Annotated in this window: 113 protein-coding genes, 2 riboswitches and 2 other annotated features (2 of these 117 cut by a window edge); of the genes, 80 read left to right on the forward strand and 33 right to left on the reverse strand. The window is 32.2% G+C overall.

Going from position 1 to position 115343, the window contains the following annotated elements; genetic code table 11:
- The 6 genes from ptsP to ACJDUH_RS00375 form a co-directional block, all read left to right on the forward strand.
- Positions 1 to 881 carry the 3' portion of a phosphoenolpyruvate--protein phosphotransferase gene (gene ptsP / locus ACJDUH_RS00350; protein ID WP_406763159.1) on the forward strand. Its footprint begins 736 nt before the window's first position, so the window shows 881 of its 1617 coding nt (coding positions 737-1617); its start codon lies beyond the left edge, outside the window; the stop codon is at positions 879 to 881.
- Between the two features lie 132 nt (positions 882 to 1013).
- Positions 1014 to 1568, forward strand: a complete 555-nt coding sequence (locus ACJDUH_RS00355; RefSeq protein WP_406763160.1) for an RNA polymerase sigma factor — start codon at positions 1014 to 1016, stop codon at positions 1566 to 1568.
- Entirely contained in the window at positions 1568 to 2617 is a 1050-nt protein-coding gene (locus ACJDUH_RS00360; protein ID WP_406763161.1) for a DUF4652 domain-containing protein, read from the forward strand. Before ACJDUH_RS00355 ends, ACJDUH_RS00360 begins: the two co-directional genes overlap by 1 nt.
- A gap of 117 nt (positions 2618 to 2734) precedes the next feature.
- On the forward strand, positions 2735 to 3985 hold the full coding sequence (locus ACJDUH_RS00365; RefSeq protein WP_406763162.1) for a tetratricopeptide repeat protein: 1251 nt from the start codon (positions 2735 to 2737) through the stop codon (positions 3983 to 3985).
- Positions 3986 to 4092: 107 nt separating this feature from the next.
- Positions 4093 to 4410, forward strand: coding sequence for a thioredoxin (gene trxA, locus ACJDUH_RS00370; protein ID WP_406763163.1), 318 nt, complete (start codon positions 4093 to 4095; stop codon positions 4408 to 4410).
- Between the two features lie 35 nt (positions 4411 to 4445).
- Positions 4446 to 5303, forward strand: a complete 858-nt coding sequence (locus ACJDUH_RS00375; RefSeq protein WP_406763164.1) for an NAD(P)/FAD-dependent oxidoreductase — start codon at positions 4446 to 4448, stop codon at positions 5301 to 5303.
- A 68-nt stretch (positions 5304 to 5371) separates the two neighbouring features.
- Here ACJDUH_RS00375 and ACJDUH_RS00380 read toward each other — a convergent pair whose 3' ends face one another.
- Complete coding sequence (locus tag ACJDUH_RS00380; protein ID WP_406763165.1) at positions 5372 to 5896, reverse strand: cell wall hydrolase; 525 nt, start codon at positions 5894 to 5896, stop codon at positions 5372 to 5374.
- Positions 5897 to 6029: riboswitch (cyclic di-AMP (ydaO/yuaA leader) on the reverse strand.
- A gap of 78 nt (positions 6030 to 6107) precedes the next feature.
- Positions 6108 to 7112 carry a hypothetical protein gene (locus ACJDUH_RS00385; RefSeq protein WP_406763166.1) on the reverse strand — a complete coding sequence of 335 codons (1005 nt, stop codon included), beginning with the start codon at positions 7110 to 7112 and terminating at the stop codon, positions 6108 to 6110.
- Between the two features lie 201 nt (positions 7113 to 7313).
- Here ACJDUH_RS00385 and cdaA point away from each other — a divergent pair, with 201 nt between their 5' ends.
- The 13 genes from cdaA (at position 7314) to glmM (ending at position 20086) form a co-directional block, all read left to right on the forward strand.
- Positions 7314 to 8159, forward strand: coding sequence for a diadenylate cyclase CdaA (gene cdaA / locus ACJDUH_RS00390; RefSeq protein ID WP_406763167.1), 846 nt, complete (start codon positions 7314 to 7316; stop codon positions 8157 to 8159).
- The gene (locus ACJDUH_RS00395; RefSeq protein ID WP_406763168.1) at positions 8135 to 9364 is read left to right on the forward strand and encodes a CdaR family protein; all 1230 of its coding nucleotides are present in this window, start codon (positions 8135 to 8137) and stop codon (positions 9362 to 9364) included. The genes cdaA and ACJDUH_RS00395 overlap by 25 nt, the downstream gene beginning before the upstream one ends.
- A 3-nt stretch (positions 9365 to 9367) precedes the next feature.
- Complete coding sequence (locus ACJDUH_RS00400; protein ID WP_406763169.1) at positions 9368 to 10969, forward strand: NAD(P)/FAD-dependent oxidoreductase; 1602 nt, start codon at positions 9368 to 9370, stop codon at positions 10967 to 10969.
- Positions 10970 to 11071: 102 nt separating this feature from the next.
- Positions 11072 to 12172 (forward strand): butyrate kinase, encoded by a 1101-nt coding sequence (gene buk / locus ACJDUH_RS00405; protein ID WP_406763170.1) that lies wholly within the window; start codon positions 11072 to 11074, stop codon positions 12170 to 12172.
- A 111-nt stretch (positions 12173 to 12283) separates the two neighbouring features.
- The gene (gene ptb, locus ACJDUH_RS00410; protein WP_406763171.1) at positions 12284 to 13186 is read left to right on the forward strand and encodes a phosphate butyryltransferase; all 903 of its coding nucleotides are present in this window, start codon (positions 12284 to 12286) and stop codon (positions 13184 to 13186) included.
- Positions 13187 to 13196: 10 nt separating this feature from the next.
- Entirely contained in the window at positions 13197 to 14267 is a 1071-nt protein-coding gene (gene buk / locus ACJDUH_RS00415) for a butyrate kinase (RefSeq protein ID WP_406763172.1), read from the forward strand.
- Positions 14268 to 14287: 20 nt separating this feature from the next.
- Entirely contained in the window at positions 14288 to 14953 is a 666-nt protein-coding gene (locus ACJDUH_RS00420) for a nucleotide-binding protein (RefSeq protein ID WP_406763173.1), read from the forward strand.
- A gap of 28 nt (positions 14954 to 14981) precedes the next feature.
- The gene (locus ACJDUH_RS00425) at positions 14982 to 15191 is read left to right on the forward strand and encodes a 4Fe-4S dicluster domain-containing protein (RefSeq protein ID WP_406763174.1); all 210 of its coding nucleotides are present in this window, start codon (positions 14982 to 14984) and stop codon (positions 15189 to 15191) included.
- Positions 15192 to 15204: 13 nt separating this feature from the next.
- Positions 15205 to 16305: a 3-methyl-2-oxobutanoate dehydrogenase subunit VorB gene (locus ACJDUH_RS00430; RefSeq protein ID WP_406763175.1), complete on the forward strand. Its 1101-nt coding sequence runs from the start codon at positions 15205 to 15207 to the stop codon at positions 16303 to 16305.
- A complete protein-coding gene (locus ACJDUH_RS00435; protein WP_406763176.1) occupies positions 16305 to 17060 on the forward strand; it encodes a thiamine pyrophosphate-dependent enzyme in 756 nt (251 codons plus the stop codon). The genes ACJDUH_RS00430 and ACJDUH_RS00435 overlap by 1 nt, the downstream gene beginning before the upstream one ends.
- 1 nt (position 17061) lies before the next feature.
- Complete coding sequence (locus ACJDUH_RS00440; protein ID WP_406763177.1) at positions 17062 to 17592, forward strand: 2-oxoacid:acceptor oxidoreductase family protein; 531 nt, start codon at positions 17062 to 17064, stop codon at positions 17590 to 17592.
- Between the two features lie 183 nt (positions 17593 to 17775).
- Positions 17776 to 18627, forward strand: a complete 852-nt coding sequence (locus ACJDUH_RS00445; RefSeq protein WP_406763178.1) for a GNAT family N-acetyltransferase — start codon at positions 17776 to 17778, stop codon at positions 18625 to 18627.
- Between the two features lie 109 nt (positions 18628 to 18736).
- Positions 18737 to 20086 (forward strand): phosphoglucosamine mutase, encoded by a 1350-nt coding sequence (gene glmM, locus ACJDUH_RS00450; RefSeq protein ID WP_406763179.1) that lies wholly within the window; start codon positions 18737 to 18739, stop codon positions 20084 to 20086.
- A gap of 183 nt (positions 20087 to 20269) precedes the next feature.
- Here the strand turns inward: glmM and ACJDUH_RS00455 are convergent, their stop codons facing one another.
- Positions 20270 to 20467, reverse strand: coding sequence for a cold-shock protein (locus ACJDUH_RS00455; protein WP_406763180.1), 198 nt, complete (start codon positions 20465 to 20467; stop codon positions 20270 to 20272).
- A 178-nt stretch (positions 20468 to 20645) separates the two neighbouring features.
- Here ACJDUH_RS00455 and ACJDUH_RS00460 point away from each other — a divergent pair, with 178 nt between their 5' ends.
- The 22 genes from ACJDUH_RS00460 (at position 20646) to ACJDUH_RS00565 (ending at position 43288) form a co-directional block, all read left to right on the forward strand.
- Positions 20646 to 23003 carry a glycoside hydrolase family 31 protein gene (locus ACJDUH_RS00460; protein WP_406763181.1) on the forward strand — a complete coding sequence of 786 codons (2358 nt, stop codon included), beginning with the start codon at positions 20646 to 20648 and terminating at the stop codon, positions 23001 to 23003.
- 24 nt (positions 23004 to 23027) lie between these two features.
- Positions 23028 to 24152, forward strand: a complete 1125-nt coding sequence (locus tag ACJDUH_RS00465; RefSeq protein WP_406763182.1) for a DUF362 domain-containing protein — start codon at positions 23028 to 23030, stop codon at positions 24150 to 24152.
- A 52-nt stretch (positions 24153 to 24204) separates the two neighbouring features.
- On the forward strand, positions 24205 to 24975 hold the full coding sequence (locus ACJDUH_RS00470; RefSeq protein ID WP_406763183.1) for a TatD family hydrolase: 771 nt from the start codon (positions 24205 to 24207) through the stop codon (positions 24973 to 24975).
- A gap of 311 nt (positions 24976 to 25286) precedes the next feature.
- Positions 25287 to 26324 (forward strand): 3D domain-containing protein, encoded by a 1038-nt coding sequence (locus ACJDUH_RS00475; protein WP_406763184.1) that lies wholly within the window; start codon positions 25287 to 25289, stop codon positions 26322 to 26324.
- Between the two features lie 107 nt (positions 26325 to 26431).
- Positions 26432 to 26968 (forward strand): ribonuclease M5, encoded by a 537-nt coding sequence (gene rnmV / locus ACJDUH_RS00480; protein WP_406763185.1) that lies wholly within the window; start codon positions 26432 to 26434, stop codon positions 26966 to 26968.
- Between the two features lie 11 nt (positions 26969 to 26979).
- Positions 26980 to 27816, forward strand: coding sequence for a 16S rRNA (adenine(1518)-N(6)/adenine(1519)-N(6))-dimethyltransferase RsmA (rsmA, locus tag ACJDUH_RS00485; protein WP_406763186.1), 837 nt, complete (start codon positions 26980 to 26982; stop codon positions 27814 to 27816).
- A gap of 172 nt (positions 27817 to 27988) precedes the next feature.
- Positions 27989 to 29242, forward strand: coding sequence for a DUF7922 domain-containing protein (locus ACJDUH_RS00490; protein WP_406763187.1), 1254 nt, complete (start codon positions 27989 to 27991; stop codon positions 29240 to 29242).
- 172 nt (positions 29243 to 29414) lie between these two features.
- Positions 29415 to 30002: a PsbP-related protein gene (locus ACJDUH_RS00495; protein ID WP_406763188.1), complete on the forward strand. Its 588-nt coding sequence runs from the start codon at positions 29415 to 29417 to the stop codon at positions 30000 to 30002.
- A 127-nt stretch (positions 30003 to 30129) separates the two neighbouring features.
- A complete protein-coding gene (locus tag ACJDUH_RS00500; protein ID WP_406763189.1) occupies positions 30130 to 30981 on the forward strand; it encodes a YhfM domain-containing protein in 852 nt (283 codons plus the stop codon).
- Between the two features lie 175 nt (positions 30982 to 31156).
- Positions 31157 to 31894 (forward strand): glycoside hydrolase family 3 protein, encoded by a 738-nt coding sequence (locus tag ACJDUH_RS00505; RefSeq protein ID WP_406763190.1) that lies wholly within the window; start codon positions 31157 to 31159, stop codon positions 31892 to 31894.
- The gene (locus ACJDUH_RS00510; protein WP_406763191.1) at positions 31887 to 32729 is read left to right on the forward strand and encodes a glycoside hydrolase family 3 protein; all 843 of its coding nucleotides are present in this window, start codon (positions 31887 to 31889) and stop codon (positions 32727 to 32729) included. The genes ACJDUH_RS00505 and ACJDUH_RS00510 overlap by 8 nt, the downstream gene beginning before the upstream one ends.
- Positions 32708 to 32944: a hypothetical protein gene (locus ACJDUH_RS00515; protein WP_406763192.1), complete on the forward strand. Its 237-nt coding sequence runs from the start codon at positions 32708 to 32710 to the stop codon at positions 32942 to 32944. Before ACJDUH_RS00510 ends, ACJDUH_RS00515 begins: the two co-directional genes overlap by 22 nt.
- A 270-nt stretch (positions 32945 to 33214) precedes the next feature.
- On the forward strand, positions 33215 to 34420 hold the full coding sequence (locus ACJDUH_RS00520; protein WP_406763193.1) for an efflux RND transporter periplasmic adaptor subunit: 1206 nt from the start codon (positions 33215 to 33217) through the stop codon (positions 34418 to 34420).
- Positions 34420 to 35112 carry an ABC transporter ATP-binding protein gene (locus tag ACJDUH_RS00525; protein WP_406763195.1) on the forward strand — a complete coding sequence of 231 codons (693 nt, stop codon included), beginning with the start codon at positions 34420 to 34422 and terminating at the stop codon, positions 35110 to 35112. The genes ACJDUH_RS00520 and ACJDUH_RS00525 overlap by 1 nt, the downstream gene beginning before the upstream one ends.
- A 13-nt stretch (positions 35113 to 35125) precedes the next feature.
- Positions 35126 to 36328, forward strand: a complete 1203-nt coding sequence (locus ACJDUH_RS00530) for an ABC transporter permease (protein ID WP_406763196.1) — start codon at positions 35126 to 35128, stop codon at positions 36326 to 36328.
- Positions 36329 to 36349: 21 nt separating this feature from the next.
- Positions 36350 to 37549 carry an ABC transporter permease gene (locus tag ACJDUH_RS00535; protein ID WP_406763197.1) on the forward strand — a complete coding sequence of 400 codons (1200 nt, stop codon included), beginning with the start codon at positions 36350 to 36352 and terminating at the stop codon, positions 37547 to 37549.
- Between the two features lie 239 nt (positions 37550 to 37788).
- Positions 37789 to 38679 carry a phosphate ABC transporter substrate-binding protein gene (locus ACJDUH_RS00540; protein WP_406763198.1) on the forward strand — a complete coding sequence of 297 codons (891 nt, stop codon included), beginning with the start codon at positions 37789 to 37791 and terminating at the stop codon, positions 38677 to 38679.
- A 151-nt stretch (positions 38680 to 38830) separates the two neighbouring features.
- Positions 38831 to 39757, forward strand: coding sequence for a phosphate ABC transporter permease subunit PstC (gene pstC, locus ACJDUH_RS00545; protein ID WP_406763199.1), 927 nt, complete (start codon positions 38831 to 38833; stop codon positions 39755 to 39757).
- A complete protein-coding gene (gene pstA, locus ACJDUH_RS00550; RefSeq protein ID WP_406763200.1) occupies positions 39757 to 40641 on the forward strand; it encodes a phosphate ABC transporter permease PstA in 885 nt (294 codons plus the stop codon). The genes pstC and pstA overlap by 1 nt, the downstream gene beginning before the upstream one ends.
- A gap of 21 nt (positions 40642 to 40662) precedes the next feature.
- Complete coding sequence (gene pstB, locus ACJDUH_RS00555) at positions 40663 to 41412, forward strand: phosphate ABC transporter ATP-binding protein PstB (RefSeq protein WP_406763201.1); 750 nt, start codon at positions 40663 to 40665, stop codon at positions 41410 to 41412.
- 104 nt (positions 41413 to 41516) lie between these two features.
- Positions 41517 to 42173 carry a phosphate signaling complex protein PhoU gene (gene phoU, locus ACJDUH_RS00560; RefSeq protein ID WP_406763202.1) on the forward strand — a complete coding sequence of 219 codons (657 nt, stop codon included), beginning with the start codon at positions 41517 to 41519 and terminating at the stop codon, positions 42171 to 42173.
- Positions 42174 to 42388: 215 nt separating this feature from the next.
- Positions 42389 to 43288, forward strand: coding sequence for a phosphate ABC transporter substrate-binding protein (locus tag ACJDUH_RS00565; RefSeq protein WP_406763203.1), 900 nt, complete (start codon positions 42389 to 42391; stop codon positions 43286 to 43288).
- A 241-nt stretch (positions 43289 to 43529) separates the two neighbouring features.
- On the opposite strand, the gene ACJDUH_RS00570 is transcribed toward ACJDUH_RS00565, so the two are convergent.
- Entirely contained in the window at positions 43530 to 43901 is a 372-nt protein-coding gene (locus ACJDUH_RS00570) for a hypothetical protein (protein ID WP_406763204.1), read from the reverse strand.
- Between the two features lie 245 nt (positions 43902 to 44146).
- On the opposite strand from ACJDUH_RS00570, the gene ACJDUH_RS00575 reads away from it, so the two are divergent.
- The 9 genes from ACJDUH_RS00575 (at position 44147) to ACJDUH_RS00615 (ending at position 53807) form a co-directional block, all read left to right on the forward strand.
- Positions 44147 to 45925 carry a GGDEF domain-containing protein gene (locus tag ACJDUH_RS00575; RefSeq protein ID WP_406763205.1) on the forward strand — a complete coding sequence of 593 codons (1779 nt, stop codon included), beginning with the start codon at positions 44147 to 44149 and terminating at the stop codon, positions 45923 to 45925.
- 6 nt (positions 45926 to 45931) lie between these two features.
- Positions 45932 to 47689 (forward strand): methyl-accepting chemotaxis protein, encoded by a 1758-nt coding sequence (locus ACJDUH_RS00580; RefSeq protein WP_406763206.1) that lies wholly within the window; start codon positions 45932 to 45934, stop codon positions 47687 to 47689.
- Between the two features lie 196 nt (positions 47690 to 47885).
- Positions 47886 to 48773: a hypothetical protein gene (locus ACJDUH_RS00585; RefSeq protein ID WP_406763207.1), complete on the forward strand. Its 888-nt coding sequence runs from the start codon at positions 47886 to 47888 to the stop codon at positions 48771 to 48773.
- 59 nt (positions 48774 to 48832) lie between these two features.
- Positions 48833 to 49564 carry an ABC transporter ATP-binding protein gene (locus ACJDUH_RS00590; protein ID WP_406763208.1) on the forward strand — a complete coding sequence of 244 codons (732 nt, stop codon included), beginning with the start codon at positions 48833 to 48835 and terminating at the stop codon, positions 49562 to 49564.
- Positions 49565 to 50317: an ABC transporter permease gene (locus ACJDUH_RS00595; protein ID WP_406763209.1), complete on the forward strand. Its 753-nt coding sequence runs from the start codon at positions 49565 to 49567 to the stop codon at positions 50315 to 50317.
- A 23-nt stretch (positions 50318 to 50340) separates the two neighbouring features.
- The gene (locus tag ACJDUH_RS00600) at positions 50341 to 51801 is read left to right on the forward strand and encodes a HAMP domain-containing sensor histidine kinase (RefSeq protein ID WP_406763210.1); all 1461 of its coding nucleotides are present in this window, start codon (positions 50341 to 50343) and stop codon (positions 51799 to 51801) included.
- Between the two features lie 16 nt (positions 51802 to 51817).
- Entirely contained in the window at positions 51818 to 52507 is a 690-nt protein-coding gene (locus ACJDUH_RS00605; RefSeq protein ID WP_406763211.1) for a response regulator transcription factor, read from the forward strand.
- Between the two features lie 181 nt (positions 52508 to 52688).
- Positions 52689 to 53531: an Mrp/NBP35 family ATP-binding protein gene (locus ACJDUH_RS00610; RefSeq protein WP_406763212.1), complete on the forward strand. Its 843-nt coding sequence runs from the start codon at positions 52689 to 52691 to the stop codon at positions 53529 to 53531.
- Positions 53532 to 53618: 87 nt separating this feature from the next.
- Entirely contained in the window at positions 53619 to 53807 is a 189-nt protein-coding gene (locus tag ACJDUH_RS00615; RefSeq protein WP_406763213.1) for a ferredoxin, read from the forward strand.
- 90 nt (positions 53808 to 53897) lie between these two features.
- On the opposite strand, the gene thiT is transcribed toward ACJDUH_RS00615, so the two are convergent.
- The 5 genes from thiT to ACJDUH_RS00640 all read right to left on the reverse strand — a co-directional run bounded on the left by thiT (position 53898) and on the right by ACJDUH_RS00640 (position 56690).
- Complete coding sequence (thiT, locus tag ACJDUH_RS00620; protein WP_406763214.1) at positions 53898 to 54590, reverse strand: energy-coupled thiamine transporter ThiT; 693 nt, start codon at positions 54588 to 54590, stop codon at positions 53898 to 53900.
- 101 nt (positions 54591 to 54691) lie between these two features.
- A riboswitch (TPP riboswitch) is annotated at positions 54692 to 54794 on the reverse strand.
- A gap of 56 nt (positions 54795 to 54850) precedes the next feature.
- Positions 54851 to 55030 (reverse strand): hypothetical protein, encoded by a 180-nt coding sequence (locus tag ACJDUH_RS00625; RefSeq protein ID WP_406763215.1) that lies wholly within the window; start codon positions 55028 to 55030, stop codon positions 54851 to 54853.
- Complete coding sequence (locus tag ACJDUH_RS00630; protein ID WP_406763216.1) at positions 55030 to 55185, reverse strand: hypothetical protein; 156 nt, start codon at positions 55183 to 55185, stop codon at positions 55030 to 55032. Before ACJDUH_RS00630 ends, ACJDUH_RS00625 begins: the two co-directional genes overlap by 1 nt.
- 218 nt (positions 55186 to 55403) lie before the next feature.
- Positions 55404 to 55841 carry a PadR family transcriptional regulator gene (locus tag ACJDUH_RS00635; RefSeq protein ID WP_406763217.1) on the reverse strand — a complete coding sequence of 146 codons (438 nt, stop codon included), beginning with the start codon at positions 55839 to 55841 and terminating at the stop codon, positions 55404 to 55406.
- Between the two features lie 3 nt (positions 55842 to 55844).
- The gene (locus tag ACJDUH_RS00640; RefSeq protein ID WP_406763218.1) at positions 55845 to 56690 is read right to left on the reverse strand and encodes a DegV family protein; all 846 of its coding nucleotides are present in this window, start codon (positions 56688 to 56690) and stop codon (positions 55845 to 55847) included.
- Between the two features lie 246 nt (positions 56691 to 56936).
- Between ACJDUH_RS00640 and ACJDUH_RS00645 the strand changes: the two genes are divergently transcribed.
- The gene (locus ACJDUH_RS00645; RefSeq protein ID WP_406763219.1) at positions 56937 to 58055 is read left to right on the forward strand and encodes a sensor domain-containing diguanylate cyclase; all 1119 of its coding nucleotides are present in this window, start codon (positions 56937 to 56939) and stop codon (positions 58053 to 58055) included.
- A gap of 74 nt (positions 58056 to 58129) precedes the next feature.
- On the opposite strand, the gene ACJDUH_RS00650 is transcribed toward ACJDUH_RS00645, so the two are convergent.
- The 4 genes from ACJDUH_RS00650 to ACJDUH_RS00665 form a co-directional block, all read right to left on the reverse strand.
- Positions 58130 to 59260, reverse strand: a complete 1131-nt coding sequence (locus ACJDUH_RS00650) for a Ger(x)C family spore germination protein (protein WP_406763220.1) — start codon at positions 59258 to 59260, stop codon at positions 58130 to 58132.
- Complete coding sequence (locus tag ACJDUH_RS00655) at positions 59238 to 60344, reverse strand: GerAB/ArcD/ProY family transporter (RefSeq protein ID WP_406763221.1); 1107 nt, start codon at positions 60342 to 60344, stop codon at positions 59238 to 59240. The genes ACJDUH_RS00650 and ACJDUH_RS00655 overlap by 23 nt, the downstream gene beginning before the upstream one ends.
- Positions 60331 to 61788, reverse strand: a complete 1458-nt coding sequence (locus ACJDUH_RS00660) for a spore germination protein (RefSeq protein ID WP_406763222.1) — start codon at positions 61786 to 61788, stop codon at positions 60331 to 60333. The genes ACJDUH_RS00655 and ACJDUH_RS00660 overlap by 14 nt, the downstream gene beginning before the upstream one ends.
- Positions 61789 to 61967: 179 nt before the next feature.
- Positions 61968 to 62468, reverse strand: a complete 501-nt coding sequence (locus ACJDUH_RS00665) for a flavin reductase family protein (RefSeq protein ID WP_406763223.1) — start codon at positions 62466 to 62468, stop codon at positions 61968 to 61970.
- 270 nt (positions 62469 to 62738) lie between these two features.
- Between ACJDUH_RS00665 and ACJDUH_RS00670 the strand changes: the two genes are divergently transcribed.
- The 9 genes from ACJDUH_RS00670 (at position 62739) to ACJDUH_RS00710 (ending at position 73782) form a co-directional block, all read left to right on the forward strand.
- Positions 62739 to 64277, forward strand: a complete 1539-nt coding sequence (locus tag ACJDUH_RS00670) for an alpha-amylase family glycosyl hydrolase (RefSeq protein WP_406763224.1) — start codon at positions 62739 to 62741, stop codon at positions 64275 to 64277.
- A gap of 113 nt (positions 64278 to 64390) precedes the next feature.
- Positions 64391 to 65602: a sugar ABC transporter substrate-binding protein gene (locus ACJDUH_RS00675; RefSeq protein ID WP_406763225.1), complete on the forward strand. Its 1212-nt coding sequence runs from the start codon at positions 64391 to 64393 to the stop codon at positions 65600 to 65602.
- Between the two features lie 75 nt (positions 65603 to 65677).
- The gene (locus ACJDUH_RS00680) at positions 65678 to 66616 is read left to right on the forward strand and encodes a carbohydrate ABC transporter permease (RefSeq protein ID WP_406763226.1); all 939 of its coding nucleotides are present in this window, start codon (positions 65678 to 65680) and stop codon (positions 66614 to 66616) included.
- Between the two features lie 2 nt (positions 66617 to 66618).
- Positions 66619 to 67515 carry a sugar ABC transporter permease gene (locus ACJDUH_RS00685; RefSeq protein ID WP_406763227.1) on the forward strand — a complete coding sequence of 299 codons (897 nt, stop codon included), beginning with the start codon at positions 66619 to 66621 and terminating at the stop codon, positions 67513 to 67515.
- A 128-nt stretch (positions 67516 to 67643) separates the two neighbouring features.
- Positions 67644 to 69377 (forward strand): glycoside hydrolase family 13 protein, encoded by a 1734-nt coding sequence (locus tag ACJDUH_RS00690; protein ID WP_406763228.1) that lies wholly within the window; start codon positions 67644 to 67646, stop codon positions 69375 to 69377.
- A gap of 83 nt (positions 69378 to 69460) precedes the next feature.
- Positions 69461 to 70468: an ABC transporter ATP-binding protein gene (locus ACJDUH_RS00695; protein ID WP_406763229.1), complete on the forward strand. Its 1008-nt coding sequence runs from the start codon at positions 69461 to 69463 to the stop codon at positions 70466 to 70468.
- Between the two features lie 65 nt (positions 70469 to 70533).
- Positions 70534 to 71295, forward strand: coding sequence for an ABC transporter permease (locus ACJDUH_RS00700; protein ID WP_406763230.1), 762 nt, complete (start codon positions 70534 to 70536; stop codon positions 71293 to 71295).
- A gap of 5 nt (positions 71296 to 71300) precedes the next feature.
- Positions 71301 to 72092 (forward strand): ABC transporter permease, encoded by a 792-nt coding sequence (locus tag ACJDUH_RS00705; protein WP_406763231.1) that lies wholly within the window; start codon positions 71301 to 71303, stop codon positions 72090 to 72092.
- Positions 72093 to 72111: 19 nt separating this feature from the next.
- Positions 72112 to 73782, forward strand: coding sequence for a glycoside hydrolase family 13 protein (locus tag ACJDUH_RS00710; protein WP_406763232.1), 1671 nt, complete (start codon positions 72112 to 72114; stop codon positions 73780 to 73782).
- Positions 73783 to 73844: 62 nt separating this feature from the next.
- On the opposite strand, the gene ACJDUH_RS00715 is transcribed toward ACJDUH_RS00710, so the two are convergent.
- A complete protein-coding gene (locus ACJDUH_RS00715; RefSeq protein ID WP_406763233.1) occupies positions 73845 to 74300 on the reverse strand; it encodes a DMT family transporter in 456 nt (151 codons plus the stop codon).
- Positions 74301 to 74347: 47 nt separating this feature from the next.
- The gene (locus ACJDUH_RS00720) at positions 74348 to 74770 is read right to left on the reverse strand and encodes a DMT family transporter (protein ID WP_406763234.1); all 423 of its coding nucleotides are present in this window, start codon (positions 74768 to 74770) and stop codon (positions 74348 to 74350) included.
- A gap of 128 nt (positions 74771 to 74898) precedes the next feature.
- On the opposite strand from ACJDUH_RS00720, the gene ACJDUH_RS00725 reads away from it, so the two are divergent.
- Positions 74899 to 75588 carry a cyclic nucleotide-binding domain-containing protein gene (locus ACJDUH_RS00725; protein ID WP_406763235.1) on the forward strand — a complete coding sequence of 230 codons (690 nt, stop codon included), beginning with the start codon at positions 74899 to 74901 and terminating at the stop codon, positions 75586 to 75588.
- Positions 75589 to 75695: 107 nt separating this feature from the next.
- On the opposite strand, the gene dhaM is transcribed toward ACJDUH_RS00725, so the two are convergent.
- The 10 genes from dhaM to ACJDUH_RS00775 all read right to left on the reverse strand — a co-directional run bounded on the left by dhaM (position 75696) and on the right by ACJDUH_RS00775 (position 85056).
- Positions 75696 to 76082 carry a dihydroxyacetone kinase phosphoryl donor subunit DhaM gene (gene dhaM / locus ACJDUH_RS00730; protein WP_406763236.1) on the reverse strand — a complete coding sequence of 129 codons (387 nt, stop codon included), beginning with the start codon at positions 76080 to 76082 and terminating at the stop codon, positions 75696 to 75698.
- A 2-nt stretch (positions 76083 to 76084) separates the two neighbouring features.
- Positions 76085 to 76729, reverse strand: coding sequence for a dihydroxyacetone kinase subunit DhaL (dhaL, locus tag ACJDUH_RS00735; RefSeq protein WP_406763237.1), 645 nt, complete (start codon positions 76727 to 76729; stop codon positions 76085 to 76087).
- A gap of 18 nt (positions 76730 to 76747) precedes the next feature.
- Positions 76748 to 77743 carry a dihydroxyacetone kinase subunit DhaK gene (gene dhaK, locus ACJDUH_RS00740; RefSeq protein ID WP_406763238.1) on the reverse strand — a complete coding sequence of 332 codons (996 nt, stop codon included), beginning with the start codon at positions 77741 to 77743 and terminating at the stop codon, positions 76748 to 76750.
- A 94-nt stretch (positions 77744 to 77837) separates the two neighbouring features.
- Positions 77838 to 78542: an MIP/aquaporin family protein gene (locus ACJDUH_RS00745; RefSeq protein ID WP_406763239.1), complete on the reverse strand. Its 705-nt coding sequence runs from the start codon at positions 78540 to 78542 to the stop codon at positions 77838 to 77840.
- Positions 78543 to 78586: 44 nt separating this feature from the next.
- Positions 78587 to 80077, reverse strand: a complete 1491-nt coding sequence (glpK, locus tag ACJDUH_RS00750) for a glycerol kinase GlpK (RefSeq protein ID WP_406763240.1) — start codon at positions 80075 to 80077, stop codon at positions 78587 to 78589.
- Between the two features lie 56 nt (positions 80078 to 80133).
- On the reverse strand, positions 80134 to 80712 hold the full coding sequence (locus tag ACJDUH_RS00755) for a glycerol-3-phosphate responsive antiterminator (protein WP_406763241.1): 579 nt from the start codon (positions 80710 to 80712) through the stop codon (positions 80134 to 80136).
- A 65-nt stretch (positions 80713 to 80777) separates the two neighbouring features.
- Positions 80778 to 81149, reverse strand: coding sequence for a DUF1667 domain-containing protein (locus ACJDUH_RS00760; RefSeq protein ID WP_406763242.1), 372 nt, complete (start codon positions 81147 to 81149; stop codon positions 80778 to 80780).
- A 2-nt stretch (positions 81150 to 81151) separates the two neighbouring features.
- The gene (locus ACJDUH_RS00765; protein WP_406763243.1) at positions 81152 to 82411 is read right to left on the reverse strand and encodes an NAD(P)/FAD-dependent oxidoreductase; all 1260 of its coding nucleotides are present in this window, start codon (positions 82409 to 82411) and stop codon (positions 81152 to 81154) included.
- A 14-nt stretch (positions 82412 to 82425) separates the two neighbouring features.
- On the reverse strand, positions 82426 to 83862 hold the full coding sequence (locus ACJDUH_RS00770) for an NAD(P)/FAD-dependent oxidoreductase (RefSeq protein ID WP_406763244.1): 1437 nt from the start codon (positions 83860 to 83862) through the stop codon (positions 82426 to 82428).
- A gap of 183 nt (positions 83863 to 84045) precedes the next feature.
- On the reverse strand, positions 84046 to 85056 hold the full coding sequence (locus ACJDUH_RS00775; protein ID WP_406763245.1) for a DUF3048 domain-containing protein: 1011 nt from the start codon (positions 85054 to 85056) through the stop codon (positions 84046 to 84048).
- Between the two features lie 296 nt (positions 85057 to 85352).
- Between ACJDUH_RS00775 and ACJDUH_RS00780 the strand changes: the two genes are divergently transcribed.
- Entirely contained in the window at positions 85353 to 87476 is a 2124-nt protein-coding gene (locus ACJDUH_RS00780) for an anaerobic ribonucleoside triphosphate reductase (protein ID WP_406763246.1), read from the forward strand.
- A gap of 12 nt (positions 87477 to 87488) precedes the next feature.
- Complete coding sequence (gene nrdG, locus ACJDUH_RS00785) at positions 87489 to 88004, forward strand: anaerobic ribonucleoside-triphosphate reductase activating protein (RefSeq protein WP_406763247.1); 516 nt, start codon at positions 87489 to 87491, stop codon at positions 88002 to 88004.
- A 451-nt stretch (positions 88005 to 88455) separates the two neighbouring features.
- On the opposite strand, the gene rfbG is transcribed toward nrdG, so the two are convergent.
- The 4 genes from rfbG to ACJDUH_RS00805 form a co-directional block, all read right to left on the reverse strand.
- Positions 88456 to 89529, reverse strand: coding sequence for a CDP-glucose 4,6-dehydratase (gene rfbG / locus ACJDUH_RS00790; RefSeq protein WP_406763248.1), 1074 nt, complete (start codon positions 89527 to 89529; stop codon positions 88456 to 88458).
- Complete coding sequence (locus ACJDUH_RS00795) at positions 89522 to 90499, reverse strand: NAD-dependent epimerase/dehydratase family protein (RefSeq protein ID WP_406763249.1); 978 nt, start codon at positions 90497 to 90499, stop codon at positions 89522 to 89524. The genes rfbG and ACJDUH_RS00795 overlap by 8 nt, the downstream gene beginning before the upstream one ends.
- A 30-nt stretch (positions 90500 to 90529) precedes the next feature.
- Positions 90530 to 92590, reverse strand: a complete 2061-nt coding sequence (locus ACJDUH_RS00800) for a glycosyl transferase (protein WP_406763250.1) — start codon at positions 92588 to 92590, stop codon at positions 90530 to 90532.
- A gap of 65 nt (positions 92591 to 92655) precedes the next feature.
- Positions 92656 to 93399 carry a sugar phosphate nucleotidyltransferase gene (locus tag ACJDUH_RS00805; protein ID WP_406763251.1) on the reverse strand — a complete coding sequence of 248 codons (744 nt, stop codon included), beginning with the start codon at positions 93397 to 93399 and terminating at the stop codon, positions 92656 to 92658.
- Between the two features lie 141 nt (positions 93400 to 93540).
- On the opposite strand from ACJDUH_RS00805, the gene ACJDUH_RS00810 reads away from it, so the two are divergent.
- Both ACJDUH_RS00810 and asnA read left to right on the forward strand, forming a co-directional pair.
- Positions 93541 to 93789 carry a 4Fe-4S cluster-binding domain-containing protein gene (locus tag ACJDUH_RS00810; protein WP_406764985.1) on the forward strand — a complete coding sequence of 83 codons (249 nt, stop codon included), beginning with the start codon at positions 93541 to 93543 and terminating at the stop codon, positions 93787 to 93789.
- A gap of 91 nt (positions 93790 to 93880) precedes the next feature.
- Positions 93881 to 94152, forward strand: a binding site (T-box leader).
- Positions 94153 to 94351: 199 nt separating this feature from the next.
- Entirely contained in the window at positions 94352 to 95374 is a 1023-nt protein-coding gene (asnA, locus tag ACJDUH_RS00815; RefSeq protein WP_406763252.1) for an aspartate--ammonia ligase, read from the forward strand.
- An 84-nt stretch (positions 95375 to 95458) separates the two neighbouring features.
- Here the strand turns inward: asnA and ACJDUH_RS00820 are convergent, their stop codons facing one another.
- Positions 95459 to 96985, reverse strand: a complete 1527-nt coding sequence (locus ACJDUH_RS00820; protein WP_406763253.1) for a sensor histidine kinase — start codon at positions 96983 to 96985, stop codon at positions 95459 to 95461.
- Positions 96986 to 97186: 201 nt separating this feature from the next.
- Between ACJDUH_RS00820 and ACJDUH_RS00825 the strand changes: the two genes are divergently transcribed.
- Genes ACJDUH_RS00825 through ACJDUH_RS00835 form a run of 3 tightly spaced genes read left to right on the forward strand, consistent with a single transcriptional unit; the run spans position 97187 to position 99268 of the window.
- Positions 97187 to 97900: a YhfC family intramembrane metalloprotease gene (locus ACJDUH_RS00825; RefSeq protein WP_406763254.1), complete on the forward strand. Its 714-nt coding sequence runs from the start codon at positions 97187 to 97189 to the stop codon at positions 97898 to 97900.
- Between the two features lie 14 nt (positions 97901 to 97914).
- Positions 97915 to 98358, forward strand: a complete 444-nt coding sequence (locus ACJDUH_RS00830) for a DUF3887 domain-containing protein (RefSeq protein WP_406763255.1) — start codon at positions 97915 to 97917, stop codon at positions 98356 to 98358.
- 40 nt (positions 98359 to 98398) lie between these two features.
- Positions 98399 to 99268 (forward strand): DegV family protein, encoded by an 870-nt coding sequence (locus tag ACJDUH_RS00835; protein ID WP_406763256.1) that lies wholly within the window; start codon positions 98399 to 98401, stop codon positions 99266 to 99268.
- Between the two features lie 42 nt (positions 99269 to 99310).
- Here ACJDUH_RS00835 and lplA read toward each other — a convergent pair whose 3' ends face one another.
- Positions 99311 to 100303: a lipoate--protein ligase gene (gene lplA / locus ACJDUH_RS00840; RefSeq protein WP_406763257.1), complete on the reverse strand. Its 993-nt coding sequence runs from the start codon at positions 100301 to 100303 to the stop codon at positions 99311 to 99313.
- Between the two features lie 202 nt (positions 100304 to 100505).
- On the opposite strand from lplA, the gene ACJDUH_RS00845 reads away from it, so the two are divergent.
- From ACJDUH_RS00845 to ACJDUH_RS00875, 7 genes are all read left to right on the forward strand, one after another.
- Positions 100506 to 102725 carry a Mur ligase family protein gene (locus ACJDUH_RS00845; RefSeq protein ID WP_406763258.1) on the forward strand — a complete coding sequence of 740 codons (2220 nt, stop codon included), beginning with the start codon at positions 100506 to 100508 and terminating at the stop codon, positions 102723 to 102725.
- A gap of 244 nt (positions 102726 to 102969) precedes the next feature.
- Positions 102970 to 103365, forward strand: a complete 396-nt coding sequence (locus ACJDUH_RS00850; protein ID WP_406763259.1) for a hypothetical protein — start codon at positions 102970 to 102972, stop codon at positions 103363 to 103365.
- Positions 103352 to 103993 carry a hypothetical protein gene (locus ACJDUH_RS00855; protein WP_406763260.1) on the forward strand — a complete coding sequence of 214 codons (642 nt, stop codon included), beginning with the start codon at positions 103352 to 103354 and terminating at the stop codon, positions 103991 to 103993. Before ACJDUH_RS00850 ends, ACJDUH_RS00855 begins: the two co-directional genes overlap by 14 nt.
- Positions 103986 to 104324 (forward strand): hypothetical protein, encoded by a 339-nt coding sequence (locus ACJDUH_RS00860; protein ID WP_406763261.1) that lies wholly within the window; start codon positions 103986 to 103988, stop codon positions 104322 to 104324. Before ACJDUH_RS00855 ends, ACJDUH_RS00860 begins: the two co-directional genes overlap by 8 nt.
- A gap of 12 nt (positions 104325 to 104336) precedes the next feature.
- Positions 104337 to 106781, forward strand: coding sequence for a glutathionylspermidine synthase family protein (locus tag ACJDUH_RS00865; protein WP_406763262.1), 2445 nt, complete (start codon positions 104337 to 104339; stop codon positions 106779 to 106781).
- 12 nt (positions 106782 to 106793) lie between these two features.
- Positions 106794 to 107321 carry a hypothetical protein gene (locus tag ACJDUH_RS00870; protein WP_406763263.1) on the forward strand — a complete coding sequence of 176 codons (528 nt, stop codon included), beginning with the start codon at positions 106794 to 106796 and terminating at the stop codon, positions 107319 to 107321.
- Positions 107322 to 107568: 247 nt separating this feature from the next.
- Positions 107569 to 108468, forward strand: coding sequence for an AraC family transcriptional regulator (locus tag ACJDUH_RS00875; RefSeq protein ID WP_406763264.1), 900 nt, complete (start codon positions 107569 to 107571; stop codon positions 108466 to 108468).
- Positions 108469 to 108552: 84 nt separating this feature from the next.
- Here the strand turns inward: ACJDUH_RS00875 and ACJDUH_RS00880 are convergent, their stop codons facing one another.
- Positions 108553 to 109758, reverse strand: coding sequence for a hypothetical protein (locus tag ACJDUH_RS00880; RefSeq protein WP_406763265.1), 1206 nt, complete (start codon positions 109756 to 109758; stop codon positions 108553 to 108555).
- A 71-nt stretch (positions 109759 to 109829) separates the two neighbouring features.
- On the opposite strand from ACJDUH_RS00880, the gene ACJDUH_RS00885 reads away from it, so the two are divergent.
- On the forward strand, positions 109830 to 110624 hold the full coding sequence (locus ACJDUH_RS00885) for a hypothetical protein (RefSeq protein ID WP_406763266.1): 795 nt from the start codon (positions 109830 to 109832) through the stop codon (positions 110622 to 110624).
- A gap of 74 nt (positions 110625 to 110698) precedes the next feature.
- Here the strand turns inward: ACJDUH_RS00885 and ACJDUH_RS00890 are convergent, their stop codons facing one another.
- Complete coding sequence (locus ACJDUH_RS00890) at positions 110699 to 111337, reverse strand: MBL fold metallo-hydrolase (protein ID WP_406763267.1); 639 nt, start codon at positions 111335 to 111337, stop codon at positions 110699 to 110701.
- 149 nt (positions 111338 to 111486) lie between these two features.
- Between ACJDUH_RS00890 and ACJDUH_RS00895 the strand changes: the two genes are divergently transcribed.
- The 4 genes from ACJDUH_RS00895 to ileS form a co-directional block, all read left to right on the forward strand.
- Positions 111487 to 112800, forward strand: coding sequence for a Na+/H+ antiporter NhaC family protein (locus ACJDUH_RS00895; RefSeq protein ID WP_406763268.1), 1314 nt, complete (start codon positions 111487 to 111489; stop codon positions 112798 to 112800).
- 52 nt (positions 112801 to 112852) lie between these two features.
- Positions 112853 to 113587, forward strand: coding sequence for an MBL fold metallo-hydrolase (locus tag ACJDUH_RS00900; RefSeq protein ID WP_406763269.1), 735 nt, complete (start codon positions 112853 to 112855; stop codon positions 113585 to 113587).
- Positions 113588 to 113620: 33 nt separating this feature from the next.
- Positions 113621 to 114223, forward strand: a complete 603-nt coding sequence (locus ACJDUH_RS00905) for an HAD family hydrolase (protein WP_406763270.1) — start codon at positions 113621 to 113623, stop codon at positions 114221 to 114223.
- A 60-nt stretch (positions 114224 to 114283) separates the two neighbouring features.
- Positions 114284 to 114511, forward strand: a binding site (T-box leader).
- Positions 114512 to 114574: 63 nt separating this feature from the next.
- Positions 114575 to 115343 carry the beginning of an isoleucine--tRNA ligase gene (gene ileS / locus ACJDUH_RS00910; protein ID WP_406763271.1) on the forward strand. 2339 nt of this gene lie beyond the right edge of the window, so the window shows 769 of its 3108 coding nt (coding positions 1-769); its start codon is at positions 114575 to 114577; the stop codon falls past the right edge of the window.

A 115343-nucleotide genomic window follows, 5' to 3' on the forward strand; every position in this document is an offset into this window, starting at 1 on the left:
CTGAGAAGGAAGAACTGAAAAAGCTTGTAAAGCTTGAGACTAGAACAAAACAAGGTAAGAGGGTTGAAGTTGTTGGTAATATAGGAAAGCCAGAGGATGTACTTAGAGTAATTGAAAATGGCGGAGAGGGAGTAGGACTATTTAGAACTGAATTCTTATATATGGACAGAGAAACTATGCCTTCTGAAGAAGAGCAGTTTGAAGCCTATAAATTTGTAGCAGAGAAGCTTGAGGGAAAGCCTGTTGTTATAAGAACCTTGGATATTGGCGGGGACAAGAAGCTTCCTTATTTACCTTTACCAGAGGAAATGAATCCATTCTTAGGTTATAGAGCAATAAGAATTTGCCTAGATAAGGTTGATCTATTTAAGATTCAGCTTAGAGCACTTTTAAGAGCTTCAGCCTTTGGAAACATAAAAATAATGTTCCCTATGATATCATCTTTATCAGAATTTAAACAGGCAAAGGATATTTTAAATGAGTGCAAAGCAGAATTAAGAAGCGAAGGCAAAGACTTTAATGATGACTTAGAAACAGGAATAATGGTAGAAATTCCTGCTGCAGCAGTTATGGCAGATGAACTTGCAAAGCATGTAGACTTCTTTAGCATTGGTACAAATGATTTAATTCAATACACGCTAGCAGCTGACAGAATGAATGAGAAAATCTCTTATCTATACAACCCAATGCATCCAGCTGTGCTTAGACTTATAAAGATGACAATAGACGCAGCCCACAAGGAAGGCAAATGGTGTGGAATGTGCGGAGAGATGGCAGGGGAGGAAACAGCTATAGAAACACTATTAGAGTATGGTCTAGATGAATTCTCCATGAGTGCTTCTTCGATATTAAGAGCTAAACAGATAATTATAAATAAATAATACGTAACAAGAGCCGCCCTATTGCAAATAAGACAATAGGCGGCTCTTGACTTATTGGTAACTTTCTATATAATTTTTCGTATATAATATTAAACATACATGAATTAACATATTAAAGGTGGGGATTTAATCATGGAGGAGGATCTTAAACTGGTTTTAGAAATACTGAAAGGCAATATTGACAGCTTTAACATATTAGTTAATAAATATGAACTAAGCATACTGCGTTTTGTATATAACACTGTAAAAGATAAGGAAGCAGCAGAGGATATAACACAGGAGGTTTTTATTACAGTTTATAATAAATTATATACCTTCAATAAAGAATATAAATTCTCAAACTGGCTTTATCAAATTGCTAGAAATAAATGCATTGATTACATAAGAAAGTATAAAAGAGTATATGAAGCAAATGTTGAAGAGGTGGGAGAAATGGTATCTAAAGAGATATCCCCAGAACAAAGTACAGAATTTAAAGAAGTGAAGAGATTAGTGGAGAGTTTTATAGAAACCTTAAGTGATACAGATAAGCAGATAATTTTACTTAGATACTCAGACGAAAACATGACCTTTTCAGATATTGCAGAGGTACTTAGGCTTGGGGAGTCTGTTGTGAAAAAGAGGTATTATAAGACCAGGGAGAGATTTAGAGAATATAGAATCATAAAGGAAACGGGGTGTAGATAATGGATTGCAATATATTTAAGAAAAGAATCAACGATTTGCTTGAAGATAATTTATCCTACGACCTCAGAAAGGCTATGCTTGAACATGCAGAAAGCTGTAATAACTGCAGTACCTTATTTAAGGAAGAGCATGAAATGGACGATATATTTAAGGCAGGCTTAGCAGTGGAAATGCAAAATTTTAGAAGCTTAAGGAGTGATATTATGAAAAACATTGATAAAAATAGATATGGTACAGGTTCTGGTAAAAAATTAATTAGACATTTTAAAAGCTATATTGCAACCTATACTTCCTTAATAGCCATAGTTGCAGTTTTTGCTTTCCTAATTCCCTATGTTAAAACCCATGGACTTTTAGGAGCAAACAAATCAGCTAGTATGGCTCCGCAAAATCAAGTAATGTCAGCTGCACAAAAGGCAGATAGCAGCAATACCGCAGATAATGCACAAAATGATAGTTCCAAATCAATGAAGGAAAGTGCTGATACCGTTAAAACCTTGATAGATAGCTCTTATATTCCGCAATTTGAAAAGAAGCAATTAAGTAAGGACAATAATCCAAAGTTTAATACTCCTTGGGAAGCCTCTACAAGTAATAAATTTAGTGCAACTGTTGAAGGTAAGGGCACTGAAGCTATAGAAGAAGGTATTGCTAGCATTATAGTAAAAAATTCAAGCACCGGAGATCAGTGGAGCTTTAATTTGATCAATAATGACAAACAATACACACCTAAAGCAGTAAAATGGATTGATGATGAAAATATTTTAGTAATTGTAGGCGGTGGCTATGGTACGGTTGATCTTGGTGGAGAATTATATATTCTTAATGTAAATACTGGACTTGCTGCAAAGGCAGATCCCAAAAATACAGCAAAATTAAATGTCCTATCTGAAATCACTAAAATTAAATCAGTTAAGGCGGTTAATGCAAGTACTCTAAGTATTGATACTGAGGTTCTTGTATTTGAAGATAGCAGTAAGAATAAGAATCACAGCGAAAACAGAACTATAACTTCACCCTTTGGCGAAATAGTTAATACTATTAAGTAATTCAAAATTAGAAGCAGGATAATTCTCCTGCTTCTTTTACTGTCCTTGAAGTTATATTATAATAAGTAGTGTGAAAGTTTAAATTTTTAATATGTATTTATAATATGAGGTAGCAGCATGAATAATTCAATTGAACTTTATAATAAAGCTGTAAAGTTTTATAACGAAGGGTATATTAATAAGGCAATAGAATACTGCGAAAAAAGTATATCAAGTAATTTAAAAAATACAGCAGCTATAAACCTTAAAGGACTGCTGTATTATTTTAAGGGCGACCTAGATTCCGCTGAGGCACTTTGGAAAATGAATTTCCAGGTAAACAGAGACTTAGTCTCAAAAAAATATTTAGAGGATATTAGAAATGATAGAGATAAATTCCTTATATATAAGGCTGCTTTAGCAGATATAAATGAACTAAGACTTAAAGAAGCTGTAAATTTGCTAAAGAAATGCAAAGAAAGTGATTTCAATTGTATTAATGTAAATAATTCTTTAACTATTTGTTATATAAAGCATGGGGACTATAATGCTGCAGTTGAACTCATTGAGGAAGTACTTAAAATTGACAGGAAAAATGAAATTGCAGTAAAAAATAAAAAAGAACTTATAGGTTTAGGGATAGTGAAGAAAAAAATAAAATTTAAGTATATTGCTATACCAATTGCATGTATGGTTTTAATTGCAGCTTTAGGTTTTGGTATAAAAAATATTAACAAGGCAATAGCATCTAAAAATAACAACATAAGTGAACAAGCTAAAGTATCTTCAGTTAAAAACAATACAAATGAACCTGCTAAAGCTCCTGAAGTTAGTGGTACTAATGCTGCGAATACTCCAAAAGAAACAAATGAAAATATATTTAAAAGCGAGGAGTTTAACAGTGCTATAACTAATCAAGATTATGAAAAGCTGTACAGCATGGTAAATGAGTGGAAGGGCAAAGAATTAAATATAAATGATAAGACTTTGCTTCAAAAAGGTATAGAACTACTGCAAAGCAGCGGTATAGAATATTTTTATAGTAAAGGTAGGCAAGCATTAACGTCAAAGGACTACAAAACTTCCGAAAAATATTTTGCTATGGCCTATGATTATGGGAAAGAATATTATCTATATCAGGATATACTATATATGTTAGGCTTCAGTTATAAAAATGATAATCAAATTGATAAGTGCATAAAATATTATGAAGAATATGATAGTAAGTTTTCTAATGGTACCTATGAGCAAACAGTTTTGTATGAAATGAGTTTAATTTTTAAGTCTATTGATGCTAATGAAGCAAAAAATTATGCTGCAAGGCTTGCTAAGCAGTATCCTAAGTCTATTTATAATAACAGTGTAATAAAAAGTATTTTAGCAGGATAACTGTACCACACCTGCTACAGGAGGCGCTAGTTGACCAATTGATTATAATAATATATAATATAAAATATAATAAAATACCATATAGGGGTATATAAGGAGGAAATAAAATGATTAAAGAAATAATGGATAATAATTTTGAAGATGAAGTAATGAAAGGCAATGAAGCTGTAGTTGTAGACTTTTGGGCTCCTTGGTGCGGACCTTGCAAGATGCTTGGACCAGTTTTAGAAGAACTTGAAAAGGACTATAACGGAAAGGTTAAGTTTGTAAAAGTAAATGTTGATAATAATCCAGTAGTATCACAAAAATTTAGGGTATCAAGCATACCAACAGTTATGGTGTTTAAAAATGGTTCTACTGTAGATACAATGGTTGGTTTTAGACCAAAGCCTGCTGTTAAGGATTTAATTGAAAAGCATATTTAAGATAAGCTGCTTTAAGGCTGATAGGGGTGAAGGGTGTGTCACAAAGGTATGATATAGCAATTGTGGGCAGTGGACCGGCTGGTTTATCTGCTGCAGTAAATGCTAGAATTAGAAATAAAAATATTATTGTTTTTGGAAGCAAGGATTTAAGTGCAAAGCTTACAATTGCTCCAAAAATTAATAACTATTTAGGGCTTCCTGATGTAAGCGGCAGGGAATTAAAACATGAATTTGAAAAGCACATTAAAGCTATGAACATCCATATAACTTATGAAAGAATCAATTCTATTTATGCTATGGGAGACTATTTTGCTTTAATGGTTAATGAAAAACTTTACGAAGCAAAAACAGTAATACTGGCAACTGGAGTTGAATACACAAAGGCCTTAAAGGGAGAAGAAAAATTTTTGGGCAAGGGTGTAGGCTACTGCGCTACCTGTGATGCACCACTATATAAGGGTAAAATAGTAACTATCATAGGCTATAATAAGGATGCTGAAGAAGATGCAAACTATGTTAGTGAACTTGCTGCAAAAACCTACTATGTCCCAATGCATAGGAATGTAGGTAATTTAAAGGAAAGCATTGAAATTGTAGCTGATAGACCTGTTGAAATAGCAGGAGATGATTTTGCTCACAGCTTGATTCTTAAAAATAAGGTTATAAAAACAGATGGTATCTTTATTTTAAAGGACAGTGTTCCGCCTGGGCAATTGGTTCCAGGTCTTACTATAGAAGAAGGTCATATAAAAGTAAATAGAAGCATGTTAACAAACATTGAAGGACTATATGCAGCTGGTGATTGTATTGGGAAACCCTATCAATATATAAAGGCTGCAGGCGAGGGACAGGTTGCGGCACTTAATGCTGTTTCATATCTTGATAGTAAATAAATTTCACATAAAAGAACTCCTCAAAATTATTTTGAGGAGTTCTTTTATGCCTATTTAATTTTAAAAAATTATTGATTAACTACAAAAAAAACATGGTTTCCTATAGGTTTTACATTAGTTTTTTCTATGTTCTTCATCCAATAAGAAGTTGCAATTTTAGGATTATAGAAGAAAACTGCTTTATCTGTAGGATCTTTACCGTTTAAAGCCTCTAATACTGCATCATAACTTGCCTTATCTGGGATAACATCTATTTGACCATTTACTAAACAAGAAAAGGCATTTTTTTGTTTTATTACACCTTCTATAGACTTTGGAAAGCCTGGGCTTTGTACTCTGTTTAGTATCACGGAGGCAACAGCAACCTTTCCTTCATAGGGCTCAGATCTGCTTTCTGCAAAAACTATTTGAGCCATTAAATAAACGTCACTTTCTGTTACATAAATAGAATTATGATTATAGTTTAAAACTTGTATTGCGTCTATTTGCTCCTTGTATAAGTCACATTCTAATTCACTTGCTGCTTTTACATTAGACAAAGGTATAAATAAAAAGAAACATAAAAATAAAAATACTAAAGTGTATTTTTTCATTACAATCCTCCTTTTGCCTACGGGGTTAGCTGACGGGTTCGGTAAAGGCATAACCTACGTAATTACGATTCACCCCAAAAAAGTGGTTTCCCCGTGTTTTAAAATAAAAATAAAACTTAGGCTAATGATATTATTCCTCAATTTTAAAAAAAAATACAATATTTAAATAAAAAAATGACATACCATAAAAGGTATGCCAATATTGGTAATTTTAAGACTGTAATAAATTTTTAAAATCAGTGAATGCTTTTAAAAAATCACTATAATCTTTTATTACATTATTATATTTAGAAGTTGATGAAGCATATAATTCAGTAATCTTACTGCTGGTTAAATTAGACCCAGAGAGTTTTTCATTATTTATAGAGTATATAAGGCTTTCCATATAGCTGTTGTAATCTTCTATACTTGTATTAAATGCCTTGTAGCAGGTTATGGCCTTAGAAGGCACGGTTATATTTGAGAATTCCTGAGAAAGTTTGTCCAAGTTTGCTTTGTTTTTATTAATATCAGAAACAACTGCATCAAAGTTTGAATTATTAGCCCTTGCAGCTATTATTTTATCTGAAAAATCAATTTTAATAGGAAGAAACTTTGCTATTATACCTTCCATACTGTTAACAAAGTCTAAATTTTGTTTTTGAATTATTTCATTATCTTTTTTTAGCCTTACTAATTCATTAACGTAGCTAGAGGTATTGTCCACTAGAGTATTTTGCTTATTATTAATTAAAGGCTTTATGGCTTTAAGCTTTATAAGAGAGTAGTATTTATTACAATCATCTCTATATTTAATTAAATCGGCTCCTGCCTTGTCTAAGTCATTTCCGTTAGGGTTATTTAAAATTAAGTTAATCTGCTTGAAAATAAGTATGTTTTTATCTATACCATTAAGCAGGTTATCATTATCAGCTTTATATTTCTGAGTTGGAATTATCCCTTGAAGATTATCTTTAATTTTCGATAAATTATCTATTTTTGCAGGTAGGTCTTTTCTAATTTTATCAGGATCAATAGTTTGTCCAACAATAAATGCTTGCGTACTTGAGTTTATTTGATTTATCTGGTCTACGTAAGACTTAACAGCTTTTTCGTAAGTATTTAAAGATTTTCCTATTGAAAGATAATATGTGCCATAAAACACCATTGATATTATTAATGCAAAGGCTAAAACTGACAAAGTAAGTATTAAAGTTTTGTTTTTCTTTCGCTTCAATTTTGTGACCTCCTCTATGTTCCTTTAGTAATGGCTTATAAATTATTTATACTATATTATTCTAGTATTTATATTAAAATTCCTGCTATGTTTAATTTTATTATAAATATATTTAATTTTATGATTCTGTGTATACTATAACAGCGTTTATTAGTGTATAATTGTATATATATATTGAAAAGAACAGGAGGGCGAAATCACTTGACAGAATTTTTTAAGATTATTTTTAATAGTATAAAGACTATAAGTCCATTTAATATTTTGGATATTATAGTGGTTTCCTATATATTTTATAAAGCTTATATGCTAATTAAAGAGACAAGAGCCGTCCAGCTACTAAAAGGAATTTTGCTAATTTTACTTTTACTGCCAATTAGTTCTTTTCTACAGCTAAATATGCTTAACTGGATTTTAAGCAAAACTATAACTATAGGCGTACTTTCTATGATAATAATTTTTCAGCCTGAAATTAGAAGAGGTTTAGAGCACCTAGGAAGAAGTGCCTTTAATGATAGACATATATTAGAAGATGAAGAAATTATGGAAAAGGTAGTTAGCGAAGTAGTTGATGCTGTTGAGAATTTATCTAAATCTAAGACAGGGGCGCTTATTATAATAGAGAATCGAACAGGACTTGGTGATGTTATAGCAACTGGGACTAAACTTGATGCCATAGTTTCCTCGGCACTTTTAGAGAACATATTTGTTGTAAATACACCACTCCATGATGGAGCTACAATAATACGAAATGATAAGATTATTGCCTCTGGTTGTTTTCTTCCATTAACTAATAATGATGAAATTAGTAAAGCTCTTGGAACAAGACATAGAGCTGGGCTAGGAATATCGGAGAATTCTGATGCACTAACCATTATTGTATCTGAGGAAACTGGAAATATATCTCTTGCAGTAAATGGTAAATTAACAAGAAATTATACAAAGGATAGACTAAAAGATATTCTTGTAAGAATATTAAAAAGCAGACAGAAAAAGAAATTAACCTTGAGAGAGAGGGTGAGGTTATGGAGCAAAAAAATACTTGGTTAATTAAAATATGCTGCATCATAGCAGCTTTTGCCCTTTGGCTTTACGTCACTAATGTAGAAAATAATAATAACTCTCAACCAATTTCTGTACCTGTAACTTTAGTAGGGCAAGAAAACGTAACCTCACAAAAGCTTAAAATACTTCCACCTTCTCAGCCCTATACTGTAACTCTGCACGTGAGAGGTTCTCTATCCGATATAGCAATAGGCAAGGAACAATTTAAGGTAGTAGCAGATTTAAGTGAATTCCAGTTTTCAAAGGGTACAAAAAATATACCTGTAAGGATTGAAAGACAGCCGGCTAACGTGTCTGTTTTAAATAGTGAAGGTCTATATGTATCTGTGAGCTTTGATACCTTAGTGGAGAAAACTTTACCTATAAAGTTAAATATTAATGGGAAGGTTAAGGATGGTTATTATGCCCCGCAAAACTACTATATTAATCCTACTGAAGTAGTGGTAAGCGGTGCTGCAAAGTTTGTGGACCAAGTTAATAGCGTAGAAGCAACAGTTGATTTAAAGTCTGCTGAAAAGGACATAGGTTTTAAGCTTCCACTTAAAGCTTTAGACTCCTCCGGGAAGGAAGTCAAAAATGTGGATATCAACCCTTCCAATGTTGATGTTTCTATAGCTGTAAAAAAGATTAAAACTGTTAACATCAACGTTAAAACTAAGGGTAATGTAAGTGGTGATTTAGCATTAAAATCTCTGCAGCTAGTACCGGATAAGATAGATATTGCTGGTGGAGATAATATTAATGATATTACTTCTCTTGACACTGAACCAATTGACTTAAGTACACTTACTCCAAATAAAACAGTAGTACTTAAGATTATTGTTCCGGATGGTGTGATTTTAACAAATAGTGATGGTACTGTAAAGGTAAAAGCCATTATGGATAAAATCATACAAAAGAATTTTTCCTTAGATATAGGAGTTAAAAATCTTAATGACTCTTATACTGCAGCTTTAAATAATCAAAGTGTTTCCTTAATTATCTCAGGACCTGAAAGTAAGGTAAATGCCCTTACTAATGCAGATTTTAATTGTTATATTGATTTAAATTCAATAGTAACTGAAGGGGAACATACTGTGCCTGTTAGTCTAACAATTCCTGATGGAGTTACAAAGATATCACAAAATCCACAAAGTATAATTGCAAGTATAAAGAAAAAGGCTTCACAAACTACAACTGGAGGACAATAATAGATGCCCATAAGAGTAAACAATATAATACTTGATATAGAGGAAGACAAAAATATATTAGAAGACAAAGTTTTGAAAAAGCTGAGACTCACAAAGTCTCAGCTTAAATCAATTAAGGTCTTAAGAGAGAGTATTGATGCAAGAAAAAAGGATGCTATAAAATTTAATTACACTTTAGAGATTACCACAGAAAATGAGAAAGCACTTCTTGCAAAACTTAAAGATAAGGATTTAAAGCTTGAGGCTATAAAATATACAGATGAAGTGATCTTTGGCTTAAGGAAAATGAGAAATAGGCCTATTGTAGTTGGTATGGGGCCGGCAGGTATGTTTGCCGGCCTTTTATTGGCTAGAAAGGGATATAAGCCAATTATTATAGAAAGAGGACAAAAGGTAGAAGAAAGAACTATAAGCGTAAATAACTTTTGGAGTACCGGTAAGCTTAATAAAGAATCCAATGTTCAATTTGGAGAAGGGGGAGCTGGTACCTTTTCAGATGGGAAATTAACAACAAGAATAAAGGACAATCGATGTGATTATGTACTTGAAGCCTTTGTTAAAGCTGGGGCGCCCGAGGAAATACTGTACTTTAGCAAGCCCCATGTTGGAACAGATATTTTAAAGACTGTAGTAAGAAATATTAGGGAAGAGATTATAGAGCTAGGTGGAGAAGTAAGATTTAACAATAAACTAGAGGATATAGTCGTTAAAAACGGCTGTATTTGCGAAGCTATAGTTAATGGTGAAAGAATTCCCTGTGAAAACTTAGTCCTGGCCATAGGGCATAGCTCAAGAGATACCTATGAGATGCTGCATAAGAATAACTTAAGGCTAACACCTAAACCATTTGCTATTGGAGTTAGAATTGAGCATCTTCAAAGCCTAATTGATGAAGCTCAATATGGGAAGTTTGCACAGCATGAGAGATTAAAGGCTGCAGATTATAGGCTTAGCTATTCCTCTAATAGGTTAAATAGATCAATTTACAGCTTCTGTATGTGTCCTGGAGGAGAAGTGGTAGCAGCAGCTTCTGAGGAAAATAGACTGGTTACTAATGGTATGAGTTTTTATAAAAGAGATAAGGCTAATGCAAATTCTGCATTGGTAGTAAATGTAACACCTGAGGATTTTGGATTAGAAAGTCCTCTAAGTGGTATGGAGTTTCAAAGGCACTATGAAGAATTGGCTTATAAATTAGGTGGAGGAAATTATACAGCTCCTATTCAATTAGTAGGTGACTTTTTAAAGGATAGAGGCAGCAGTAAAATAGGAAAAGTTATTCCTAGTTATAAACCAGGTTATGAGTTCAAGGAATTAAAGAACTGCCTTCCTGGATTTGTAACTGATGCCTTAAAAGAGGGCCTAATTAATTTTGATAGAAAAATTAAAGGTTATGCTGCAGAGGATGCAGTTATGACTGGTATAGAAACAAGAACCTCTGCACCTGTTAGAATAGAAAGGAATGAAAACTTGCAGATTAATAAAGCTTTAGGTCTTTATCCAGCTGGGGAAGGAGCAGGTTATGCAGGTGGAATCATCTCTGCTGCAGTAGATGGATTAAGAATTGCAGAAGCAATTATGAAGGAATGGGCACCTATAGAATAATTTTATGAAGGCTTGAATTTCATTTATAATCTGATAAAATGGAATTGTGGGGAAAATATTTATTTTCTGAAAATAACAAAATTTTCATTGGGGGAAAATTTTATGAATGAAAAGGGGCTTATTCTCGTTATCAATCCAGGGTCTACTTCCACAAAAATAGCCGTATATTCAAAAAATACTAATCTATTAAATGCAAACTTAATTCATCCTCTAGAGGAAATTAAAAAGTTTGATAAAATTTATGACCAAAAGCAGATGAGGATAAATATTATATTAGATTGGTTAAAGGAAAATGAAATAGCTATTACAGATTTATGTGCAGTGGTAGGCAGAGGAGGACTTTTAAAATCTATGCCTGGGGGAACCTACAATGTTACAGAGGAAATGTTAAAGGATTTAAAGATGGGCATACAAGGAGAACATGCCTCTAACTTAGGAGGTATAATTGGCTATGAGATAGCTAATATGGCAAAGGTTCCAGCCTTTATAGTGGATCCGGTAGCAGTAGATGAATTTGAAGAGGTTGCTAGAATTTCTGGACACCCTTGTTTACCTAGAAGATCCCTTGTTCATGCTCTTAATATAAAAGCAGTAACAAGAAGGGTGTGTAATAAATTAGGGAAAAGCTTTGATAACAGTTCTTTCGTAGTTGTTCATTTAGGCGGTGGAATATCAATAGCACCAATAAAAAACGGCAGAATAATCGATGTGAATAATGCAAATGAAGATGGTCCTTTTTCACCTGAAAGAGCTGGAGGCTTACCAGTAGGTGAAGTAGCCAAATTAGCCTTTAGCGGTAAATACACTTACAAGGAACTGAAAAAGAAAATAGTAAGTGAAGCTGGTTTTATAGCTTATTTGGGAACAAATGATGGTAGAGAAGTAAATAGAAGAATAGATGAGGGAGATAAGAAGGCAGAACTTATTCTAAAAGCTCTTGCCTATCAAATTTCAAAGGAAATAGGTGCCTATGCAACAGCTCTATATGGGAAAATAGATGCAGTGATTATTACCGGAGGACTGGCTAACAATAAAAGATTAATGGACTTAATAGAAGAAATGGTAAGCTTTATAGCACCTGTAGAATACGTTCCTGGAGAGGATGAAATGACAGCTCTTTATGAAGGAGCCTTAAGAGTTTTAATGGGTGAGGAAAAAGCTAAAATATACGAAGATGAAGTTTATATAGATAGACAGCTTTAACTTTAATTATCAGAATATTAAAAAACGAGGGAAAATTATCTACTTTCAAACTTGAATAAATTAATATATTTATATTTTTATAATTTTATTTAAAGATAGGGGGAAGAGCAAATGAGTAATAGTTTCGCAGAAATACTAGATAAAGTAAAAAATAACAGCCGTAAAACTATTGCTGTAGCAGCAGCACAAGATGAGCCTGTTTTAGAAGCAATAAGAGATGCGAAAAACTTAGGACTTATTAATGCTATATTAGTAGGAGATAAAAATAAAATAATTGAAATTGCAAAATCTATAGATTTAGATGTAAACGATTTAGAAATTATTCATGAGCCAGATAATAACAGAGCAGCTCTTAAGGCTGTAGAATTAGTTTCCACGGGAAAAGCTCAAATGGTAATGAAAGGGCTTCTTGACACTGCAACTATTCTAAGAGCTGTATTGAATAAAGAAATTGGTCTTAGGACTGGAAGATTAATGTCACATGTAGCAGTATTTGAAATACCAGGCTATGATAGGCTTATATTTATAACTGATGCAGCACTTAATATGTATCCAGATCTAAAAGCAAAAATAGATATATTAAATAATGCAGTAACTGTAGCAAAGGCTGTAGGAGTAGAAATTCCAAAGGTTGCACCAATATGTGCAGTTGAGGTTGTTAATCCTGATATGCCAGCCACTATTGATGCTTCTATACTTTCTAAAATGAATGAAAGAGGACAAATAAAGGGCTGCATAGTGGACGGGCCTTTAGCGGTAGACAATGCCTTGTCAGAAGAGGCTGCAAAACATAAGAAAATTGTAAGTAAAGTTGCTGGAAAAGCGGATATCTTATTACTTCCTAGTATTGAGGCTGGTAATGTAATGTATAAGACTTTAACTTACACTACAAGCTCTAAAAGCGGTGGAATAATTGTAGGTGCTGCTGCACCTGTAGTATTAACTTCAAGAGCAGACAGTCCTGAGTCAAAGTTAAATGCAATTGCTCTTGCTGCATTAGTTTCAGAAATATAGGGGGATAAATATGTCTTTCAAATTACTAATAATTAATCCAGGTTCAACCTCAACAAAAATTGGTGTATATGAGGATGAAACACCTTTATTAATCGAAACCTTAAGACATTCTACTGAAGAAATTGGAAAGTATAATAGTATATATGAACAGCTAGAATTTAGAAAAGCAATCATATTAGACATACTAAGAGAAAAATCCTTCGATGTATCTTCTTTAGATGCCGTAATCGGACGAGGAGGGCTGCTGAAGCCTATTGAAGGAGGAACCTATAAGGTTAATGATGCTATGCTCAAAGATTTAAAAGTTGGTTTCTTAGGTCAGCATGCCTCAAACCTTGGGGGAATTTTAGCAAATGAGATAGCAAAAGAGCACAATATACCTGCTTTTATAGTGGATCCTGTTGTTGTTGATGAACTTCAGGAAGTTGCTCGAGTTTCAGGAATTCCCGAAATACAAAGAGTAAGTATTTTTCATGCATTGAATCAAAAGGCTATAGCAAAGAGATACGCAAAAGATGTTAATAAAAAATATGAAGACATAAATATTATAGTTGCACATCTAGGAGGCGGCATCTCTGTTGGAGCTCATAAAAATGGTAGAGTAGTGGATGTAAACAATGCTTTAGACGGAGAAGGCCCATTTTCTCCAGAACGTTCAGGAAGTCTTCCTGTTGGAGATTTAATTAAGTTGTGTTATAGTTCTAAATATACCTATGAAGAAATAAAAAAAATAATAAATGGTAAAGGCGGTTTTGTTGCTCATCTTAATACAAATGATGCTAGAGCTGTAGCAAAAGCTATGAATGAGGGAGACAAAAAGGCAGAATTAATTTTAAAGGCTATGGCTTACCAAGTAGCTAAAGAAATTGGGAAATGTGCTGCAGTACTTTGTGGAAAGGTAGAAGGTATCATTCTAACTGGAGGTATTGCTTATGGTAAGGAAATAGTAGAACTTATAACAGAACGAGTGAAATTTATTGCACCTGTTATTGTTTACCCTGGAGAGGATGAGCTTTTAGCACTAGCACAAGGCGGAATTAGGGTTTTAAACGGAGAAGAGGAAGCAAAAGACTATAATTAATCTATGAAGTGAGGTGTTTTATGAGCAGAATTAGAATTTTCACTGGGCATTTTGGAAGTGGCAAAACAGAAATAGCTATAAATTATGCAATTAATTTAGCAAAGCAGGGTAAAAAGGTAGCAATTGCTGACATAGATATCGTTAATCCCTACTTTTGTGTAAGGGATATCAGTGAATATTTAAATAGTGAATATGGAATAAGGGTAATAGCCTCAAATCCCCATTATTCAAATGCTGAGCTTGCCGTTGTACCTGCAGAAATCATATCAGTATTTAATGATAAATCCTATGAGGTTGTTATGGACATAGGTGGGGATGATATGGGAGCTGTGGTTCTTGGACAATATAATAGATTTTTTAGGGAAGAGCCCTATGATATGTATTTTGTAATTAATAATAATAGACCTCAAACTTCAAATATAGAAGACATTGAAGAATATATTAAAGCTATACAATATACTTCAAGACTTAAGGTGACACATTTAATTTCAAATACCAATTTATCCTATGAGACTACTCTAGAGGATATATTAAAGGGGGATAAGGAGGTCTGTGAGCTTTCAAAAAAACTTACAATTCCTTATAAATATACAGTTTGCAGAAGAGATTTTGCAGAAGAGATTAAAAATAAAGTGCAGGGCGAAATTTTACCTATTGACATTTATATGAAACCACCATGGAGGTAAATACAATTAAAAGGATGGAGGGAAGATTATGCCACGAGTTACTTTTAACGAAGAGAGATGTAAAGGCTGCGGTAATTGTATTGCAGTTTGTCCAACAAAAATTATAGCTTTTTCATCAAGATTAAATGTTAAGGGTTATCATCCAGCAGAGGTTACAGAGGACAAAATGAGTAAATGCATAGGCTGTATTTCATGTGCTAGAATGTGTCCAGACTGCGTTATAGTTGTTGAAAAATAAGGGAGGGTTCATAATGAGTGAAAAGGTATTAATGAAGGGAAATGAGGCTATAGGCGAAGCTGCTATTAGAGCTAACTGCCAGTGCTTCTTTGGTTACCCTATTACACCCCAAACTGAAGTAGCTGCTTATATGTCAAAGATGATGCCTAAGCTTGGAAGAGTTTTTGTACAGGCTGAAAGTGAAGTAGCTGCAATTAATATGGTTTATGGTGCAGCTGGGAGTGGAGTTAGAGTACTAACTTCTTCATCAAGCCCAGGAATAAGCTTAAAGGCAGAGGGTATATCTTATATAGCAGGTGCTGAACTTCCCTGTGTTATTATAAATATTGTTAGAGGTGGTCCAGGACTTGGAGGAATTCAGCCTGCTCAGTCTGACTATTTTCAAGCTACAAAAGGAGGCGGACATGGCGATTACCAAATGCCTGTATATGCTCCGGCTTCAATTCAAGAAATGGTGGATTTAGTTCAAGAAGCTTTTGATGTTGCCGATATGTACAGAACTCCCTGTATGGTTATGGGAGATGGAATGCTTGGACAAATGATGGAACCAGTTGAATTCAAAGAAAGATCAAAGAGAGAACTTCCTAATAAAGATTGGGCTGCTAATGGTTTAAAGGGAAGAAAGACTCATAATGTTATAAATTCATTATATTTAGATCCAGAATCCTTAGAAAATCACAATATTAAGCTTAAGGCTAAATATGATGATATTAAAAAGAATGAAACTAGATATGAATTATACAATTGCAACGAAGATTGCGATTTAATTATAGTTGCCTATGGTACAACTTCAAGAATATGCAAGAATGTTATTAAGATGGCAAGGGAATGCAACATAAAGCTTGGTCTTATTAGACCAATAACACTATGGCCATTCCCAGTAGAAGCTTTTGAAAAAACAGTAAATAATACAAGACATGGATATATCTCTGTAGAAATGAGCATGGGACAAATGGTTGAGGATGTTAAACTTTCAGTTAACGGAAGAAAACCAGTCCATTTCTATGGAAGATCAGGTGGAATGGTTCCACATCCAGAGGAAATATTAAATAAAGTAAAGGAAATTATAGGCTTTAAAGAAGCAAGAGAAGAAGTAGCAGGAGGTAGAGAATAATGGCAATAGTATTTCAACCACCTAAGGCTCTATTAGATGTACCTACTCATTATTGTCCTGGATGTACTCATGGGGTAATCCATAGACTTATTGCTGAAGTTATAGATGAATTAGATATATTAGATAAAACTATTGGCGTTGCACCTGTAGGATGTTCAGTTTTAGCCTATGACTATTTTGCCTGCGATATGTTCGAAGCAGCACATGGAAGAGCACCAGCAGTAGCAACAGGGATAAAAAGATCACATCCTGATAGCGTAGTATTTACCTATCAAGGTGATGGAGATTTAGCTGCAATTGGAACAGCTGAAATTGTTCATGCAGCAACAAGAGGAGAAAATATAGTTTCTATATTTGTAAATAATTGCATATACGGAATGACAGGAGGACAAATGGCTCCTACAACTCTTCCAGGGCAAGTTACTGAAACAACGCCTTATGGAAGAGATGTTAAAACAGCTGGCCATCCAATTAGAGTTTCAGAGATGATAGCTACCTTAGATGGAGCTGCTTATATTGAAAGGGTATCTGTTGACAGTGTACCAAATGTTATAAAAGCAAAAAAGGCTATAAAAAAGGCATTTGAAAACCAATTAGCTGGGAAAGGCTTCTCCATGGTAGAGGTTTTATCAATTTGCCCAACTAACTGGGGTTTATCAACTTCAGAGTCCTTTAAATGGCTAAGAGAAAATATGATACCTTATTATCCATTAGGTGTTAAAAAAGATACCACTGGAATGCAGGAGGTAAAATAAAATGGCAGCACAAGAAATTTTATTTGCAGGCTTTGGAGGCCAAGGTATTCTTTCAATGGGAAAGTTCTTAGCTTATGCTGGAATGGATGCCGGGCTTAATGTTTCCTGGTTACCTTCTTATGGTCCAGAAATGAGAGGAGGTACTGCTAACTGTTCAGTAATTCTTACTGAAGAGACAGTTGGTTCACCAATAGTAAATGAAGCTACAACTTTAGTTGTAATGAATAGACCTTCCTTAGATAAATTTGAAAATGCTATTAAAACAAATGGCTTATTAATAGTGGATAGTGACCTTGTAAACAGGGTTCCAGAAAGAAAGGACTTAGAGGTTATAAGTATCCCTGCTCAAACAATTGCAGAGGAAATAGGAAGCAAGACTATTGCAAATATGGTACTTCTAGGAGCCTTAGTTGCAAAAACTGGAATAGTTTCAATGGAGGATTTGCTTAAGGCGCTAAAGGATCATGGTAAAGAAAAATTCTATGAGTCAAATAAAAAAGCATTAGAAAAAGGTGCTCAGTACGTAGCTTAATTTTATTATCAGACTATAAATTAAATGTTAGTTTAACAAGGTGCTTTACTAAGTAGTAACCACCTTGTTTTTATTTAAAAAGATAACAATTATCAAAAAAGAATATTATAATTGAATAGTTGAGACATATACATCTGATGAAAAGTTATCAATATTATAATTGTGGAAAATGGAGAGAATGTTATGATAAATTATAAAAGATGCAGTGAGGTTGATTTACAAAAGGTATACGACGCCTTTAGTATAGGTTTTTCTGACTATATTATTAAAATTCAAATGCCAAAGGAAGCATTTCTAGAAAGGTTCTTTGGACCTGAGGGAAATAGCCTAGAAACTTCATTTATAGCTTTAGATAATGAAAGACCTATAGGTTTAGTACTAGGTGGAGTAAAGGTCTATGAGGGAATCAAAACTATGAGATGCGGAACAATGGCTATTGACCCAAGTTATAGAGGTCTAGGGATAAGCAAAGAACTTATGAAACTTCATAAAAAAGAAGCAATTAAAAATGGATGTAAGCAGCTATTTTTAGAGGTAATAGTGGGAAATGACAGAGCTATAAATTTTTATAAAAAAACAGGCTATGAAAAAATATATGATCTCTCTTATTTCAGTGGAGATAATTTAAAAATAATAGAGCAAAAGTTAAATAATGAAGTTGATATTAAAGAAATTAACTTCCAGAAACTAAAGGGTTTCTCAGAAAAAAGTTCAGACGTACATATAAATTGGCAAAATGATATAGATTATATTAAAAAATTAAAAGGACAGGAAAATTACGGCGCTTATGTTAATAACGAGCTTATTGCAGTTATTAGTGCTAATAAAAATTCAAAAATTAATTATCTTTATGTTATTAAAGAGCATAGAGGAAAGCATATAGCAGCTTCACTTATTAATCATGCAGTTATACAGCTAGATTTAGATAAACTTAGTATTGGTTTACCAAATAATGCATCACTAATGGGCTTTTTAAAGAAAATAGGATTTTCAAGGGATAATATATCCCAATATGAAATGTACTGTAACCTTTAAAATTTCTACTCATAGAGTCTGTAGTAATTATTTTACATTGTAATAAAATAACAAATATAATATAATAAAATTGTGTGTTTACGTAAAGACGAAAAGTGAGGTTTAATAAATGAGTAGAATGTTTGGAACTGATGGAGTAAGAGGTATAGCAAATAAAGAATTAACATCTCAAATTGCCTATGATTTAGGAAGAGCAGGAGCTTATGTACTTACAGAAGGAGCTCATAAACCTAAAATCATAGTTGGTATGGATACAAGAATATCTGGAGATATGCTTGAAGCAGCACTTGTAGCTGGAATACTTTCAGTAGGGGCAGAAGCTTTGAGATTAGGAGTTGTGCCAACACCAGCAGTAGCTTATTTAACAAGAAAATATGGAGCAGATGCAGGAGTAGTTATTTCAGCTTCTCATAATCCGGTAGAATATAATGGTATTAAGTTTTTTAATTCACAAGGATATAAGCTTTCAGACGAATTAGAGGATAGAATACAAGCAGTTATAGAAAGCAACTTTGAAGGGGTACCTTCACCAGTTGGTGGAGACCTTGGAAGAAAGAAAACAGAGGAAGCTGGCTTAGATGAATATATAGAATTTGCAAAATCCACAATTGATGTTGATTTTAAAGGTATGAAGATAGCCTTAGACTGCGCTAATGGAGCTAACTATATAGCAGCAGTTGAGACCTTTAGAAGTCTTGGTGCAGAAGTTGTAGTTATTAATAATGACCCAGATGGAGTAAATATAAATAAAAATTGCGGCTCTACACATCCTGAAGAACTAATGGAATATGTAGTAAAGAAGGGCTGTGACTTAGGGCTTGCCTTTGATGGTGATGCAGACAGATGTCTTGCTATTGATGAAAAAGGAAATTTAGTAAATGGCGACTTTATGATAGCAATCTGCGGAAAATATCTTAAGGAGCAGGGGAAGCTTAATAAGGATGCTGTTGTTGTAACAGTAATGAGCAACTTAGGTCTTGAAATTGCCTTAAATAAAGAAGATATTAAAACTGTTAAAACTAAGGTTGGAGACAGATATGTACTTGAAGAAATGGTTAAGGAAGGATATAAGCTAGGTGGAGAGCAGTCAGGTCATGTTATATTTTTAGATTATAATACTACTGGAGATGGACTTGTAACAGGACTTCAAATAGCATCTATAGTTAAGAAAAGCGGCAAGAAACTATCTGAACTTGCTTCTATGATGAAAGAGCTTCCACAGGTTTTAGTTAATGCTAAGATACCAAATAATAAGAAGAATATCTACGAAACTGATGAAGAAATTATAAATGAAATAAAAAGCATGGAAGAAAAGCTTCATGGCTGTGGAAGAGTTTTAATAAGACCTTCTGGTACAGAACCTCTTGTTAGAGTTATGCTAGAAGGAGAAAATCAGGAAGAGATAGACAAAATGGCACATGATTTAGCTAAAATGATTGCAGAAAAGGCTAACAGATAAAAAATATTTATTAAGCATAATAAACAATAACCTATTAACAAATATAATATCCATAAGGCTAAGTAAAATTAAGTATTAAAATATAAAAGACCGCAGATTGCGGTCTTTTATCATACTAGAAGCTTAATATTCTTTTAAAAAGTTATATTAATAAACCTGGTAAGGTTAAATGCTTCTTACATATTATGCAGGCTTAACATTAATTGCCTGATCTCCCTTTTGACCCTGAGTTAAATCAAAGCTGACTTTATCTCCTTCATTAAGTGTCTTAAAGCCGCTAGATTCAATACCTGAATAATGTACAAAGACATCCTTGCCATCATCTGTTGTAATAAAGCCAAAGCCCTTTTGTGAATTAAACCATTTTACTGTTCCTTGCATTTAAATAAACCTCCTAAATGTTAAAAAACTACAGTCAATATTTTTTTAATAAATATCAACATCTATAGTCTACCACTTAATCTAATATTTATTCAAATATTTACTATTATTCTAAAGTGAATTAAAATTATATAGGTAAGAAATGAAAACAATAAAAATTACCAGTGAGGTGACAATAATGTTAGGAAAAATAATAAATTATAAGGCACATACTAATAAAGTTGAATTTGAGCTGCAATATGGAATTGGAATAATAGAAATCATTTCTTCTTCTATAATAAATGTATTTTCGCCCTTAAAATATGATAATCATTATTCAGAAGCCGTGGAAGATTTAAAAATAGAAGAGTGTGTGTTTTCAGTAATTAAAAACAATGAAATAGTAGAAATTTGTACTGATAAGCTTAAAATATTTATTAAAGATGATTTTAAGGTAGATTTTTATAATATAAATAACGAGCCAATTTGCACCGAATATGAAGGTGAAAGAGAGCCTTTTATTAGGCGCGGAAACGTTAGCATAGCTAAGGAAGAAGGCCATAAAGTTGAAGAAAATGGAGAGGAACATAAAATTCAAGTAGTAAAAAAGTTATTTGGAGATGAATGCTTTTACGGCCTAGGAGATAAAACTGGACCTTTAAATAAAAGAAACTACAGCTATGAAATGTGGAATACTGATGATCCAAGCCCCCATGTAGAAGGTCATAAGTCACTATATAAGTCAATACCCTTTCTTACTGTATTAAGAGAAAAAGAAGCCTTCGGAATCTTTTTCGATAATACCTTTAAATCCTATTTTGATATGGGAAAAGAAAATAGTAAATATTATTATTTTGGTGCAGATGATGGAAATTTGGATTATTATTTTATTGCTGGACCGAAGCTTACAGATGTAATTAAAGGATATACAGATTTAACAGGCAGGACTCCGCTGCCACAAAGGTGGACACTTGGCTATCAGCAATGCCGCTGGAGTTATGCACCAGAGGAGAGATTAAAAGAAATTGCAAATAGTTTTAGAAAAAATGATTTGCCTTGTGATGTTTTGTATTTGGATATAGATTATATGGATGGCTTTAGAGTTTTTACCTGGGATAAGGAAAGATTTGAAAACCCGGCGGAAACTACTAGGAATCTTAAGGAGCAGGGCTTTAAGCTTGTTACTATTATTGATCCTGGAGTAAAGAAGGATAAGGGTTATAAAATTTTTGAGGAAGGTTTAAAAAATAATTATTTTGCAACAGATAAGGATGGAGTACCCTATGTAAATGCAGTATGGCCAGGGGATTCACTTTATCCTGATTTTACAAATGAGAAAGTAAGACAATGGTGGGCCCAGAATCAAGAGCTTCTACTTAAAGAGGGGGTAGCAGGAATCTGGAATGATATGAATGAGCCGGCTAGCTTTAATGGACCACTTCCAGATGAAGTACAGTTTTACAATGATGGAAGACAAACTGATCATAGGGAGGCACATAATAAATATGGGCATCTTATGTCAAAAGCAACCTACGAAGGTATAAAAAATTATTCTAAAAAAAGACCCTTTGTTATTACAAGAGCTTGTTATGCAGGAACACAAAAATATTCAACTGTATGGACAGGTGATAACCAAAGTTTTTGGGAACACTTAAGAATGTCTATTCCAATGCTTATAAACTTAGGCTTAAGCGGTTTTGCCTTTTGCGGAACAGATGTAGGAGGCTTTAGCTTTGACTGTACTCCTGAGCTTTTATCAAGATGGATACAGGTAGGTACCTTTACTCCTCTATTTAGGAATCATTCTGCAATACATACAAGGGATCAAGAGCCTTGGGCTTTTGATAAGGATACCTTAGATATTAACCGTAAATACATAAAGCTAAGATATAAACTAATCCCATATTTATATGATTTAATGTGGCAAGGCGAAAATAATGGGCTTCCAATTATGAGGCCGCTAGTGCTGCATTATTCAGAGGATAAGAATACCTATAATCTAAATGATGAGTTCCTTTTTGGAGAAAATATTTTAGTAGCTCCAGTAGTTGAGCAGGGGAAAACCTTTAGAGCAGTATACTTACCTGAAGGACAATGGATAGATTATTGGACTGGTGAAATTATTACAGGTACTAATACTATAATAAAAGAGGCTCCTTTAGATATTTGTCCTATATATATAAAGGCAGGAAGTGTAATTCCAAATTATCCTGAGCAAAGCTATATAGGTGAGAAAAATATTGAAGAATTGATTTTAGACATCTATCCTGGAAGCTGTGAGTATGCTCACTATGAGGATGACGGAGAAAGCTTTGAATATCAAAAAGGAAAGTATAACCTATACAAGTTTACGATGGAAAGAAAAAGTGAACTTATTATTGATGTAGACATCTTAAATAAAGGATATAATTATTGCTATAAGAGTTTTAAATTCATAATAAATAGCTTAGAATATAAAGAGGTAACCTTTAATAATGAGCTTATTCAAACAAATTCGGCTTACGGAAAGCTGCAATTTACTATACCAAATACTAAAGGAAAGCTTATAATTAAATAAAAACAAAAATATTGGAGGTAAACAATGGAGAAATCAAAAGTATATTTTACAGACCTTAGAACTAAACCAGGAGTAAATCTTTTAGACAAAGTAGAAAAATTAATAAAAAAAGCAGGCATAGGACAAATTGATTTTAAAAATAAATTTGTAGCTATAAAAATTCATTTTGGAGAACCAGGAAATCTTGCTTATATTAGACCAAATTATGCAGCTAAGGTAGTTAAAATTATTAAAGATTTAGGGGGAATACCTTTTCTTACAGATTCTAATACTCTTTATTCTGGAAGAAGAGCTAACGCAGTTGATCATTTAGAAGCTGCCTATGAAAATGGCTTTAACCCATTAGCTGTAGGCTGTCATGTTATAATTGCAGATGGTTTAAAGGGAACAGACTTTAGAGAAGTTGAACTAAATATGAAGCATTGTAAAACAGCTAAAATAGGTACTGCAATTGCTGATGCGGACATAATAATATCTATGAATCATTTTAAGGGCCATGAAATGACAGGCTTTGGGGGAGCATTAAAGAATTTAGGCATGGGTTCAGGTTCTAGAGGCGGGAAGCTTGAAATGCACTCTGCCTCCAAACCTACAATTGTAGAGGAGAACTGCGTAAGCTGCGGACAATGCATTAAGAACTGTGCACAGGAAGCAATAGAATTTAATGAAAATAGAAAGGCAGCTATTGATTATGATAAATGTGTTGGCTGCGGGCAATGTGTTGCTGTATGCCAATTTGAATCTGCACAGGTAATTTGGAATGAGTCAGCAGATACAGCAAATGAAAAAATAGCAGAATATGCTTATGCAGTTATTAATGAAAAGCCTAATTTTCATATTAACTTCATTATGAATGTTTCTCCTAACTGCGACTGTTGGGACAGCAATGATGTTCCAATTGTTCCTGACCTAGGAATTATGGCATCATACGACTTAGTGGCTTTAGATAAAGCCTCAATTGATATGGTAAATAATGCTCCAGTAGCAAAGGGAAGCATGCTGGAGGAAAGAGTCTCAGAAAGTCATGAGCATAAGGTAGGAGATAAAATACATCATATTCATCCAAATACAGATTGGAGAGTAGGCTTAGGTTATGCAGAAGAATTAGGGCTTGGCCATCAAGATTATGAGCTTATTGTAGTGAAGTAAAACTTGTTAGTTTAATTTTAACTAAAGCTGTTTTCATGGAAGGAAGATAAATATGCTAAATATTTTTGATTCTCATGCACATTATGATGATGAAAGCTTTAATGAGGATAGAGAAACAGTAATAAAAGAATTAAAAGCAAAGGGTATAGTTGGAGTATTAAATTGTGGGGCTTCTCTTGAGGGAGCAAGAGCCTCAGTAAAGCTAGCTGATACTTACGACTTCTTCTATGCTGCAGTAGGTATACACCCCGAGGATGCAAATTCTTTTAATGATTCAGTTCTAGCTGAACTTAGAGAAATGGCGAAAAACGAAAAAGTAAGAGCCATAGGTGAAATAGGTTTAGATTATTATTATGAAGAAAATCCGCCCAGGGACATCCAAAAAAGTGTATTTAAAGCTCAAATGCAGCTAGCAAAGGAACTAAACCTGCCTGTAGTAATTCATGATAGAGATGCACATGGGGATACCTTAAACATATTAAAGGAATTTACGGAGGTTAAAGGTGTGCTCCATTGCTTCGGCGGCAGCACCGAATTTGCAAGAGAGTGTGTAAAGCTTGGTTATTATATAGGTTTTACAGGGGTAGTAACCTTTAAAAATGCAAAAAAAATTATAGATGTGGCTAAAGAAGTACCACTTGAAAGAATTCTTGTGGAAACAGATTGTCCATATATGGCTCCTGTTCCTTATAGAGGCCAAAGAAACAGATCTGATTTCATAAAGTATATAATAGAAAAGCTTTCTGAATTAAAAGGAATTTCTGAGGAAGAAATAGCTGCAGCTACAATAAATAATGTTAAGAGAATGCTTAAATTAATCTAATATTTGATTAAATAGGTAGCGACCTGCTCAATTAACATAGATATCCTAATAAAAATAGATAAAATAGACTAAAATTTAGTCTATTTTTATTTTTTTGATTAAAAATTAGATATTTGGCATATAATTAAATATCTTATAAATTTTTACATTTTTATACATAGGTGTTGTCCTATAAAATACCTCCTACAAAGACTGTGTTATTTAAGTTCTGCACTCATTTTATTTTTTCCTTATGCATAGTCATGCATTTTACAGTGAAATAACAAGCTTTAGTGGATAAAATGCCGCTTTTGCTTAGGGAGGTAATTAGTATGGATAAGTTGAAGGCCGCTTTTAAAAGCTGCTTTACAAATGGTCCAAAGGCAATATTTATAGTAATGCTGTTATTAATGAGTGTTACCATAGGTATAGACGCCAATAGAAAAACAATAATAGTAACCATAGACGGTAAAGAGACAAAAATAACTACCTTTAGAAGTACTTTTGAAGATGCTTTAAAGGTAAACAACATAGTCTTAGGATCTAAGGACAAGACAACGCCAAGTATAAATAATAAACTTCAAAAGAATGACAGAATAGACATTAAAAGAGCTGTTAATGTAACAGTAGAAGTTGATGGTGAGGAGCTTAATATTAAAACAACAGAGGCTACTGCTGACAAGATGTTTAATTCAGAGGGAATAAAAATCTTTGAAGAAGACAAGGTAATTCCTTCAAAGGACGCAGTAGTAAAGGAAGGATTAAAATTAATAGTGACTAGGGTTGAAACAAAGATTCTAGAGGAAAAACAGATTCTAGATTTTGCAACTGTCGTAAAAAAAGATGAGAATGCAAAGAAAGGTTCAACCAAAGTACTTCAAGATGGTCAGGAAGGCGAGAAAGTTATTACTACTAAGTTAGTATATGAAAATGGTAAAGAAGTAAAAAGAGATGTTATTGATGAAACTATAACAAAGAACCCAGTTCAAAAGATAGTTGCTGTAGGTACTCTTTCAACTGTAAGTCTGTCCCGCGGCGAAGATGTCATGTATAAAACATCCTTTAGAGCCAGAACGACAGCTTATTCTGCTGGTTTTTCAAGTACAGGCAAGAGACCTGGTGATAAAAATTATGGAAAAACAGCCTCAGGAACTATTGCAAAAAGAGACCCTCAGGGCTACAGTTCAGTTGCCGTAGACCCTCGTGTTATTCCGCTAGGAACAAAACTTTTTATTGAAGGTTATGGTTACGCTGTTGCGGAGGACACTGGGGGCGCCATAAAAGGAAATGCTATCGATGTATTTTTTGAAACAGATAGTGAATGTTTTAATTGGGGAGTCAAAAACGTAAATGTATATATCTTGAAGTAAAAAATAGGAGCATAGGTCTCCTTATTTTTTTGCCTTGACAATTATAAGCACTTAATTCAAAATATAATAAGCATAAAAAGTAGATTAACATTTCTATAGGAGGATCCATGATTAAAGAAGTAATTGTTGTTGAAGGCAGAGATGACATAACTGCTGTTAAAAGAGCTGTAGATGCTGAGATAATCGCAGTTGGTGGATTTGGAATAAATGCAAAAGTTATCGCTAGAATAAAGGAAGCTCAAAAAAGACAAGGAGTTATTGTTCTTACAGATCCAGATTATGCAGGAGATAAAATAAGAAGAATAATTGCAAAAAGAGTACAGGGAATTAAACATGCTTATATAACAAAGCAGGAAGGATTAAAAGGTGATGATATAGGTGTTGAAAATGCCTCCCCAGACGCTATATTAAGAGCCCTTAACTTAGCAAAATGTGAAGTGAAAGAAAAAAGGGAGGAATTTAATATTCAAGACTTGGTATTTTTTAAGCTCACAGGAGACAATAAAGCTAAGGAAAGAAGAGATGCCTTGGGCAAGGAGCTTGGTATAGGCTACTGTAACTCTAATCAATTCCTTACTAGACTAAATAACTATGGCATAACAAGAGAAGAGTTTATAGAAGCTATAAAACGCATAAATATATAGGAGAAAAGATTATGGAATTATCTACTAAGGATATAGTTAAAAAATATGGTTTTAAATTTACTAAAAGTCTTGGCCAAAATTTTCTAATTGATGATAGTGTACTTATGGACATTATAAAAGGTGCTGAAGTAAATAAAGAGGATTTTATTATTGAAATTGGACCTGGAGTAGGTACTCTTACTAGAGAATTATTAAAAAAGGCTAAAAGAGTCTGCTCCATTGAACTAGATGCTAATCTTCTTCCAATACTTAATGAAGAGTTAAAGGATTTTGACAATTTTCAGCTCATTCATAAAGATGCTTTAAAAGTTAATTTTAATGAACTTATAGGAGAAGAAAAATCTGTAAAGGTAGTGGCTAACCTGCCATACTATGTTACAACTCCAATAATAGTTAAGCTATTAACTGAAGGTTACAATTTTAAATCCCTAACTATTATGATTCAAAAGGAAGTAGGAGAGAGAATAGCAGCAGCTCCTAATACAAAAGAATATGGTGCCTTTTCTATATTAACACAGTACTACTGCTCTGCTGACGTTATAAGAAAGGTAACACCTGCTAGCTTTATTCCTCAGCCTAAGGTGGATTCAATAGTTGTAAAGCTAAGCAAATTAGATAAACCAAGTGTTCAGGTTAAGGATGAAAAGCTATTTTTTAGAATATCACGTGAAGCATTTAATATGAGAAGAAAAACACTTTGGAATGCAATGAAAAATTTAGGTGTAAATAGTGAGCTTATGAAAGAAGCTTTTCTTAAAGCAGGAATAGACCCTAAAAGAAGAGGGGAAACCCTTTCTCTGCAGGAATTTGCAAATTTAGCTGATGCTGTTTATGAAATAAAACAGTGAGTTTATCTTAGCTTGTCTCTTTTAATTAATAGATTATCCAATTAAGATTAGTGAAATATTGTGCTATATAGACAACAGGAATAGGTCCTGTTGTTTTTTTATTACATATTTGTTCACTTTTATTACCTGCATTCATATAATATATTGAATAAATTTTTTGGAGGGACAAGAGTTGACGCAAAAAAAGAGTTACAGCAGATATTTTATTATATTACAGGAAGATGAGAAAGGCTATGCTCTAGGCTCAGATAAATTACCTTCTGGCTATGCTAAGTTAGAAATAAAGAACGATAAATGTAAAGTATCTTACTATGTTCAAAACTTAAAGAAAGAAAGTACGCCTTATTTCATGGTTTTAGTCTGCAATAAAAAAGATGTAAAGAAGATTATTAGAATTGGGGAAATGAACATAGATGAGTATGGCAGGACTGAAGTTTCTTACGAGTATCCTGTGGATAATGTGGCAAACTGTAATATTGGTGTTGATAAAGTTGTAGGAGCAGCCATTGTTAGATTTATGAATACTAATTTAATTTCAGTTATGAGTGGATTTACAAGTACTGATATACCAGAATGGAAGGGCTTCGAAATCACTGAGGATGAAAACAAGAAACATGAGGAAAGAGTGGATATAAAACCAATTGAATTAGAAAAACCAGTTGAAACTTTAAAGCCAGTTGAAACAGAAACAGAAAAAGAAAATATTTTTGAGGAATATGAAAAGAAGATTGAAGAAGCTAAGAAAAATGAAGAAGAACCCATTAGGGAGATTTTAGATTCAGAAGAAGAAATTAATGTATTTCCAGAGGAACAAGAACAAATTGATGAGGATGTTATAAATAATGAAGAAGAGGAATATCCGCTGTTAAATGAAGATGAATACTATAACAATGAGGATCTAAGAAATAAAAAGAAAAATGTTCAAGATAAATATGAAGTAAAAATTGAAATTGGGTATGAAGAAAAGAAAAAGCAAAATGAGCAGAAAGATACTTATTTTTCAGGGGAAATGGGCAGTTTCTTTAGAAATCTAGTTTCTGATTTTGAAGAATTAGAAGGCTATTTTCACGAAATAAAAAGATGTAAATGGTATAAGGTGCCTGTAAACAGACCTGAAGATATGCATAGGAGCAGTGACTATAATAAAAACACCATAGTATATAATCCTATGATGAATTATTACCCTTATATAGGAAAACATAAACATTACCTTATGGGATATAAATTTGATAAAGACAATAATATGAAATATTTCGTTTATGGTATTCCTGGAACTAAAGCTAGGTCAGACCAGCCATTTGGCGGGAAATCAGGCTTTGTTACATGGGTTCCGCTAGTACCCTACGAGGAAAATGAAAATAGTATGGGTTATTGGCTAATGTTCTATGATTTTAATAATTCTACAATTGTTATCCCTGTTAGGTAATTAATATTTAATAATGAACAATAACAGAAGGTTCAATGAAGAATGAAGAATGAAGGTGTTTTAAGAAATAAGACATGTTTATTCATCATTCTTCAACTTTTATTTCCACATTCATAATTAAATGGGCTTGTACATATAATTTATTGAGTAAACATATGCATGGGGGATATAAATGAAATTAATTATTGTAAATAAAAAGAGGCTTGGAGTAACTGTTATTATTGTGGGCTTAATGTTAGTACTATTTGGATTAGAAAATAAATTTGATGGAAGATTGAAATATACTGCATTAATTCAAAGTAATATAAATTCTTTAAAAAAATATGAGATTCCAGAAGTAAAATTCAGCTACAAGTTACCTTCTAATTGGCAGACAAAGAAGCAGAGCTTTTCAGGAAGTGAAGTTTTATATCATAATGATTTTACATCGGAAGATGGAATTATTCATGGCTTTGTACAAGTTTGGTCAATTAATGAAGACTTAAAAAGTTTTTTAGATAGAAGTCTGAGACTAAGTCAAAAGTATGCTGAATATACCGAATATAATATAACTCCTATAGTAGTAAAAAAGCATGATGGTTACTTATTAACTTATAGGATGATGACCTCTAAGGAAGGAAATTACAAAGGCTATGAATATTTTATAAAGGACAAGGATAAATTTATAAGATTTACCTTTTATGTTAGGGATTTAAACTTTAAAGAAAATATGCCTACTATTTTTAAGGCAATTGTAGATACCTTTGAAGAAAATCAATAAAACATTGCTTTAATAGTTTTATAGTATTATAATTTTATTTAATGAAATAAGAGAAGCTATATGCTTCTCTTATTTATTGAGGATATTACAAATTTAATTTAAGCTTAGGATAAGGAGAGAATAAACGTTGATTATTAATAAACGTTTCATAAGTATATTATTAATTATTTTATTAACACCTCTATTATATGGCTGTACTAAGGTGGATACTTTAAAAGTTAAACTTGGTATGAAAAATAATGATTTTGAATATATTAAGCAAGGAAAAATTAAGAAAATAGTAATACAAAATGTGAGGGATCCTGGCTTCAGATTTGTTGTAACGGATCAGAAAGCTATTGCTGACCTATATGATATTTTATCCACAGCAAAGGAAGTTACTAATAAATCCACATTAGATCCTGATTATGAGTTTCAAATGGAGGAAAGTTCAAGTAAGATTTATAAGTTTAATTATATAGCAGGCCTTGATAAAAAAGATGCAGGAAATCTTTATAGTGCTGATAAGGTTTATGTTGTTTCTAAAAGAATTGACAACGATATAATTAAGAATTTTTGGAACATAAGAAAACCTAAGGATTTTAACAAAATTTATTATGGGCTACTATTAGATCAAGCAGATGCTTATGCCAAAGGAATTGGAAAAGGAAAAACCATAGGGATTAACTTGAATAATGATGTGGAAGCTGCAAAATTTATATTTTCCACAGATTTAGAAGATTTTAAAGCGAGTCTAGCTTCAAGAGTCAGCAGTGCAGAACTTATGCCTCCTTCCACTGCAAATGTTCAAACTAAGTCCTATGATACCGTTATGGAAATTAAAACTATAGGTTACAAAACTTTTATTTACAAAGGCGAAATAACTTTTACTGATAAACAAAACAATAGTCAGAAAAAGTATTATATTACAATAAAAGATGAAGATATGACTGGTAACTGGACTACCACTGTAGATGAAAAGAAGCCACCTGTTTGGTAAAAGTTTATAAAAGGAGATGTATGACCACTAAATGGCATATATCTCCTTTTATAATGTTGTAAAAAGGCAGTAACGTTTTCTAGAGAATTCTAAAAAAAGATTGGTGAATTAGAGAAAAGGGTTTCGTACATACTCTAAAGGTGTGGCATAATTATAAAAATGAGGAGGGGAAAAAATGAATTTAAAGAAAGTTTTTTCTGCTGTGATGGCTTTAGCTTTAACTGTGACATTGGATCCGGTGAGGATTAATGTAAAAGCAGTTTCAGTATTAGGAAATATGGAGCTGTCCAGAAAAATTGCAACTGAAGGTATGGTTTTACTGGAAAATCACGGTTCACTGCCAATTCCAAAAGGCCAGTCTGTTGCTCTTTTCGGATCCGGTCAGATTAACTTTCAAAAGGGCGGTGGAGGTTCAGGTAATGTAAAGGTTGATTATGTTGTGAACCTGTTACAGGGAATGCAAAATAAAGAGAAAGAGGGAAAGATTTCTGTTTACAAACCTTTGGCTGATGCATACAGCAGCTATATTGCAGGTGGTGGAAAAGGTGAGATGACTCTAACAGATGCTCAGATTAACCATGCTGCAGCGTATGCAAAGACAGCTATAGTTACCATAAGCAGATATTCTTCCGAAGGCTCTGACAAGACTACTGCAAAGGGAGATTATTACCTAAGCCACGCTGAAGTATCCATTCTGGATAGGGTTACTAAAGCAGGTTTTGAAAAGCTTGTAGTTGTGCTCAATATTGGTGCCCTAATAGACACTTCCTGGATAGCAAGTTATCCAGGAATTTCCGTTCTAGTGGCATGGCAGCCGGGAATGGAAGATGGTAATGCTGCAGCAGATGTATTATGTGGAGTGGTTAACCCTTCAGGTAAATTGGTAGATACTTTACAGAAGACTATTGGCTGATGGAACCTACGAAACTCTTAAAAATCCTTTTGGAAATCTTGATTATATGACTTTGAGAAATACAGAAGCTACAACAGTAGTTAACCAGAGTATAGTTGTTAGCCCTGCAATTACAGCAGTAGTAACAGAACCAACAAATAGTAAAATAATGCTTGGCGATGTTTATGCAGACCCAAGCCTCATGGATAAATTTATTGCACAGTTAACCAATCAGCAGCTGGCAGATTTATCTGGCAGTAAGAGAGCGCAGATAGCAGGAGGTACGGGCGGAATTGGAGGCTTGAGCGATTATGGTATTCCAAGTGCACAAACTTCTGACGGGCCTGCAGGCTTACGTCTCTCTACTCACTGCACTGCATGGCCGGTTGAGGCACTGCTTGCATGCACCTGGGATGTTGATTTAATAAAACAAATGGGAATAGCAGTTGGAACAGAGGCCAAGTTGAATAAAGTAGATATTTGGCTAGCTCCAGGTATGAACATACATAGAAATCCATTATGCGGGCGTAATTTTGAATATTTCTCAGAAGATCCTCTTATAGCTGGTAAAATGGCTGCAGCTTTAACAAAGGGTGTTCAGTCTCAGGGAGTAGGAGTTACATTAAAACATTTTGCAGGTAATAACAAAGAGGTAAACCGCAGCAGCAGCGACAGTAGAATAACTGAACGTGCACTTCGAGAAATTTACTTAAAGGGTTTTGAAATTGCAGTTAAGGAAGTGTCACCTTGGTGCATTATGTCCTCCTATAATTTAATTAATGGTACTGAAACTGCTGAGAGCTATGATCTGCTTACCAATATCCTTCATGGAGAATGGGTTATAAGGGAATGGTAATGACGGACTGGGGCAACAATTCAAAAGCCTATAAGGAGGTCAAAGCAGGAAATGATGTAAGGATGCCCATAGGAAATTCTTCCAATATCATGAGCGCATTGTCCACAGGACTTCTTACCCGTGTAGAACTGGAGCGGAACATAAAATATGTTCTCAATATGATTATGAAGACAAATGTATTCAAAATGACCGAAATGAAAGGGCATGCTGATTAACTCGGCATGTCTTTTTATGTAACAAAATGGTGGCAGGTTGCTATCAGCTCATGAAACATATTTCATATATTGTAGTTATTATTCCTATGAATTTTATTAAATAAATATTAATTCCAGAGGTCTTTATAGAAAAGTAAATTAAAGGCTTGTATAATTAAATGGTTAGTAACTATAATAATTCAAAAGAGTATTTTTATGGTGTTTAAAATTAAATGCACATAAAAATTGATAATTTATTTAAAAGAAGAAAAAGGAGCAGAGGAGAGAACTATGAAAAAGAAATACGTTATATGGGCAATTATAATACTTGTAATTGGAGGAGTAATTTTCCTAAGAGTTCAAAGCCAAAACAAGCTTAAGTATACCTCAGTTAAAACCACTAAGGCTGTAAAGGGAGATATTAAATCCTATTTATCTACTACTGCCTCCATAAAATCAAAGAACAGCAAGGACTATTATGGACTATCAGGTAAAGTATCAGCAGTTAATGTAAAGGTTGGAGATACAGTAAAAATTGGTGAAGTTCTAGTTAAATATGATACCCCTGATTTAAATTCTTCAGTTAAACAAGCACAAATTCAATATGATAATGCAGCACTTGCAAAACAAAGTGAAGTTAATGCAAATAATGATATGAACAGTAAAATGGCTGATTTGGATAAGCAAATAGCTGATTTAGATGCTAAGATTTCAGCTGCTGAGGCAAGTAAAAATCCTCAGGATATTGCAAATGTATCTGCTCTTCAAAGTCAGAGTTTGCAATTAAAGCAGACTAGGGATTCTTTGAAGCTTCCATTTTCTAATGAGCAGCTAAAGCAGGCTGATAATTCAATTGCACTAGCTAAAATAACCTTGGATAATGCAAAAACAAGTCTGGCTAAAAATTCAGATTCTATAACTGCTGATTTTGATGGAGTGATAACTGCAGTAAATGCAGTGGTAGGTTCTACTGGTAATCCTGCAATGGCAGCTATAACTATTCAGGACTTAAGCAATTTAAAGGGAGTTATTTCTGTTGGCAAATATGATGCTGCAAAGCTTTCTTTAGGTCAAACTGCAATAATTAAAACTCAAAATAATCAATATAATGGTAAGGTTTCTTTTATAGACCCTGCAGCCAAGCAGACGGTTTCAGCTTCAGGAACAGATAGCAGCTTAAATGTAGAAATAGATATCGCAAATCCAGGAAACGACTTAAAGGTAGGCTTTGACAATGATGTAGATATACTTTTAGGAGAAGCAAGTAAGGTTTTGATGGTACCTGTTGAGGCAATAAAAACTGATAAGAATGATAAAAACTATATATATGTTATTCAAGGAAATAAGGCTTACGAAAAGGAAGTTAAACTAGGAATCCAATCTGACACAGATGTTCAGATTATAAGCGGAGTAAATGAGGGAGATAGTGTAATACTAAATCCAAGTGCCTCCATCCATGACGGTAGCTTCGTAAAAGAATCAGGAGTTGGTAAATAATGATAGAGGTTAAAGACATAGTTAAAAAGTACGTAACAGGAGATATTGATTTTACAGCACTTAAGAATATTAATCTAAAAATAGAAAAAGGTGAGTTCACTGCAATAATGGGACCATCTGGCTCAGGAAAATCTACATTTATGAATATTCTTGGCTGCCTTGATAGATTTGACAGCGGAAAATATATTTTAAATGATAATGAAGTAACCAATTTAAATGATAAAGAACTTGCATATATAAGAAATAAAGAAATTGGTTTTGTATTTCAAGCCTTTAACTTGCTGCCTAGGATGAATATTTTAGAAAATGTAGAACTTCCTATGACCTACGCAGGAATTCCAGCCAAGCAAAGAAGAGAAAGAGCTATGACAGCCCTGGATAAAGTAGGTCTAAGTGATAGAATAAAGCATAGACCAAATGAAATTTCAGGTGGACAAAAGCAGAGAGTAGCAATTGCAAGAGCTATAGTAAATGACCCTGCAGTAATTATGGCTGATGAGCCTACAGGAAACCTTGATACAAAGTCCTCAATAGAAATAATGAGGATATTTCAAGAGCTTAATAATGATGGGGCAACAGTTATAATGGTTACTCATGAGCCGGATATTGCAATGCACTGCAAAAGGATTGTAAGGTTTAGGGACGGAGAAATTATCTCTGATGAAGAAGTGAAAGATAGAATCCTTTTATAAAGGTGGTAAAAGCATGAATTTTATTGAAAATTTTAAAATGGCTCTAGAAAGTATTAAAGCTAATAAACTTCGTTCCTTCCTGACAATGCTTGGTATAATTATTGGTATAAGTTCAGTTATAACCATAGAATCTCTTGGGGCGGGTGGCAAAAATTCAATAAATGCCCAGTTTGAAAAGCTGGGAGCTGCAACAGTTAATATAGGTATTGATCCAACTGAGGCACAGCCGGAGGATTATTTTACCTTTGAGGATGTTAATCAAATTAAAAATAAAGTTGATGCAGTTAAGTATGCAAGTATAACTGCTACTAAAAGAGGCCAGGTAGCTTCATCGTCAAAATCTAAAATGGCAATTTTATTTGGTGGAAACTCAGAGGTTTCAAGCATAAATAATTATGATATTACCTATGGAAGGTTTTTCAATGAAAAAGAGGTTGATGAAAGTAAGAGCGTGGCAGTAGTAGACGATAATACTGCAAAGGCTCTCTTTGGATATGAGGATGTAGTTGGAAAGACCATAAAAATTGGTACTATAACTGCAAATAAGACTGTAACTATTATTGGCGTCAGAAGTTCTGGAAATATGTTTGCAGCAAATCCTAATGCACCTTCCTTTATTGATGTACCCATTACAGTTTTAAAGGAAATGTACTCAGGAGATTTCACTATGGACACCATTTCTATCATGGCTTCCTCAAAGGATGCTGGTGAGGCAGCAGGTAATGGCGCTAAAAATATCCTTGAAAGCAGACACAATAACAGGGGAAAGGATGTCTATACTGTAACAAGTCTGCTTCAGTCTCTAGATCAAGTTAATAATGCTCTTAGCATATTTACAACATTTATAAGCGCTGTAGCTGCAATTTCCCTTATTGTAGGAGGAATAGGAGTTATGAATATTATGCTCGTATCCGTTACTGAAAGAACAAGGGAAATAGGTCTAAGAAAAGCTATTGGTGCTACTACGAAAACTATATTATTTCAATTTTTAACAGAATCAGTTATCATTGCTCTTATAGGGGGATTAATAGGCATGATTCTTGGTATATCCTTAGCACAGTTAATAGGATATTTTGTGAATATTGTACCTACTTTATCAATAACAGCTGTTTTAGGTGCAATTTTATTTTCCTCAGCTGTTGGAATATTCTTTGGAATATATCCTGCGAGGAAGGCAGCAGAGCTTAATCCTATTGATGCACTAAGATATGAATAAGGAAAATAAGGATGAGATATTATGAAAATTATTGAAGATTTCAAGATGGCTCTTGAAAGCATAAAATCCAATAAAATGCGTTCCTTCCTTACCATGCTTGGTATAATAATTGGTATCAGTTCAGTTATTACTATAGTGGCTTTAGGGCAAGGCGGACAAAACAAAGTAAATGATGAGTTCCTATCTCTTGGAGCTACAGCTGTAAGTGTTTCTGTAGATACCTCTAAGGCACAGAATACTGATTATATCACACTTTCTGATGTAAAAGCAGTTAAGGATAGAGTGGAAACAGCAGTTTATGCGGGAGTTTCTGTAAGCAAACGGGGACTAATTTCAACTGGAAAAAAGACACTGCAAGCTGGCTTTACTGGTGCAGACGAGGATTATGCAAACTTAAAGAATTTAGAGATTTCATATGGAAGGTTCTTTACTAATAGGGATGTGGAGGAAGCTAAGGCAGTAGCAGTTATAGATGACAGTTCTGCTAAAACCTTGTTTGGCTACGAGGACTGCATTGGAAAGACTGTAAAAATAGGGTCATTATCAGCAAATACAAAGGTTACTATAATAGGAGTTCGAAAAAATACAAATTTATTTGGAAGCTTTAATAAATCCATAAATTTATATATGCCAATTACTTTTTTACAGACTATGTACTCCAATAACTTTACTATTACTAGCATGAGCATTTCTGCTTCTTCTAAAAATACAACTGAAATCACCGGAGATGCAGCAAAAAGTATATTAGAAGCAAGACATAACAATAAAAATCAAGAGATCTACACCGTAGATAATTCCTTTAAGAATATGGCCCAATTAAATCAGGTATTAGGAATTTTTACAGGCTTTATTGGGGCTGTAGCAGCAATTTCCCTAATTGTAGGTGGAATTGGAGTAATGAATATTATGTTAGTTTCAGTAACAGAAAGAACTAGGGAAATTGGAATAAGAAAAGCTATTGGAGCTACTACAAGTAATATTCTATTTCAATTTTTAATGGAGGCTGTAATATTGTCCATTATAGGTGGAGTAATAGGTATTGTTTCTGGAATAGCCATTGCTCAAATTGCAGGTTATTTTATAGGAGTTATACCAAGTATTTCGTACCTAGTAATAGCAGGAACCATAATCTTTTCTTCTGCAGTTGGTATTTTCTTTGGAATATATCCAGCAAGAAAGGCTGCAATGTTAAATCCAATTGATGCTTTGCGATATGAATAAGAATAGAAATAAAATGCATTCAAAAATTAAATTTTTGAATGCATTTTTTATTTGTATATGAAAATAATAATATTAGCTTTTGTAATTTTTTTGTAATGAATCATCAGCTTTTACAAATTCTACATTTTACTGTTAAGTTTATTTAACATTGCTATAATATTTCATTAACGTAGAACCTGTAGAATAAAATCATAAGCAAAAGAATTAAACATTTAAATTTTCGTGGAGGATAATTTAAAATGAAAAAAAATAATTTAAAACTATTAATTATGGCACTATCAATAACTGTTACAACAGGCCTATTAGTTGGCTGCGGCAGCAGTGCAAGTCAGGGAAATCCTAGTACAGGGTCAGTTAGCGGTACAATAACTGCATCTGGTTCCACAGCACTACAGCCATTAGCTGAACAGGCTGCAAAAAAATTTAATGATGCTAATCCAAATGCCACTATAAATGTACAAGGTGGTGGAAGTGGAACAGGACTTACTCAAGTTATGCAGGGTGCAGTAGATATAGGTAACTCAGACATTTTTGCAGAGGATAAATTAAAACCTGAGGAAGCAAAGCAATTAGTAGATCATAAGGTAGCTGTTGTAGGAATAGCAATCGTAGTAAACAGCAAGGTTAAAGTTGATAATATCAAGAAGGATGATTTAATTAAGATATTTACAGGCCAAATAACTAACTGGAAAGAAGTTGGCGGGGATGATATGGCTATTAACTTAATAAACAGACCAAAATCTTCAGGAACTAGAGCTACCTTTAAGAAATATGCATTGGATGGAAAAGATGAGGTTGAAGGAAAGGCTTTAACAGAAGATTCAAGCGGTGCTGTAAAGAAAACAATAGAAACAACTTCAGGTTCAATTGGATACCTTGCATCTTCCTTCGTATATGATCCAGCAAATTTAACTGGCGTTAAGGTAATAAAACTCGACAATGTAGTAATGAATAAAGATAACATTACAAGTGGAAAGTATCCAATTTGGGCATATGAGCACATGTATACCAAAGGTGAAGCTAAGGATTTAACTAAAGCATTTATAGATTATATGGGTAGTTCAGATGCAAAGACACTAATTGAAAAATTAGGCTACATTCCAACTGCTGATATGAAGGTTACTAGATAATACAAAGAGGCTGGCTGCAGAGCAGCCAGTCTTATGTGCTTTAAAATAATATATATATATTTTGCTGAAAATTTAAATTACGATTTACATAAATAGATTAATTATTAGATGGAAATAGAAAGCAGAATATGTAGATGAGGATGATAGGGTTATGATAAAAAATGATTTGGCTAAAAAACAAAAAAATAATTTTGTTAAAAAACTAAAAAATGAATATATTGGTCGAGGGTATGCAATTATCTGTGGAATACTAATTATTATTTTAACTCTAGCTATTATAATTTTTGTCGCTTCAAAAGGAATGGCCACCTTTACTCAAGACAAATATTCATTTGGTAAATTTTTATTTTCTACAAATTGGTCCCCTGATGCCTCACCTGATAAGGGTGGGCCACAGTTTGGTATATTAATATTTGTGTTAGGTTCAGTTTTTGTTTCCATAGGGGCAGTTTTAATAAGTGCACCATTAAGTATTGCTCTTGCAATCTTTATGAATTTAATTTCTCCAAAGCTTGGAGAAAAAGTAATACAGCCTGCCATGGAACTATTTGTAGGAATACCTTCTGTTGTATATGGTTTTGTAGGCATTACGATTTTGGTACCAGCTATAAAAAAAGGCTTCGGAGGATTAGGCTTTAGCCTTTTAGCAGGTGTTTTAGTATTGAGCATAATGATACTTCCTACCATAACAAGTATTGCTTCTGATGCAATTAAAACTATACCAAGAGATTACGTAGAAGCTTCTTATGGACTAGGAGCTACAAGATGGCAGACAATAAGCAAGGTAATTATTCCAGCTTCTAAAAGTGGAATTCTAACAGGGGTAGTTTTAGGTATAGCAAGGGCTTTTGGAGAAGCTTTGGCTGTTCAGATGGTAATAGGAAATTCAATAAAAATACCGGGCAATCTGCTTGACACAACTTCAACTATGACAAGCATTTTAACTATGGATATGGCCAATACTACCTTTGGTTCAGAATGGAATAATGCCCTTTGGTCTATGGCATTTATTCTGCTAATTATATCCTTTATATTTATTATTATAGTAAGAAGATTAGGAAAGAGGGGTGAGGTATAATGAATGCTAAGGCTAAGGATAAAATAGCTACTATAGTGTTGTATATAATTTCAGCTTTAGTTTTACTTTTACTCATCTGCCTTATAGGTTATATTATATATAATGGAAGAGAGTCACTTAATTTAAGCTTCCTCTTTGGAAATCCTAAGTTTGGGGAGGCTGGCGGTGGCATTGCACCACAGCTTTATAATTCTTTTTATCTATTAGTAGTATCTCTATTAATTACAGTTCCACTAGGTGTAGGAGCTGGAATTTATCTTGCAGAATATGCAAAAGAAGGACGTCTTTTAAATTTAATCAGATTGTGTATAGAAACAATGTCCTCACTTCCTTCTATAGTTGTTGGATTATTTGGACTTCTGATATTTGTAAAGATGACTGGGGGATATAACTTACTTTCTGGAGCGCTTGCTATAACCATAATTAATCTTCCAGCTATGACTAGAGTAAGCGAGAATTCAATTAAAGCTGCTTCAGCAGGAGTAAAGGAAGCAAGCCTTGGATTAGGTGCTACTAGATGGCAGACCATCAGAAGAGTTGTGCTACCATCAGCAATTCCGCAAATACTGACAGGCATAATACTTTCTGCAGGAAGAATTTTTGGTGAGGCTGCAGCCCTATTATATACCGCAGGTATGAGTGCACCAGCCTTACGTTTTAACAATGTTAGTCTTATTAATAAAGCTTCTGCTTTCAGCCTCTTTAGACCGGCTGAAACTTTGGCAGTTTATATATGGAAGCTTAATTCAGAAGCTTCAGTCCCAGATGCAGCTAAAATAGCAAGCGGAGCATCTGCAGTTCTTGTAATTATGGTTTTGTTATTTAATCTACTAGCTAGACTACTTGGAAGAAAGCTTCATAAATCCTATACAGGAACCAAATAAAGTAATACAGGAGAGATTCATATGGGTATAATGGTAACGAAAAATTTGAATTTACATTATGGAAATGTTCATGCCTTGAAAAATATTAATCTTGACATAAAGGAAAAGTCTGTAACAGCACTAATTGGACCTTCTGGTTGTGGTAAATCAACTTTTCTAAGAACACTTAACAGAATGAATGATTTAATAGAAAGCGTCAAGATAGATGGAGAAGTATTATACGAAGATAGAGATATATATAATAACTACGATGTAACTGAGCTTAGAAAAAAAGTTGGAATGGTATTTCAAAAGGCAAATCCTTTTCCAATGTCTATATATGATAATATAGCCTATGGGCCAAGAATACATGGAATTACTAATAAAGCTGTGCTTGACGAAATTGTAGAAAAGAGCTTAAAAGGAGCAGCGTTATGGGATGAAGCAAAGGATAGACTTAAAAAAAGTGCTTTAGGTCTTTCAGGTGGGCAGCAGCAAAGACTTTGTATAGCTAGAGTTTTAGCCGTAGAGCCAAACGTACTTTTAATGGATGAACCTACCTCAGCTCTTGACCCAATCTCAACTGCAAAAATTGAAGATTTAATGGATGAGCTTAAGAAAAAGTATACTGTAATTATAGTAACCCACAACATGCAGCAAGCAGGAAGAATATCTGATTATACTGCATTTTTCTTAAATGGTGAAATTGTAGAAAGTGGTAAAACTGAAGACATTTTTTACAAGCCAAGAGATAAAAGAACAGAGGATTATATAACTGGTAGATTTGGCTAATAAAAGTATCATTATATATTTACAAATCATAAAGTATACTATAATATGGAATAAAGCTATTCTATTTATAGTAAAACATTATTGAATTGAGAGGGTGAATTTCAATGACAAGGGGATCCTTTGATACAAATTTACAAGGGCTTCATAATGATATTTTAAGAATGGGAAGCATTGTAGAAAAACAAATATATCAATGTATTGAGGCTTTGGTTAACCAAGATTCTGAATTAGCTAGCAAGGTTATTGAAAATGATGATTTAGTGGATGATCTTCAAAGGGAAATCGAAGATAAATGTATTAGGCTTATAGCCACTCAGCAGCCCCTTGCATCAGATTTAAGAACCGTATTTACTACAATTAAATTAGTAACTGATCTAGAGAGAATGGCTGACTATGCAGTAGATATTGCTAAAATAACCTTTAGATTAAAGGGAGAGAAATATATTAAGCAGCTCATAGATATTCCTAAAATGGCTGATTTAGTAAAGGAAATGATTAAATCTTCCTTAGATGCTTATGTAATAGGAAGTGTTGACAAGGCTTATGCAACCTGTAAAATGGATGATGAAATAGATGCTATTTATAAGCGAGTATTTAATGAACTTCTTATTTTAATGTCTGAAGATTCATCTACAATTAAGCAGGCCACACAATTTCTGTTTGTATGCAAATTCCTCGAAAGAGTTGCTGACCATACAACAAATTTATGTGAACTAACTATATACTTAGTTACTGGTGAACAAAAGGATTTAAATGAATAGATAGAAAAAGCACAACCGAGTTTTAATTGCCTCTTGTCTAATTGACAGGAGGCAATTTTTTTATACTAAGTAGGTAAGGTGACATTAGTTTCATTATTCTTAACCTATGTTAATTTTAGTTAACCTCCTTATAATATTAGTTTAATGCAGCATCTGTATAATAAAATTTGTAAAGAGAAAATAATTTTTTTAATTTGGATGGAGGTTATTAAAATATGAAAAAGAATTTAAAAGTGCTAGTGGCTGCATTAGCAGTAACCATGACTGCAGGTATGTTTGTAGGTTGTGGAAAGCAAGCTGATAATACTGCTGCAACAAATGATACAAAGAAAGCAACTGTAAGCGGATCAATAACTGCATCAGGATCTACAGCACTTCAACCATTAGCAGAGCAAGCTGCAAAGAAATTTACTGATGCTAATCCTAATGCTACAATAAATGTACAAGGCGGCGGAAGCGGAACAGGACTAACTCAGGTTATGCAGGGAGCAGTAGATATAGGAAATTCAGATTTGTTTGCTGAAGACAAATTAAAACCAGAAGAAGCAAAACAATTAGTAGATCATAAGGTTGCAGTTGTGGGCATAGCTGTAGTAGTAAACAGCAAAGTTAAAGTAGATAACATTAAGAAAGATGACTTAATTAAGATATTTACTGGACAAATCACTAACTGGAAAGAAGTTGGCGGAGATGACATGAAGATTACTATAATCAACAGACCAAAGTCTTCCGGAACAAGAGGTACATTTAAGAAATTTGCTTTAGATGGTAAGGATGAAGTTGAAGGAAAAGCATTAACAGAAGATTCAAGCGGAACAGTAAAGAAGACAATAGAAACAACTGATGGCTCAATAGGATATTTAGCATCTTCATATGTAAATGATCCAGCTAACTTAAGCGGTGTTAAAGTAGAAAAGCTTGATGGCGTAGAAATGAACAAAGACAATATAACAAGTGGAAAATATCCAGTATGGGCATATGAGCACATGTATACAAAAGGTGAGGCTAAAGATTTAACAAAAGCATTTATTGACTACATGGGCGGTGCAGATGTAAAAGCTCTTATAGAAAAATTAGGATATATTCCAACTGCAGATATGAAAGTAACAAGATAAATCATTTAGTAAATCGCTATTTGTGCAAGAAAAATCCTGATGTACTTACAGGTTTTGTGAAGTACAAATAGCAGATTTACTTTGAAATTTATATAGATAATAAAGAAAGATCAGCTTCCTTTGAAGCTGATCTTATTTTTATTATCAATTAATAATGATGGTTGTTTTGCATTGATGGCCTAACTATATTGGCGTTATTTCTAATTATTCATTGTTAATAAAAAAAGTACAACGCACCTTTTTAAAGTGCGCTGTAGAGCTCATAAGGCAATTTTTTTATTTTAGCGTTTTTTATTAAAGTAATTAAGGCATTTGTAATATATTCTTTTGCATCTATGAAACTATCATTGCTAAACTCCTTTTTGTCTTGAAAATTATTATCCAGAAGTTCTAGAACATTATGATATATGTAGACTACAATTTTACCGTCCTTTTCAACTGCAAAAGTTATAATATCACCAAATTTAAATTTTAGAAGCTCCACGGTAAAACCTTGCTGATCATTATTGATATAAGGTTTTATTAAACCATCTATAGGTTTTAATCTTTTATCAAGTCTAAGGAGTCTTAAAATACAATCTGCTAAAATTAGATTGTCAGTTTTGTGTAACATTAGAATCCACCTCACCAAGGTAATTATCTACAAAGTTTACCTTGTATATATGATAATACTTTTATATTTTTTTAAAATTTAGTTTATGTTAAGTCTATGTAAAATATACTGTATACAAGTTTAAATCCAAATATTCTTAGAAATTAACTTATGCTTAACAAGAATTTCTCTTACCTATAACTATTAAATGGTATATTTTACTTGTGAGTTAAAAGATATTATTTATTAAAGATGAGAGGAAAATCATGATAGAGATTGAGAACCAAACACCAAGCAATGAATTAATGGAATTAGAAAGAATATTGAAGAATGAAGAGATATTAACAGTATTTCAGCCCATAGTTGAACTTAAGAATGGCAATATAATAGGCTATGAAGGTTTAAGCAGAGGACCTATGAATTCCCCCCTTTATACACCTGATAAGCTATTTAAAGCAGCAGAAGAGAATCACATGCTTTGGGATTTAGAACTTTTATGCAGGGTTAAGGCAATAGAAAGGGCAAGAAATATAGATAGTGATAAATATTTATTTATAAACGTTGATCCTTATATATTTAAAGATGAGAAATTTAAAAAAGGCTTCACTAAGGAGTTTCTGGCAAGGCATAACATGTCACCTGAAACTATTATCTTTGAAATTACAGAAAAAACCTGTATAGAAGATTATAAAACCTTTAATGCAGCATTAACTAATTATACAGAGCAGGGCTATAAAATTGCTATAGATGATACTGGTTCTGGGTACTCAGGACTTAAGATGCTTTCAGAAACAAAACCTCAATATATAAAAATAGACATGGATTTAATAAGAGATATAGACAAGGACTTTTTTAAGCAAGAGCTAATTAAATCCTTCGTGTCCTTATCAGAAGTGACTATGATGAAGCTAATTGCTGAAGGAATTGAAACTAAAGAAGAACTCTTAACTTTAATTGATTTAGGTGTCTATGCTGGACAAGGCTTTTATCTTCAAAGACCTGCAGAATCATTTCTAAATTTGCCTGATACCATTTTACATGTAATTAACAAACGGAATAGAGAAAATGAAAGTAGGCAATATCAAGGAGTTAAAAACCACATAGGGCAAATAGCTAGAAAAGATAAAGTATTTTCCTATAACTCAAGCTGTAATGAAATTAAAAAATATATGGAAGAGAATAAGATAACTGGGGCTTGTATTGTAAACAATAATTTCCCAGTAGGATTAGTAATGAGACATGATCTAGATTCTGCGCTTGCAACACAATATGGTGTAGCAGTTTTTTCAAGACGACCTATTTCATTAGTAATGAATAAGGAGCCACTTATTGTAGATTTCTATGATACTGTTAATCAAGTATCAAAGGCAGCTATGGAACGATGTAATGAAAATTTATATGATTATGTCATAGTGACAAAGGATAACAAATATTATGGGGTAGTTACAATCAGAAACTTATTGGAGTATACAACAAAGCTGGAATATAATTACGCAAAAGGTTTAAACCCGCTTACAGGACTTCCAGGGAATACTGTTATTGAAGAATACATGGAGGATATGAGATCTGGGGAGAATGAATGTACCGTACTTTACTTTGATTTAGATAACTTTAAAGTATATAATGACACCTACGGATTTGAAAACGGAGATAAAATTTTAAAATATACTGGAGATCTAATCCAGAATAAAGTAAAAAAAACTTTTCCTTGTAATAGCTTTATTGGTCATATTGGAGGAGATGACTTTGTCTGTGTTATACAAAATGACTTTGATAAGTGCAAAGACCTTTGTGAGGGTATTATTGAAGAATTTGATAAAGAAGTCCTTAGATTCTTTAATGAAAAGGATAAGGAAAATGGTTATATAGAAGCGCTGGATAGAAAAGGAGCGTTAGATAGATTTTCATTAACTTCAATTTCTATAGCAGGGATTCACAAGAACTTAAGAAATTATACTGATGTAGAGGAAATATCAAAAGATATTACCAATATTAAGAAAAGTGTTAAAAGTATAAAAGGCAGCAGTTTTTTTATAAGGAGCTAGATGTTTATGAAAATTATTTATAGAAAATTAAATTTCAGATTTAATAATAAAATAAAATTATCATTAAATAAGATTTTAAATTTTAAACTTAGAGGGAAACTCTTAACTACATATATACTATTATTTTTGCTTTTTAGCTTAACAGTTTTTACAGTGGCTAATACTTTAGTAAAGAACCTAGCAACCTCATATGAAACTGATCAGTTAAATGTTGCTGCAAAAACAGGATTATCATTTCTAAACCAAGCTTACGCAGGTAATTTTAATTTAGTGAATGATAAGCTTTATAGAGGCGATATACCCCTTGAAACTGATACTATTATAGTTGATAAGATATCAAAGGAAACTGGAACTGTTTCTGCCATTCTTAATGGTACCAAAAATATTTCTACAAGCATTAAGAATAGTAAGGGAGAAAGAATTCAAATAATACCTGTTTCAGATGCTATTAAAAAAACTGTATTGGTAGATAGTAAAGACTATATTGGGAAAATCACTATTGATAACAAGGAGTATGAAGGAAGGTTCACAGCAATAAAGGACAATAATAACAAGAATATAGGTATGTGGTTTACTGGTGTTGACAAAAGCAAAACTAAAAATGCCATTGCAAACTTTGATAAAGTTATTATATTAACAACCCTATTATTTGTAGCATTAGGAATATTATTTATTGAATTATTTATAAGAAGACTTCTTAAAAATGTAAAGGTAGTTTCCGATACATTAAAGCATATGGGAGAAGGAAACCTAGATGTTCAATGTGAAGTGAAAACTAATGATGAAATACAAGATATTGCTTCTAGTGTAAACTTGTCAATTAAAAATATAAAAAATCTAATAGCTAATATAATAAACATGACTGAAGCCTTGACCGAAACTTCGGCTTCAATATCAGATACTTCTGAAGGCTTTGGATTTTCAAGCAATGAAATTTCAGCTGCAGTTGCAGAGGTATCACAAGGAGCATTTTCTCAGGCTGAAGAAATAAAGGAATGTGGAAATATTATAGAACTATTGGCTCAGAATATAAATGAAATGGAAGCACAATCTTCAAATACTATTTCAGACATGGAAATTATGAAGAATAATAACCAGGTAGGATTAGAAGCTTTAGATAATTTAAAACTAAAGTTAAAAAGAAATAATGAATGCACAATATCTGTTTCTAAAGGCATTGATAAGCTTTTTGAAAACACAAGATCCATTGAAAATATAGCTAATACAATTAAGGCTTTAGCTGACCAGACTAACCTGTTAGCTTTAAATGCATCTATTGAAGCTGCAAGGGCTGGAGAGGTAGGTTTAGGTTTTACTGTTGTGGCAGAAGAAGTTCGTAAGCTTGCAGAGAAGTCAAGGGAAGCAACAGAAGGAATTCAAAAGATTATTAATGAAATTGCCTCAACAGTAATGACAACTGAAAAGGATATGGAGGAAAGTAAAACTGTAGTACTGGAATCAAATTCCTCTATGTTAGAAACTTTAAATGCCTTTCTGGAAATAGAAGCCTCTTCCAATAAGCTTATAGGTGAAATTCTTATGTTAAAGAGTAATGTTGGTAATGTAAGAAATGCTGAAGAACAAGTAGTAAAATCCATAGGACATATTTCTGTTGTAACGGAAGAGTCTACAGTAATTGCTGCAGAGGTAAACTTAAAAGCAGAGCAGCAGGCTGCTTCTGTAGAAGAAATAATTAGCTCCCTTCAAGAGCAAAATGCCATGGTAAATGAGCTTTCCAAGTCAATTTCTATGTTTAGGATTTAAAGCCAAAATTAATTGATTGCATCTTATTGAAAGATGCATTTTTAGTTAGAACAATACTTAATAAATATTTAAGGTTTGCTTTATAAGTACTTTATAAACTGAATGTAAACTTGAATTGTGGAAAGAATTATTAAAAGCAGGAGGCTGAACAATTAGTAATTGTTCAGTACCCCAGAGAAAATCAGGAGGGATAGTAATGAACAAAAAAATAGTGGCTCTTGTCACTAGCTTGGCACTTGGTGGTACAATGTTAGTAACTACTGCCTTTGCAAGTGCAAATGAAGTGTCAGGTTATGACACCTACAAAGCAGCTTTACTTAATATGCAAAATGTAAAAAGTCTAACATGTAAGGCTGATGTTGACCTAAAGGACAATGGCAATAGTTTAATTGCAGCAGATTCACAGGTTAAAGTGAACCTAGACAATAAAACTATGAGCAGTACTGTAGATTTAAAAAATGGCAGCTTAGAAAAATCTGTTAGCGTGTTTAAGGAAACAGACAAGACTATTACTAAAACAAGCGATAGCGATGTCTATAATGTAATTCAGCTTAACAAATCAAATGAAAATAAAGCTTCTAACAAGAAAGATGAGAAAATAAGCCCTGAAAGGCTGCAAAGTTTAACTAACATAGCTGATGCTTTGGTAGGAAACATGAAGAGTTACTTTACATTAAGCAATAATACTGATGGAAGCAAGACAGTAACAGTTAAGCTTTCTGAAAGTCAGGTATTACCTGTAGCTAATGCAGTTGCTTCAGCTATTATGAAGGATAAGGGCACCTTTGATGTAAAGGAAAATAAACTAGGAAGCAATTTTACTGTTAATGTTCCTAAACTTGAGAGTGATATTAGAGTAACTAGCTTAGATGTTACAGCTAATATTAATAAAGATAATATTATAGATAACCAGGTTATCAATGTTACTTTAGTTGGAAAAGATGCAAATGGTATAGAACATAATTTAACGGCTGCAGTAAATATGAACATATCTAATATGAACAATACTACTCCAGATTCTGTTAATTTAAGTGGAAAGCAGACAAAGACAGTAACAGAACAGGATTTTAGACATAGAAATTAGTTGTAATACTAAATAGCGAGGCAGTTTTGCCTCGCTTAGTTTTAATTGGAGATGATTGATTGGAAAAGGTTTTAGAAGTAAAAGAAGTTACCAAGAAATATAAAAATGGCAGAGGTATAGAAAATATAAGCTTTGACATATATAAAGGAGACATTTATGGCTTTCTTGGGCCAAATGGTGCTGGAAAGACAACCTTAATGAAAATTATCACTGGACTAGTTAAAGCTGATAAAGGTGAAGTGAAAATTTTTGAATATAATCTTAATAATGCTTTTGAAAAAGCGATGGAAAGGGTAGGAGCAATTGTAGAAGATGCCTCAGCTTATGAATACATGAGTGCTTATAATAATTTAAAGCTATCAGCAAGACTTTACTCAAAGGTAAATAAAAAGGACATTGAAGAAGTTCTAGAGCTTGTGGGGTTATTGAAATATAAAGATGAAAAGGTTTCTGACTTTTCTTTAGGCATGAAGCAAAGATTAGCTATAGCATCAGCACTATTATCCAGACCTGATTTTGTCATTTTAGATGAACCAACTAATGGATTAGATATAGAGGGTGTAGTAGAAATAAGAAATACTATAAAAAATTTAGCTGAGAGTAAAGGAATAAGTTTTTTTATTTCAAGTCATCAAATTCATGAGATTGAACTTGTTTGTAATAGAGTAGGAATTATTTATAATGGAAGATTAATTCGAGAGGGTCTGGTTTCAGAAATTTTATATAATAATAAAGAATCCTTAGAAGACTTCTTTATAAGACAGCTTAAAGAAAGCAGGATGGAGGCGTAAATGGATATTGTAATTAAAAACTCAGTTAATGAGCTAAATAAAATATTTTTAAGGAAAAAGAATGTATTCTTTTTATCTTTAACTGCAATGATTACATTGTTTTTTTCTATTGGTTTAAATCTGTTCCAAAACAAGTTTGGGATTACAGCTGTTATTGGATCAAATTATCCCATAGCAGTATTAGGGTTTTTCGTAAAAATCTTTTTACCATTATTCATATTTCTAGCTTCAGCAGATTTATTATCTGGTGAACTGCAGCATAAAACCTTAAAGCTTTCAATTACAAGGCCCATAAGCAGATTTAAGATATATCTATCTAAAAATCTTGCTATTGCAGCATATACAATAATTTACTTACTGGTAATTTTTATAGTTTCAAATTTAGGAGCCATGTTTTTTAGCGTAAAAGGAGATATGGTTAGCGGGATTTTAAGAAGCTTCGCTGGATATGCCATAGATATTATTCCGGCTATAGTACTTACTATTACAGCAGTTTTTATAGCACAATTCTTTAAAAGCAGCAGTACCGCTTTAATAAGCAGTATTTTTATTTATATAGCACTATATTTTTTATCTATGTTTTTTCCAATTGTGCTTCGCTTAAGCTTTACAAATTATTTAGACTTGCATGTTTTATGGCTTTCAGGTAGTATTGGGATACTTAAAATTATAAATACCCTTATGATGGTTGTATCATATGGTATAATATTCTTTAGTGCGGGGTTTTATTTCTTTGATAATAGGAATCTGTAGAATGAAGGTTTAAGGTGATAGCTATGTCTTTAAGAATAAGACTAATAATTTCATATGTTGCAATGATATTTGTTCCAATAGCTTTATCAATTGTTACAGCTATTATAATCATGGTCATTTTTTTGAGAAGCGCTGCTGGAATTTACAACATAAATTTAACTATTAACCCCTATAAACAGATAATAGAAAAGGGTGTTAACTTATACAATGATATTAAAACAACTACAGAAAGCAATCCCGAAAAATTTCAAGACAAAAGTTATATTTCTCAGCTTGATAGCAAATTAAGCAGGGCTAATTCAGGAATTATAATTAGGAAAAATAATGAAATTATATATACTTCTAAGATTCTTGATAACTCCCCAATTATAAAAAATCTACCTAAGTTTGGAAGAAGTAACGAAGATAAAGTTGATCACATGGAGCTGCGAGGGGATTCCTCTTTAATAAGGCAGCAGGATTTTTATTTTAAGGATAATAGTGAAGGGACTATTTTTTTAGTTACTTATATAGGACCACTGGCGAAAATAATAGAAAGACTTATTACTACAATAATTATTGCAATTATACTTATTTTAATTTTAACTGATGGAGTCTTAACCTATTTAGTTTCTAGAAGTGTTTTTAAACCTATAGAAGAATTAAAACATGCAGCTAATCAAATTAAAGAGGGTAATTTGGACTTTGAAATAAAAACAAATTCTAAAGATGAAATAGGAGAACTTTGCCTAGCCTTCGAAGAAATGCGAGGTAAACTCAAAGAGTCGGTAGATATGCAATTTCAATATGAAAATAATAGGAAGGAATTGATTTCTAATATTTCACATGATTTGAAAACACCTGTTACAGCCATAAAAGGCTATGTTGAAGGCATTATGGATGGAGTAGCTGCATCACCTGAGAAGATGGATAAATATATTAAGACCATTTATAGCAAAGCTACTGACATTGACAGGTTAATTGATGAGCTGTTTTTATTTTCAAAGCTTGATTTAAATAAACTTCCCTTTAATTTTGAACTCACAGATATTACTTCTTATATGCAGGATTGTATTGAAGAACTTCAATTAGATTTGGAAAAGAAAAACTTTGAATTAATATATCACAATTATATTGAGGGCAGTAGTACTGTCTTAGCTGACAGAGAGAGAATAAAAAGAGTAATTACTAATATAGTAGAAAACGCTGTTAAGTATACAAAAAATGAAAATGGCAAAATAGAAATAAATTTAAGTAAAAATAATAACGATGTACAGTTTCAAATTAAAGATAATGGTCAAGGTATACCAGAAAAGGATATTCCATATATTTTTGATAGATTTTTTAGAGCAGATTTGTCTAGGAATACATTAACTGGAGGCAGCGGCCTTGGACTTGCAATTGCTAAGCTAATTATAGAGGAACATGGCGGGAGTATTTGGGCTGAAAGTACTGAAGGAATAGGAACAAGTATATATTTTACATTAAAACAGAAAGATATATAAAAAGGTAGTGGGATAGATGAAGAAAATACTCATAATTGAAGATGAAAGAAGCATTGCAGAGCTTGAAAGAGATTATTTAGAAATTGATGGTTTTCAAGTTGATATTGAAGAAGATGGAGAAAAGGGCCTTAATAGAGGAAAGAATGGAGATTATGATTTAATAATCCTGGACTTAATGCTGCCCAGAATGGACGGCTTTGAAATATGTAAGCAGATACGCCTAGAAAAGGACATTCCAATTCTTATGGTATCAGCAAAAAAAGAGGATATTGATAAAATAAGAGGCTTGGGCCTGGGCGCTGATGATTACATAACAAAACCTTTTAGCCCAAGTGAATTAGTGGCAAGAGTAAAGGCCCATCTATCAAGATATGAAAGACTTATGGGTAAAACAGATAATAAGAAGGAAGAAATTAGAATAAGAGGCCTTTTCATAGATAAGGCTTCAAGAAGAGTTTATATAAATAACAAAGAAGTAACCCTAACCGCAAAAGAATTTGATCTTTTGACACTTTTAGCCATGAATCCTAATAGAGTATTTAGCAAAGAAGAATTATTTGAACGTATTTGGGACTTGGATTCTATAGGCGATATAGCTACTGTTACAGTTCATATTAGAAAATTAAGAGAGAAAATCGAAGCTGATCCCTCTAATCCACAATACGTAGAAACTTTATGGGGAGCAGGATACAGGTTTAAAATATAAATGATATTTATTTTCATTAGAAAGTGTTATAATGTTATTATCTAAAAAGGAATACAGGAGGCACAATGATTAATAATCATTGTGTTCAGGTAAAAGTCCTAAATGGACTTTTACGGGCAGTTTGCGAATGGAATGAGCAAGCTCAAACTGCCCAGTATAAAAGGAATACAGGAGGGTTTGTATGAGCAAATGTGATAACTGTGCTAGTAAAGGAAAATGCGGCAGTAATGAAGCTACCTGTTCTGCATTAATTCCAAGCTACGGCAGCATTAAAAATATAATTGGAGTAATGAGTGGAAAAGGTGGAGTAGGTAAATCTACTGTTACAGGCATTCTTGCAACTAAACTTAGAAGTCTTGGATACAAGGTTGGAGTTTTAGATGGTGATATAACTGGACCTTCTATGCCTAGATTCTTTGGCATAAATGAAAAGAGAGCAGATATAGTCCAGGGCAAAACTGAAGAGGAGGCTAAATTTATTCCAGTTGAAACAACTACTGGCATAAAGGTAATTTCTTTAAACCTATTAACAGAGGAAGAGGAACAACCAGTTATTTGGAGAGGTCCAGTGCTTACAGGTGTTATGACTCAAATGTTTAGAGATACTGAATGGGGAGAACTAGACTATCTATTAATAGATATGCCTCCTGGAACAGGGGACTTAGCCCTTACAGTTATGCAGAGTATTCCCCTTAACGGTGTTGTAATAGCAGCTACTCCACAGGATATGGTTACTATGATTGTTAAGAAGGTAGTTATTATGGCACAAAAGATGAAGATAAGAGTATTTGGTGTTGTTGAAAATATGTCTTACATTAAATGTGGAAACTGTGGTGAGAAACTAAAGGTATTTAGTAAAAAATCTGGAAAAGAACAGGCAGAAATCTTAGGAATACCTTTAATAGCTGAGCTTCCAATTGACCTTGACTTAGTAGAAAGCATGGAAAGTGGAAGAATTGAAGACTTTATTAATCTATCCTCAGAATATAATGACTTATTAAGAAACTTCATGAATCTACAATAACTTTTGTTATAATTAGTGTAAAATAGGAAACAATATTATTGTTAATTATAAAGTTTTGTATTTTCTTTAAGAAAGAGGAGGATTTTTATGAAAGCAATTGTTGATAAAGAAACCTGTATTTCCTGTGGATTATGTCCATCCTTGTGTCCTGAGGTTTTTGAGATGGAGGATGACGGCAAGGCTGGAGTTATCACTGAAACAGTTCCAGCTGAGGCTGAAGGAAGTGCTAAGGAAGCAGAAGAGTCCTGCCCAGTAAATGCTATTTCTGTATCATAAAGAATATTAAAGACACTGAATTTTCATAGTTCAGTGTCTTTTTTAAAATAATAACCTTTTTTAAAAATTTTAGGCATAAATAGCTAAAAATTAATTTTTAATTGTTGATATATTTTGCTTATTTATTACTGAAAATATTTGTTTTAAAGGCAGTATAGCAAGCACAATTAAGCAGAGAATTGCATCAGGCGCAAGGTAGCCCAAATTATAGAAAAAAGAGTAATAAGCTGCAGACATACCTTGAGGAGCATAGCTGCCGTAGAATATAAGACCAGATATAAAATGAAAAATAAATCTTACCGCAATAGATATTAGTACTCCAACAAGCATGGTGAATTTTGACTTATTTCTAAAATAGCCAGCAATACCAATAGCAGAAAAAGCTAAAGGATAATCAAAAAGAACTTGTACTGGATGTAATATATATGGTGCTAGAATAAAATCGATCACTCCAAAAAGAATTCCTGTAAGAAAACCAATTTCTGGTCCATAAAATAAGGCAATAATAAAAATGGGGACCATGCTTCCTAATGTGGCGCTGCCACCCATAGGGGCCTGGTAAAACTTAATCATTTTTAAAACTGTTCCTAGTGCAAGAGCAACTCCCACATTTGTAATTATTGAGGTAGAAAGCTTAATATTTTTTACCTTAATGAAAATAATTGCTAAAATTATTAAACCAATAATCGCAAAAATTGCTGCAGGATGTTTGGGGACATCTGCAAACCCTTGACTAATGCCGCTAAAATCAATTCCTGAAAATTTTAAACTAAAACCATTCATACAAATTCTCCTCTTTTCTTAGTGCTAAGAAATGTCTTAGATTAATATTGCCTCCACTATTTAGAAAAATAAAAAAACCGTATTTTGGAATACGGTTTTATATCTAAGTAAAATCGCTTTCCTACGCTGGTATTAACCAGATCAGGTATGAGGGTTATTGGATTAAATCCTTTTCTCAGCCTATAGGCACCCCTAGCACAAATATATTAACTTATATATATTATAGTACATTTAGCAGCTTTTAACAATGACTTTTAAATTTAAATTATAATTTGACCAATTGTGTGATTAACCATTTGAAGCTTACTAGGTTCAAAGTTAATTGTAGAACCAGCTTTTACGTTTGATGGCAAATGAGCTAAACCGACGCAGATGTTTCTACCATCAGGAAGGGAAACATATGCTTCAGTACTAAATACTTCAATTACTATTCCATGCATTAGCTTTCTTTCCTATTCTTAATAGTTTTATCGATGTCATGAGCAGTAGTTAGGCTATTATCCATTATATCTATTCCTTCACCAACTGGCCCTTTTCTCTTGTTTGCCATAGGTACCTTCCCTACAATACCTTTTTTGCTTTTTCCTGTAGCCATTTCATCAACTCCTAATTTAATTTAAACTATATTAAATATTTAAAATGCTTATATATTTAATATAGTAATCATAATTATTTTTGACTATTGTCTTTTAATTATTCAATTAAATTAAAAGTTACTAATATACTAAGAGGGACTATTTCAAAAAAATTTATATTAATGTATATTTTGAGATAGCCCCTCATTTACTTGCATTTATTTTTATATACCTGAAGTTATTTATAATAAAGATCATTATAAATAATTTTAAAAACCTCTAAAGCCTCTTCTATCTTCTCCTTCAAAAGTGCTTTCTTACTTTCAAATTCTTTAATGCCTTCCTCAGTTAAGGTATATATTTTTTGTATTTTCTTTTTTTCATCATCCCAATTACCAATAACAAGATTATTTTTTTCAAGTCTTTTCAAAAGTGGATATATTCCTCCGGTACTAGGAATCCAATTGCCATTGGTTTTCTCTCCGATTTTATGTGATATATCGTTACCGTTTGTGGGACCTAAGCTTAGAATATATAGAACATATAAAGGTAGAAGACCCTTTGTAAAAACTTGACCTACAGCCTCTTTCTCATTTTTAATCTTTTTAAGCTCATTTAGTTTTTGCTTATATTCCTCATAAAGCCGTTTTTCTTCAGCTTTTATATCTCTATCCATCCATTACACATCCCTTGCTACAACCACTCCCAAAAGGCCTGGGCCAGTATGAACACCTAAGGCAGGACTTATATCTCCAAAATGAAGAGCAGTTAAATTAGCTTCGCCTAGGAAGGAATCATAAAGCTTTTTACCTTCCTCTAAGGCACCGCCCTGCAGAACAAAAATTTTTGCTTTGGCAGTTTTAAGTGTCTCTTTAGCAATATTTATTAATTTATTTATAGATTGCTTTCTCCCTCTTACCTTTGCATAGGTAAAATATTTACCCTCTTCATCAACTGATATTATAGGCTTTATGTGCAGAAATTCTCCAATAGTAGCAGAAACTCTGCCTATTCTGCCTCCTTTTTTTAAATATTCTAAGGTTTCAACCACATAGTATACTGAAATACGATTTTTAATGGATGGAAGCACATCTACTATTTCTTCAAAACTTTTACCTTCTTTTATAAGATTGCCGCATTCCACAACTATTGCACCCAAGCCAGCAGAAAGGGTTTTGGAATCAAATAAGCAGGTTATTAAATTTGGATGATTCTCACTTACAAGCTTAACTGCATTAAAGGTTCCAGATAGGCCAGAAGATATTGTCACAGCAATAACATGTGTATAGCCTTCCATTTCAAGTGTACTATAAATAGTTTCCATGTCTTGCATTGAAGGCATTGATGTAGTTGGAATTTCTATATTTAGGTTGTCATACACCTCTTTAGGAGTAATATTAACCCGGTCTATATACTCCTTATCCTTATAAATAATTCTTAAAGGCATTATTTTTACGTTGTATTTATTTATTAAGTCTTCTGTTAAATCACAGGAACTATCAGAAATCAAAGCTATTTTACTCAAAATGTTTACAACCTCCATATAAATTTATAGTATTATTATATATCACTATTGATACCATTATCAATAGTGATAATGACAAGTTATACATTGTAAATAAAATATTTATAAGAGTATTAAAATCATTAAGGTTTGATACTTCGAAAATGATTGTAAACCATTAGATTTAGAATTATAATTTTCAGTAGATATATAAGAAATGGCCATCATTTAGATATTATTAAATCATAAGAATTAGGGGATGAACTTATGGCGGGAAGCTTAATTTATATTTTAATCTCTATAACAGGAGTTGTGGTCATTTTAGTAATTTTGCAATTTTTAGAACTAAAGAAAATAAGAAGTAGAATGGAATACAATGACAAAGTGAAAAATATATTATTTGAAGTTGCAGAAAAAATTATTAAAGCCACTTCAGAAAATGAAGTGTATAGTCTTATTTTAGATACAGCCATAGAGCTAGTACCTGGCGCTTCAAAAGGAAGTATTTTATTAATTGAAGAAGATAGCTTATTTCATTTTAAAACTGTTAAAGGTTTTTCAGATGAATTAAAGAAAATGACTATAAAAAAGGAAGAAGCTTATCTATATAGTATTAATAACTTTAGTGAAACAGCTATAATTAAAAATCCAAATAGCTTTGATGAAGATGTGATGAATGAGGAGAATGTAAGAAGCCTCAAAAGCTTTGAAGCCTTAGATATAAGCTGTACTCTAACCTCTCCAATCTATATGGATGAGAAACTAATAGGTATGATGAATGTAGATAGTACCTTAGCTGGAAAGACCTTTACCGATGAGGATTTAAAGCTTATGAATTACATAAAAAATGAACTTCAGTTAGCTCTTAAGAATTCTTTTATTCAAAGCAAACTTAAGTATATGGCAAACTTTGATGAACTAACAGGACTATACAATAGAAGGCTTTTTAAAGAGCATTTAACAAGTGAATATTTAAAAATAATGAGATATAAGACTGAGGGCTGCCTGGTGCTTATTGATTTGGATAATTTTAAAGTTATCAATGATAACTATGGGCATAATGTGGGAGATAGAGCTTTGAAGCTTTTTGCAAATGTATTAAGAGAAAATATAAGAAAAACTGATGTATATGCCAGAATGTCAGGTGATGAGTTTGTTATTTTATTTGTAAATTGTAATAAAGCTAATGCAATTGAAAGAATGGAATCCATTAGGAAAGTTGCAATAAAGACGAAAATTGAAAATATACCCCTTGGCTTTAGCTACGGTATTTGCAGTATTGAAGCTGATTCTAATTTGAATTCTGATGATATATTCGGCATAGCAGATAAGGAAATGTATCTTGATAAAAATGAAAAAATAAATAGATTAGCTGACAATTATTAAAAAACCATAACTTCAATTAGTTGTAGAGGCCTAATCAAGGCCTCTAGTTTATTATGTGAGTAAAATTGTAAGTTTTATTTTATAACACCATAGCGTACTATATTTACCTCTGTATCTACATTAAAAACTGCTTTAGAATAAAAATCTTTCCACTTATTATTTGACCAGTAGTTATTATTTTTGGCTCTAATTATATCACCAATACCTATTGGGTCACTTCCTACCTCCTGAGTATATTTTAGAAGCTTTAGGCACTCATCTTTAATTTCCTTTGACATGAGTTTTTCGTATTTAATTTGTACTGTTTTTTTATCAACATGATCCCATTGATGTTCTTCATAAACACCACTAAATTTTAAGCTTATATCAACTATTGGTATATTATCTTCTATATGGATTTTAATTTTTCTTTTGGGCCTGTATAAAAGCATAGAGGTTCCAGTCTTTCCAGACTTATCATTTTCAGGGCAATCTAAGGATGTAAAGGTATAAGTGGTATAATTTAACTTTCCCTTCAAGGCAAGGAGTAAAGAGGTATCCTTTTGATTAAGTTTACCCACCATTTTATCATAATTAAATAATGCACAGCCTAAAATATGAATGCCTTTTGTCTCTTCATTTTCAATCTTAACTAAAGGTGTAATGGAATCAATACCTTCTGCAAAGGAATAAGAAGTAAATTTGAATATAGAGGTATCGGGACAATTGCCCATTTTAGAATTTGTTTCAATAAGCTGATCCAAGTAAAATGAAGGTCTTGGCTTATCTTCTAACTTTTGAGTAAAGTCAAATAAAAATTTTGGGCTGTCTTCACTTATTACAACATATGCAATGGCAGGATTGGAAGAATCTCGTTCAAAGATTTCTAAAAGATTAATAATGCCTTTTTCAGCTAGCGCTTCAGAAATAACAATCTGCTGCACCTTACCTCCTTCTAAGGCCTTTGAGGATACATTTCGGGACTTAGTTCTAAATTCTCTAAGGGTTCCAGCATTACCAGAGATGAATTCTACCTGCTCCGTTTTCTTAGGATCAGCTACCGGTGTTGTATAGGAAAGAAGAAGACCACCATCACTTGAATTTTCAATGCCAACCTGCAAAATGAAGCCTATTTCTTCATATATTCTTTGATCCCAGCAGCCTGATAAAACTATAATGGGTATATAAAATATTAATAACAATTTAATTATTTTTACTTTTCTCAAGTTTAACACCTCTTTTGCTTATAAAGGAAAATCCAAAAGAAAATATTAATATACCAATGATGCTTAAACCCATAAAGCCTATAATATCTGTAAAACCATATATGTCAACTAAATCCTTTTGTATATCACCTAAGAAAATAATAATTAAATCAAATAAAATAATAGGATACCATTTATTATTAATATCAAGTAAAATATCTAAAAAATGATATGAGCAAAAGTAGTAACTTCTAATTGAAGAACCCATTACAGGATACCACAGAAGAATAAATATCAAATCCAGTCTTTCAAGGATTGGAACTCTTATGGAGGTTATAATATTAAAAAGAGGAAAGGCCAATAGCTTTAGTTTCCACTCACCAACATAAATTGTTGAAATTAATATAATTAAAGTAGAAAAAAAGGTAGTAAAAATATTGGCAATGAGGGCGTACTTGGTGAAATTTTGCTTATCTGTTACATAGGGGTAAATAATAGGTAAAAGCTCAATACCTAAAAAACTAAAGCCTGATAAAAGCATGCCATTTAAAATACCTTTTGTTCCTGAGATACCAATGGGCATTGCAAAGGTTAACCTTCCATTTTTTGATATAAATAAAAATAATATTATAGTTAAAATATAAATAGGTAATATTGTATTATCAAATCTGGCTGTTGCTTTTAAGCCTTTGAAACACAAATAAATAGTGGGCAGTGAGGTAAAAACTGACAAAACTGTTAAAGGTGTTAAAGTTAAAACAGTTACTTTAATTAGTTCGCTGTATAACCTAAAAATCACAATACAAGTAAAAGTAAGATATAAGAAATAGCAAAAATTTAAAAACATCCCTATGTATTTTCCATAAAGGAATATATTAATTTGAAAAATAGATTTATTAGAATATCTTTTTAAAAAGCAGCTGATTATATAAGTACACAATATGGATATAGCGCCTGATAAAAGTACGGATATCCAGCCATCATGACCAACCTTCTCAGCTAAGGTACTAGGAAGAGTAATAATGCCAAAGCCTATCTGTGATGAAATAAGAAAAGACATCATCTGCCTAGAATAAATAAAATGTTTTTTATTATTTCTCATCATCAAATCCTCTTTTCTTATCTAAAGGCTTAGATATATCAGGTCTTTTTTTCAAGAATTTAAAAGGTACCCGGATAAATGCATTCTTAAGATCCTCTAGTTTTAAAGGCGCTAATGGCTGCAGATATGGCTGACCCAGGGACTCTAGGGATATTAGATGAGCTATTAGAAATATTATACACACTAATATACCAACAGCCCCAAATACAGAAGAAACAAGCATAATCATAAATCTATAAAGTCTTATTGCGATTCCCATGTCATTAAGTGGAGTTACATAGGAGGCTATGGCGGTTATTGATACAACAATAATCATTAAAACACTTACAATTCCTGCTTGAACAGCAGCCTGCCCTATAATAATACCGCCAATAATACCAATGGAGGTACCTACATAAGTTGGAAGTCTTATTGAGGCCTCTCTTAATAATTCTATAGTAACTTCCATAATTATGGCCTCAAAATAAGGAGGAAAAGGAACCCTTCCTCTTGATTCAGCTAAGGGAATCAAAAGCTTTAAAGGAACCATATAATAATGAAAGGAAGTTACTGAAATATAAATAGCGGGTAATAATAATGCTATGGTAAGAGCAAATACTCTTAAAATTCCAAGGAAAGTTCCAAGTATCCAGTGGCTATTAAAATCATCTTGAGTTTGGAAAAATGAAAAAAAACTTACAGGTGCAGAAATGACCACAGGAGTTCCATCAACTATAACAGCAAGGCTGCCTTCTAGCAGCAGAGAAACTACTTTGTCAGGTCTTTCAGTTGCTATAAACTGTGGAAATGGCGAGTTTGGTGAATCAGAAATCATCTGTTCTATGTATCCGCTGCCTAATATTCCATCATAATCATACTTTTTAATTCTATTTTCCAAGTCTTGTAATATTTCTTGGTTAGCTATCTTGTTTATATATGCTATATAAATATCTTGATTCGTTGAAGTGCCTAAAGTTATTATTTTAAATTTAAGATCATTATTTCTAATTTTTCTTCTCAATATGGAAACGTTAGTAGTGGCACACTCTACAAAGCCTTCATGGGAACCTCGTATATTTTTTTCAGATTCAGGCTCACTAATACTTCTTTTTTCAAATTTTATTAGATTGCAGGAAACCGCGAAATTTATACCTTGTGCAATAAATACTGCTCTGCCTTGAGTGACATCTTTCATAATTGAGGGGGTATCGTATATAAGTGATAATCTAGCTATAGGTAGAGTTTTTATAATTTTTTCGTTTTTTAAATTCTCATAGTTAAGTGACATAAGAGGCTTAAAAAAATCACGTTGAAACAAATCTAAGTCAACAAGACCAACAACAAATATAAAATATCCTTCCAAACCATTACTGAGGGACACCTGTCTAAAAATTATGTCAGGACAATCTTGAAATTTATTTTTTAAAGTATTTACTATATCTTTTATATTAGAATTTGCTAAATTCACAAGCCTCACCCCAATATGTGAAAATAAGTGTTTAAATTAGGTTTAGACTTTTTTAGAAGATTTATGCATGGAAGGGAGTTAAAACAAAAGGCTTTGCCTAAAAAAGCAAAGCCTAAATTTATGGTATTTTCCATGAAAAACTTTTATAATTCATGTGCATTTATTTAGCTGAAATTATTTTATTTAACGTAGCAATTTACGATTTCTCCATAGTAAATTGTATGATAATCATCATCTTTGTAGCTGATGTTTTTTATTTCTTCAGAAAGCATATGAGGATCCATCTTTTGTTTATAGACTATTTTGCATTCATAGTGGAGTTCACACTCTCCAATTACAGGTGTTGAAACTGATTTTCCAGGTTCCAAAGTTAGTGGGCACTCTTCATATTTGTTTATGTCTCTTCCTGATTTTGAACCATAAAATCCAAGAGCCTTTCTTAAGTCATTATTTAGTGGAATACTAATCGTAAATTCATTAGAATTCTCTATAAGCTCATAAGTATATCTTGATTTCCTAACTAACACAGTAAAAATTGGTTTATTCCATTCAAAACCAATATTTCCCCAGCTTATGGTCATAGTATTAGTTTTATCTCCGCTTTTTACAGTAAGGAAGGCTCCTTGCTTATGTAAATAATTCATGGCTTCTTCAAGTCTTTGGGTAAAATTAACTGACATTATACTCTCTCCCTTCAATGATATTACTTTTATATTTTATCATAAATTATATTTATTACCCATAAAAGATTAAAAATACAGTTGCTACTAAAAATTAATTTATATAAGAGCTTGAAAAGAAGGTGAATTGTAGAGAAAGCTTCCTTTTTATAATTATTAAAATAAAATGAATATTATATTTTTTTATTCAAAATTAAATGTTATAATTACCTTAATTATTGAGCTGGTTTTATATTTATTATTATTTAATTAAAATTATATGGAGGTGTTATGATGAAAAAAAGGTCTATGGCCTTGGTGCTGATATTAATTTTATTTAGCACTTTATTTTTTGGCTGTAAAAAACAAACGATTGCACAAAGTACTGAACTTCAAAAACAAAATTATAATGGAAGAGTATTCTATGAAATATTTGTAAGATCCTTTAACGATAGTAATGGTGATGGCATAGGAGATATTAAGGGTGTTACACAAAAGTTAGATTATTTAAGTAAGGATCTAGGTGTAACAGGTATTTGGCTTATGCCAATAAACGATTCACCTAGCTATCATGGCTATGATGTTTCAAATTATTATAGTATTAACAAAGATTATGGAACTTTAGAAGATTTTAAAGAACTTATAAAGGAAGCACATAAAAGAAACATTAAGGTGATTATGGACTTAGTAATAAATCATACCAGTATTGATAATGCATGGTTTAAAGAAGCTGCTAATGATAAAAACAGCAAATATAGGAACTATTATATTTGGGCAGATAAAAATACAGATGTAACAGAAGGATCCCCTATTAGCCCCCAGCCTTGGACTCCAATGGGTGAAGATTATTATTACGCTCTTTTCTGGAGCGGAATGCCAGACTTAAATTATGACAATAAAGATGTAAGAGAAGAAATGAAAAAAGTTGCAAAATATTATTTAGATTTAGGCATAGATGGCTTTAGACTTGATGCAGCAATGCACATATATGAAGATAACAATAAAAATGTACAGTGGTGGAAGGAATTTAATGATTATGTTAAGAGTCAAAATAAGGATGCAGTTTTAGTTGGTGAAGTTTGGGACAAGACCGCTGTTATTAGCCAGTATATGCAGAGTCTCGATTCTGCTTTTAACTTCCCAGAAGCAGATGCAGTAATGAACATGGTAAATAGCGGGGACGTGGGTAATACTGCTTTTGTACTTACAAATGCCTATGAACAGTATGCCTTAAAAGCTAAAAATTATATAGATAGCCCTTTTTTAACTAATCATGATCAAAATAGAATTATGAGTGTGCTAAATGATGAAGATAAAGCAAAAAAGGCAGCAGCCGTGCTTTTAACCTTACCCGGAACTCCATACATCTATTATGGAGAGGAAACTGGAATGACTGGCGCAAAGCCTGATGAGAAAATTAGGGAGCCTTTTATATGGGACAATAAAAATACTAAACTGAATGCATCTTGGGAAGCTTCCACAAATGATATCAATAAAGTGGCTGTAAATGTACAATCACAAGATAAGAATTCCTTACTAAACTTTTATAAACAGATGATCTCACTTAGAAACAATAGTGAAGAGCTTAAATATGGCAGCTTTGAAGCACTAGATACAGTTAATACAAATATTTATGCAATAAAGAGGACAAAGGATAATAACAGTACCTATGTTTATATTAACTTAAATGATGAACCTGCTAAAGAAAAAATAGATATATCAAAGGCAAAAATACTTTATTCAAATAAAAGAAAAGAAAGTAAATTAAGCTTTAAAGGAAACTTAGACATTGAAGGTAATGAAATTTTAATATTAGAAAAAATAAAATGAAAATATTTTCAGAAAATATATTGACTACTTGGAAAACGTGAGATATAATTTAAACATAAAGTGCAAACGGTTGCACAAATAAACAATAATATATTTTAAAGGGGGAAAATTTGATGAAAAAAAGTTCAAAGGTTTTAGCATCAGCTTTAACACTTATGCTAGTTGCAACAGCTTTTGTAGGATGCGGTAAAAAGACAGACAGCACAGCAGCAGTAAAGAAGGAATCCAAAAAGATAGTTGTATGGTCACATCTTACTGATGATGAGGTTGCAGCTATTAAACCAATAGCTCAACAATGGGCAACTAAGACAGGTAATACAGTTGAAGTATTAGCTGATAAAGGAGATTTTAGTGCATTTGCACAGGCTGCTGTAAGCTCAAAGGCAGCAGATATCATGTTCGGTTTAGCTCATGATAACCTTGGTGGTTTTTACAAAGCAGGTGTTTTAGCAGAAGTTCCAGCTAATACAATAGATACCTCAAAATATAATGAAAATGCTATTAATGCAGTTTCCTTTGATAAAAAAATGTATGGTATTCCTCTATCAATTGAAACATTAGCATTATTCTACAATACAGATAAAGTTACTACACCTCCAACTACTTTAGATGACTTAATAGCTCAAGGTAAAAAAGTTGGTTTTCATTATGAAGCTAAGAATCTTTATCACAGCTATGCATTCGTTTCAGGATTTGGCGGATATATATTCAAGGATAATGGTGGAGCATTAGATCCAAATACTATAGGGCTTGACAATGAAGGAGCTATAAAGGGTTATGAAACTCTAGCTACATTTGGTAAAGAGCTTGGAATGAAGTCAAGTGTTGATTCAGGAGCTGCTGGCGGAGAATTTAAGGCTGGCAAAATCGGAATGTATATAAGTGGACCATGGGATGTAGAAAGCTTCCAAAAGGCAGGAGTTCATTTTAAAGTTGCTCCATTACCAAGTATAGATGGAAAGCCTGCAACTCCATTCTTAGGAGTTCAAGCTGCATTCGTTAATGCTAAATCAAAGAATCAAGCTGAAGCTTGGGACTTAATGAAATATTTAGTAGCTAATACTGAACAGGCATTATTTGATAAGGGCCACAGAATACCAGCTGTTAAGGATTCTCCATTAAAGGATCAATTAGCAAAAGGTGATTTAGCAGGGTTTATTGAGCAAGCTAAAACAGCTTACCCAATGCCAAATATTTCTCAAATGGGATCAGTTTGGGCAGCAAACGGAGACTTTGCACTATTAGTAGATGGAAAATTATCAGCTAAAGATTATGCTGCTAAATATACTAAAGACGTAAAGGATCAAATAGCTCAAGCAAAATAATATTTAAGGTATAACATAATTGATGGTAGGAGGGGGACAGAGACCCCTCCTATTTAATAATGAAAGGGGATAGCGATGAAAAAAAAGAGAAAGAAAACTAGTTTCTTTGATCGTATTAGAGGTTACGTATATTTATCACCAGCACTTATATCAATATTTTTTCTAAGCTTATTGCCTATTGCGTATACCGTTTATATAGCGTTTACCAATTATAACTTAGATCATATGGACAATTTTAAACTTGTTGGACTGGCTAATTTTAAACAGATATTAAATGGTCCCCTAAAGCCTATATTTTTACCTGTATTTGTATGGACACTTATATTTGCTTCAGTAGTAACTCTTGGAAATTATTTTATAGGTTTATTAATTGCAATGTTGCTTAACAATTCCAATATGAAGGAAAGAGGACTATACAAAGGATTATTTATCATTCCTTGGGCTCTTCCAAGTACTATTGCAATATTATCTTGGCAAGGACTTTTAAATGAAGAATATGGTCCAATTAATTTAATACTAAAAAAGTTACACATTATTCAAAATAATATACCATGGCTTACAGATGGAAACTGGGCAAGAGTAGGAGTTCTAATAGTAACAATTTGGTTAGGATTTCCATATATGATGAATGTTGCACTTGGTGCACTGTCTTCAATTCCAGACACCTATTATGAGGCAGCAGAAATAGATGGAGCAAGTTGGTGGCAAAAATTTACTAAGATTACACTACCATCTTTAACTTCCTCATCAATACCACTACTTATATCTTCCTTCTCATTTAATTTTAATAATTTTGGTGCGGCTTATTTAATAACTGGCGGAGGTCCGGCAAAGGCTTCTGGATCAGTGTTTGCTGGATATACAGATATTCTTGCAAGTTCCGCATTTAAGATGGTTAACGTTGTATATAGATATGATTTAGCTGCAGCACTTAGCATTTTGATATTCATATTAATTGGAACTATTAGTATATTCCAAATGAAATTATCAGGTGCTTTTGAGGAGGTGGACTAACATTGAATAATCAAACTAATACTAAAAAAGATGTTGAATTAGTTTATAAGCATAGATTAAAACCTAGTGAAAGGAGAAATCTTTGGATAAGTAGAATAATAATATGGGTTATGCTTATTATTGTGCTTTTCCCACTAGTATCCATAATAGTTGCTTCACTTTCCAAAGGAAATTATTTTTATCAGGGGACATTTTTTCCAAGTGAAATAACCTTTGATAATTACAAGGGCCTATTTTCCGGAGACGTTTCTAAAGGAGGAAACTTTCCAATTTGGGTTAAAAACAGCTTGCTATTATGTAGTACTGTTGCTATATTAAACTTATTTTTAACAGGTACAGCAGCTTATGCATTTTCAAGATTAAGATTTAAAGGCAGAAGATATGGACTAATGTCTTTACTAGTGCTGCAAATGTTTCCTGCTATGATGACAATTTCCGCAATATATTTTATGCTATATAAATTGGACTTAATTGATAATCTATGGGCTCTAGTGGTAATATTTGCTTGCGGAAGCGCCTATAATATATGGCTTTTAAAGGGTTATTTTGACAGTCTTCCTAGAGAGCTTGATGAGGCAGCTATGGTGGATGGTGCAAGCCATTGGAAGGTATTTACTAAAATTATAATGCCTCTAGCAAAGCCTATGCTTGCAGTTATGTTCCTATTTAGTTTTATTGGAACCTATAGTGAGTATATAATAAGTTCAGTAGCATTAAAATCACCAGAAAATTACACTGTGGCTCTGGGACTTAGGAGCTTTATAAATAATCAATTTTCTGCAAATTGGACTGCCTTTTCAGCAGCTGCAGTAATTTCATCAGTACCTATTGTTATAATTTTCATGCTTCTTCAAAGGTTCATACAAAAGGGCCTCGTTGCTGGAGCTGTTAAAGGTTAATAAAATAAATATAATAAAATATAGGTATTTACAAAGCTTACAATATTTAAACGTCTTTGTGGATACCTTATATTTATGTTAGTGGATGTTTAGAAAAAGTGATTTAGACTAAGGAGGCAGAATAAGCTATGAACAAACATGCAATTTTTCATATATTAGATGTGCCATATGTATATGGAATAGATAAAGAAAATTTAATAGTAAGAATAAGAACAGCAAAAGGTGAAATGAAAAGCTTAATTATTCATTACAAAGACAGATATGATTGGGAAAATCCTTTTAATAAGAAGAAAATGTTTTTAGCAGAAACTGATTCACTCTTTGATTATTATGAGGTACAGCTTCATGTTAAGGAGCAAAGGTACAGGTACTTTTTTGAACTCAAAGATAATGAGGGTAATATAGAATTCCTTAATGAAAGAGGAGTTTTGCAAAGCTTAAAGGAACCAAAAGAACAGGAATGCTTTCAATTCCCATTTCTAAATCCTGCTGATGTATATGACAGCCCGTCCTGGGCCTATGAAGGTATTGTGTATCAGATATTCCCAGATAGATTTTATAATGGTGATAAAACTAATGATCCAAAGGGGACCTTAACCTGGGGTGACAAAGTAACTCCCCAAAGTATGTTTGGGGGAGATCTTCAAGGCATAATAGAAAAGTTAGACTATTTAGAGAAACTAGGGATAAATATAATTTATTTAACTCCAATTTTCGAATCAACTACAAATCATAAATATAATACAAAGGATTATTTTAAAGTTGATCCTTCCTTTGGAGACACCGCAAAAGCAAAGGAATTGATTGATAAATGCCATAAGAGAAATATTAAGGTTGTATTTGATGCAGTGTTTAATCATTCTGGCAGTGATTTTTTTGCCTTTGAGGATGTAGTTAAAAAGGGGGAGAAGTCTAAATATAAGGAGTGGTTTTATATTAATGACTATCCAGTAGACAAAGAAAAAGTGAATTATTTAACCTTTGCAAATGATGTAAGTACAATGCCTAAATTAAATACTGAAAACCCTGAAGTTGTAGAATATCTTTTAAAAGTAGCTGAATACTGGATAAAAGAGGTTGGCATTGATGGCTGGAGGCTTGATGTTTGCGACGAGGTAGATCATGCTTTTTGGAGGGAATTTAGAAAGACAGTAAAAAAAGCTAATCCCAATGCAATAATTATAGGTGAAATTATGCATGAAGCATCAGCGTGGCTTAAAGGGGATCAATTAGACAGCATAATGAATTATCCTATAAAAAACCTTTCAGTAGATTTTTTTGCTAAAAGAGTAATAAGTGCAGAAGAATTTGATAATGGGCTTACTTATAATAGAGTTATATATACTAAAAAGGTGAATATGAATATGTTTAACCTTATTGGAAGTCATGATACCTCTAGATTCTTAACTGAAAGTAAAGAGAAGGTAGAAAGATTAAAGCTTGCAGCAGTGTTTCAATATACTTACATTGGTATGCCCTATATTTATTACGGTGATGAAGTTGGAATGGCTGGAGGCAATGATCCTGAATGCAGAGGCTGCATGATTTGGGATGAAAAGAAGCAAAATGGAGATTTATTTAATTTTTATAAAACACTAAATGAAATAAGAAAAGAAAACAAGGCTTTAATCTATGGTGAATACAAGTCCATTTATAATAAAGATAATTTAATTGCGTATATGAGAACTTTTGAAGAGGAACAGATTATCGTCCTCTTAAACAATAGCGATGAGGAGTATACAGTTAAGCTTGAAGCAGTTAATGGAAAATATCTTGATTTATTAAATAAAATTGAAATTAACCTTCAAAATTGTATATCTCTTAAAGCTAATGATATTAAAATTTTAAAATTAGTGAAATAATAAAGAATTTGCAGCTCAGCTAAAGAAGCAATTAGGAATTAATATAATTTTTACTTATTAATTCATTGAAAGTAGGTGACAAAGTGATACATGTTGAAAACCTAACTAAAGAATTTAAGTTATATAAAAAACAGCCTGGCTTTATGGGTACTGTTAAGGGGCTTTTTAGTAAGGAGGTTGAAATTAAAACTGCTGTAGATAATATTAGCTTTCATATTGATGAAGGTGAAATTGTGGGCTACATAGGTGCTAATGGTGCAGGAAAATCAACAACTATTAAAATGATGACTGGTATTTTGGTACCAACCTCAGGTAAATGTACTGTTAATGGAGTAGTACCCTATAAAGAAAGACAAAAAAATGCAAAGCAAATAGGAGTTGTTTTTGGACAGCGAACTCAGCTTTGGTGGGACCTGCCTCTTACTGAGACCTTTTCAATTTTAAAGGAAATATATGAGGTAAATAATGAAGACTATAAAAAAAGAATGACCTTCTTTAACGAAGTACTAAATATAAATGAATTCATAAGTAGTCCTGTGAGAACTCTATCTTTAGGACAGAGAATGAGAGCTGATTTAGCAGCTGCCTTAATTAATAATCCTAAAATATTATATCTTGATGAGCCAACAATTGGTCTTGATGTTATGGTTAAGGAAAATATACGAAAGGCTATTAAGGAAATAAATAAAGAATATAAAACTACAGTTATTCTTACTACCCATGACTTAGACGATATAGAAGAACTATGTAATAGAATTATTATTATTGATAAAGGTAAGGCAGTTTATGATGGAAGTATAGATGAGATAAAGGATAAGTTTGGCTATATGCGAACAGTCCAAACCTTAGTTAAAGACGTAAAGGCTGCAAGACAAATTGATATAGTAAAAGAATTTAAACTTTCTAGGGAGGATGTAAATACTTCTATAGTGGACAATAGTCTCATAGTTAATTTTAATAGAAATAAAATAAGCATTTCAGATATTGTTGGTCATATAATGGCAAAGGTTCAAGTTATGGATATTAATATAAAGGATACAGATATAGAGGAAATAGTTAAGAAAATTTATAGCCATGAGGTGAAAATATAATGGGCTATATTAAAAAGAAATTTAGATTATATTGGCCTTTTGGAAGAGGGGTTATTCAGACCCTAATGAGTTATAGGGCTAATTTCTTTATGTTTGTTTTTGGAAATTTAATGAGAACCTTTGTATTATATTATCTTTGGAAGGCGGTATTTATAAGTTCAGCTTCAAGCTCTTTAAATGGTTTTAGTTTAAAGGATATGATTATTTACATATTTATGAGCAACATAACTGCAGGAACTATTACTACTGGAGCAGACCAAGATATTGGACATGAAGTTAGAGACGGCTCCATAGCAATGAATTTGATTAAGCCTATTAATTATCAAGTAAGAATATTTTTTATGTCCTTAGGTGGTTTTGTTTATCAATTCTTCTTTGTATTATTGCCTGTGTGGATAGGATTAATTGCAGTAAGATTTTTTACCCTTAGGGAAGTTCCTCCTGATTTTGGAACCATTTTGCTTTATTTATTCAGCATGCTCCTTGGCTTTATAGTAAGCTACTTAATGAACTTCTGCTTTGGACTTTTAGCCTTTTATGTTACAAATATGTGGGGAATAAGCCAAATAAAAGAGGCAGTATTGTTGTTTTTTTCAGGACAACTTATACCAATTGCATTTTTTCCTTTAGCTATGCAAAACATAATGCAGTTTTTTCCTTTTAGTTCTCTAAACTATATACCTGTTATGATTTATATTAAAAAGCTCACAGGAATAGCTTTGCTTCAGTCCTTAGGAATTCAGCTGTTTTGGGTGGTTTTCTTGTATTTCTTAAGTAAGTGGCTTTGGAATAGAGCAATAAATAAGCTGGTTATATTAGGAGGTTAGAGAAGTTGAGAAAGTATTTTAGATTATATATTAAGTTTTTAAGCCAGTATTTAAAATCACTTATGGAGTATAAAGCTGATTTTTTTATAGGTCTTTTTGGATTTGTAGTAATTCAAGCTACGGGTATTGCTTTCTTATATTTAGTGTTTCAAAGAATTCCAAGCTTAAATGGCTGGACCTTTGATGAAATATTATTTATTTATGGCTTTGCTCAGCTTCCAAGAGGCCTTGACCACCTGTTTACAGATAACTTATGGCTTTTAGCAGGAAGAATTATTGTACGAGGTGAATTTGACAGGTACCTATTAAGACCAATAAATCCATTATTTCATCTTATAGCTGAAAGATTTCAGCCAGACGCTTTTGGAGAACTGGCCGTAGGAGTAGCTTTAATTATAACTTCTATTTCAAAATTAAAGCTTTCATTTAGCTTTATAGATATAATGATTTTTATTATTGTAGTTATTTGCGGATCTATTATTTATACCTCAATAAAATTATTTTTCGCTTCTTTTGCCTTTTGGCTTAAATTTAGTCAATCAATACTATTTATGAATTATATGTTGTCTGATTTTACTAAGTATCCTTTATCTATTTATTCCAAATGGATAAGAATAATTTTAACCTTTATTGTTCCATTTGCATTTACAGCCTTTTTCCCTGCAGGCTACTTCGTTGGTAAGATTGATATATATACAGCTGTAGGAGGTACTGCTTTAGCCGCATTAGTTTCATTTATAATTGCATATTCAACTTGGAGCTTAGGAATAAGGGCCTATGAAAGTGCAGGGTCATAAAAACAACTTGGAGGAAATTATGGATAGAAAATGGTGGAAAGAGGGCATAGTATATCAAGCCTATGTCAGAAGCTTTAAGGATTCAAATGGAGATGGAATAGGTGATTTAAAAGGAATCATTGAAAAACTTGATTATTTAAAAAACCTAGGCATTGATATACTTTATCTAAACCCAATAAATAGCTCTCCTAATTATGATAATGGCTATGACATAAGTAACTTTGAAGATATAATGGAGGAATTTGGAACACTAGAAGATTTTGATGTACTTATTAAAGAATTACATAATAGAAGTATGAAGCTAATTATGGATATTGTAATTAATCATACTTCACATGAGCATCCTTGGTTTAAAGAAAGCAGAAAGTCTAAGGATAATCCCTATAGAGATTACTATATTTGGCAGCCAGGCAGAAATAATGGTGTCGTGAACAACTGGGGTTCCTTCTTTGGGGGCAGTGCCTGGGAGTATGATATAACTACTGATGAATATTATCTTCATATTTTTTCAAAGGAGCAGCCAGATTTAAACTGGGAAAATGAAAGCTTAAGAGAAGAAATAAAAGAAATGATTAGGTTTTGGATAGATAAAGGTGTGGATGGCTTTAGAATTGACGCCATTAATCATCTGGCTAAGGATATGAATTTTCCAGATGCTCCAATAGAGCAAGGTACAAAATACGGAAATTTTATAAAGTATGTACAAAATTTACCCAAGGTACATGAGTATATTAAGGAAATTCGAAGAGATGTTTTTAAGGATGATTATCATGTACTAATTGGAGAAACAGGTGGCATAAGCTATCATAATACAAAGCTGTATACAGGTGCTGAGGCTAGAGAATTAGACATGATATTTCATTTTGATATGAATGGAATTGGTTTTGGTAAAAAGCCCTGGGAGAAGGCTTCAATCAATTTAATCAAGGATTTAAAAGAAAAAATGACTGGCTGGCAGTTGATAAAGGAAGAAGAGGGCTGGTGTCCACTTTTTTACTCTAATCATGATAGTACAAGGACAGTATCAAGACTTGGTGAGGATAAAAAATATAGAAAAGAATCTGCAAAAATGCTAGCCATGCTTCAGCTTACCCAAAAGGGTACACCATTTATTTACTATGGCGATGAAATTGGAATGACTAATGCAAATGAATTCAAACTTGAAGATTATAGGGATATTGCAATTTTTAATAGATATAAAGAGCAGGTGGAAACTGGGGTTGTAAGTGAAGGAAACTTTGTTATGGGGCTTCATAATACCTCCAGGGACAATGACAGAACACCTATGCAGTGGGATTCTACTATGAATTCAGGCTTTACAACTGGGAAGCCTTGGATTAAGGTGAATTCTAATTATAGTGAAATAAATGTTAAAGAGCAGCTTGAAGATAAGGACTCAATAATTAACTTCTATAAAGAGTTAATAGCAATAAGAAAGGTATATCCAGTATTAGTATATGGAAGCTTTCAAGAGTTAAATCATGAACATGAGGAAGTTTACTCATATATTAGGGAACTTTATGGGGTAAGGTTATTAATAATTGTAAATTTTTTTGAAAATAATGCAAGCTATAAGCTCCCTATTGATATTAACATCTCGGAAGCCAAGTTATTAATATCAAATTATAAAAATATAAATAAAGAAGATTTTTGTTTGAAACCTTATGAAAGCAGATTATATATTTTGTAGTATATCAGCATTGAACCAAAAGAAAATAAGTTTTAAAAGAAAAAACTTACTAAAATTAGATTTTAGCAAGTTTTTTCTTTTAAAAGCCTTTTGTCTATTATTAAATTATAGGAAAGTCCTAAAAATACAAGTAGTCCTCCAATAATTTTACCTAGTGAGATTAATCCCTGAGAAAAATAGTCAATTATTATTCCAGTAAAAAGCTGTCCAACAAATATAATTAATGTGAGATAGAAAGCAGATATCTTTGGTGTAATGAAATTAGAAATAGACACAACAATAACACCAAGCAATCCACCAAGGAAAGCCCAGATGGGTACAGATTTTAATAGGTTAGTAGAAAGCTTTAAATAATCACTGCTTATTAGTAAAAATATGAAGGAGAAAAATAAGCCTACTACATAATTAAAAAAGGTCCCTTCTAATAATCCTATTTTATTTGCTAACATGGAATTTATATTTCTTCCTAAAACAATTGAAGCACCTGCAGCAATTGAAGCTAAAACTATCATTAACATAGCTATTCCCCCTAGTATTCCTTATTCAGCTCCTAACTTTTAAGCTGTTAATAAAAAGTCATAATTACTATACCTATGATTATTATGATTAAACCTATTAGCTTTTGTTTCTTAAACTTATAAACTTCAGCTCCAAGAAGTCCATAGTGATCAATAACTATTGAAATTATTGATTGACCTAACAATCCTAAAGCAAGAGTTAAAGAAGCTCCAATATAATTAAAGCTTAAATTATTAAATAAAACGGTAAAAACTCCAATAGCACCTGCACTATAAAGGTAAATTGGAATATTATTATGAAGGTTAAGTTTTATTCTTTTAATAAGCAAAATACAACTTATGCATATTAGCCCTATTATATGGATGATTACTATTGATGAGTAAGTACCGGTATTTTTTGATAGTGCTCCATTAACGGCTAGCATAACAGTAATTAAAATACCAATTAACGCTGAAAGTAGTTTATACATAAAATCCCTCCATTTAGTTCTATCTTAAAATTAACATAGAACTAAAGAATATTACTATGACATATGTCATAGTAAAAATGATATAATGTAGCTAGCTTATATTATTAATGGTTTAGGGGAATGAGCTAATGAGAGAAATAGCTAATATTAAAAAGTTGAATTACTATGTTTCAAAATATAATATAAATGATATTTTTAGCACTGATATGAAACCATATATGGAACTATTCTTTTTTAACAAAAATGAATATATATGTAAAGCAAATGAGAAATTAGATTATCTATTATTCTTCGTTAAAGGCAAAGCAAAGGTATATGGGTCTTTAAGCAATGGAAAGTCTCTGCTGCTTTGCTTTTATAAGCCCTTTATGATAATAGGTGATGTTGAATTTTTGCGTTCTGAAACAGCAAATTCAAACGTTCAAGTAATAGAAGATACCTATTGCGTTGGTATATCTTTTGATAACATTATTAAATTTGCATTTGATGATTCCAAGTTTTTAAGATCTGCATGTGTTTGGTTAGGTGAGAAACTTATTAGGCTTAGTAAAAATAGCTCCATTAATTTGTTATACCCGCTTGAAAATAGATTAGCAAGTTTTATTTTGGCTACTTGTAATGAAAGCAAAGATAAGAACAAAATTATTTTCCAGGGTAATTTAACAGAGGTTTCGGAACTTTTAGGAACAAGCTATAGACATCTTTTAAGAACTTTAAATTTACTTTGTAGTGAAGATGCTATAAAAAAGAATGAAAACTATTATGAAATTATAAATACAAGTATATTAGAGAAGCTTGCAGGAGAATTGTATGAATAAAGATAGAGAGTAAAAAGTATACTGCTAATCTAAAGAAGAATGAAAGACTATAAAAATTTAGCTGTGCTAAGAGTAAAAGCATTTATTTCACCTTTAGCACAGCATTTTTATATTTTGCCAAGTTTTAATTTTTCAATACTATGAACTACTTCATCAATAGTCAAACCCAAGCTGATTTGAACTGCTGCAGTTAAAGCACCTTCCACTAAAGCAGCATCTACTATATAAATGTTATCTTTTCCTTCAAGTATTAGTGCTTCTTTTACAAGTTCAGCAGCCATGTAGGAGCTTCCAAGATCAAAAAACACTAAAACTCCATCTTCGGTATAAATATCAGATAGTGCTTTATATATTTTGTCATAGCTGCTTCCAAGTAAGCCTTCAATTGTCCCGCCGGCTGCAGCTATTTTAACTTCTGGAGTCATTTCTAACGCTAAATCTTTAACTCCATGAGCAATTTTTTCACTATGAGATACTATAAACAATGATACCATTACTAAGTCTCCTTTATAGCTTTAACAGTTTCATATATGGAGGTCAATATTAAATAGCTTGAAGTAGCACCGGGATCTTGATGCCCTATACTTCTATGGCCTAAATAGCTTGCCCTGCCTTTTCTAGCTGCAATTGTTTTAGTAAATTCCACTCCAGCTTCTGCTGCTAGGCAGGCATTTTTTAATGCATCTATAGTACTAAGGTTATTTTCAATGGAACTATTTATTTCTTCAAAGGCTGGAATAAGAGCATCCAACATGGTTTTGTCGCCTTTTTCAGCTCCGCCTCTTAATTTAATACCACCAATTGCAGCATTTAATATGTCTCTGAAGTCTAATAAAGTTACCTCCGACTTTCCTATAAGTAAAGGTGCTGCTTTCATAAGAGCAGTACCGTAAAGGGGACCTGAAGCTCCACCAACATTTGATACAATTGCCATACCAGATAGCTTCAATATATCAGACAAGTCTTTAATAGGGGAAGTTTTAAGTTTCTCAGAAACAGCCTTAAAGCCCTTATTTAGGTTTATTCCATGATCTCCGTCACCAATGGATGCATCAAGGTCTGTTAAAAACTGCTTATTTAAAAGAATAGTTTGTTCTATATTATTAAATATGTGTATTACATCATTTAAAGTAAGTGGCATTTTAATTCCTCCAATTAGTTAAAATTGTTTGAAAGCAGGCGTATCAGCCGAAGCATCTAAAAGTTCTTTTAACTCTTCATCAAGTTTAAGGATACTTATTGAAAAACCTGCCATCTCAATTGAAGTCATATATTCTCCGACTAAAGTCTTATAAACATTAACTCCCTTTTCTTCTAATATCTTGTTTACTTTTCTGTTAATAATAAATAGCTCCATTAATGGAGTTGCTCCCAAGCCATTTATCATAATAGCAACCTCATTATTTTCATCTAAAGGCATATCTTCAAGAATTCTTCCCATTAGATGGCTGACAATTTCATCTGCAGCTTTTAATTCTTCTCTATGAGTTCCTGGCTCTCCATGAATACCCATACCAACTTCCATCTCATTTTCAGCCAAGGTAAAGTTTGGCTTTCCTGCAGCAGGCACTATACAAGGCGTTAAGGCCATGCCCATACTTCTAACATTAGCTATTACCTTAAGAGCTGCTGACTTTACTTCCTCTAGATTAGCACCAGTTTCAGCTTTTGCACCAGCAATTTTGTGAACAAAGACTGTACCAGCTATACCTCTTCTTCCAATGGTCCAGGTGCTGTTTTGAACAGCCACATCATCATCTACTATGACGCTTTCAACCTTTATGCCTTCCATCTCTGCCATTTCCTTTGCCATATCGAAATTCATAACGTCGCCAGTATAATTCTTGATGACAAGAAGTACTCCAGCATCTGTAGCAACAGCTTTTATAGCTTCATAAACCTGATCTGGAGTTGGTGATGTGAAAACAGCTCCTGCTACAGCTCCATCTAACATTCCTTTTCCAACAAAGCCTCCATGTGAAGGCTCGTGTCCACTGCCGCCTCCGCTGATTAAGGACACTTTATCTGTCTTTTTTACTTTTCTTACTAGTACATTTGCATTCTCAAGCTTTTCCACATATTTTGGGTAAGCATAAACCATACCCTCCAATAGTTCCTCAACTACAAGTTCAGGGTTATTAATTACCTTTTTCATTTATTAAGGCCCCTTCCAATAATAATTTTAAATAGAGTAAGGCTCTTTACCTTACTCTATAAATTTATAATAGTTTTTTAGTTGTTTAACGATTTTAGAATATTAAATGGAAAACTAGTGCCGCTAGTAAAGCACCACAAATAGGACCTAAAACAGGAATCCAAGAGTAAGCCCAATCGGAATCACGCTTACCAGCAACAGGAAGTACAAAGTGGGATAAACGTGGACCAAGGTCTCTTGCAGGATTCATTGCATACCCTGTAGTTCCACCGTAAGAAAGTCCTAGTCCAAATATTAACAAACCAACAGTTAGTGGACCAAATCCTTGAACCATATTAGCTGTTCCTAAACCTAAAATACCGAACATTAGTATGAAGGTTGCTATTACTTCGCTTATAAAGTTTGTTTGATAGTTCCTAATAGCTGGACCAGTACAGAATACTCCAAGTTTTGCATCTTTGTCATCTGTAACTTCCCAGTGGCTTCTGAAGTTAATCCAAACTATAACGCCCCCAATAAATCCTCCCAGCATCTGAGCTATGATGTAACCAGGCACATCAGCCCATGCAAATTTGCCTAAAGAAGCTAATGCAATTGTTACTGCAGGATTAAAATGACCACCGCTTATTGGTCCAAAAATGTATACTGCTAAAGCGACTCCAATTGCCCAGCTAGTTGTAATTACAATCCATCCAGAGCCGTTACCTTTAGTTTTATTTAAAACTACATTACCAACAACAGCATCTCCAAACAATACTATTATCATTGTTCCTAAACACTCAGCTAATAAATGTGACATTTAAATTTACCCCCTTTTATTTTTATAATAAATTTATTATGACTTTACTTAGCCCAGCCTAGTGATCTGTCAACCGCCTTATGCCAGCCCTCTAAAAGTTCTTCTCTCTTAGCAGCATTCATATCAGGAGCAAAGCTTCTTGATATAGCCCAGTTCTTAGTTATGTCTTCTTTATCTTTCCAATAACCTACTGCAAGACCAGCTAGATAAGCTGCACCAAGCGCTGTTGTTTCTATAACCTCTGGTCTGTCAACTTGAACACCTAATATATCTGACTGGAATTGCATTAAGAAGTTATTAGCACAAGCACCGCCATCTACCTTTAAGGCTTCAAGCTTAATGCCCGAATCTTCTTCCATAGCTTTTAATACATCGTTTGTCTGATAAGCTAAGGATTCAAGAGTTGCCCTGATTAAATGTTCCTTTTTCGCTCCTCTAGTAAGACCTACGATAGTTCCTCTTGCATACTGATCCCAATAAGGTGCTCCAAGTCCAACAAAAGCAGGTACTACATAAACTCCATTAGTATCTTCAACTGCTTCAGCGAAGCTTTCAGAATCTGAAGCTTTCTCAACTATTTTAAGTTCATCTCTAAGCCATTGGATAGCAGCACCTGCTATAAATATACTTCCTTCAAGTGCATATTCAACTTTACCATCTGCTCCCCAAGCAATTGTGGTTAAAAGACCATTCTTTGAAGCAACAGCTTTTTCACCTGTGTTCATAAGCATGAAACAGCCAGTTCCATAGGTATTTTTTGCAGTTCCTGGTTTATGACAAACTTGGCCAAATAGGGCAGCCTGCTGATCCCCAGCAGCTCCAGCTATAGCTATTTCTCCGCCTAGTAATGCAGCATCTGTATGTCCATATATGCAGCTAGAAGGTTTAGCTTCTGGAAGCATAGCAACAGGTATGTTTAATCTTTCTAGTATTTCTTTGTCCCATTCCAATGTGTGTATGTTAAACAGCATAGTTCTAGAAGCATTGCTATAATCTGTTACATGAACCTTTCCCTTAGTTAGATTCCAAATTAGCCAAGTATCAATATTTCCAAATAACAAGTTGCCTTTTTCAGCTTCTTCTCGAGCTCCTTCAACATTATCAAGTATCCATTTAACCTTAGTACCTGAAAAATATGCATCTACTATAAGCCCAGTTTTTTCTCTGATATTTTTATCAAAGCCTTCAGCCTTAAGCTCATCACAGAAACCAGCTGTTCTTCTGCACTGCCAAACTATTGCATTATAAACTGGTTTGCCAGTGTTCTTATTCCAAACAACAGTTGTTTCTCTTTGATTAGTAATACCAATAGCTGCAATGTCTTCTGCAGTAATGTTAAGCTTTTGCATAGCTTCTACTGCAACACTTATTTGTGTTGACCATATTTCCATAGGATCATGCTCAACCCAGCCAGCCTTTGGGTAGATTTGGGTAAATTCCTTTTGCGCAACACTTTGAATTAAGCCTTTTTCATTAAAAAGTATACATCTTGAACTGGTTGTCCCTTGATCTAAAGCCATAACATATTTGCTCATGATTAATTAACCCCCTAAGTTTTTTTATCAAAAGAGACTTTAAGAAAACAACTATCTTAAAGGCTCATTTCTTCAAATTCCCAAAGCTCTACTGTGGATGTTGAAATTGCCTTAGCACCAGCACTAAGTGCTTCAATGGCATCTCTTTTATTTTTTATAAGCCCTCCTGCAATTATAGGCTGCTTTATTTTCTCTCCTAGGGTTTTTATAGCTTTGCTAGCTATTCCTGGAAGCACCTCTACAGCGCTGGGAGAGAAGGTATGAATATTTTTAATACTTGTTTCGAAGGACAGAGAATCTAGCATAAATATTCTTTGAATAGTAAACATACCTAAATTTGATGCGTACTTTAAACAAATACCTTTGGTAGATATAACTCCATACGGGTGAATAGTTTCCTTTATAAATTCAACGCCTTTTTGATCTGATTTAAGTCCTTCAATCATATCAAGATGAATGAAGACTATTTTCTTTCTTGTGAGTAAAGCCTCGCATATTTCCTTAATATTCAAAACGTTTCCATATAGAACAAAAACTATTTTTATGTTGCTTTTTAATATAAGCCTTAAATCTTCATTATTTCTAATAGCACCTACCACAGGATTATCAACCAATAGTCCTTCGAAACTATTCATAACTATTCACCTTCTATATTGAATTTTTATGACAAGCACTCAGCATTTATTACAATATATTCTTGTTAATAATTAAATTTTTTTATATTTCTTGTAGCTACAACATCAACGCCAGTATCCAAAATGTTTTTATAAACTACATCACCTATTCTGATAGGTGCAGTTACAACGATGCCTTTTAATAATCTTAAGCAGTCAAAAACTTTATTTTTAGGAATATCCTTTTCTGTTTTTACTGAAAGGATAGGGTAATCTCCATTAATAACAGCAACTGTTGTGGTTACAATTCTTGTAGGATTTGTACATTCCTTAATTGCATAGTTATCTCCAATTTTGCAGGAGCTGCCTGTAACCTTTATATTTCCTTTATTATCAAGCTCTACAAGTAAGGAGCAGCCAAGGGGGCAGCCAATGCAGGTTAATTCTTTCTTTTCCATATTTAAATGCTCCTTTCCACCTTAAATGTAATTGAAGCTGTATTTGGGTTTTTTGAAAACATATGGTTAGTTAGTATTACTTCCTCCATTTCCCCAGGAGTCAATATTTTTTTCTTTCTAGTAATAACTTTTTTATCATCAAAATAAACGGCAATAGAAGCTCCTTTGTATACATTGTCAACTCTAAAGCGTACTGTAATATTATCAGATATTGCTGAAGGAGTTATAAATTGAGGAACAGTATAACGCACTCCATCTACAGCCATAATAGGTACCTTATTATTATTTTTTAGTAAGCCCTTTATATAAACACTTGCATTTTTACCTGCTATATAGCTTTCAGTAGTTACATTATCAACTAAATCATGTACATGAAGCACATTGCCGCAGGCAAAAATACCAGAAACATCTGTTTGAAGATAACTATCTACCAAAGCACCACCAGTTATTTGAGAAAGCTTTACGCCGGCTTTCCTTGAAAGTTCATTTTCAGGTAGTAATCCTACGGAAAGCAGTAATGTATCACACTTTATATATTCTTCACTTTCTTTAATAGGTTTTCTATCACTTCCTACCTTTGCTATTGTTACTCCTTGAAGCCTGTCTTTACCGTGTATTTTAACTACAGTATGACTTAGCATTAGAGGAATATCGTAATCGTCTAGACATTGAACTATATTTCTTTTTAAACCGCTTGAATAAGGAAGCAGTTCAACCACAGCTTTCACCTTGGATCCTTCAAAACTCATTCTTCTTGCCATTATAAGACCTATATCCCCTGAACCTAATACTACTACTTCTTTTCCTGGCATAAAGCCCTTCATATTAACAAACTTTTGTGCTGAGCCTGCTGTCATTATTCCAGTACATCTTGTACCAGGAATAGTAAGTGCACCTCTAGGTCTTTCTCTGCAGCCCATTGCAAGTATAATTGCCTTTGCTTTAATTTCTAATAGCCCGTCATCTGGATTTACGGCATAAATTGTTTTATCTTCTGTAATATCAAGCACCATAGTATTAATTTTATATGGAATGGAAAGTTCGTCTATTTTATCTACAAACCTTTGAGCATATTCAGGTCCTGTAAGCTCTTCTTTAAAGGTGTGAAGACCAAAGCCGTTATGGATACATTGAATTAATATCCCTCCAAGATAAGCTTCCCTATCCAATATTAAAAGCTTAGCTATTCCATTTTCTTTTGCTGCTATAGCGGCAGCCAGCCCAGCTGGGCCCCCGCCTATAATTACTAAATCATAATTCATTTTTCATCCTCCCACTAAATATTTTCTTTGCTTAGGCCAATTAATATTTTAGACTGTCTGCCAAATTTCGTAATTTCAGTTGGAGGAAGATTAAGTTCTGATTGCAATATTTCCATAACCCTTGACATGCAAAAACCTGCCTGGCACCGTCCTGCACCAGCACGTGTTCTTCTTTTAACACCATCTAGATCCTTTGCTCCTAAGGGTCTTTTAATTGCATCTAAGATTTCACCTTCAGTTACATATTCACATCTGCAGACTATTCTGCCGTATTCAGGTTTCTTATTTATAATTTTCTTTTTTTCTTCTAAATTAAGTTCATTAAATCTTACTATGCCTTTACGCTTTGGATTAAAGGTTTTATTTACTTCAGGCTTTAATTTATTAACAACAATTTCAGTAATAATTTCACCAATTAAAGGTGAGCAGGTTAAACCAGGAGATTCAATGCTGGCCGCATTTATAAATCCAGAAACATCAGCAGTCTCTCCTAAAATAAAATCATCTTTCTCACTTCTTGCTCTTAAGCCGCTAAAGGAAGTAATTACACTGCCTATTGGAATATGTTTTACACTTAGTAAAGCCTTCTCCATTATGTCTTCTAAACCTTCGCGGGTGGTGCTTACATCCTCCTTATCTTCTATATCCACGGCATTAGGTCCAACTATTAAGTTTCCATCAGTAGTGGGAGATACTAAAATTCCTTTACCAAGCTTTGTTGGAAGCTGGAATAAGGTTTTATCTGCAATATTACCAATATATTTGTCAAATAAATTATATTCACCCTTCCTAGGTACAATGGTGAATTTATTTTCACTAAGCATATTATTAAACTTGTCACTGTATACACCAGCTGCATTTACTACAAGTTTTGATACAATAATTTCACTAGCAGTTTTTATTTCAAAAACATTATCTATTTTTTTAAGCTCCAAAACTTCGGAATTAAAACTAAATTCCACACCATTTACATAGGCGTTTTCCGCTAAAGCTATAGTTAAGTTAAAAGGGCAAACTATTCCTCCAGTGGGGGCATAAAGAGCAGCCACTACCTTATCTGTTACTGATGGTTCCATCCTCCTAACTTCTTCACCAGTTAGAATTTCTAAGAAAGGAACCCCATTTTTATCTCCTCTTTCCTTTAATTCATAGAGCTTATCCATATCCATTTCATCAAAACAAAGCACCAAGGAACCATTTCTTCTAAAATGAAAATTCAAGTCTTCTGAGAGCTTATCAAACATTAGATTAGCCTTTGCATTTAAGCTACCTTTTAGAGTTCCAGGCTTTGCATCAAAACCTGCATGGACTATAGCGCTGTTTGCTTTACTTGTACCACAGCATACATCATTTTCTTTTTCTAACACCAAGGTTTTAAGTTTATATTTAGATAATTCTCTTGCAATTGAACAGCCAATTACACCTGCTCCGATAATGACCACATCATACATTTTCATCACCTCTATGCTAAAATAGGGCAAAAAAACCTTAGGACAACTTTTCAGTGAATCCTAAGGTTCTCATAATCTCAACCTTAACTTTTTTTATTCTTTTCTTTACATATATATTATTAATTTCTTAAAATATTATTGATTTATAAAACTTTATATTATAATTTTTAATATTTAAAAATTTTATTCAATTATAACAGTATTGCTTTTGTCAATAATATGCCACCAGGTATTACCAGGAGCTAGTGGTATATTTAAGCCATTTTCATCCTTAATGGCTGTTTGAGAAGTTAAATTCTTTTTAGACCATTTCATTTTTGTACATTTTCCATTACTTATAACATACCCATTTCCTTCTCCTACAAGTGAAATATCTAAGTGCTGATTATCCTTTTGAAGCTTTATGTCCGTAATTTGTATGATAATGTTGATGGCTGTAATAGGAGCGTTATTTTCTTTATCTGTTGAAGCCTTTCCATCCATAGATTTATAATATTTGCCTTCTTTATAAATATAATCAGTTTTATAATACTTATTTAAGTTAAGAGAAACACTATTTGCTGTTAGTAAACTGTCACTAGCCCAAAAGTCTTTATTAAAGGTTAGCTTAACAGTGGATGGTTTTATATAATCTTTTTCAGTAATTAATTTTCTAAGATTCTCTGCAGAAGTATAGAGGTTGTGAGGTGCTTTTCTTACTGTATCTCTTGAGTAGTACTTACCATAAGTAAACTCATTAAGGCTCATAAGCTTTTCATTTTCTATCATGGCTTTAGCCTCATCACTGTAACCGCAGTGAGCAAAAGGCAGAGAATATTCCTTTGAAATATTTAGAAAATAGGGCCTTGCACTCCTTATAGGTCCTATTTTACTTGGATTATTCTTTTGAAAAAGTGCAATGAATCTAGGAATTCCGCCCTCAGCCATGGTTTCATATACAATATCAGCGCCCGAAAGCCCAGACTGAGGCCTTGCATCTTTAGAATTTTCTATAATTGCCATGAAAGAAATATTATCATAGGTGCTTTTATCTACTTCTTCACCTGTATAGGCAGAAAAATAATGTACTTCCTCAGGGCTTGGTTTAATATTATTACTAATTGCATTTAAGGCTTTATTCTGATGCCTTAAATAGCCATATGAAAAACTGATTATTAGAACAATTATCAAAAATATATATTTTTTTTGTTTCATTCTTATATCTCCTAAATTCATTATTTTAAATATGGAATTAATATCTGAAGATGAAAAACGTATTCTTTATTAGCTAATTTATATTCTTTATAATTATTTTTATGTCAGTAATTTAACTAGATAAGTTTTTTTATATAAATCAACAGCATAATATATTTCAAAAATGAAAGAAATAAGAGGTAAATTAACCTAATATGCCATATCATAACTTTAAGGTTAATTAAGAAATTGCTGAAAAAATTTTCACAAGTTATAATTATAAAGATACAATATATGGTGCTCAAGGAGGGGGATATATGCTACATGTTGTAAAAAGAGATGGCAGAAGGGTTGAGTTTAATTCCCTTAAAATTACCAAGGCCATTAAAGGCGCTGCTGAGGAGATTGCATTTAACTTAAAGGATAGTGAAGCAATAGAATTATCTCAGAGGGCAATTAAAAAAATCGAAGACTTAGAAAAAGAAGAAATTGATGTAGAAGAGATCCAGAACATAGTAGAAGGTATGCTATCTGAAAGCGAGTTTCCGCTTTTAAAAGCTACATATGAGAACTACAGAAAAGAAAGAACCAAAGTAAGAGAAATTAAATCTGATTTAATGAGAGCTATTGAACAAATTGGGGTTGAAACGGATCGCGACAATGCAAATATTGGAAACAACTTCAGCTCAAAGCTCTTAAGAATAGCAAGTGAGTCAAACAAATGGCACAACTTAGCTATGATGCCAAAATATTTAGCAAAATCTCACGAGAATGGTGATATTTACTTTCATGACCTAGATTCATACAACCTGACCACTAATTGTTTACACCTGCCAACGAGAGAAGTTCTTGAAAAAGGTTTTAACACAGGTTATGGTACTATAAATAAACCAAGAAGAATAGAATCAGCAGCTGAGCTTTCCTGCATATTGCTGCAGAGTACACAAAATGATATGTTTGGTGGTCAATCCCATCCAGACTTTGATAATGACATGGGCGTATTTGTAGAACCTACAAGAACGGAAATAAGGGAAGAATTAATTGAACTAGGACTAGAGGGAAAAGCTCTTGATGAAGCAGTTGAGAAAAAACTTAATAAAACTATTCATCAAGCAATGCAGGGTATAGTTTACAACCTTAATACCATGCATTCACGTGCAGGATCGCAAGTTCCGTTTTCTTCCATAAATATAGGAATACCACACACAAAGGATGCAGCCTTAGTATGTGAGATATTTTTACTAGAATATGATAAGGGGTTAGGTAAAGGAGAACAACCAATATTCCCAAACATAATCTTTAGGGTTAAAGAAGGAGTAAATAGGGAACCAAGGGATCCATATCACTATTTATTTAAGCTAGCATGCAGAGTTGCTAGTAAGAGAATGAACCCTACGTTTATGAATATTGATGCAGATTTTAATAAGGCATATTATGATAAAGGGTATATGCCTGCTACAATGGGGTGTAGAACCTATATAATGTCAAATATTAACGGGGAGCCAGGGGCAAAGGGAAGAGGTAATATTGCACCAACTACGATTAACCTTCCTAGACTTGGCATTCTTGCAAAGGGTGATATAGATAAATTCTTTTCACTGTTAGATTCTAGATTGGAGCTTTCAAAGGAATCACTGTTGCATAGGTATGGTGTACTTAAGAGACTAAAAATAAAAGATTTACCTTTTGTTGCAGGGCAGGGACTTATGAAAGGCTCAGAGAACTTAGCTCCAAATGATTCAATAGAACCTATTTTAAAGCAGGGAACCTGGTCTATAGGTTTTATTGGTCTTGCTGAAACCTTAACTGCCTTAATAGGAAAGCATCATGGAGAAGTTGAAAATGCCAGAGAATTAGGCTTTAAAATAATATCTCATATTAGAAACTATACCGATAAGCTTACACAGGAAACTAAGCTTAATTGGAGTACCTATGCTACGCCTGCAGAGGGTTTAAGCGGAAGATTTATTCTTCAAGATAAAAAGGTATTTGGAGAAATTAAAGGAGTTACAGATAAGGAATACTATACAAATAGCTATCATATTCCAGTTGGCTTCCCAATATCTATAAAGGATAAAATAGACATAGAAGCACCATTTCATAAGCTTTGCAATGCGGGACACATAAGCTATATAGAATTAGATGACTATCCAACAGAGGATGTAATAATGGATATTCTTAATTATGCTTATAAACATACTAATATAAGCTATATAGGTATTAACTTTCATATTAGATATTGCAAGGACTGCGGAACTTACTTAAGCCATGGAGAACATAAATGCAATAAATGTGGAAGCTATAATATACAGGGAATTTCAAGAATAACAGGCTATCTTAGCTTAGATGAGAGATTTGGAGCAGGAAAATATGCTGAAAGGGCAGAAAGAGTCTCTCATTTAGATAATCACATTAATGTTTATGAAGATGTTAGATTATAGAAGGTGTCATTTGTGGTAGAGAATAATAAAATCAGGCTTGCGGCTATACTTCCTGAAAGCCTGGTAAACGGCATTGGAATTAGAAGAGTATTATTTAGCCAAGGCTGTCCTCATAATTGTGAGAGCTGTTTTAGTCCTCATACTCATTCCTATGAAGGCGGAGCCTTAATAGATATGGATGAAATAATTAATGACATCAAGGTTAATCCGATGCTTAAAGGGGTAACCTTTAGTGGAGGAGAGCCATGGGAGCAGGCAGATAAATTTGCCTATATAGCAAAATCGGTAAAAGCTTTAGGTTTAAATGTTTGGTGCTACACAGGCTATACTTTTGAATATATATTAGAAAATCAATATAAAAGAAAAGGCTGGCAGGAGCTTTTAAACAATATTGACATATTGGTAGATGGTAAATTTCAAAAGGATAAAGCAGATACCAAGCTTAAATTTAGAGGATCAAGTAATCAGAGAATAATAAATGTTAAGGAAAGTCTTGATATGCTTGATGCTGTAGCTATAGACGTTTAACTTAAAATTAGTAAAAGTTTAGCTAAAGAGCGTCTTTTAGCCTCCAACGGAAATTAAACATATTAAAAATGTATAAAGTAGGCTTGGATTGAACCAAACCGTTACGATTTGGACAGTATCGAATTATATTTCCATACTGATAGAGTTGAGCTTAATAAGCTAAATTAGGTGGTACCGCAAAACATAGTCTTTCATCCTATTATGGATGGAAGACTTTTTTATTGTGTGCTCGACATGGTAGTAATCTTGTCGCTTAAAGTCCGATACGGGGGTTAATAGTAAATAAATAAAGTTATTAAATAAAATAAAAAAATAGAATGTGTAAAGCTTTATATTAACTTCTATCCCCAAAATAATAAATGATACAAATAACAAGACTGTTGAACAACTAACAGAATGGTAGCTGCACAGCAGTCCCTTTTTGGGTGGAAAAATTTACACTACTTTATTTTTAGCTTTTACAGTATTCATTAATTTGTTCACTACATAATTCATATATGTCTTGTTTATTATAACTTTTGTACCATTGAACTGTCATTTCAATTGCTTTGTCTATATTCCATTTAGGATACCAATTAAGAAAGAATTTTGCTTTATTTATATCCAAACTTAGAAAGCTTGATTCGTGCAAGTTCTTATTATATATGAAGTTACTTATCCAATTCCCGCTACCCCAATATTTGATGATTTTTTTTGTGAATTCTTCAACATTTATAATACTTTCTTGGTTAGGGCCAAAGTTCCACGCTCCTGAAAATATATGCTCCTGGTTTAACAATTTCTCTCCTAAAGCTAAATAGCCACTTAGGGGTTCAAGTACATGCTGCCATGGGCGAATTGAATTTGGATTCCTTATTACAATTGTTTTATCAGCTTCTAAAGCTCTAATACAATCGGGAACAATTCTATCTGTGGACCAATCTCCTCCTCCGATAACATTGCCGGCTCTCACAGTAGCTATGGCTTTATGATGAAGAGGATATTGATCTACATTAAAAAATGAATTTCTATAAGAAGAAACTAAAATCTCTACACAGCCTTTGCTTGAACTATAGGGATCATACCCTCCTAATGGATCGTTTTCTCTATATCCCCATATCCATTCTTTATTATCGTAGCATTTATCACTGGTTATTATAATCCCAACCTTTGTATTTTCTGTATTTCTTATAGCTTCTAAAATATTCAATGTACCTATAACATTTACTTCATATGTGTATTTTGGATGTTCATATGAGTATCTTACAAGGGGCTGAGCTGCCAAATGAAATACTATTTCTGGCTTATAACTCTTAAATTGAGCATTTAACTTTTCTGTATCTCTTATATCTCCTCTAACATCAATAATTTTTTCCTTGAGTTTTGATAGGGTATAGTTATCTTTATCATTTACCGGATCCAATGCATATCCTATAATCTTTGCACCAATTTTGTTCAGCCAAAGGGCAAGCCAAGATCCTTTAAATCCAGTATGTCCTGTAATTAGAACTGTTTTTCCGTTATATGCATTAATTAATTCAGCCATTACTATCACCAGCCATTTTAAACATATATTTATTTTGCTTGTACCAATTAATGGTTCTTATAATGCCCTCCTCTATATTGATTTCGGGTCTCCATTGAAGCAATGATTTAATCTTGCTTATATTTGCTGCCGGTACCCACATTTCATTTTTTTTATATTTCACAGCTCCGTATAAGGCCTTTCTATCTGTTTTTAAATTCTTGAATATTAACTCCACATAATATTTCAGTGGATAAAGCTCCCCACATGCAATATTAAAAACATCATTTTCTATAGCTTCATTTTTCGCAGCCATAATCATGCCATCTATGATATTTTCTACATAACAATAATCTCTATATTGCTCACAGTTTGTTAATTTTACATCTCTATCTTCTAAAATTGACATTATTATATGACAGAATATTTTATGACGTTCTTCACCTTCGCCAAATATTCCAAAGGGTCTAAGAGTAACAATTTTGATATTATTTTCTTTAGCAATTTGATGAGCGATTAATGTTCCGCTGGCTTTAGTACTTCCATATATACTAACAGGCATAAGATTCATATCTTCACTCATTACTTCTTTTCTATTTCCATACTCAGCACAACTTCCAATATTAATTACCTTACAGCAGTTAATTTCTTTTAATGAGCTTAAAATATTAATAGTACCAATAATGTTAGTGTTAGCTGCTTTAATATAATCATTTTGGGAAGAATCCATTCCATATGCAGCCAAGTGAAAAACATAATCTGGCTTAATCTCGTGAATGCAGCTGTGAACATCTAAAGAATTAGTTATATCAATTTTAATAATTTTAACCTTGTTTAAATATTCTTTTATTCTCCAGGTACTTGTACTGCTTTTATTGAATAAAAATATATTTGCATCCTCACGTAGTAATCTCCTAATAAGGTGAGATCCAATAAAGCCACATCCTCCAGTAATTACGATATTTTTTCCCATAAAGCTAACTTGTCCCATATTTAAATCCTCCCATACTACTCAATAACTTTAAATTTTGAATAGATTTTTGGCATAATTTTTACTATCTTTGCTATAGAAATCTTCTATATTACTATTGAATTTCTTTTTCAATAGCTTAATTATAGCTTTTATAACTTGTAAATAAGGAGCATAGATATTTTCGATTATGGCATTACTGAAGTGCAAGGTATCTAATTTCCATAAATCAAATTCATTTTCGTTGAATATTCTCATACTTCCAAAATGATACACTACTAGTTTATTATTTTTGACATATACATCATTGTTTAATTTACGAACATTATAGTGATTATTAATTATAAGATTCCACGGAGCAGCATCAATTCCTAAATGGTTTACTATTTTAATATTTACAAAAAGATTAGGCACTTTATCAAGGTATTTTTGATCTCCCCATCTCTCCATTTCAGGCTGAGGGTAGTCTGAACACCATTGAAGGCATTGCTGTTTCCACCACTTTAAAATATCATGACTACTCTTTTGATTTCTAAAACCTAATAAACCAGCTTGAAATCTGCCATGAATTCTTTCAAATCTAGGGTTGTCTCTTTGAGTACACATGAGGGTATTGTATCCTTTCCATTCATTTATGATTTCTTTTGGATTAGAAAAAAAGAATAAATCAGAATCACAATAAATCACATTGTTTAGCATATACTTATCGAGCAAATACAATACTAATGGAGATTTTAATGTCCAGCAATATTCAGTGGTTGTTCTGTTGCCTTTGATTTTTTTTAGTTCCTTATCTTCAATTTCTGATACTCTCATAATTGTTGCATTTTGAAGTTGCATTTTACTTAAAGTTGAAAATGTAATTTCATCTACACAACATATCCAAATGTGAAAATTATTAATCTTACTTTTTAATGAATGATATAAAGCAAGTGATTTTATAAGATACTCTTTGCTTGTTATAGTACAAAAGATGTAATAGTCATCATACTGAAACATCTCAATTGATAATGGGTTATACCCGAAATAAGTCTTTGCATCCCTAACATCATCTGCACAAAAATATTTGTCAGGCTCTTCATTGATATTTGCTTTAACTTTATTAATAGCCATTCTTATACTTTCAATATAGGGCAAATATATTTTGGTTTTTATGATTTTACGGATATCAAGATGCATAAAAGTCCAAAGGTCATATTGACTTTCGTTAAAAATTGAAATGCATGCAAAATGATATGCAACTAATTTATTTGATTCTATATATATATCATCATTTTTAGTATAAATATTATAATTATTATTGTATATTGTATTCCAAGGGGCTGCATCAACGCCCAAATTTTTAGATATTTTTATATTCTCAAATAGTAATGGTATATTATCAAGATATTTTTGATCTCCCCATCTTTTCATTTCTATTTGTGGATAACTAAAACACCACTCAAGACACTTGTTTCTCCACCAGTTAAGACAACTCATGCCATATTTATCATTTTTGAAACCAATTAAACCAGCTTGATATCTTCCATACATATTATGGACCCATTCCAAATCCCTTTGCGGGCATAAATAAACTGAATGCTCACCCCATTCATCAAATATAGCCTTCGGATCTGAAAAGAAGAATAAATCTCCATCACAATATATTATTGAATCTACATGCTTGTTACATAACACATATTTTATTAAAGATGATTTTAATGTCCAACTGTATTCATTTTTTTTGCGGCTTTCTTTTATTGCAATAAGTTCTTTATCTTCTATATCTTTTAATAAAAGAATAGTAGCATTTTTTAAATTCATTTTTGTGAAAACATAATAAGCATCATCATCTATGCAGCATATCCATAAGCGAAAATTATTGCTGTGTTCTTCTAGTGAATAATATAAGGCTAATACTTTAAAAACATATTCTTTTCCAGATAAAGTGCAAAAATTATAGATCACGTTATTTAACACTGTTTTTTCTTTATTATTAGCATTGCTACTATTTTTAGGATTGCCACCAGAGTTTATTTCATTACTAACTTTAATTTTATTTCCAGTATCTAAAGATTTTTTCTTTAAGTTGTGTGAAGCTTTTTTAGGTTCACGTTCCTTTTTCTTAGACATTAACAATCGCCTCTTAAACCTCCTCTATGCTTTATTTTCTTAAAATATAATTTATCATACCATTTTTAAATACTATTAGATTTCCATGTCTCATTGGCTGTTAATAAATCCTTATAGGTATCAATTCCAATCCAATACCCTTTATGCAAATATACTGCAACTTGTCCATCTTTTATTAAATCTTTTAAAGGCTTTTGCTCAAATACACAATTATTATCATCGTCTATATAATCAAAGATTTTTTTGTTACACACAAAAAATCCTCCATTAATTATGCCATCTAACCTTGATTTTTCTTCAAATGTATTGGCAATATTATTTTGCAATGATAAAATACCATATTGGCTTTTCCTTTCAATACCTGTAATAGTAGCAATTTTGCCCATATTATAGTGAAAGTTAAGAAGTTCTCTTATATTAATGTCTGATAATCCATCTCCATAGGTTAACATAAAAACATCTTCATCAATATAACATTGTACTCTTTTAATTCTTCCACCAGTCATCGTTTCAATGCCTGTATCGACAAAAGTTATCTTCCAATCTTCTGATTTTTTAAGAAGATTAATTTTATTACTATCTTTCACGAAATCGAAATTTCTCCACTCATAGTTATAGAAATAGTCCTTAATTTTTTCTCCTCCATATCCAAGTGGTAAAATAAACTCATTTATTCCATAATGCATATAAATCTTCATAATGTGCCATATAATTGGTTTGCCATTAACTAAACTTAAGGTTTTTGGAGAGGGCTCATTGTTAGATGCTAATCTAGAGCCCTTTCCTCCACATAATATAACTACTTTCATATGATGCATCACACTCCTTTTAAAATATAAAATTTGTTCTGATTTCCACAATATAATATGACTTTATTAATGTTTTGCTACAGTATTGCAATGCTTCTTTGCACTATAAGAGCTAGTTATAATTCAATCTTTTAGTGTGAAATTTTAGGTTTAAGTGTTTGGTGCTATAAAGGCTATACCTTTGAATATATATTAGAAAATCAATATAAAAGAAAAGGCTGGCAGGAGCTTTTAAACATTATTGACATATTGGTGGATGGTAAATTTCAAAAGGATAAAACAGATGCCAAGCTTAAATATAGAGGATCGAGCAATCAGAGAATAATAAATGTTAAGGAAAGCCTTGATATACTTAGTGCTGTAGCTATAGATTTTGATTTGAAAAATTAGTTGAGGTTCAATAAATAAAAAATATTTAAATTTTTCAATGAAGGATATTGACTTTAAAACTTCAAAGTAATAAAATATAAACAATATAAAATTAAAGGCGTTGATAAGAAGAGTAATTATACGGCTTTATTCACAGAGAACTGGTCCGTTGGTGAAAGTCCAGTATAAAGTATATGATGAAGAACATCTTTGAGTCTCCAACCGAAATTAAGCATATTAAGTGTTTAAAAAGTAGGCTTGGACGGAACCAAACCGTTACAATTTGGACAGTATCGAATTTTACTTTTAATTCCGTACTGATTAGAGTTGAGCTTAATAAGCTAAATTAGGTGGTACCGCGAAACAAAGTCTTTCGTCCTATTATGGATGGAAGACTTTTTTTATTTATCTAAATACTGGCCATATTTGGATAAATAAGATAAGGATAAAGTTATGAATATAAAGGAATTAGTAATTAATAACTGTTATGGTAAAAGTCCTAAATGGACTTTTACGTGTAATCTAGTCCATGGCAATGGTTGCATAAGATTACACCGACCACAATAAATAAGGAGGCTAAAACATGATAGAATTAAAGGATACAGTAATTCTTCCCAAAGGATATTCATCCTTGCTAAACATAAGAGAAACAGAAGGTGCAATAAAGAAAGTTAAAGACTACTTTGAAAAAAGTCTCTCAGAAGCTTTAAATTTAACAAGAGTATCAGCACCTTTATTTGTGGAGAGGGGCACAGGCATTAATGATAATTTAAATGGGGTTGAAAGGCCTGTAGTCTTTGACGTTAAAGAGATACCGGATTCAGAAGTTGAAATAATACATTCCCTTGCAAAATGGAAGAGGATGGCTCTTTACAGATATGGTTTTTTACCAGAAGAAGGTCTATATACTGATATGAATGCCATAAGAAGAGATGAGAATATGGATAACCTTCACTCTATTTACGTAGATCAGTGGGATTGGGAGAAGGTATTATTAAAAGAGGACAGAACGGTAGAAAAGCTAAAAGGAACCGTAAGAACCATTTATGAAGTTTTTAAAAAAACTGAAAGCTATGTAAATAGTGAATTTAGTGAAATTGAAAAAGAGCTTCCTGCGGAAATATTTTTTATTACCTCTCAAGAACTGGAGAATTTATATCCTAACAGAACTCCAAAGGAAAGAGAAGACCTAATTTGCAGGGAAAAAGGTGCGGTTTTTGTAATGCAGATTGGTGGAGAATTAAAGTCTGGAGAAAAGCATGATGGAAGGTCTCCAGATTATGACGATTGGACCCTAAATGGAGATATATTATTTTGGTATCCGCTATTAGATAGAGCCATAGAACTTTCCTCTATGGGTATAAGAGTTGATGAAGAGGCACTTATAAGTCAGCTTAGAATAGCTCACTGTGAAGATAGAAAAGAATTGGAATTTCATCAGTTACTGCTAAATAAAAAACTTCCATATACTGTTGGCGGCGGAATTGGGCAGTCAAGAATATGCATGTATTTTTTGAGGAAAGCACATGTTGGTGAAGTTCAAGCTTCTATCTGGCCTCATGAAATGATTATGGAATGTGATGCTGCTGGAATTAAGCTGCTATAAATTTATAAAATTATCGCAAGAGATATTTATACTTGCGATAATTTTTAATTTAATTTTATGCAAAGCTGTATATAGTTGTAGATTTTATTCAGTTAAAGAATATATATCAGAAAACTCAATATGAATTCTCTCAATATTTCTGGAGATACTGTCACGGATAATATTTTCAGGAGTAATATGAGCAACCGTGGCTGGAAGTAATATGGAAAACTTACTGCCCTTACCTATGGTGCTTTGGATATCTATAGTTCCACCATGCATTTCAACCAAGGATTTCACTAAGGATAAGCCAATACCGCTTCCTTCATGATTACGCTGTAAAGACTTATCAACTTGCTTAAACCTATCAAAAATTATGGTGTATTTATCTTCGGGAATTCCTATACCCGTATCTTCTATTACTATATTCACAAATTGTTCTTTGTCATAGATATTAACCTTTATTTCTCCTCCTGGATTAGTAAACTTTATTGCATTTGAAAGGAGATTTAAAATTATTCTTTCTATTTTATCAGGGTCACAGGAGATAACTTTCTCTTCCACATCTGTATCAAAAATAATACTTAGACCTTTAGCTTCTATAAAGTCAGTTACTGATAATGTAATTTCTTCAATTATTTCAATAATATTATAATTACCCAAATTAAGAGTTAAATACCCTGAATCAATTTTAGACATATCAATAAGATTATTAATAAGCCTTAGAAGCCTATAGCAATTCTGCTTCATAATATTAGAATACTTAATTGTTTTATCATTAGAATTATATAAGTCCAGAACTTGCAAAGCACTAAAGATAACATTTAGAGGAGTTTTAAGCTCATGGGACATACTTGAAAAAAATTCTTCTTGTTCTTTTAAAGTTTTTTGCAAAAGTTCATTTTGTTCACTAATAACTTTAGCTTGTTCTTCTAATTTATGTCTGCTAATTACCTTATCTGTAACATTAGTGCAATTAAAAATTAAAAATTTCAACTTAGAAAATTCAAACATGGGTGTAATAGCAGCATCCCAGTAGGTAATCCCATATTTATCAGTGTTTAGTTCAAGTTCATGTATTATAATAGTTTTCTTAATTTTATTTTGTTCTTCATTTAATAAATTCAAAGTTTCAACTGGAAATTTATTAGTTGACTCATGGAGGCATTTTCCAATGCAATTTTCCATATTATTATCTTCGTTAAAATATTTTATGTACATTTCGCTAGCTTTTAATAACATCATATCTGAGGTGCTGAAAATGGCAATAGCTGAAAGGTTATCATAACATATTCTACTTGAATAAGGAAACCTTTCACTTATACGGCTAAAGGTTCTTTCTATAATAGTTATTAATTTGGTATCATCATTCATACTTTTAATATTAATATCAACTTCAACTGCATCTAATTGCTTTGTGAATATGTAACTGCGATATGTGCCCATAAGATCTGAAATATTCTTCAAGTTAGATTTTAAAGTTATAAAGGCAGCAGCTAAGGATTTTCCCATAAAATCTGAATAAGAAAATTCTGTGATTTTATAAAAATCTTTAGTTATATTAACAATGGTATTATTTTTAGTAGTAAGCTCAGCACGATAAGAACATGACCCACTTTCAAAAAAATCCATACACATTATAAATACCCTCACTAGTTTATAAGATACTATTATATTTTAGTAATTATACCATAATATGACTCGTCTGTTAATAAAAAATTCAGAAAATTTAAATTTATTTAACATATTATGATGAAATAACAAAAAATTGAATTCTAACTTTATTTTCTATAATATATATAATATAGTGATTATTTACAAGGTGGTATTAACATGGTTTTAAACTATTCTATTTTTTTTATGGCCATTAGTGCCTTTATCGGATTATTTATTCCTATAATTATATTAGTATTTTTAAGAAAGAAGTATAATGCAAGCTTGAAGGCCGCCCTAGTAGGCGCTGCCATTTTTGCTATATTCCAATTAGCAACAAGACTTCCATTATTACAATATCTTCAGAAAACCTATTGGTATAGTTATAATTTAGTTGTGAATCCATGGCTGATTTATATTTTGCTGGGACTTAGTGCAGGAATTTTTGAAGAGGTTGGAAGATTCGTCGGCATAAAGTATTTTCTAAGTGGAAAACAGCAGTGGAAGAATGGAATTGCTTATGGAATTGGACACGGTGGGATTGAAGCGATAATATTTTGTGGTGTTCCACTAATTTTAGCCTTAATAAATAGTTTAACAACGGGAATTTTTCCTATTGTTCCTTCCTACATGTTTTTAATAAGTGGAATAGAAAGAATTTCTGCAATGATATTTCATGTCGGAGCTTCCCTTATGGTGCTTTATGCAGTAAGGGAGAGAAAGAATAGGTATTTACTTTATGCAATTTTAGCCCATGGTGTATTAGATTCAGCAATAGGTTTTATTAAAGGTGTATTTTTTATTGAGCTTTGGGCAGCTGCAGCTGCGTTGATTACCTTATGTTTTATAATTATTAAGATAAAAAATAATAGCTTAGAAAAAATTTTAAGTTAAAGGAGATGCTGATTATGAAATGCATAAGAGCTTTTTTCTTAATATCTTTAATTATTGTTGCTGCTATATTATCTGGATGTGGGAATAATATAAATACTACAGAAGTGAGAGATTACTCAGATTCAATTCTTGAAAATATTCTTATTTCGGGAAATAAGGATAATTATGCTGATTATTCTAAAGACTTTAGTGACAATATGAAAAATGCAATATCTGAGGACTTATTTAATAAGAATAATGCTCTCATAAAAGATAAAATAGGAGAATACGTTTCTAAAGATTTTATAAAAATAAATACAAAAAAAGAAAAGGGAATAAATTATATAATTGTAATATATAACGCTAAGTATTCAAAGGAACCTCAAGGAGCACTTGTTTCAATTACCTTTAAGGAAAAGGATGAAAATCATAAAGTTGAGGGCTTATTTATGACTTCACCTAAACTTGCAGGGAAGTAACTTATTATTAAGCTAAATTTTTAAGAAGGTGAACTTTTTTATGACAAAAATAATAGTTGATAGTACATGTGATTTACCTGAAGAACTTTTAGAAAAATACAGTATAACAACCTTACCATTGAGAATATTAATTAAAGATGTGGAGTACCTAGATAAAAGAACAATAAGAATAGAAGAGGTTTACACTGCAATGCGAGCTGGAATTTTACCTAGAACCTCTCAGCCGAGACCAAAAGATATATACAATTTATTTATGGAATATTGTAATAAGGGAATAGATTTTATATACCTTGCATTTTCCTCAGCTCTTTCAGGTACCTTTCAAGTGGCAGAAAGCATTGCTGCTGAATTTAAAAGTAAGTTTCCTAAGATAAAAATAGCAGTAATAGATTCAAAGGGTGGTTCAACAGCCGCGGGGTTAATAGCCTTACAAGCTGCAAAACTTGCTGAAGCATATAATGATTTTGATATAATAGTCAATGAAGTATCAGAGTTAATTAAGCATGTGGAACATATTTTTACTATTTCTGATTTAAACTGGCTTATTAAGGGTGGACGAATAAGCAAAACTAAAGGACTTTTTGGAAGCTTACTAGATATAAAACCTATTTTAGATGTTAAAGATGGTGAAATGGAAGTTATTCAAAAGATAAGAGGAAGGAGAAAAGCCATTAATGCTGTTGTAGATATTTTAGAAAAGAGGCTTGAAAAATTTCCTAATCAGATTATTGGAATAAGCCATGCAGATGACATAGAAACTGCAAATGAACTTATGGAAATTATAAAAAAACGTATAGGTAACAATAATTTTATTGTAAATAAAATTGGTAGTGTACTTGGAAGTCATCTGGGGATTGGCGGAGTAGGCGTGTTTTTCTTTAACGATAAAAATAAGCTTTATATAGATTAATGAAAATGAGCCACGAGAAAGTCTCGCGGCTCATTGCATTATTTAATAAAACATACAGTCAATAAAATCATCTACAGATATACCAGCAAAATAGCTTTCAAAGTCTGTATCTGCAAGAGCAGCTCTAACATCAGACTCTCTATATTTCTTGCCTAATAAAGTAGTCTCTAGCTCATTTACTTCTTTTCTGCCAAAGAAATCCCCATTTATTTTAAGCTCTTTAATTAATCCATCATTTACATTAAATTTAAGTTCTAGCTTTCCACCAGCATATCTCTTTCCCTTCTCAAGGTCAAAGGCAGGGGATTCACCGTAGTTCCATTCCCAGGTTGAAAAACGGCTTTTCATCAAATCATGAATCTTTTTTATGTCATCCTCTGTGAGAATATATTCTTTATCTTTATAATTTTCATCCTCCATAAAGAATCTTAAAAGTGTATCCTTAAATTCATCTATAGATATATCCTTCTTTAAATAAGGATATACATTTGTTACTCTGCTTTTAACAGATTTTATACCTTTTGACTCTATTTTTTCCTGCTTTACATTTAAGGCATCTTGAACTACAGATAAATTTGAGTTGAACAAAATAGTACCGTGATGTAATAGTCTATCACCATAATAATATTGAGCATTTCCAGAAAATTTCTTACCATCTATAGTTATATCATTTCTACCAGAAAATTCAGCTTCAATGTCTAATTTGCTTAAGGCATTAATTACTGGTTCAGTAAATATCCTGAAATTACTTGCCACATCATTTTCATTTTTAACTATAAAGGTAAAGTTTAAATTTCCAAGATCGTGATAAACTGCGCCGCCTCCAGATAACCTTCTTACAACATTAATGTTGTTATCGCTTATAAATTTAGAATTAATTTCTTCAATAGTATTTTGATTTCTTCCAATTATTACAGAGGGCTCATTTTGCCATAAGATAATATAATCTTCAGCAGGATTTAAATACTTAGTTACATATTCTTCAAGTGCAAGATTAAAATGTGGGTCTTTTGAATTATTTCTTATACTAATCATAGCTTGTCTCCTTATTAATAAAATTATCTGTAATTCGAGAATAGAAAGAATTTTCAAAAATGTCAATGGATTAATAATACAAATGCTTATTAGTTAATTTATCAAAAGAATTTTTTATAAGTAAATAATACTGCATAAATTTGGAATACTAATCATAGCGTAGTTTATCTATTAAAGGCTATATGAAAAGGATGTAATAAAGATGAAAATAGCTTCTTTAAAAGTGTTTGAAGGTAATAATATTAAAGGACATAAAAAAATAATAAAGATATGTATCAAAAGTGCAGATAGTTTGGAAATTAGAACATATTTAAAAATGTATTTTCAAATTTGCTATATGTGTGGGTTTAAGGAGAAACTGATTGACTGTGAAAATATAGCTGAATCACGGTATATATGGCTTACTTATACTGAGGAAGAGTTTTCTAAGTATTTATTGTGCAATATACAGTATTATTTAGATAATCCAAAGTTACTTGCAGAAAAATCAGAGAATCTAATTAAAAAAGATTTTTTATATTATGTAATCAATTTGGTTAGACAAAGAGGAATTCCTACAATAGAGCTTAATGAAGATTTATTTCAAGTTGGCTATGGTAAAAATTCGATTATACTCGGAAGAGATTACCAAAGCTATGAAAATACTATGATGACTCAAATCTCTAGGAACAGAATGAGTCTTTGGGAGAAACTAAGATATTCTCAAATTCCTAAGGTTCAAGGAAGGGTTTTATATGGGACTCACGAAATAAAAGAGGTTGCAGATTTTAATTATCCTATAAATATAAGGAATATTAATAAATGTAAAGAAGTTAAAGTAACAATAAATAATGAAGAAGAATTAAACACTGTTCTAGATAATGTACTAAAAACCTACACCAGAGCTTTTGTTTATAATGGAAGAGTTAAATTTAGAGTTATTTGCTATAAGGGCCAGGTTTTATTGGTTTTGAGAAAGGATGGCATTTATAAGGTTATGGAAGTAGAAAGTAAAAGCTTGGAGGTTCTTGAGGTGGTTACTGCACTAAGGGGTCTAGAGAGCTTTTGCGCAGAGGTATATAGGGATTTTCCAATCGAATTTATGTACATCGATCTTCAAGAGGATAAAGAGCTTATGCTGGTGGATTTAGGAAACGTTTTTGATGCTTACGAAGAATTAGATAATGTTAAGGACAAAATTGCTAATTGTTTTATTAATAAATTAATAGAAGAAGGAATTGGGGCAATACCTATTTTCTCTGTTACAGGAACAAATGGTAAAACAACCACGGCACGTCTTATATATTACATCTTAAATAATCTTGGCTTTAATACTGCTCTTACCTCTACTGGTGGAATTTTTGTAAATGGCAAAAAAATAAGAAATGGAGATACTACAGGGTTCTTAAGTGCGAGATCAGTTTTGTGCAACAATACAGTAGAAGCAGCGGTTATGGAAACAGCACGGGGTGGAATTTTAAAAAATGGTCTTGGTTACGAAAAAGCATGTTCAGCTGTTATTACTTCTTTATCTGAAGATCATATTGGAATGTCAGGTATAAAGGATGTTCAGGATCTACTTAAAATTAAAGCTGTTGTGCTTGAAGAACTCGATTATAATGGAAAGATTGTGGTTAAAGCTCAGGAGGATTTAGTAAATTACACAAAAAGTAAAAAAAATGTATGTCTTTTTAGCATTGAAAAAAATAAATATATACTAGAACAAATAAGAAAAGGAGGAGAATGCTTTTATTTAGAAAATGAAAACTTAATTTATAACAAAAATGAAGTTGAAAATAAACTTCTAAATATTAAAGAAATTCCCTTCACTCACGGAGGCTATTCCAAAGGAAACATCTTAAATATAATGGCAGCCACAGGGGCAGTGCTTAATATTTGTGAGGATGTTTATAAAATTATGGGTATCATTAAAGAAATTAAGTGTGACTTATATTTTAACCCTGGAAGGCAAAATATCCTAGAGATTGAAGATTTTAAAGTAATATTAGATTATGGCCATAATTCAGAGGCATTTAATGAAGTATTAAGTATAGCAAGATCTCTTAAACCCTCAAGGCTGACTGCTATTATTGCTGCACCTGGGGATAGAATGGATAAATATATAAAGGAGCTTGGAAGCATAACAGCTGATTATTCCGATAATATTATTATACGAGAGCAAGCAGATTTAAGAGGAAGAAGTATTGGTGAAAGTGCAAGTTTATTAAAGATAGGCTCGTTAGAGAGAGGTTTTAATGAGAAAAATATAAAAATAATTTATAAGGAAGAAGAGGCAATTGTTGCTGCTATGGAAGAGGCTATTGAAGGGGAGGTCATAGTATTATTTACCCAATGCTTAGATGTGATTATACCAGCTATCAATAGGTTTTTAGAGAAAAAAGGTAAAGCTCCTATTGGAGCTGACTTGGATTTTTCTCATTAGGCTACATGAACAATAAGAATTATTAGAAGTACTACTTAATATAGATAAAAAATGTCATGCGATGCATGGCTTTTTTTATTAGTATAAGGATATTCCAAAATACAAATTAAGCTGTTTATATTAAAATTAAATTTTTTCTAAAATTTTAATTTATATGAGAATATATAAAAAATTACCTAATAAAGTATGTTATACTAAAATATATATAGTATAGTAAAATTTAAGAAAAGGGGATGCGAATTTAATGTGCAATATTTATATATATAATTCTACCAAAAGTTATAATGATAGTAATCCTGATGTGACCTTAAGAGGAGAAATTATAAAGGTTACAGGGCATAATATTATAGTGAAAGATAATGAAGGATATGAGCATATTATACCAATGTGTAATGTGATTTCTGTTGTTTATGATGGTGATTTAGCAGGAAGCTATCATATTCTTAAGCCAATATATATATATTATTCCGAAAGAGCATATAACAATTCAAAACCTGAGATTGAGTTTAATGGAGTCGTTAAAGCTATTAATGAACATAACATAATAGTTTCAGGAGAGGAAGGATTAACGCATATAGTTTCTACTTTTCCCGTAATTGCTTTTGTACATAAAGGCGGAACTCATTATGAAATTAAATAATGTGGATTGGTACTCGGTATATAAAAAATGGACTATTAACTCTGGGGTGTTTGAATATTTATTTAAGTCTTCTCCTTTTGTTTCAGGAAAGTACATTGAAAATTTTGAATTAAATTTAAACAAGGATTATAGTATTAGCCATGAATTTAAAGAAATTTTAAAGAAAAATATTGAGAAAGACAGAATAATAATAGTAGATGTAGACGGTATAATTGGTATAAAGACAGCAATAGCGTTAAATAACGAGCTTCAAGCTTCCGCTATACTATCCTATAACTTTCTTTTTCATCCTTATGGAATAGTTGGAGATAACAGTCTTATTGAGGTTTTAATAGGAGCTGCTAAAATAATTAAGCCCAATAGGCCAATAACTCATGCTTTTATACTTGATAAAAATAGATATTATAATGATTTAAATATAAATAATCCTATGCTTTTTAATAATCAGTATGAAATAACTGAGGAAGAGATGCCGGATATTGATATGTTAAGAAGATTAAATAAAAGGGCTGTATCTTTTTTATATGATAAAGTCATAAAAGAAGATATAAAGTGCTATTTAGAGCATTTGAGATTAAATAATTTTATTGTAGATACAATTGATATAGGGGAGATAGTTAATGGGTGATAAGGAAAACAAAAATAAATCAAAAGCAGTGGCTCTTGCTATGGCAGTATCAATGGTTTTGGCGAATCCTCTTATTGAAACAGGCTGTGAAAGAAAACCGCCTAGAATAGTAGTAGATGAGGAGGAAATGCAAAAGGAGGACCAGCAAAATAACAACAGTTCTCCAATAATATCTGGTGGAGGAGGATATCATACTCCTTTTATATTCCATAGTTATTCAACTAGTAGTTCAAGTGAGACTATATCAAATGGTGGATGGAAAAGCTGGACAGCATCAACTATTGAAAAGGGCGGATATTCAGGAGTTCATTTATCAAGTTCTTTAAGCTAAAGAGGTTAAATTATGTATGAAAAACTTTCAGACAAGTTATTGTTTGATTATTATATGATTCATTCAACTAGAAAAGATGAAGTGTATTGTACAATTCCTTTCTATCTTTCAAAGGAAGAATACAGAGTATTTAAGAATAGTTCCGAGATACTGGATAAGCTTGTATACAGAATTATGTCAAATATAACTACCGCATTTAGGGATTTTCAGTGTTTTATACCTGATTTTAAGTATAGAGATATAATATTGAATTTAAAAAGGCCCTTAGAAGATACCTTTTGGGTAAGATATGACAGCTTTCTTAGAGCTAATGGCGGAATTTTTTACAGTGAGTTTAATTATGATAAACCCTGCGCTCAAAGAGAAATATTAGCCACAGGAGAAATGAAAGCTAATAATAATTTAAACATTGAGTTTAGGCAGAGATTTAAAAAGGCTTTTAAAAAGCTTTTAAAAATTAAGCCTTCAAAAGAACATTACAATATAGCTCTTCTTTCAGATCCTTGTCATGCTGAAGAAGCTCATATAATGTTACTTTTAGAAAAGGAGCTTAAGCAGAGCAATGTAGAATTTATAAGAGTAGGCCCTAAAAATCTGTATTTGGAAAATAAGCTTGTATATGCCTTTGAAAGACCAATAGATATTATATTAAGATTGTTTCCTACGGAGTTTTCTTATGAAATTAATGATTTTGATAAGATACTTGAGGTATTTGAAAATGGTAAAGTAGATATAGTGAATGACCCTAGGGCTATAATTGGGCAGTGCAAGAATCTCTACACCTACTTATGGCAGTTAGTGAAGGCAAAGGACAAAAGGCTTTCTGATGAAGAAAGAGAAGTTATTATATCAACTTTACCGCATACAGAGCCTTTTCATGAGTCTAAAATAAGTTATATTTTAGAGAATAAAGATGAACTGGTGCTTAAACCTGTATATGGCAGATACAGCATAGATGTTTTTATAGGATCTCTTCATAGTGCAGAAGATTGGAAGAAAAATGTTCAGTATGTTTTAGAAAGCGGTAAGGAGTTTATTATTCAAGAGTTTTGTAAAATTAAGCCTTGTGATTCATACTATACAATTGATGGAAACTTTGCATTTCCTACAAAAGCCTTTGCAAATATAGGCTGTTTCATATTTGAGAGTGAGCTTTCAGGCTGCTGCATGCGTTGGAGTGGGGATTATTTAACTACAGATGACCATACATGGATCACTCCTATAGGCATAAAGAGTGATTCAGTTAAAATAAATTCTGCTTGTGTAATTGGAGAAGAACGAAAAAAACTATGGAATAAAATCACTGAAAGAGCCATGTTTGAAGCTGATTTTACAGGAAGGTATGTAAAGAACTTTGAATATGTGGGCCTCGATTATATTACATTAGAAAAGGGTAAATATGAGGAGCTTGCAGAGGCAACTAGCAAGATAGCTTCAATAATGGATAAGACTCAAACTCTTTTATATAACAATATAGATTATTTTGCTGATATATTAGGAATTGAGAATCTGAAGGAATTATTAAAGTATAAGCTTACTGAGGAGTTTGTCTTTCTAGCTAGGATGGACTGGGCAATTGATCATTCTGGAAACTTAAAGCTTCTAGAGATAAATTCAGAAACTCCGGCAGGACTTATAGAAAGCTTATATATTGATAATATCATTACAGAAGAGCTTAATATAAATAAGCTTAGTGCAAATAAGGAGCTTAGAAACAAGATAATAAAACAATTTATAAAAATAATAAAGGACTATTCAAAAATTCGCAGTATAAAAATTATTGGTATTTTGTCCGGGACTTACTATGAAGACTGGTATACAGCAAATGCTCTATATAAAACACTTAAAGAGCTGCCCTTTGAATTTGTTTTAGGCAGTATATACGACTGCACAGTATCTGAAAGTGGCAAGGTTTTGTTATTTGGTAAGGAGCTAGATGCTGTTTATAGATATTATCCTCTTGATTGGTTTGAATTAGATGGCATGAAAAATATAAAGGAAGCCCTTAAAAATACCCTATCAATAAATCCGACACATACTATTATTTCACAGTCAAAGGCTTTCTTTGCAGTTATGTATGAACTTTTAGTGCAGGGGTTTTATAGCGAAGAAGAAATAAGGCTTATTAAAAAATATATACCTAAAACTTCTCTAGAGGCAGAAAAGCTTGGGACATACGATTATATTGTAAAGCCATTACTTTCAAGGGAAGGAAATGGTGTGGCTTTAGCTTGTGAGCTGAAAGAAGTGCCGGATGAAAATCATATATATCAAGAAAGAGTTCACACTCTTAATGTTGACTATACTGTTTATGATAATATAAGCAAAACGCAGGATTTATTATATCCTATATTTGGAGCTTATGTAACAGGAACTGAATTTGCAGGAATATACACAAGACTTGGAAAGTTTGTAACAGAAAATATATGTATTTATACTCCTGTTTTTATTGAATAAAGGGGGATTATTTTGAAAGGAAAATATTCTAAGGGTACAAAAAACGGCTATTATGTTAATACTCTCAAGAGAGTAAAGCCAAAAAAGATCAATAAAATATCAATAGCTTTGGCAGCATCTTTTGTATTTATTATTGTAATGATTTCAATTGCAGTACTGTCCAGCTGCGAAAAGGTAGTACATGTAGAAGCGCTGGAAGGCTATACACAAATTGGAGAAGAACTTATGGAAGAGGCTAATCTAGTGAATATAGAGGGCTATTACGCTGGAACCGGTACATTAAACAATATAGTTCATGTAAGGTTTGAAGCTGAAAAAGACGGACAGATTTCAAGCACTATCGATGCAACAAAAAAGTTTTTTAATATAGTATATACCGATGAGGCTCAAAATGCACAATATAAAAACTTAGAGGGCAAGGTTAGAGCTTATAAGGGAACCTACAAAAAGGACGAGGATATTAAGACGCATTACTATTATGAGATTTTTTCCAGTAAGGACAAGATTAAGGATGTTGGAAAGCTTAGTATGAGAAATTAATTGCAGATAGAAATAAAATTACTTAGGCAACTGGTTTAGTATACCAGTTGTCTTTGTTATACTATATAGAATTTTACTAGTAAATCAACAAAGAACTTATTATAACTCTATAATAGAATTTATGTGAGTTAATTCAAAAATAACATGAATTTCAGTTTGACAATATAGGAAAAGAATCATCAAGGTTTGTATGGTAATATATAGTTAACCTGCAGGTGTAAGATAATTTTAGGAGGTGTTAACACCTATGGAGAATATAGATTTAATTCAAAAAACTGTAGACTATATAGATATGAATATCAATAAAAAAATTACAACTCATGAGCTTGCTTACATTTCTGGATTTTCAACTTATCATTACTACAGATTGTTTCATAAGTTTGTTGGAATGCCCGTGATGGAATATATAACTAGAAGAAAGCTTCAATATAGCTGCTTTAATCTAAGAAATGGGGAAAGAGTACTTGATATAGCATTGAATTATAGTTTTGAAACTCATTCTGGGTTTACTAAAGCTTTTAAGAAGCATTTTGGTTATTCTCCTAACTATTATCGCATGCACGCACCAGAGGGATGCCCTAATAAAGTTAAATTAATAAATCTAAAACAAAATAATGTTGGAGGGGTAATTATGGAGCCTAAAATAATTAATAAGGATTCTTTTAAGATAGTCGGCTATAAATTTGATACTACATTGAAAAATAATGCTCACTCAAAAGATATTCCTGCCTTTTGGGATAAATGTGATTTAGAAGGGAAGGAATCAAAGCTATATGCTACTCAGAAACCGCCAAAGCATGGAGAGTATGGAATCTGTATTAATACAAATACTGAGACTGATGAATTTTCTTATGTTCTAGGGGTGGAGGTATTAAGCTTTGACAATGTTCTAGATGAAATGTACAAACTTCAAGTTCCAGCAGCAACTTATGCTGTTTTCACAACTCCAGAGATAGATGATAAAGATTTTGTAGGCAGTATACAAGGAACTTGGAAATATATTTTAGAAGAGTGGCTTCCAAACTCAGTATATGAAATTGATAGCAGAAAACTTGATTTTGAATTTTATGATGAACACTGTCATCCTTGGGAATATGAAAAGATAAGAATGGATATTTATATACCAATAATTAAGAAAACAAAGTAGAATATGACTGCATAATGCATTGAGGTTACAATAGTTAACTATACTATATTAGGTATACTATGGCATTGTGCAGCCTCTTTAATTTTATGTTAGATTATTTTTTATAACCATATCAGTAATATCCTTCACTAAGTTACCATTGCTGTCGCAGATTTTTATTTTCACATTGTTATTTTCTAAGGTAAAGTAAAGAATGTATGACATTTTATTAAAGGGAAGTAAATCAGTCATACTTATAGGACCAAATATATTTTCATTCTTTACAACAACTTTCGGCTTTTGATTAAGACCGCATATCTTAAGACTTCCTTTATGATTTTCATCATAGCTAGTATAAGCTAAAAAAAACTCTGAATTATAAGTTGTTGAATCCACTGCAGGTACAGCTCCAAAGGGATCCGTATTATAGGGGATGGTGTCTAAGCTGTAGTAGTCATCATTATTATATTTATCTATAGTCCTCCTTATCATAAACAGATTAAGGATTTTATTTTTTTTTGTATCATTTATTATATTCATACCTGTAAAACCAAAACTATCTTCGATACCTCGAGAGGTAACAACATTTCTTATGACAGGTTTGTTTAGAGTATTAACAGGAACCCCATTAACCATGGCATAGAGATCTACACTATTTCTATTTATAGAAGTATAAGCAATAATATTATCCAAAGAATTAAAATTTGATACATAAAGGGGTTTAGTATAATAGGTTGTTAAATCCTTTATGTTATTGCTAGTGAAAAAACCAGTAAAATTACTAGTTGAAATGTTTTTAACATATAGCAGCTTATCATTTTCACGAGTATAAACTAGGTTTCCCTTAAGATCCATACTTGTTGCTGTTGCAAAGCCTGTTATGTCAGTCATCTCATGAGTGACAGTACCTTGGTCAGTAGTAGGATAGTTAACCTTAATTATTCCTTTGTCATAGGCGGCCACTATGCTGTGCTGACTCATTGGACCATCAAGCAATACTACGTTGTTCAAATTTTTATGGGAAGGAAATTCCGCAAGTAATTGGGATTTACCAGTATCAATATTTAAATGATACAAACAAGACATAACACCCTGTCCAGTGTTTTTACTAGATAAAATGATTAAAGATTTCTTATCATTCATATATTTGTTAGTCCATACAATATTTTTTATTAGTCCAAATCTTTGCGAATCTATTGAAATGGATGGCTGTTTGATTTGTGGGGCTTGTACGTTGTTTTCATATATAAAAGCTGTAGTAGTAAGTAAAATCATAAATAATGTAAGCAAAAGCATGAAATATTTTTTCATAGACTACCTCCAATATATGGTATAATATTAATTATATTACAATGTGAAAGAATTTAAAAGGAGTAAAGGCAATGAGTATTTCTGAAAGGTTTAGTAATGGCTGCAGATTTATAGCAGAGAAAATTTTATGGATTATCATTATACCTATTGCACTTGACCTAACTAATCTGCTTAGCTGGGAAAAAATATATCATACTGCTTATAATCCGCTTCAAAAGATATTTATGATTAAATTGGGCTTTATAGGGGCGCCGCCAAGTGTTAACTACCTTTTGGAGGACTTTCCTGCACCCTTATTTAAATATGATAGCAGCGGGTTTTCAGGCATATTAAATAGATTCGGTATTTTTAATGTATCATTTTTTATAACTGTAATTCTGATTTTAAGCTTCCTTCACAGTGGATATATGAGTATAGTTGGGTCAGATAGTGAGGAGAAGGCTAGTAGAAGAGATTTTTTTATTAAAGGAAATAAAAATTGGCATAAGTTCTTTTTACTGGATTGCATAATCTGGTTTCCATTATTACTGATGGTTTTTAATAAAAATTTCATATTACTTTCTTTTGTTTCTGTAATATTTGTCTATGTTCAATATTCATTTGTAAAAGATGAAGTAGGTATTAAAGAAAATTTTAAGTTAGGAATAAAATTCTTATTTAATAATCTTGGGCTAACAGTTAAATTGGCAATATATTTGGGACTAATATTTTCCCTACTTAGCTTAATAATATTCCCATTAACTAGGTTGGGTAATGTTGGAGTAATTATAGATATTGTTATATGTGCTTACTTAGGAACAGGTGCTAATAGGCTGGTTTTAGAAGTTTATTCAGCCGATGAAAATGACATAAATGTAAGCTTGTAAATAATTGCTGCAGAACTGTGCTTAAACTAAAATTATTAAAAAATGCCACGAGTAACATACCCGTGGCATCACACTTATGCTTTAAAGTCTAAAATTTTAACTAAGTTTCTTTCTTCAAGTCTTCCATCAAGCTTTAGCGTATTGCTTTGAATTCTTTCTCCATTTTTCATATGTGTTAAAAAGGTTTCAGCGCCTTCAATTGGGAAGGACATTGCAGAGGTTTTAAAGTGCATTGGTATTACTAGTTTTGGATTTAAAAGTTTACAAACTGCCGTTGCCTCTTTTCCATCTATAGTATAATTTCCACCAATTGGGATTAATAATACATCGATGTCGCCAATTTCATCTGCGTCTTTAACTGAAAGAATATGCCCTAAATCTCCTAAGTGACAGATTCTATAGTCATCCATTTTAAAAATGTATATAACGTTCTCTCCACGCTTTGCGCCTTTAACATTATCATGATAGGAAGGCAGACCAGTTATGTCTATATCACATGCATGAAAAAATCCAACCTTATCTATTATTTCCGGGTTTCCTTTGATTTTTTTAGTATAATCATGGTCGAAATGATGATGACTTATAGTAACTACATCTGCAGGACCTTCATAAACATTATAACCAACACTTTCATCAAAGGGGTCTGTAATTAGTGTTCTTCCTTTTTTATCTTTAAACAAAAAAGAAGAATGTCCAAGCCAAGTTATTTCCATTTCAATACACTCCTTTAAATACCATCATATTTATTATTATAACCTAAAAATTAAACAAACAAGCTATTAAATTAAATTGAATTTTGATATTATAAAAATGTGAGAATTTTGCTGCACAAATTTAATTAAAATTTTTTCAGGAGACTTAAATGAACATTATAATAGCTTTCATAATATGTTTTATTTTATTATTAACTAGTGCCTTTAAAGGAATATTTATAGGATATCCATTAATTATTAGTTTAGTATTATTTATTATATTAGGAATTAAAAGAGGCTTTAGCTTCAAATCCCTTTTAAAGATGTCATATGAAGGCGGAAAGAAATCTTTAATTGTTTTAAAAATATTTATCTTAATTGGTGCTATAACTGCATCCTGGATGGCATCAGGAACAGTACCGGCAATTGTATATTATGGAATGAAATTTTTAAATCCGCACATATTTATTCTTTGTACATTTTTAATAAGTTCCGTTGTTTCTTTTTTAATTGGTACCTCCTTTGGAACTATAGGAACAGTGGGAATTGCACTTATGGTAATGGCTCGAGGCGGAGGAGTTAGTATTCCTATTACAGCTGGTGCAATTTTATCAGGGGCCTACTTTGGAGATAGATGCTCACCTATGTCCTCAAGTGCGAATTTAGTTGCTAGCTTAACTGAAACAGATATATTTATAAACATTAAAAATATGTTTAAAACCTCAATAGTTCCTTTTATTTTGACTTGTGTTATTTATACTATATTTTCTATTAACTTCCCATTAGCAACAGGAAATAATTTTTTACTACGAGAAATCACAAAAGTATATGATATTAATATTATTACATTATTACCTGCGGCAATTATATTAATTTTTTCTATTTTTAAGGTTAATGTAAAAACCTTAATGCTGCTTAGCGTTTTAATAGCTAGCATAATTGCAGTTTTATTACAGCATGTAAATATTCTTGAAATGTTAAAATATATTGTTGTTGGTTATAGCATACCTTATAAAAGTACGCTATCAAGTATAATCTCCGGCGGTGGTATACTTTCAATGCTTAAGATTTCTATAGTAGTTTTTGTATCTTCTGCCTTTACAGGAATTTTTGAAGGCACTGAAATGTTAAAGTCAATTGAGTTAATGTTAAACAATGTTAAAGGCAGACATAATGTATATCTCTCAAATATAATTATAAGCATTGCATCTGCAGCCTTTGGATGCAGTCAAGCCTTAGCAGTTATACTCAGTAATATGCTTATGAAAAATACCTATGAAAAAAATAATATTACTGCTGAGCAATTTGCATTAGATATGGAAAATACATCTATAATAATATCCCCTTTAATACCTTGGAATATCGCCGTATTAGTTCCATTAACCACCTTAAATGCAGGAGTAAGCTCCATTGCTTTTGCCTTTTATCTATATTTAATACCTTTAGCAAATTACATTTATTTTTGGTTTAATAGAAGCAGGTAGATAAAGCCATATTGGATATAATATTATTAAGAAAAAATTAGGGGTGAAACCTATGAAATTAACTGTTCTTGGTAACTATGGACCATTCCCTGGTAAGGATGGAGCCTGCTTAGGATATTTACTTCAAGATGAGGACACTAACATTTTAATAGATTGCGGTAATGGAGTTTTAAGCAGACTCCAAAAATATTGTAGAATTGAAGATCTAGATGCAATTATACTTTCACATCTACATAGGGATCATTCTTCAGATATGCATGTTTTAAAATATGCAGTACAAAATAAACTAAAATTTAAAACCATGGATAAAGCCATTGAAGTATATACACCAAAGACTCCAGATAATGAATATAATGATATAAATATTCAAGGCATATTTAATACCCATATAATTGAAGAGAATATGACACATAAAATAAAAAGTATTAAAATTGAATTCTATAAAACAATTCATCCTGTTGAGTGCTATGGAATGAGAATTGAAAAGGAAGGAAAAATTTTTGCCTATAGTGCAGATTCAGTTTATTGCGATAATATAATAAGCCTTGCAAAAAAAGCAGATTTATTTCTATGTGATGCCTATGCTACAGAGAACATTAAATCAAAGGGGCAAGTGCCTCACCTTTCAGTTAAAGAAGCCTGCAATATAGCAGTAGAAGCAAAAGCTAAAAAGCTGTTATTAACACATTTTTGGTTTGAGGAACCAAAGGAAAGCTATATAAATGATTCTAAAGGGCTATTTAATAACATAGCTCTTGCAGAAGAATATACAGAATATGAAATTTAAACAGCAGTGCTGGACAGAGGGAGATAGGGTAAAATGATTAAAAATGTAGTGTTCGATATCGGAAATGTATTGCTTTATTTTAAGCCAGATGAATATTTAAATGGCTTTAATTTTGATAAGCAAACAAACAAAAAGCTTTTTGAATCAATTTTTAAAAGTAAATATTGGTGCGAATTGGATAGAGGAATGCTTACTGAGGATGAAGCAATAAAGTTATTTAACGAAGCTTCCCCAGAGTTGCAGGAAAAAATAGAAATTGTAATGAAGGACTGGATAGGAATATTGAAGCCGAATTTGGAAACAGTTGCAATAGTAAAAGAGTTAAAGAAAAGAAACTACAACATATTCTTACTTTCTAATTTTCATAAAAGTGCATTTGAGAGAGTAAGTTCTGAAAATGAATTTTTTAACCTTTTTGATGGCAGGATTATTTCCTATGAAATAAACTTATTAAAACCTGAGAAAGAAATATATAATAAACTTTTAAAGACCTATAATTTAAAACCAGAAGAAACTCTTTTTATAGATGACATGATTGAAAATATAGCTGCAGCTGACAAGCTTAGAATAAATACTATATTATTTAGCAATGCAGAATCCCTAAGAGAAACATTAAAGAGTAAAAGATTACTGTAGAATTAAATTTACAAAAAAATTGACAATTGAAACTAAGTATATTAAAATGATTAGAGAATTATAGAAGCATTGATAAGGAAAAGTACTTAAATTCAGAACTTACAGAGAGTGGGGCATGGTGAAAACCCACAGGGAAGTTTTAAGGAAAATCACCTTTGAGCTGAGAACTGAAATATAATGAGACAAATGGATCATTATCTTAAGTTTATCCGTAATCCTGCGTTAAAGGATAGAATGTGTAAGCATTTGAACATTAGGTGGTATAACGAGTATAACTTCGTCCTTTTGGGATGAAGTTTTTTTTATAAGTTTTATGTCAATAATTTGTATAAAATTGAAAGGAGTTTTGTTATGTATAAAAAAGTTGAGTCTTCAAAGAGCTTTGTGGATATGGAAAAAGATGTACTTAAGCTTTGGGAAGAAAAAGATGTAATTAAGAAAAACTTTGATATGAATAAAGACGGAGAATATTTTACCTTTTATGATGGACCTCCTACAGCTAATGGAAAACCACATATAGGCCACGTTATAACAAGAGTTATGAAGGATCTTATACCAAGATACAAAGTTATGAAGGGCTATAAGGTACTAAGAAAAGCTGGTTGGGACACTCATGGTCTTCCTGTGGAGCTTGAAGTTGAAAAATCCCTTGGCATATCAGGAAAACCACAAATAGAAGAATATGGAGTTGAAGACTTCATAAAGAAATGTAAAGGAAGCGTATTTACCTACGTTCAGCAGTGGAAGGACATGACTGAGAGGGTCGGTTACTGGGTAGATATGGAGAATCCTTATGTAACCTACCAAAATAACTATATAGAATCTGAGTGGTGGGCTTTAAAGCAAATGTGGGAAAAGGAGCTTATTTACAAGGGGCATAAAATTGTTCCTTACTGCCCACGCTGCGGAACTGCACTTTCTTCTCATGAAGTATCACAGGGTTACAAAGATGTTAAAGATACTTCTGTGTATGTTAAGTTTAAAGTTAAAGGTGAAGAGAATAAATATATATTAGCATGGACAACAACCCCTTGGACATTACCAAGTAACGTAGCTTTAGCATTAAACAGAGCTTACGACTATGTTGAAGTTTTACATCATGAGGAGCACTTAATTTTAG

It is taken from the genome of Candidatus Clostridium radicumherbarum, assembly GCF_045310525.1.
GTDB classification, from domain to species: domain Bacteria; phylum Bacillota; class Clostridia; order Clostridiales; family Clostridiaceae; genus Clostridium_AT; species Clostridium_AT radicumherbarum.

What these genes read in the sequence shown, in the direction of transcription:
- ACJDUH_RS00600 (WP_406763210.1), top strand. Translation starts at nt 50,341, where the DNA reads ATGTCTTTAAGAATAAGACTAATAATTTCATATGTTGCAATGATATTT.
- ACJDUH_RS00625 (WP_406763215.1), bottom strand. Translation starts at nt 55,030, where the DNA reads ATGCATGGAATAGTAATTGAAGTATTTAGTACTGAAGCATATGTTTCC.
- ACJDUH_RS00355 (WP_406763160.1), top strand. Translation starts at nt 1,014, where the DNA reads ATGGAGGAGGATCTTAAACTGGTTTTAGAAATACTGAAAGGCAATATT.
- ACJDUH_RS00770 (WP_406763244.1), bottom strand. Translation starts at nt 83,862, where the DNA reads ATGTATGATGTGGTCATTATCGGAGCAGGTGTAATTGGCTGTTCAATT.
- ACJDUH_RS00725 (WP_406763235.1), top strand. Translation starts at nt 74,899, where the DNA reads ATGAGAGAAATAGCTAATATTAAAAAGTTGAATTACTATGTTTCAAAA.
- ACJDUH_RS00900 (WP_406763269.1), top strand. Translation starts at nt 112,853, where the DNA reads ATGAAATTAACTGTTCTTGGTAACTATGGACCATTCCCTGGTAAGGAT.
- ACJDUH_RS00580 (WP_406763206.1), top strand. Translation starts at nt 45,932, where the DNA reads ATGAAAATTATTTATAGAAAATTAAATTTCAGATTTAATAATAAAATA.
- ACJDUH_RS00425 (WP_406763174.1), top strand. Translation starts at nt 14,982, where the DNA reads ATGCCACGAGTTACTTTTAACGAAGAGAGATGTAAAGGCTGCGGTAAT.
- ptb (WP_406763171.1), top strand. Translation starts at nt 12,284, where the DNA reads ATGAGTAATAGTTTCGCAGAAATACTAGATAAAGTAAAAAATAACAGC.
- glpK (WP_406763240.1), bottom strand. Translation starts at nt 80,077, where the DNA reads ATGAGCAAATATGTTATGGCTTTAGATCAAGGGACAACCAGTTCAAGA.
- ACJDUH_RS00530 (WP_406763196.1), top strand. Translation starts at nt 35,126, where the DNA reads ATGAATTTTATTGAAAATTTTAAAATGGCTCTAGAAAGTATTAAAGCT.
- ACJDUH_RS00440 (WP_406763177.1), top strand. Translation starts at nt 17,062, where the DNA reads ATGGCAGCACAAGAAATTTTATTTGCAGGCTTTGGAGGCCAAGGTATT.
- ACJDUH_RS00875 (WP_406763264.1), top strand. Translation starts at nt 107,569, where the DNA reads ATGGAGAATATAGATTTAATTCAAAAAACTGTAGACTATATAGATATG.
- pstB (WP_406763201.1), top strand. Translation starts at nt 40,663, where the DNA reads ATGGGTATAATGGTAACGAAAAATTTGAATTTACATTATGGAAATGTT.
- ACJDUH_RS00680 (WP_406763226.1), top strand. Translation starts at nt 65,678, where the DNA reads ATGAAAAAAAAGAGAAAGAAAACTAGTTTCTTTGATCGTATTAGAGGT.
- dhaM (WP_406763236.1), bottom strand. Translation starts at nt 76,082, where the DNA reads ATGGTATCATTGTTTATAGTATCTCATAGTGAAAAAATTGCTCATGGA.
- glmM (WP_406763179.1), top strand. Translation starts at nt 18,737, where the DNA reads ATGAGTAGAATGTTTGGAACTGATGGAGTAAGAGGTATAGCAAATAAA.
- buk (WP_406763170.1), top strand. Translation starts at nt 11,072, where the DNA reads ATGAATGAAAAGGGGCTTATTCTCGTTATCAATCCAGGGTCTACTTCC.
- ACJDUH_RS00430 (WP_406763175.1), top strand. Translation starts at nt 15,205, where the DNA reads ATGAGTGAAAAGGTATTAATGAAGGGAAATGAGGCTATAGGCGAAGCT.
- ACJDUH_RS00860 (WP_406763261.1), top strand. Translation starts at nt 103,986, where the DNA reads ATGGGTGATAAGGAAAACAAAAATAAATCAAAAGCAGTGGCTCTTGCT.
- ACJDUH_RS00400 (WP_406763169.1), top strand. Translation starts at nt 9,368, where the DNA reads ATGCCCATAAGAGTAAACAATATAATACTTGATATAGAGGAAGACAAA.
- ACJDUH_RS00885 (WP_406763266.1), top strand. Translation starts at nt 109,830, where the DNA reads ATGAGTATTTCTGAAAGGTTTAGTAATGGCTGCAGATTTATAGCAGAG.
- ACJDUH_RS00755 (WP_406763241.1), bottom strand. Translation starts at nt 80,712, where the DNA reads ATGAATAGTTTCGAAGGACTATTGGTTGATAATCCTGTGGTAGGTGCT.
- ACJDUH_RS00850 (WP_406763259.1), top strand. Translation starts at nt 102,970, where the DNA reads ATGTGCAATATTTATATATATAATTCTACCAAAAGTTATAATGATAGT.
- ACJDUH_RS00865 (WP_406763262.1), top strand. Translation starts at nt 104,337, where the DNA reads ATGTATGAAAAACTTTCAGACAAGTTATTGTTTGATTATTATATGATT.
- rfbG (WP_406763248.1), bottom strand. Translation starts at nt 89,529, where the DNA reads ATGGCTGAATTAATTAATGCATATAACGGAAAAACAGTTCTAATTACA.
- ACJDUH_RS00760 (WP_406763242.1), bottom strand. Translation starts at nt 81,149, where the DNA reads ATGGAAAAGAAAGAATTAACCTGCATTGGCTGCCCCCTTGGCTGCTCC.
- phoU (WP_406763202.1), top strand. Translation starts at nt 41,517, where the DNA reads ATGACAAGGGGATCCTTTGATACAAATTTACAAGGGCTTCATAATGAT.
- ACJDUH_RS00715 (WP_406763233.1), bottom strand. Translation starts at nt 74,300, where the DNA reads ATGTTAATGATAGTTTTAGCTTCAATTGCTGCAGGTGCTTCAATTGTT.
- ACJDUH_RS00515 (WP_406763192.1), top strand. Translation starts at nt 32,708, where the DNA reads ATGGGTTATAAGGGAATGGTAATGACGGACTGGGGCAACAATTCAAAA.
- ACJDUH_RS00805 (WP_406763251.1), bottom strand. Translation starts at nt 93,399, where the DNA reads ATGAAAGTAGTTATATTATGTGGAGGAAAGGGCTCTAGATTAGCATCT.
- ACJDUH_RS00710 (WP_406763232.1), top strand. Translation starts at nt 72,112, where the DNA reads ATGGATAGAAAATGGTGGAAAGAGGGCATAGTATATCAAGCCTATGTC.
- ACJDUH_RS00540 (WP_406763198.1), top strand. Translation starts at nt 37,789, where the DNA reads ATGAAAAAAAATAATTTAAAACTATTAATTATGGCACTATCAATAACT.
- ACJDUH_RS00610 (WP_406763212.1), top strand. Translation starts at nt 52,689, where the DNA reads ATGAGCAAATGTGATAACTGTGCTAGTAAAGGAAAATGCGGCAGTAAT.
- ACJDUH_RS00365 (WP_406763162.1), top strand. Translation starts at nt 2,735, where the DNA reads ATGAATAATTCAATTGAACTTTATAATAAAGCTGTAAAGTTTTATAAC.
- ACJDUH_RS00665 (WP_406763223.1), bottom strand. Translation starts at nt 62,468, where the DNA reads ATGTCAGTTAATTTTACCCAAAGACTTGAAGAAGCCATGAATTATTTA.
- ACJDUH_RS00570 (WP_406763204.1), bottom strand. Translation starts at nt 43,901, where the DNA reads ATGTTACACAAAACTGACAATCTAATTTTAGCAGATTGTATTTTAAGA.
- ACJDUH_RS00765 (WP_406763243.1), bottom strand. Translation starts at nt 82,411, where the DNA reads ATGAATTATGATTTAGTAATTATAGGCGGGGGCCCAGCTGGGCTGGCT.
- ACJDUH_RS00905 (WP_406763270.1), top strand. Translation starts at nt 113,621, where the DNA reads ATGATTAAAAATGTAGTGTTCGATATCGGAAATGTATTGCTTTATTTT.
- ACJDUH_RS00775 (WP_406763245.1), bottom strand. Translation starts at nt 85,056, where the DNA reads ATGAAACAAAAAAAATATATATTTTTGATAATTGTTCTAATAATCAGT.
- ACJDUH_RS00795 (WP_406763249.1), bottom strand. Translation starts at nt 90,499, where the DNA reads ATGGGACAAGTTAGCTTTATGGGAAAAAATATCGTAATTACTGGAGGA.
- ACJDUH_RS00455 (WP_406763180.1), bottom strand. Translation starts at nt 20,467, where the DNA reads ATGCAAGGAACAGTAAAATGGTTTAATTCACAAAAGGGCTTTGGCTTT.
- ACJDUH_RS00520 (WP_406763193.1), top strand. Translation starts at nt 33,215, where the DNA reads ATGAAAAAGAAATACGTTATATGGGCAATTATAATACTTGTAATTGGA.
- thiT (WP_406763214.1), bottom strand. Translation starts at nt 54,590, where the DNA reads ATGAATGGTTTTAGTTTAAAATTTTCAGGAATTGATTTTAGCGGCATT.
- ACJDUH_RS00395 (WP_406763168.1), top strand. Translation starts at nt 8,135, where the DNA reads ATGGAGCAAAAAAATACTTGGTTAATTAAAATATGCTGCATCATAGCA.
- ACJDUH_RS00690 (WP_406763228.1), top strand. Translation starts at nt 67,644, where the DNA reads ATGAACAAACATGCAATTTTTCATATATTAGATGTGCCATATGTATAT.
- ACJDUH_RS00895 (WP_406763268.1), top strand. Translation starts at nt 111,487, where the DNA reads ATGAACATTATAATAGCTTTCATAATATGTTTTATTTTATTATTAACT.
- ACJDUH_RS00855 (WP_406763260.1), top strand. Translation starts at nt 103,352, where the DNA reads ATGAAATTAAATAATGTGGATTGGTACTCGGTATATAAAAAATGGACT.
- ACJDUH_RS00435 (WP_406763176.1), top strand. Translation starts at nt 16,305, where the DNA reads ATGGCAATAGTATTTCAACCACCTAAGGCTCTATTAGATGTACCTACT.
- ACJDUH_RS00830 (WP_406763255.1), top strand. Translation starts at nt 97,915, where the DNA reads ATGAAATGCATAAGAGCTTTTTTCTTAATATCTTTAATTATTGTTGCT.
- ACJDUH_RS00585 (WP_406763207.1), top strand. Translation starts at nt 47,886, where the DNA reads ATGAACAAAAAAATAGTGGCTCTTGTCACTAGCTTGGCACTTGGTGGT.
- ACJDUH_RS00820 (WP_406763253.1), bottom strand. Translation starts at nt 96,985, where the DNA reads ATGGATTTTTTTGAAAGTGGGTCATGTTCTTATCGTGCTGAGCTTACT.
- ACJDUH_RS00835 (WP_406763256.1), top strand. Translation starts at nt 98,399, where the DNA reads ATGACAAAAATAATAGTTGATAGTACATGTGATTTACCTGAAGAACTT.
- ACJDUH_RS00535 (WP_406763197.1), top strand. Translation starts at nt 36,350, where the DNA reads ATGAAAATTATTGAAGATTTCAAGATGGCTCTTGAAAGCATAAAATCC.
- ACJDUH_RS00565 (WP_406763203.1), top strand. Translation starts at nt 42,389, where the DNA reads ATGAAAAAGAATTTAAAAGTGCTAGTGGCTGCATTAGCAGTAACCATG.
- ACJDUH_RS00445 (WP_406763178.1), top strand. Translation starts at nt 17,776, where the DNA reads ATGATAAATTATAAAAGATGCAGTGAGGTTGATTTACAAAAGGTATAC.
- ACJDUH_RS00465 (WP_406763182.1), top strand. Translation starts at nt 23,028, where the DNA reads ATGGAGAAATCAAAAGTATATTTTACAGACCTTAGAACTAAACCAGGA.
- ACJDUH_RS00575 (WP_406763205.1), top strand. Translation starts at nt 44,147, where the DNA reads ATGATAGAGATTGAGAACCAAACACCAAGCAATGAATTAATGGAATTA.
- ACJDUH_RS00635 (WP_406763217.1), bottom strand. Translation starts at nt 55,841, where the DNA reads ATGGATAGAGATATAAAAGCTGAAGAAAAACGGCTTTATGAGGAATAT.
- ACJDUH_RS00825 (WP_406763254.1), top strand. Translation starts at nt 97,187, where the DNA reads ATGGTTTTAAACTATTCTATTTTTTTTATGGCCATTAGTGCCTTTATC.
- ACJDUH_RS00475 (WP_406763184.1), top strand. Translation starts at nt 25,287, where the DNA reads ATGGATAAGTTGAAGGCCGCTTTTAAAAGCTGCTTTACAAATGGTCCA.
- ACJDUH_RS00745 (WP_406763239.1), bottom strand. Translation starts at nt 78,542, where the DNA reads ATGTCACATTTATTAGCTGAGTGTTTAGGAACAATGATAATAGTATTG.
- ACJDUH_RS00780 (WP_406763246.1), top strand. Translation starts at nt 85,353, where the DNA reads ATGCTACATGTTGTAAAAAGAGATGGCAGAAGGGTTGAGTTTAATTCC.
- ACJDUH_RS00595 (WP_406763209.1), top strand. Translation starts at nt 49,565, where the DNA reads ATGGATATTGTAATTAAAAACTCAGTTAATGAGCTAAATAAAATATTT.
- ACJDUH_RS00655 (WP_406763221.1), bottom strand. Translation starts at nt 60,344, where the DNA reads ATGATGAGAAATAATAAAAAACATTTTATTTATTCTAGGCAGATGATG.
- pstC (WP_406763199.1), top strand. Translation starts at nt 38,831, where the DNA reads ATGATAAAAAATGATTTGGCTAAAAAACAAAAAAATAATTTTGTTAAA.
- rsmA (WP_406763186.1), top strand. Translation starts at nt 26,980, where the DNA reads ATGGAATTATCTACTAAGGATATAGTTAAAAAATATGGTTTTAAATTT.
- dhaL (WP_406763237.1), bottom strand. Translation starts at nt 76,729, where the DNA reads ATGCCACTTACTTTAAATGATGTAATACACATATTTAATAATATAGAA.
- ACJDUH_RS00880 (WP_406763265.1), bottom strand. Translation starts at nt 109,758, where the DNA reads ATGAAAAAATATTTCATGCTTTTGCTTACATTATTTATGATTTTACTT.
- ACJDUH_RS00460 (WP_406763181.1), top strand. Translation starts at nt 20,646, where the DNA reads ATGTTAGGAAAAATAATAAATTATAAGGCACATACTAATAAAGTTGAA.
- ACJDUH_RS00645 (WP_406763219.1), top strand. Translation starts at nt 56,937, where the DNA reads ATGGCGGGAAGCTTAATTTATATTTTAATCTCTATAACAGGAGTTGTG.
- dhaK (WP_406763238.1), bottom strand. Translation starts at nt 77,743, where the DNA reads ATGAAAAAGGTAATTAATAACCCTGAACTTGTAGTTGAGGAACTATTG.
- ACJDUH_RS00670 (WP_406763224.1), top strand. Translation starts at nt 62,739, where the DNA reads ATGATGAAAAAAAGGTCTATGGCCTTGGTGCTGATATTAATTTTATTT.
- ACJDUH_RS00630 (WP_406763216.1), bottom strand. Translation starts at nt 55,185, where the DNA reads ATGGCTACAGGAAAAAGCAAAAAAGGTATTGTAGGGAAGGTACCTATG.
- ACJDUH_RS00360 (WP_406763161.1), top strand. Translation starts at nt 1,568, where the DNA reads ATGGATTGCAATATATTTAAGAAAAGAATCAACGATTTGCTTGAAGAT.
- trxA (WP_406763163.1), top strand. Translation starts at nt 4,093, where the DNA reads ATGATTAAAGAAATAATGGATAATAATTTTGAAGATGAAGTAATGAAA.
- ACJDUH_RS00420 (WP_406763173.1), top strand. Translation starts at nt 14,288, where the DNA reads ATGAGCAGAATTAGAATTTTCACTGGGCATTTTGGAAGTGGCAAAACA.
- buk (WP_406763172.1), top strand. Translation starts at nt 13,197, where the DNA reads ATGTCTTTCAAATTACTAATAATTAATCCAGGTTCAACCTCAACAAAA.
- ACJDUH_RS00470 (WP_406763183.1), top strand. Translation starts at nt 24,205, where the DNA reads ATGCTAAATATTTTTGATTCTCATGCACATTATGATGATGAAAGCTTT.
- ACJDUH_RS00890 (WP_406763267.1), bottom strand. Translation starts at nt 111,337, where the DNA reads ATGGAAATAACTTGGCTTGGACATTCTTCTTTTTTGTTTAAAGATAAA.
- ACJDUH_RS00380 (WP_406763165.1), bottom strand. Translation starts at nt 5,896, where the DNA reads ATGAAAAAATACACTTTAGTATTTTTATTTTTATGTTTCTTTTTATTT.
- asnA (WP_406763252.1), top strand. Translation starts at nt 94,352, where the DNA reads ATGATAGAATTAAAGGATACAGTAATTCTTCCCAAAGGATATTCATCC.
- ACJDUH_RS00700 (WP_406763230.1), top strand. Translation starts at nt 70,534, where the DNA reads ATGAGTTATAGGGCTAATTTCTTTATGTTTGTTTTTGGAAATTTAATG.
- ACJDUH_RS00720 (WP_406763234.1), bottom strand. Translation starts at nt 74,770, where the DNA reads ATGTATAAACTACTTTCAGCGTTAATTGGTATTTTAATTACTGTTATG.
- ACJDUH_RS00505 (WP_406763190.1), top strand. Translation starts at nt 31,157, where the DNA reads ATGAATTTAAAGAAAGTTTTTTCTGCTGTGATGGCTTTAGCTTTAACT.
- ACJDUH_RS00845 (WP_406763258.1), top strand. Translation starts at nt 100,506, where the DNA reads ATGAAAATAGCTTCTTTAAAAGTGTTTGAAGGTAATAATATTAAAGGA.
- ACJDUH_RS00525 (WP_406763195.1), top strand. Translation starts at nt 34,420, where the DNA reads ATGATAGAGGTTAAAGACATAGTTAAAAAGTACGTAACAGGAGATATT.
- ACJDUH_RS00495 (WP_406763188.1), top strand. Translation starts at nt 29,415, where the DNA reads ATGAAATTAATTATTGTAAATAAAAAGAGGCTTGGAGTAACTGTTATT.
- ACJDUH_RS00800 (WP_406763250.1), bottom strand. Translation starts at nt 92,590, where the DNA reads ATGTCTAAGAAAAAGGAACGTGAACCTAAAAAAGCTTCACACAACTTA.
- ACJDUH_RS00675 (WP_406763225.1), top strand. Translation starts at nt 64,391, where the DNA reads ATGAAAAAAAGTTCAAAGGTTTTAGCATCAGCTTTAACACTTATGCTA.
- ACJDUH_RS00615 (WP_406763213.1), top strand. Translation starts at nt 53,619, where the DNA reads ATGAAAGCAATTGTTGATAAAGAAACCTGTATTTCCTGTGGATTATGT.
- rnmV (WP_406763185.1), top strand. Translation starts at nt 26,432, where the DNA reads ATGATTAAAGAAGTAATTGTTGTTGAAGGCAGAGATGACATAACTGCT.
- ACJDUH_RS00605 (WP_406763211.1), top strand. Translation starts at nt 51,818, where the DNA reads ATGAAGAAAATACTCATAATTGAAGATGAAAGAAGCATTGCAGAGCTT.
- lplA (WP_406763257.1), bottom strand. Translation starts at nt 100,303, where the DNA reads ATGATTAGTATAAGAAATAATTCAAAAGACCCACATTTTAATCTTGCA.
- pstA (WP_406763200.1), top strand. Translation starts at nt 39,757, where the DNA reads ATGAATGCTAAGGCTAAGGATAAAATAGCTACTATAGTGTTGTATATA.